General features: G+C 41.7%; 92 protein-coding genes. 68 read left to right on the top strand and 24 right to left on the bottom strand.

Translation table 11 applies throughout. From position 1 onward, the window contains the following. Positions 1 to 41: 41 nt before the first annotated feature. The 5 genes from ACVBDY_RS16755 to ACVBDY_RS16735 all read left to right on the top strand — a co-directional run bounded on the left by ACVBDY_RS16755 (position 42) and on the right by ACVBDY_RS16735 (position 6666). Positions 42 to 1898 (top strand): T9SS type A sorting domain-containing protein, encoded by a 1857-nt coding sequence (locus ACVBDY_RS16755; protein WP_447174516.1) that lies wholly within the window; start codon positions 42 to 44, stop codon positions 1896 to 1898. Between the two features lie 380 nt (positions 1899 to 2278). Then, a complete protein-coding gene (locus ACVBDY_RS16750) occupies positions 2279 to 4000 on the top strand; it encodes a helix-turn-helix domain-containing protein (RefSeq protein WP_447176612.1) in 1722 nt (573 codons plus the stop codon). 378 nt (positions 4001 to 4378) lie between these two features. Further along, the gene (locus ACVBDY_RS16745; RefSeq protein ID WP_447176611.1) at positions 4379 to 4873 is read left to right on the top strand and encodes a serine hydrolase domain-containing protein; all 495 of its coding nucleotides are present in this window, start codon (positions 4379 to 4381) and stop codon (positions 4871 to 4873) included. Between the two features lie 43 nt (positions 4874 to 4916). Next, entirely contained in the window at positions 4917 to 5486 is a 570-nt protein-coding gene (locus ACVBDY_RS16740; RefSeq protein ID WP_447176610.1) for a hypothetical protein, read from the top strand. Between the two features lie 40 nt (positions 5487 to 5526). Next, the gene (locus tag ACVBDY_RS16735) at positions 5527 to 6666 is read left to right on the top strand and encodes an alpha/beta fold hydrolase (protein WP_447176609.1); all 1140 of its coding nucleotides are present in this window, start codon (positions 5527 to 5529) and stop codon (positions 6664 to 6666) included. A gap of 548 nt (positions 6667 to 7214) precedes the next feature. On the opposite strand, the gene ACVBDY_RS16730 is transcribed toward ACVBDY_RS16735, so the two are convergent. The 3 genes from ACVBDY_RS16730 to ACVBDY_RS16720 form a co-directional block, all read right to left on the bottom strand. Then, the gene (locus tag ACVBDY_RS16730; RefSeq protein WP_447176608.1) at positions 7215 to 8777 is read right to left on the bottom strand and encodes a Fic family protein; all 1563 of its coding nucleotides are present in this window, start codon (positions 8775 to 8777) and stop codon (positions 7215 to 7217) included. A 333-nt stretch (positions 8778 to 9110) separates the two neighbouring features. Then, positions 9111 to 10148, bottom strand: coding sequence for a methyltransferase (locus tag ACVBDY_RS16725; RefSeq protein WP_447176607.1), 1038 nt, complete (start codon positions 10146 to 10148; stop codon positions 9111 to 9113). Positions 10149 to 10523: 375 nt separating this feature from the next. Continuing rightward, positions 10524 to 10790 carry a YHS domain-containing (seleno)protein gene (locus ACVBDY_RS16720; protein ID WP_447176606.1) on the bottom strand — a complete coding sequence of 89 codons (267 nt, stop codon included), beginning with the start codon at positions 10788 to 10790 and terminating at the stop codon, positions 10524 to 10526. Positions 10791 to 11158: 368 nt separating this feature from the next. Between ACVBDY_RS16720 and ACVBDY_RS16715 the strand changes: the two genes are divergently transcribed. The 3 genes from ACVBDY_RS16715 (at position 11159) to ACVBDY_RS16705 (ending at position 14190) form a co-directional block, all read left to right on the top strand. Beyond that, positions 11159 to 11767 carry an outer membrane beta-barrel protein gene (locus ACVBDY_RS16715; RefSeq protein ID WP_447176605.1) on the top strand — a complete coding sequence of 203 codons (609 nt, stop codon included), beginning with the start codon at positions 11159 to 11161 and terminating at the stop codon, positions 11765 to 11767. A gap of 216 nt (positions 11768 to 11983) precedes the next feature. Beyond that, positions 11984 to 13309, top strand: coding sequence for a TlpA family protein disulfide reductase (locus ACVBDY_RS16710; RefSeq protein ID WP_447176604.1), 1326 nt, complete (start codon positions 11984 to 11986; stop codon positions 13307 to 13309). Between the two features lie 356 nt (positions 13310 to 13665). Beyond that, a complete protein-coding gene (locus ACVBDY_RS16705; protein ID WP_447176603.1) occupies positions 13666 to 14190 on the top strand; it encodes a hypothetical protein in 525 nt (174 codons plus the stop codon). A gap of 297 nt (positions 14191 to 14487) precedes the next feature. On the opposite strand, the gene ACVBDY_RS16700 is transcribed toward ACVBDY_RS16705, so the two are convergent. Both ACVBDY_RS16700 and ACVBDY_RS16695 read right to left on the bottom strand, forming a co-directional pair. After that, positions 14488 to 15483 (bottom strand): glycosyl hydrolase family 18 protein, encoded by a 996-nt coding sequence (locus ACVBDY_RS16700; protein WP_447176602.1) that lies wholly within the window; start codon positions 15481 to 15483, stop codon positions 14488 to 14490. 174 nt (positions 15484 to 15657) lie between these two features. Continuing rightward, positions 15658 to 16665 (bottom strand): EndoS/ChiA family endoglycosidase, encoded by a 1008-nt coding sequence (locus ACVBDY_RS16695; RefSeq protein WP_447176601.1) that lies wholly within the window; start codon positions 16663 to 16665, stop codon positions 15658 to 15660. Positions 16666 to 17220: 555 nt separating this feature from the next. On the opposite strand from ACVBDY_RS16695, the gene ACVBDY_RS16690 reads away from it, so the two are divergent. Continuing rightward, positions 17221 to 17937, top strand: a complete 717-nt coding sequence (locus tag ACVBDY_RS16690; RefSeq protein WP_447176600.1) for a hypothetical protein — start codon at positions 17221 to 17223, stop codon at positions 17935 to 17937. Positions 17938 to 18111: 174 nt separating this feature from the next. Further along, positions 18112 to 18606: a RidA family protein gene (locus tag ACVBDY_RS16685; protein WP_447176599.1), complete on the top strand. Its 495-nt coding sequence runs from the start codon at positions 18112 to 18114 to the stop codon at positions 18604 to 18606. Between the two features lie 75 nt (positions 18607 to 18681). Here ACVBDY_RS16685 and ACVBDY_RS16680 read toward each other — a convergent pair whose 3' ends face one another. After that, a complete protein-coding gene (locus tag ACVBDY_RS16680; RefSeq protein ID WP_447176598.1) occupies positions 18682 to 19464 on the bottom strand; it encodes a CPBP family intramembrane glutamic endopeptidase in 783 nt (260 codons plus the stop codon). 71 nt (positions 19465 to 19535) lie between these two features. Further along, the gene (locus ACVBDY_RS16675) at positions 19536 to 19913 is read right to left on the bottom strand and encodes a winged helix-turn-helix transcriptional regulator (protein WP_447176597.1); all 378 of its coding nucleotides are present in this window, start codon (positions 19911 to 19913) and stop codon (positions 19536 to 19538) included. Positions 19914 to 20069: 156 nt separating this feature from the next. On the opposite strand from ACVBDY_RS16675, the gene ACVBDY_RS16670 reads away from it, so the two are divergent. The 4 genes from ACVBDY_RS16670 (at position 20070) to ACVBDY_RS16655 (ending at position 23085) form a co-directional block, all read left to right on the top strand. Continuing rightward, entirely contained in the window at positions 20070 to 20489 is a 420-nt protein-coding gene (locus ACVBDY_RS16670; RefSeq protein ID WP_447176596.1) for a DoxX family protein, read from the top strand. 457 nt (positions 20490 to 20946) lie between these two features. Further along, the gene (locus tag ACVBDY_RS16665; RefSeq protein WP_447176595.1) at positions 20947 to 21567 is read left to right on the top strand and encodes a hypothetical protein; all 621 of its coding nucleotides are present in this window, start codon (positions 20947 to 20949) and stop codon (positions 21565 to 21567) included. Between the two features lie 202 nt (positions 21568 to 21769). Next, on the top strand, positions 21770 to 22333 hold the full coding sequence (locus ACVBDY_RS16660) for an REP-associated tyrosine transposase (RefSeq protein ID WP_447176594.1): 564 nt from the start codon (positions 21770 to 21772) through the stop codon (positions 22331 to 22333). A 140-nt stretch (positions 22334 to 22473) separates the two neighbouring features. Then, positions 22474 to 23085 carry a dihydrofolate reductase family protein gene (locus ACVBDY_RS16655; RefSeq protein WP_447176593.1) on the top strand — a complete coding sequence of 204 codons (612 nt, stop codon included), beginning with the start codon at positions 22474 to 22476 and terminating at the stop codon, positions 23083 to 23085. Between the two features lie 269 nt (positions 23086 to 23354). On the opposite strand, the gene ACVBDY_RS16650 is transcribed toward ACVBDY_RS16655, so the two are convergent. Beyond that, positions 23355 to 24227 carry an HD domain-containing protein gene (locus tag ACVBDY_RS16650; RefSeq protein WP_447176592.1) on the bottom strand — a complete coding sequence of 291 codons (873 nt, stop codon included), beginning with the start codon at positions 24225 to 24227 and terminating at the stop codon, positions 23355 to 23357. Positions 24228 to 24680: 453 nt separating this feature from the next. After that, the gene (locus tag ACVBDY_RS16645; RefSeq protein WP_447176591.1) at positions 24681 to 25304 is read right to left on the bottom strand and encodes an RNA polymerase sigma factor; all 624 of its coding nucleotides are present in this window, start codon (positions 25302 to 25304) and stop codon (positions 24681 to 24683) included. A 113-nt stretch (positions 25305 to 25417) separates the two neighbouring features. Here ACVBDY_RS16645 and ACVBDY_RS16640 point away from each other — a divergent pair, with 113 nt between their 5' ends. The 5 genes from ACVBDY_RS16640 to ccsA all read left to right on the top strand — a co-directional run bounded on the left by ACVBDY_RS16640 (position 25418) and on the right by ccsA (position 37970). Continuing rightward, positions 25418 to 26581: a FecR family protein gene (locus tag ACVBDY_RS16640; RefSeq protein ID WP_447176590.1), complete on the top strand. Its 1164-nt coding sequence runs from the start codon at positions 25418 to 25420 to the stop codon at positions 26579 to 26581. A gap of 163 nt (positions 26582 to 26744) precedes the next feature. Then, entirely contained in the window at positions 26745 to 30089 is a 3345-nt protein-coding gene (locus ACVBDY_RS16635; RefSeq protein ID WP_447176589.1) for a SusC/RagA family TonB-linked outer membrane protein, read from the top strand. Between the two features lie 16 nt (positions 30090 to 30105). Continuing rightward, entirely contained in the window at positions 30106 to 31488 is a 1383-nt protein-coding gene (locus ACVBDY_RS16630; protein ID WP_447176588.1) for a RagB/SusD family nutrient uptake outer membrane protein, read from the top strand. A 285-nt stretch (positions 31489 to 31773) separates the two neighbouring features. After that, entirely contained in the window at positions 31774 to 34548 is a 2775-nt protein-coding gene (locus ACVBDY_RS16625) for an MGH1-like glycoside hydrolase domain-containing protein (protein ID WP_447176587.1), read from the top strand. A gap of 245 nt (positions 34549 to 34793) precedes the next feature. Beyond that, positions 34794 to 37970 (top strand): cytochrome c biogenesis protein CcsA, encoded by a 3177-nt coding sequence (gene ccsA, locus ACVBDY_RS16620; RefSeq protein ID WP_447176586.1) that lies wholly within the window; start codon positions 34794 to 34796, stop codon positions 37968 to 37970. A 357-nt stretch (positions 37971 to 38327) separates the two neighbouring features. Here the strand turns inward: ccsA and ACVBDY_RS16615 are convergent, their stop codons facing one another. From ACVBDY_RS16615 to ACVBDY_RS16600, 4 genes are all read right to left on the bottom strand, one after another. Further along, a complete protein-coding gene (locus ACVBDY_RS16615; protein ID WP_447176585.1) occupies positions 38328 to 38711 on the bottom strand; it encodes a hypothetical protein in 384 nt (127 codons plus the stop codon). A 68-nt stretch (positions 38712 to 38779) separates the two neighbouring features. Further along, positions 38780 to 39313 carry a Crp/Fnr family transcriptional regulator gene (locus ACVBDY_RS16610; RefSeq protein WP_447176584.1) on the bottom strand — a complete coding sequence of 178 codons (534 nt, stop codon included), beginning with the start codon at positions 39311 to 39313 and terminating at the stop codon, positions 38780 to 38782. A 2-nt stretch (positions 39314 to 39315) separates the two neighbouring features. Continuing rightward, complete coding sequence (locus tag ACVBDY_RS16605; protein ID WP_447176583.1) at positions 39316 to 39651, bottom strand: DNA alkylation repair protein; 336 nt, start codon at positions 39649 to 39651, stop codon at positions 39316 to 39318. Between the two features lie 133 nt (positions 39652 to 39784). Further along, entirely contained in the window at positions 39785 to 40762 is a 978-nt protein-coding gene (locus ACVBDY_RS16600) for a GlxA family transcriptional regulator (protein ID WP_447176582.1), read from the bottom strand. Between the two features lie 149 nt (positions 40763 to 40911). Between ACVBDY_RS16600 and ACVBDY_RS16595 the strand changes: the two genes are divergently transcribed. Genes ACVBDY_RS16595 through ACVBDY_RS16575 form a run of 5 tightly spaced genes read left to right on the top strand, consistent with a single transcriptional unit; the run spans position 40912 to position 42991 of the window. Further along, positions 40912 to 41337, top strand: a complete 426-nt coding sequence (locus ACVBDY_RS16595; RefSeq protein ID WP_447176581.1) for an SRPBCC family protein — start codon at positions 40912 to 40914, stop codon at positions 41335 to 41337. Then, positions 41315 to 41722, top strand: a complete 408-nt coding sequence (locus ACVBDY_RS16590) for a DoxX family protein (protein WP_447176580.1) — start codon at positions 41315 to 41317, stop codon at positions 41720 to 41722. The genes ACVBDY_RS16595 and ACVBDY_RS16590 overlap by 23 nt, the downstream gene beginning before the upstream one ends. Further along, positions 41715 to 42095: an iron chaperone gene (locus tag ACVBDY_RS16585; RefSeq protein WP_447176579.1), complete on the top strand. Its 381-nt coding sequence runs from the start codon at positions 41715 to 41717 to the stop codon at positions 42093 to 42095. The genes ACVBDY_RS16590 and ACVBDY_RS16585 overlap by 8 nt, the downstream gene beginning before the upstream one ends. Positions 42096 to 42127: 32 nt before the next feature. Continuing rightward, on the top strand, positions 42128 to 42577 hold the full coding sequence (locus ACVBDY_RS16580) for an SRPBCC family protein (protein WP_447176578.1): 450 nt from the start codon (positions 42128 to 42130) through the stop codon (positions 42575 to 42577). 12 nt (positions 42578 to 42589) lie between these two features. Further along, positions 42590 to 42991, top strand: coding sequence for a VOC family protein (locus ACVBDY_RS16575; protein WP_447176577.1), 402 nt, complete (start codon positions 42590 to 42592; stop codon positions 42989 to 42991). 109 nt (positions 42992 to 43100) lie between these two features. Here the strand turns inward: ACVBDY_RS16575 and ACVBDY_RS16570 are convergent, their stop codons facing one another. Next, positions 43101 to 47591, bottom strand: coding sequence for an ATP-binding cassette domain-containing protein (locus ACVBDY_RS16570; protein WP_447176576.1), 4491 nt, complete (start codon positions 47589 to 47591; stop codon positions 43101 to 43103). A gap of 283 nt (positions 47592 to 47874) precedes the next feature. Between ACVBDY_RS16570 and ACVBDY_RS16565 the strand changes: the two genes are divergently transcribed. The 4 genes from ACVBDY_RS16565 (at position 47875) to ACVBDY_RS16550 (ending at position 49702) form a co-directional block, all read left to right on the top strand. Continuing rightward, complete coding sequence (locus ACVBDY_RS16565; RefSeq protein WP_447176575.1) at positions 47875 to 48063, top strand: hypothetical protein; 189 nt, start codon at positions 47875 to 47877, stop codon at positions 48061 to 48063. 30 nt (positions 48064 to 48093) lie between these two features. Then, a complete protein-coding gene (locus ACVBDY_RS16560) occupies positions 48094 to 48258 on the top strand; it encodes a hypothetical protein (protein ID WP_447176574.1) in 165 nt (54 codons plus the stop codon). A 136-nt stretch (positions 48259 to 48394) separates the two neighbouring features. Then, positions 48395 to 48985: a Crp/Fnr family transcriptional regulator gene (locus tag ACVBDY_RS16555; protein ID WP_447176573.1), complete on the top strand. Its 591-nt coding sequence runs from the start codon at positions 48395 to 48397 to the stop codon at positions 48983 to 48985. 198 nt (positions 48986 to 49183) lie between these two features. Next, entirely contained in the window at positions 49184 to 49702 is a 519-nt protein-coding gene (locus ACVBDY_RS16550; protein WP_447176572.1) for a GNAT family N-acetyltransferase, read from the top strand. A 415-nt stretch (positions 49703 to 50117) separates the two neighbouring features. Here ACVBDY_RS16550 and ACVBDY_RS16545 read toward each other — a convergent pair whose 3' ends face one another. The 3 genes from ACVBDY_RS16545 to ACVBDY_RS16535 form a co-directional block, all read right to left on the bottom strand. After that, a complete protein-coding gene (locus tag ACVBDY_RS16545) occupies positions 50118 to 50228 on the bottom strand; it encodes a hypothetical protein (protein ID WP_447176571.1) in 111 nt (36 codons plus the stop codon). Between the two features lie 47 nt (positions 50229 to 50275). After that, complete coding sequence (locus ACVBDY_RS16540; RefSeq protein WP_447176570.1) at positions 50276 to 50569, bottom strand: SDR family NAD(P)-dependent oxidoreductase; 294 nt, start codon at positions 50567 to 50569, stop codon at positions 50276 to 50278. Between the two features lie 193 nt (positions 50570 to 50762). Then, the gene (locus ACVBDY_RS16535; RefSeq protein ID WP_447176569.1) at positions 50763 to 52355 is read right to left on the bottom strand and encodes an ABC-F family ATP-binding cassette domain-containing protein; all 1593 of its coding nucleotides are present in this window, start codon (positions 52353 to 52355) and stop codon (positions 50763 to 50765) included. 590 nt (positions 52356 to 52945) lie between these two features. Between ACVBDY_RS16535 and ACVBDY_RS16530 the strand changes: the two genes are divergently transcribed. From ACVBDY_RS16530 to ACVBDY_RS16510, 5 genes are all read left to right on the top strand, one after another. Beyond that, on the top strand, positions 52946 to 53797 hold the full coding sequence (locus tag ACVBDY_RS16530) for a polysaccharide deacetylase family protein (protein WP_447176568.1): 852 nt from the start codon (positions 52946 to 52948) through the stop codon (positions 53795 to 53797). A 318-nt stretch (positions 53798 to 54115) separates the two neighbouring features. After that, complete coding sequence (locus tag ACVBDY_RS16525) at positions 54116 to 54454, top strand: hypothetical protein (protein WP_447176567.1); 339 nt, start codon at positions 54116 to 54118, stop codon at positions 54452 to 54454. 199 nt (positions 54455 to 54653) lie between these two features. Then, positions 54654 to 55109, top strand: coding sequence for a hypothetical protein (locus tag ACVBDY_RS16520; RefSeq protein WP_447176566.1), 456 nt, complete (start codon positions 54654 to 54656; stop codon positions 55107 to 55109). 356 nt (positions 55110 to 55465) lie between these two features. Then, on the top strand, positions 55466 to 57256 hold the full coding sequence (locus tag ACVBDY_RS16515; RefSeq protein WP_447176565.1) for a MutS-related protein: 1791 nt from the start codon (positions 55466 to 55468) through the stop codon (positions 57254 to 57256). A 315-nt stretch (positions 57257 to 57571) separates the two neighbouring features. Next, positions 57572 to 58108, top strand: coding sequence for a dihydrofolate reductase family protein (locus tag ACVBDY_RS16510; protein WP_447176564.1), 537 nt, complete (start codon positions 57572 to 57574; stop codon positions 58106 to 58108). A gap of 118 nt (positions 58109 to 58226) precedes the next feature. Here the strand turns inward: ACVBDY_RS16510 and ACVBDY_RS16505 are convergent, their stop codons facing one another. The 3 genes from ACVBDY_RS16505 to ACVBDY_RS16495 form a co-directional block, all read right to left on the bottom strand. Next, the gene (locus tag ACVBDY_RS16505) at positions 58227 to 58667 is read right to left on the bottom strand and encodes a 3D domain-containing protein (RefSeq protein ID WP_447176563.1); all 441 of its coding nucleotides are present in this window, start codon (positions 58665 to 58667) and stop codon (positions 58227 to 58229) included. A gap of 485 nt (positions 58668 to 59152) precedes the next feature. Continuing rightward, positions 59153 to 59365: a helix-turn-helix domain-containing protein gene (locus ACVBDY_RS16500; protein WP_447176562.1), complete on the bottom strand. Its 213-nt coding sequence runs from the start codon at positions 59363 to 59365 to the stop codon at positions 59153 to 59155. Positions 59366 to 59368: 3 nt separating this feature from the next. After that, the gene (locus tag ACVBDY_RS16495; protein WP_447176561.1) at positions 59369 to 59890 is read right to left on the bottom strand and encodes a DUF2975 domain-containing protein; all 522 of its coding nucleotides are present in this window, start codon (positions 59888 to 59890) and stop codon (positions 59369 to 59371) included. Between the two features lie 391 nt (positions 59891 to 60281). Between ACVBDY_RS16495 and ACVBDY_RS16490 the strand changes: the two genes are divergently transcribed. Both ACVBDY_RS16490 and ACVBDY_RS16485 read left to right on the top strand, forming a co-directional pair. Beyond that, complete coding sequence (locus ACVBDY_RS16490; RefSeq protein ID WP_447176560.1) at positions 60282 to 60656, top strand: glycosyl-4,4'-diaponeurosporenoate acyltransferase CrtO family protein; 375 nt, start codon at positions 60282 to 60284, stop codon at positions 60654 to 60656. Positions 60657 to 61211: 555 nt separating this feature from the next. Next, complete coding sequence (locus tag ACVBDY_RS16485; RefSeq protein WP_447176559.1) at positions 61212 to 61802, top strand: hypothetical protein; 591 nt, start codon at positions 61212 to 61214, stop codon at positions 61800 to 61802. A gap of 200 nt (positions 61803 to 62002) precedes the next feature. Here the strand turns inward: ACVBDY_RS16485 and ACVBDY_RS16480 are convergent, their stop codons facing one another. Further along, positions 62003 to 62359 carry a winged helix-turn-helix transcriptional regulator gene (locus ACVBDY_RS16480; RefSeq protein WP_447176558.1) on the bottom strand — a complete coding sequence of 119 codons (357 nt, stop codon included), beginning with the start codon at positions 62357 to 62359 and terminating at the stop codon, positions 62003 to 62005. A 109-nt stretch (positions 62360 to 62468) separates the two neighbouring features. Between ACVBDY_RS16480 and ACVBDY_RS16475 the strand changes: the two genes are divergently transcribed. The 5 genes from ACVBDY_RS16475 to ACVBDY_RS16455 all read left to right on the top strand — a co-directional run bounded on the left by ACVBDY_RS16475 (position 62469) and on the right by ACVBDY_RS16455 (position 69249). Continuing rightward, positions 62469 to 63215: an SDR family NAD(P)-dependent oxidoreductase gene (locus tag ACVBDY_RS16475; protein WP_447176557.1), complete on the top strand. Its 747-nt coding sequence runs from the start codon at positions 62469 to 62471 to the stop codon at positions 63213 to 63215. 242 nt (positions 63216 to 63457) lie between these two features. Continuing rightward, positions 63458 to 67111, top strand: a complete 3654-nt coding sequence (locus ACVBDY_RS16470; protein ID WP_447176556.1) for an amino acid adenylation domain-containing protein — start codon at positions 63458 to 63460, stop codon at positions 67109 to 67111. 28 nt (positions 67112 to 67139) lie between these two features. Then, positions 67140 to 68111 carry an NAD(P)-dependent alcohol dehydrogenase gene (locus ACVBDY_RS16465; protein WP_447176555.1) on the top strand — a complete coding sequence of 324 codons (972 nt, stop codon included), beginning with the start codon at positions 67140 to 67142 and terminating at the stop codon, positions 68109 to 68111. Positions 68112 to 68212: 101 nt separating this feature from the next. After that, positions 68213 to 68665 (top strand): VOC family protein, encoded by a 453-nt coding sequence (locus ACVBDY_RS16460; RefSeq protein WP_447176554.1) that lies wholly within the window; start codon positions 68213 to 68215, stop codon positions 68663 to 68665. Between the two features lie 149 nt (positions 68666 to 68814). Next, entirely contained in the window at positions 68815 to 69249 is a 435-nt protein-coding gene (locus ACVBDY_RS16455) for an EthD family reductase (protein ID WP_447176553.1), read from the top strand. A 40-nt stretch (positions 69250 to 69289) separates the two neighbouring features. On the opposite strand, the gene ACVBDY_RS16450 is transcribed toward ACVBDY_RS16455, so the two are convergent. Both ACVBDY_RS16450 and ACVBDY_RS16445 read right to left on the bottom strand, forming a co-directional pair. Next, complete coding sequence (locus tag ACVBDY_RS16450) at positions 69290 to 69775, bottom strand: monoheme cytochrome C (protein ID WP_447176552.1); 486 nt, start codon at positions 69773 to 69775, stop codon at positions 69290 to 69292. A 119-nt stretch (positions 69776 to 69894) separates the two neighbouring features. Continuing rightward, positions 69895 to 71115, bottom strand: coding sequence for a sulfite oxidase (locus ACVBDY_RS16445; RefSeq protein ID WP_447176551.1), 1221 nt, complete (start codon positions 71113 to 71115; stop codon positions 69895 to 69897). 630 nt (positions 71116 to 71745) lie between these two features. Between ACVBDY_RS16445 and ACVBDY_RS16440 the strand changes: the two genes are divergently transcribed. The 12 genes from ACVBDY_RS16440 to ACVBDY_RS16385 all read left to right on the top strand — a co-directional run bounded on the left by ACVBDY_RS16440 (position 71746) and on the right by ACVBDY_RS16385 (position 85347). Then, the gene (locus ACVBDY_RS16440) at positions 71746 to 73920 is read left to right on the top strand and encodes a prolyl oligopeptidase family serine peptidase (RefSeq protein WP_447176550.1); all 2175 of its coding nucleotides are present in this window, start codon (positions 71746 to 71748) and stop codon (positions 73918 to 73920) included. A gap of 262 nt (positions 73921 to 74182) precedes the next feature. Further along, positions 74183 to 74929: a dienelactone hydrolase family protein gene (locus tag ACVBDY_RS16435; RefSeq protein WP_447176549.1), complete on the top strand. Its 747-nt coding sequence runs from the start codon at positions 74183 to 74185 to the stop codon at positions 74927 to 74929. 139 nt (positions 74930 to 75068) lie between these two features. After that, entirely contained in the window at positions 75069 to 75491 is a 423-nt protein-coding gene (locus ACVBDY_RS16430; RefSeq protein WP_447176548.1) for a VOC family protein, read from the top strand. A gap of 126 nt (positions 75492 to 75617) precedes the next feature. Next, a complete protein-coding gene (locus ACVBDY_RS16425) occupies positions 75618 to 76250 on the top strand; it encodes a class I SAM-dependent methyltransferase (RefSeq protein ID WP_447176547.1) in 633 nt (210 codons plus the stop codon). A gap of 286 nt (positions 76251 to 76536) precedes the next feature. Continuing rightward, positions 76537 to 77253: a DNA alkylation repair protein gene (locus ACVBDY_RS16420; protein WP_447176546.1), complete on the top strand. Its 717-nt coding sequence runs from the start codon at positions 76537 to 76539 to the stop codon at positions 77251 to 77253. A gap of 255 nt (positions 77254 to 77508) precedes the next feature. Next, positions 77509 to 79386 (top strand): M1 family metallopeptidase, encoded by a 1878-nt coding sequence (locus ACVBDY_RS16415; RefSeq protein WP_447176545.1) that lies wholly within the window; start codon positions 77509 to 77511, stop codon positions 79384 to 79386. 221 nt (positions 79387 to 79607) lie between these two features. Continuing rightward, entirely contained in the window at positions 79608 to 81134 is a 1527-nt protein-coding gene (locus ACVBDY_RS16410; RefSeq protein ID WP_447176544.1) for a carbon-nitrogen hydrolase family protein, read from the top strand. A gap of 39 nt (positions 81135 to 81173) precedes the next feature. After that, entirely contained in the window at positions 81174 to 82817 is a 1644-nt protein-coding gene (locus ACVBDY_RS16405; RefSeq protein WP_447176543.1) for a S41 family peptidase, read from the top strand. Positions 82818 to 82979: 162 nt separating this feature from the next. Beyond that, complete coding sequence (locus ACVBDY_RS16400) at positions 82980 to 84107, top strand: AI-2E family transporter (RefSeq protein WP_447176542.1); 1128 nt, start codon at positions 82980 to 82982, stop codon at positions 84105 to 84107. 287 nt (positions 84108 to 84394) lie between these two features. Then, positions 84395 to 84757: a YtxH domain-containing protein gene (locus ACVBDY_RS16395; protein ID WP_447176541.1), complete on the top strand. Its 363-nt coding sequence runs from the start codon at positions 84395 to 84397 to the stop codon at positions 84755 to 84757. A gap of 9 nt (positions 84758 to 84766) precedes the next feature. Beyond that, positions 84767 to 85123 (top strand): phage holin family protein, encoded by a 357-nt coding sequence (locus tag ACVBDY_RS16390; protein ID WP_447176540.1) that lies wholly within the window; start codon positions 84767 to 84769, stop codon positions 85121 to 85123. Positions 85124 to 85143: 20 nt separating this feature from the next. Further along, positions 85144 to 85347, top strand: a complete 204-nt coding sequence (locus ACVBDY_RS16385) for a hypothetical protein (RefSeq protein ID WP_447176539.1) — start codon at positions 85144 to 85146, stop codon at positions 85345 to 85347. A 161-nt stretch (positions 85348 to 85508) separates the two neighbouring features. Here the strand turns inward: ACVBDY_RS16385 and ACVBDY_RS16380 are convergent, their stop codons facing one another. Beyond that, entirely contained in the window at positions 85509 to 86807 is a 1299-nt protein-coding gene (locus tag ACVBDY_RS16380; protein WP_447176538.1) for an APC family permease, read from the bottom strand. A gap of 373 nt (positions 86808 to 87180) precedes the next feature. On the opposite strand from ACVBDY_RS16380, the gene ACVBDY_RS16375 reads away from it, so the two are divergent. The 16 genes from ACVBDY_RS16375 to ACVBDY_RS16300 all read left to right on the top strand — a co-directional run bounded on the left by ACVBDY_RS16375 (position 87181) and on the right by ACVBDY_RS16300 (position 101971). Further along, on the top strand, positions 87181 to 87915 hold the full coding sequence (locus ACVBDY_RS16375) for a sulfite exporter TauE/SafE family protein (RefSeq protein WP_447176537.1): 735 nt from the start codon (positions 87181 to 87183) through the stop codon (positions 87913 to 87915). A gap of 264 nt (positions 87916 to 88179) precedes the next feature. Next, positions 88180 to 88371, top strand: coding sequence for a cold-shock protein (locus tag ACVBDY_RS16370; protein WP_123217684.1), 192 nt, complete (start codon positions 88180 to 88182; stop codon positions 88369 to 88371). Positions 88372 to 88879: 508 nt separating this feature from the next. Beyond that, the gene (locus ACVBDY_RS16365; protein WP_447176536.1) at positions 88880 to 89071 is read left to right on the top strand and encodes a cold-shock protein; all 192 of its coding nucleotides are present in this window, start codon (positions 88880 to 88882) and stop codon (positions 89069 to 89071) included. A gap of 410 nt (positions 89072 to 89481) precedes the next feature. Continuing rightward, positions 89482 to 90582 (top strand): fatty acid desaturase family protein, encoded by a 1101-nt coding sequence (locus ACVBDY_RS16360; protein ID WP_447176535.1) that lies wholly within the window; start codon positions 89482 to 89484, stop codon positions 90580 to 90582. A 221-nt stretch (positions 90583 to 90803) separates the two neighbouring features. Then, entirely contained in the window at positions 90804 to 91157 is a 354-nt protein-coding gene (locus ACVBDY_RS16355) for a hypothetical protein (RefSeq protein ID WP_447176534.1), read from the top strand. Positions 91158 to 91300: 143 nt separating this feature from the next. Next, a complete protein-coding gene (locus tag ACVBDY_RS16350) occupies positions 91301 to 92263 on the top strand; it encodes a calcium/sodium antiporter (RefSeq protein WP_447176533.1) in 963 nt (320 codons plus the stop codon). An 88-nt stretch (positions 92264 to 92351) separates the two neighbouring features. Continuing rightward, positions 92352 to 93668: a Na+/H+ antiporter NhaA gene (gene nhaA / locus ACVBDY_RS16345; RefSeq protein ID WP_447176532.1), complete on the top strand. Its 1317-nt coding sequence runs from the start codon at positions 92352 to 92354 to the stop codon at positions 93666 to 93668. 720 nt (positions 93669 to 94388) lie between these two features. After that, positions 94389 to 94997 carry a hypothetical protein gene (locus ACVBDY_RS16340; RefSeq protein WP_447176531.1) on the top strand — a complete coding sequence of 203 codons (609 nt, stop codon included), beginning with the start codon at positions 94389 to 94391 and terminating at the stop codon, positions 94995 to 94997. Positions 94998 to 95105: 108 nt separating this feature from the next. Continuing rightward, positions 95106 to 95756, top strand: a complete 651-nt coding sequence (locus ACVBDY_RS16335) for an alpha/beta hydrolase (RefSeq protein WP_447176530.1) — start codon at positions 95106 to 95108, stop codon at positions 95754 to 95756. A gap of 302 nt (positions 95757 to 96058) precedes the next feature. Beyond that, positions 96059 to 96895: a sulfurtransferase gene (locus tag ACVBDY_RS16330; protein WP_447176529.1), complete on the top strand. Its 837-nt coding sequence runs from the start codon at positions 96059 to 96061 to the stop codon at positions 96893 to 96895. An 18-nt stretch (positions 96896 to 96913) separates the two neighbouring features. Next, positions 96914 to 97678, top strand: a complete 765-nt coding sequence (gene modA / locus ACVBDY_RS16325; protein WP_447176528.1) for a molybdate ABC transporter substrate-binding protein — start codon at positions 96914 to 96916, stop codon at positions 97676 to 97678. Further along, complete coding sequence (locus tag ACVBDY_RS16320; protein ID WP_447176527.1) at positions 97671 to 98069, top strand: TOBE domain-containing protein; 399 nt, start codon at positions 97671 to 97673, stop codon at positions 98067 to 98069. The genes modA and ACVBDY_RS16320 overlap by 8 nt, the downstream gene beginning before the upstream one ends. Beyond that, on the top strand, positions 98069 to 98740 hold the full coding sequence (gene modB, locus ACVBDY_RS16315) for a molybdate ABC transporter permease subunit (protein WP_447176526.1): 672 nt from the start codon (positions 98069 to 98071) through the stop codon (positions 98738 to 98740). Before ACVBDY_RS16320 ends, modB begins: the two co-directional genes overlap by 1 nt. Beyond that, a complete protein-coding gene (locus ACVBDY_RS16310) occupies positions 98737 to 99609 on the top strand; it encodes an ABC transporter ATP-binding protein (RefSeq protein WP_447176525.1) in 873 nt (290 codons plus the stop codon). Before modB ends, ACVBDY_RS16310 begins: the two co-directional genes overlap by 4 nt. Positions 99610 to 99863: 254 nt before the next feature. Then, positions 99864 to 101765, top strand: coding sequence for an NADP-dependent phosphogluconate dehydrogenase (gene gnd / locus ACVBDY_RS16305; RefSeq protein ID WP_447176524.1), 1902 nt, complete (start codon positions 99864 to 99866; stop codon positions 101763 to 101765). Further along, positions 101762 to 101971, top strand: a complete 210-nt coding sequence (locus tag ACVBDY_RS16300) for a GntT/GntP/DsdX family permease (protein ID WP_447176523.1) — start codon at positions 101762 to 101764, stop codon at positions 101969 to 101971. Before gnd ends, ACVBDY_RS16300 begins: the two co-directional genes overlap by 4 nt. Positions 101972 to 102545 lie beyond the last annotated feature (574 nt).

Below are 102545 nucleotides of genomic sequence, written 5' to 3'. Positions count from 1 at the left end.
ACCGGCTCTAAGAAATTTATACCAACAAAGCTAAAGGGGAAATGAAAAAACTTATACTAACTTCATTAACTAATATTTTTTGTACAGTATTACTGATAGCACAGGATCATATAGTAGTAGATAAAGAAGTTATACTAAACACAGCTACAAATAAATTTCATGGTATAGAATATTATAGAGGTAGTGAAGGAGGATTTGTAAATCCATATGAAAATGATTTTGTTAATTCAAATTTGAAAGATATTGGGGTTGATTTAGTACAGATTAAAGTTCATCTTAAGGACATTGCTCCTATTAATTCAAACACAAATCAAGTAGAATATAATTTTGAGGTTTTAGATAGAGATGTAGAATTATTAAATAGTAAAGGTTACACTGCTGCTATACAGATAATGCCTGACAGAGCCTGGTTTCCATTTCAGCAATATTATATAGATAATAAAGATAATGGTGACTTTGTTTACAGGCAAGACGAAAATGGTCAATTCGATTATGGTTGGTGGAATTATAACTATATGAATGGATTACACACTATGAGCACTTGGCGAAAAGTAATTTATAACATAGCAAATAGATATAAAGATAAAAACATTAGATTGATAATTTTTGATGAACCATGCGTGTATGATGATATAAACATAACAAATTGCACTAACGAAGAAGAATTTGCACTTACTTATGATAAAGCTGCCGAAGTATACATTAACGCAGCACAAGTGGTTAAAGGTTATGACAAACTGAGGCATATAAAAATTGGAGGGTTTGCTGGTCATAAGTTTCAAACATCTGTCTTAGCAAAAAGAATATTCGACAAAGACAATAACAGTTATGATAATCTTGATTTTATTGCAATGAATATTTTTTTGGGTAAAACAAATGACTATATACGAAATGGAAATAACGGTATTCTTAAAGAAGAAAAACGATTTGAAGTTTTGAATAGAACTATACAATTTGAAGAATTGGCGAGTTCTACCTTAGATCAAAATAATGGATTCGCTAAAGAGTTAATGGTAGATTCGTATAATGTTTTCGGTTCTAGCGGACTTACGTTTCCCGCAAACAGAGATCATTTTGGAGCAATACACCAAACTTTAGCACAACTACATGCTTTCCAAGGAGGTATTGATGTTCTTTTAAAATGGAATGTAATAGGAAATTCTGGGGTTTTTAGTAGCGGATTTGGAAACAATCCAATAAATGAAAAAAAACCAACTTATCATGCTTGGAGGTTTATACATGATATTTTAGAATTAAAAGAAAACAATTCAATTGTTGAATGCCGAACACAAGAAGATGCATTAACAGAAAATGTCGAACATTTTACAAACAATGCATACGAAAATCATGTGCAGACTAAGGATGCATTTAAAGTTCAACCCTTTGCAATATTAACACAAAATGGTGGAATTAATGTTGCACTAGTAAATAAGTATGGAAGTGGTCAATCTCGTTTTATAAAAATACCATCTAACATGAAATTTTATGAAACATATAAATTCATAAACGATGAGAATGACACGGATTATAACAATGCTTTTAATATCCATAATACCGGTTTAATAAACGATGAATATTCAATAAATGTTTATTGCCATCCTGAAAGTATAACAGTAATTAAATTTTATGCGGATATCCCTCAAAATATATCAAAAAATAATTCAGATACATTAATTGATCTTAATATAGATAATACACTATTACAGGTAACATCAAATAATTCTGTTTATAATGATGTATACATATACAATTTAAATGGTGTTCTTCTTAAAAATGAGAAGCTTAATAATAATTTTAACGAAATAAACATAAGTGAGCTCTCCGCTGGATTATACATAATTAAAATTATAACTGATGACAATACCACATTAACTAAGAAAATTCTTAAAAATAAATAGAACAAGACAGCACACCGTGTAGCCTTACCCAGATATATTTACCCGCTCTTCGAAGTGTTGCAAGCTCTGCGAACGTCTCCGACTTCGCAGCTTATTATGTAGCCTTCCCTAAAAATGTAGGCTTACCCAATTTAAGACAGTTCAAAATTCAATAAATCTTCATTAATATCATTAGATTGAGGGAAGAAAACATACCATACAAACAGTAGTGGTTTGAATTCTTGAATTGTGATCTGTATTTTCGGGAATTCAGGGTATAATAAAACTTCGTTATTATTTATGTAAAGGATTTGACAAAACGATTTAAAAATTAAGTACTACTTTTACTACCCCAAATAGAAGATTTCGGCAGAAAATTCTTCCAGAATTTCTTAATTGTCATGAACAGATTTAAACTATACTTTTTTATCATTGGGTATTTCTTCATATCTCTCCTTTATGGTCAAGAAGATGGAAAAAGGCTGCTTTTTGACTCATTATCCACATCTACCTATGGCCAATTGGAGAATAAATTCAATTTTTTCCGGCATGACACGATCAGGTCCAGAGCCTACGCTATGGAATACCTGAAAAGAGCAAGAAATGATAATGACACTCTAAAACTCGCAGATGCTTATACTTTGTTCTCTAAGATTTACAGTCCGGCTGTCTCGGAAAAATACGCAGACAGTATCATTGCCCTCACTAAAGACCTTGATGATTTCACCTATCCGGCAAAAGGCTTCATCACGAAAGCTTACGCCCTCCGGCTTATAGGAAAATATAAAGAGGCACTGGACCTGTATCTACAGGCCAACCAGTATGCTTTAAAAAATAACAATACAACCCAACAACTTTACATAAAATATCAGATTGGAATATTAAAAAATGATATTGGTGAACACGAAGATGCATTACCCGCCTTTAAAGACTACATAGGAGAAATCAAAAAGATGTATGAAAAAGACGGGGAAAAACATGTTTATACCTATACCCGGGCATTATATGGCCTTGGTGATTCCTATAATAGAAATGGGCTATATGATTCAGCCATAGCCATCAATCGAATCGGTATGAATATCTCTTTGGAGGACAAAAACGCATTGAACCCCGCATATTTCAGAATGTCCAATGGCATAACCGAGTATTTTAAACAAAATTATACTGAAAGTATTGAAGAGTCCATAAAAGCCGCGGAAGGGATGAAAGAAGTGGGAGATTCGGGAAATCTGATCATATGTTATATGTGTATCGGAAAATCCTATATAGAACAGGGACAATATGACCAGGTGACACCGTATTATGAAAAAATCGATTCCATTGTACAAGCCACAGCAGACATCTTTCCGGATCTAAGGGAGGTGTACGAGTTTTTGATCGATTATAACAAAGCGAACGACAATACAGAAAAACAATTGGAATATGTGGAAAGCCTGATTCATATCGATAGTGTTATATTAAATAATTATAAGCATTTGTCCAAAAATATCAGTAAGAAGTATGACACCCCAAGACTACTATCTGAAAAGGACGAACTGATTGGTAAATTGGAAAAGGGAAATAACACTTTTAGAATAAGCGTCATTATACTAACGACCATTGTTCTAGCCGTTGGCTTGTTAAGTTATAATTTTTACAGGAAACAGCGTCTTTATCGCAGAAAATTTGAAAAGCTGGTAAATGGATCATCTGTCCCTGACAACAAATCTAAAAAGATTGCCACCAATGATCTTGAAGAACTTAATATCTCGGAAGAAGTCTTAGCCAAAATTGTTAAAAAGCTGGAAAAGTTTGTAGAGAAAAAACAATTTTTGCGTCATGATATTACCCTGAATTCTCTGGCAAAATCCTTGAATACAAATACCAAGTACCTGTCAATGATCGTTAAATTCTATGAACAGAAAAATTTTATTACCTATATAAACGACCTCAGAATAAACTACGCCATTGAAAAACTGAAGAACAATCCCTCTTTCAGAAAATATTCCATCAAGGCCATTGGGCAGGAAATAGGCTATAATAATTCACAGTCATTTTCCCGGGCGTTTCAAAAGAAAACGGGTATTTTTCCTTCCTATTTTATCCGGGAACTGGAAAAAAGCCAGAAACATAATAAACACTAATATACCAAGTAATTACACCTTATTATACCATACTGGCTATCCCCGCTCTCCGAAGTGTCATATCATATGCTATACGAATGTCTTTGACTTCGCAGCCTATAGTTAAGGGCATAAAAGCTAATATGGGCCACTCAAAGCCGTGGTTGGGGAGTTGTATATAAAATCATAACCTCCATTATATTATTGATATTTTCATATATTTATAGACGTATTGCTAACTTTTTTAATAAAGCAGCAATACACTTCCCCCTACTTTTGCCCGGAATGAGATTTTTTGTTTTGGATGGTTTTTCTTGTTGGTTTTTGAAAAAATGTTTGGACTACGGTAATCCATAAAATAATTTATGGATAGTACTATACTTTTATCCCACGAATCTAATGATGTTAATAACAGCTAAAAAAGTGTTGTTATCCCATAAAAATTATTCGAATTTAGTCAAAGGGTATGAAGAAAACGAAACAGGAAAGTTGCGGATTGCCGAAGGTAGCCCTGTAAAATATATAGCAGCAGGAGGATTTATATCCAATGCGGGGGATTTACTAAAATGGAATACACTACTGCATTCGGAAAGATTAGTAAAAATGAGCACTCTAGATTTAATGAGAACACCATATGCGACGAGAATCCATCCCATATTTGATAAAATAGCATATGGCTACGGATTACTCTTTAAAGACGGGGAACAAAGTGTTCAAATAGGAGCATTTGGCTATGTACCAGGCTTCCCTACTGCCAACTATTTCTATCCTCAATCCGGAATTAATTTAATTATTTTGGAAAACATAGGCGTAAACCTGGATGATTTTAAAGTAACTTTCAAAACGCATACGGATTTAATGGATTTAATAAAAAACGAACGGCCTGTGGAGTAGATGGCTCCCGCCGTTGTAGCACATGATGCAAAACGAAATACAAATGAACAAAATTATAGTTCTAACATTGTTATTGACAGTAGGGCTTATATCCTGCAAAAATTCTGGAAAAGAAACTGACAAACTTGATATTGCAAAACAATACTACAAGGTTCTTGACAATTCTGATGATGCTGGAATAACATCTTTATTGACCGATAGTCTTTTGACTAAAGAAAGCGAATATGACTATGAGCAGACATTTTCCCTAAAAGAATACATTGAATGGTTGAAATGGGATTCGGTATTTGACCCGACATACGAAATCCTTGAAATTGAGCAGGAAAACGAAATTGTCAAAGCAAAGATTTCAAAAATTGACAAAAGAATCTTGTTTCTTCACGAAGAACCGATTGTCTCTAATCAAGTGATCCGATTTGATAAAAATAAAATAATCAGCGTTGAAACAACTTACGTGATATTTAATGACACGACATTTCTTAAAAACAGGGATGGATTTTTAAACTGGATTGACGAAAATCATCCTGATTTGAACGGATTCATACACGACCAAACCGAGGCCGGTGCTATAAAATACTTAAAAGCCATCGAATTATATAAAAACAGAAAATAATGTGCTACAACATTATGGAAAACCTTAAACTACAGAACAAATGAGACATTTTTATTTAACATTCTTAGTGATTTTTTCTTTATCGTTCTCTATGCATGCCCAAAGTCAAGATACGCTAGTAGACATTGGGGGGTATAAAATGTATTTTAATATCATGAAAGGAAAAGGAACTCCAATTCTTTTTGAAGCCGGCGGGGGTGCTGATAGTTCTGTTTGGAATAATATATTAGAAAAAATTCATAAGGTTACGGGTACCACATTAATTACTTATGACCGGTCTGGATTTGGACAAAGTGAATTAAATCCAAATTTGAAAAACGATTCGGATTTTGGAATAGAAAATGGTATTAAAGAACTGGAGACAGGTCTTTCAAAGTTGGGTTTCAACAATGAAGTTATTCTGGTTTCCCATTCGTACGGTGGATTGTATAATCTGTTATTCGCACGTAAACATCCTGAAAAAGTGCTCTCGGTCATTTTAATAGATGCTACGCTTAGTGATTTCTGGAATGAGGAATTACTGACAATGAGAGATATGAATATTGATATAAGTGCTATAAAAAAGCCTTCAGGTGATTTTTATTTGAATTCAAATTTCAATAAAACAATGCGCTATATGAGAAGTATGCAGTTCCCGGAAAATACCCCAATTACAAATATTTTTCCTGAAAACTCCTTTCCGGGTTTTCCAGTACTTTCAAACAGATGGAGAAAACTCCACAAAGAGCTTGGTGAACATAAGGATCATGTAAAAAATATTATTGCCAGGGGAAGTGGTCATACGGTATTTCAAGATAATCCTGCGTTAGTTATCAATGCAATAATTAAAGCGTACTCAGAAACGCTGGACGAAGGGCAACAAAATGCGCTGTTACACAAGGCTCTGGATAACGCCATGGAATTATCTATTGAAGCTAAGGTAAATAATCGTTCAGAACACGATTTGAATGAATTAGGTTATTCATTTTTGAGAAATGAAGAATTAGATAAGGCTTTAGAAGTTTTTAAATTAACTACAATTTTATTTCCAGATAGTTTTAATGCATATGATAGTTATGGTGAAGCCTTATTGATGGCAAACAAAAAAGAAGAAGCCATTAAAATGTATGAGAAATCAATTGAATTGAATCCAGAAAATGAAAATGGAAAAACAATATTACGGCAAATGAAACAAGAATAACTAGGTACAACAATATCCAACTGGTTCTCGTTTGAGCCCGGCAGAAACGAGGATTAACTGGCTCTACCTGGCGCTCGTTTGAGTGCAACGGAAGCAAGGGACTATCAAAAATGCATTTATAACACGCCTGTAATACGAAAAAATCGATAATGGAAATTAAATTACAAACCAAACGATTACGTATAAGGCCTGTTTCGGTATCAGATCTGGGTATCAAGTCCCTCTTTGAGGGGCAGCCAATACTATGTTCCGGAGCGTTAGCCCCCGCTGGTGCGCGATTGTATCCCCCCGCTACCGCCAGTTTGCAACTGGTGGCGGGCATGAGTAAGTAATGAGTCTTAGAACAAAAAGCTATGATTTAATAGTGTAGTTTTTGTATGTTTAGGACATGAGCAGAAACTACAAACCTGCCTGCCGGCAGGCAAGGTTTTATAACAAGACCGGTGCCTACTGTTTTATGCCGGGCCATGTACATTTTATATTTCGATCGGCCGACGAAGATCCTTCAGGTGTTTTGCGCGATTTCAAGAAATACACCTCAACCTGCCTTATTTTGCACCCGGCAAGGCAGCAACCGGTTTTCCCTGTAACCTGTCATTAACCAACCGACTGATAAAAGCTGTAAAAGGTTTGATATCCTGTTCCACGCTTGCCTTTTCCAATGCCCGCATATATTCGTCCCGGCTTTCCACCGGTATCACCGTCCACGGGTATCCTCCGGAAGCCAACATGACATTCATCAGAAAACGTCCCATACGTCCGTTGCCATCCATATAGGGATGGATAAACACAAATATAAAATGGCCCAATACGGTACGAACTGATGCTTCAGGTTCCTCTTCCAGGAGTTCGAATAATACGGGCATGGCATCCCGCATGGCATCTACATGCAACGGAACGTGTTTGGAATTGCCGATATACACCTGATGATTACGGTAGCCCGACAGGTCGGAAGCCTTCAGCAAGCCTGCGGTCACACTCGGGTCAAACAACTGCCTGTACCATTTGGAGTGGTCTTTATCGGCCTGTACAGCCGGGTTGGCCCCTTCCAATATAGCTTTAATGCTTTCCTTTACCGATTGAAAGGCCTGGTAATATCCCCTGGCGGCCATGGCATCACGTTGTTTGCGGTCTTCTTCGCTTTCTTTGGTGTTCCACTGGCCGGAACTCACTTTTGCAATCAACTCTGGTGTTACACGATAGCGTTCAATAGATAGCGAATGATAAGCATCCGTCAGGTAAATGTCATCCACATCTTTCATAAATGCTTCACGGTCGGCTTGTATCCCGGGAGCCTTGGGAAAATTCGAAATGACCTCTTCACGCATCTGTGTCCACATCAAACGGATGCGATTGGCGTATGGCGAGTGTTCCCTCGCGGGCAACTTCAGTTCCAGCCTGGTATCAAAAGGATCTTCTTCTCGGATATCATAATCTGCTTGCTTAAAAGTATCCATAATCTGATCGGCTATTTTATCCCTGCCCATATTCCGGAATGCTCCGGCCAATCTTCCGGCCAGTGTGGTATGGCCGTTTTCCAATAGTACGGGTAAGAGTTCTGATGCATCGCGTATCAGGGATAATACAGTCCGGGTATCTATGGCATTTCGGGTATATACCGAAGCACCGGCATAGATCAGGGAGGTTTGCAGGCTGTACATTCGCAGACCTTTTTCTATCACTATTTGTTCTACTGTCGGAATCCCGGTCTTGAGATTGAACAGGGACGTATTGTATGGCAATGGTGTTGGCTTATTGTTCCCGTCTTGTGACCGGACAAGTAATTGCTGTGGCACCGTCCAGTTCCCGGCATGGAGTAACAAGGACTGATCTGCCGAAAGGCACCAATGATCGCCATATTTACGCTGAAGGAAACGAGCGATAAACTCCCAATACGAACTAAACCATGCGGTAGTCTCACCGTCTATCTCATTGGGATCAGTAGCTATGTACCACCCTTTGGTCACTTCACGTATAAAACCGTTCTTCACCAATAATTGACGGTGTTTGGGATTGGGTATATCCTCGGTATGGATACCTACTGTCCCCCGATCCTGTAAGCCTTTCAGAAAGGAAAGAGCTTCTACAAATCGTTCTCTCGGTGTTGCCATGATATTATACTCTATAGTTATACTTTGCTGTTCTAACGGGCTATTCTTAGTTTTTCCTTGCGTGGAAATATTAGCAAACACAAATGTACTAAATTTAGCAAACACACACGTTTTGTTTTTAGTAAATATGATCGTGCTGAAATTAGCAAATAATAACGTCGGGGCTCCGCTACCCGCTCTTCGAAGTGTTGTAGGCTCTGCGAACGTCTCCGACTTCGCAGCTTATTACACACTAATGACAGGCCCACCAAGATTTTCCAACTGCGAAATCCAGCTGTAGGCTTACCCAATTTGTAGCCTTACCCTAACGGTAAAGCTCTGCAGGGAGCATGTCTACTTTATAGCAATTAATGCACTTGAAGGTCCGGTCAAAGGCATTACGGACGTTTGATTAAATCCACATTCTTTTGCCCAATTTTCAAAATCTGCTGCAGAAAAGTCAAATCCTTCAGTGGTCTCAATACTCATATTCAATGACATCATTAAGCCAAAAGCGTTTTTGCTTCTATTATCGTCAATAATATTCTCGATAACTAGCAACGCACCTCCTTTTGGTAGAGCATCATATGCCTTTTTTAAAAGCATTTTCTTGTCTTTCAATCCCCAGTCATGAAGTATGTTACCCATTGTAATTACATCTGCTCGTGGTAATTCATCTTTAAAAAAATCACCTGAACAAATCTCTATTTTATCAGTTAATCCTGAAGCTTCGACATTTTCCCTTGCAATTGGTTCAACCGGGGCAAGGTCAAATGAAATGCATTTCATGTGGCTATTGCTGTTGACAATATGTATTGAAAGATTAGCACCTGCACCTCCCACATCACAAAGAGTATTATATTTAGAAAAATCATAATCTTGAGCTAGCTTCATAAAGTGAAAAGATTGAAGTCGCGCCATACCGTGTATGAATTCCCTGAGTTTAGTTTCATTTGCGTAGATAGCCTCAAATACTGTCTTGCCCCCATTTTTCATCTCATTTTGCGGTTTACCTGTTTTTAAACACTCTTCTAAATTATTCCAAAAAAGATACAGTCTATTGTTTGACATTTCTAAAATACTTCCCATATAGCTTGGTTTATTTTTGTCTAAAAACATATCTGAGTCTTCTGAATTACTATATATGGCATTCTCCTTTAATCCAGAACGGTGCAAAAATCCTAATGCGACTAAAGTGTCAAGAAAATCGAATAGTGATCTTTTATGTAATCCCAATTTTTTTTGAATGGATTGCCCTGATAATGATCCATTGGCGAGGTGAGTAAACAACTCCATGTTGACAGCCGTAAGTAAAGTTTTTGAAGCCCAAAACCCCGTTCCGATTTGCATTATTTTAGAAGCGTCCACTTGATTGTTCTTAACAGTGCCCATAATATTGTTTTTTTAATTTATATTACTTAATTATTGCTTATGTTTTTGTGTCATAAAAAATGGAGAGCCTTTGTGCGGTTGTTATTTTTCGCGGGAAAATAAAAGATTGCCAAATCGGCTTTCATTATTATTTTATTACCCTATGATTCCCAGTCCTATCCTACCATAAGGTTTCGCACCCGAAATGGAAAACATATGCACAGATTCTGGCGCCGCACTAAATTTGAAATACCGTGTCTGCAACAGTAGTATGGCTGGTACAATAGGCAAAACCCAACTGAGAATTTTATTTTTCATGTGTTCTGTTTTCAATTAGCGAATAAACTTTTCCCAATTTTTATCTGCTTGCCTGTGTACATTCATTTCATCTTGATTCTAGATCGTTAAGGTATTCGAGAAAAAAGTGTGATAGAACAAATACAACCTGCCGTCAAGGATTTTAAGGATCTCGGGATCTACACTAACTTTTTCACCGGAATCGCCCATGGCACAGGCGCACCAACCTCTGTATTGAGGAGCATATTTTTCAGGATCGGTCTTAAAAAGATTTTGATCTAAATTTCTATTTTCGGTTTGTGCTTGTCCCCAAATGGTAACGGAAAACAAGAGCGGAACAAAAAACTGTGAAATAGACTTGATCATATTGATTTCTTTTAATGCTGTAAAACTACAGAGTTGAGCAATCAATAATTGTCAGCTACTTTACATTTTGAATAAAAAAGTTTAAATCTTAGTAATATCGGTTATGATAATTTCCTTTTAAGTGTAGATAAGAAGCCCCTGCTCTACGAAGTGTTGTAGCCTTGCCCAATCTAAGATACTACTCAATTGAATTAGTCAAGATTTAATCTGGCAGTTACGAGTAAAAAAGTAATTTTAAAACCAGATTAAATATCAACTCATACACATGGGGTGCGTGTGGTCGCTCTTCCAACACATTGTGTAATGGATTTAAGTTACTTTTTCGTTCTTTTGTCAAAATTTATTGTAGACTTTTAATGATACCATTTATGCAAAAAAACTACTATTCCCTTAAAAAGTTTCGTTTACTTCCTTCCTTAGGTAAAACCGTCAGCCTGGCTATTTTTACAGTATTGATTTCCAACGCGACTATTGCTCAAACTGCCAAAGGCCAATACATCCGGGCATCTGTAGGATATGGCATATCTGCTCCTTATGACGATGTAGATACGTACGGTTCCGGTTTTTATGCACAGGGAGAATACTTGTTTAACCTGAGGACATGGTTTAGCCTAAGGCCATATGCCGGGATTATATTCACCAAAACAAGGAAAGACGACAGTGCGCAACGAGAACCGGATGACAAGATAACTTCCAATGCATTTCTTATTGGCGGCAAGGCACGGATTACGGCGCCCATTCCGTGGGTGGCCCCGTATGTAGAGGGGGGTATAGGTGCCTCTTTGGGTTCCTTTGAAACCTATACCGCATATACCGACATAAAAAAGAGTGGCCTGCTGTGGCATATTCCTTTTTCCCTGGGCTTGCAATTAGGCCCTAAGCATAACTTTGATATCGGGTTTACATATTATTTTCATCCGTCTGCAGAACAGTTTGCCGGAGCCCTGGCCTTCGGATTGTCTTTTCCGGTAGATTAGCATACTCCAACTGGCCCTCGTTTGAGCACCGTGGAAAAAAGAGCCTATCGTAAAAAGCGTTTGTCACGCACTATAAAAACCATTGCTATTTAAAATAGGATCTCGTTTTAAACGAGGTTCAACTACAAGTTGCGGGAATTCCATTTGTTATGGGAGGCAAGTAGTGATTTGTGTATATTTGAGTATTACAGAGCATTTAGAAATATGCTACATGATATGAAACAATTAATTTATATAATTTTTATAATACTAATTGGATGTACGAATTCAAAAACTGATTTTACAGCTGATTTAAATTCTCAGGATGGATATGGAATATTTATGCCTGGGAATGTTATTTTATGGCCTAGTCAAGACACTCTAAATTATCGAAATGTTCCCGAAGATATCAACGAGTATGTTGTAAGAAGTCTACCCTTGCAGGCTGACCAATACTTTTGGAATAAATATTTAGCTAAAAAAATAGAGAAAGACCAGTTTGAGAAAATATCAAAACAATATAACATTGACACAACAAGATTAAGTAATGAGTACATTGATTGTGAAGTTTTAATTTTGATTGGGACACAACAAGGCAATAGGATAATAATCGTCGATTCAGATAACGATGGAGATTTTGGGGATGAGAAACTTTTTGAATATGAATATCCTTTAACTAATCAGGAACAAAAGGAAATACAAAACGCTCTACCACAGGTTTTAACTCAATATGAATATTTCGAGAACAACCAGGTAAAGACCAAGGAAATTAAAATAAAACCAAGCCCATATAAAGGTTCGCTCGGGTTAACATTTGATACTGAAAATCAAATTGAAAAAAAATATTATCTTTTTGCCAGTTTCCCTGAATTTAAAAAAGGAAACATCAATTTAAATGGACAAGACTTAGAAATTTTTGTGTCAAATGGTTTTTCAAGAATAAATTATCTTAAGGGTGAGACTTCATTATTTTTAGCTTCAAATACAGATGCATTGCCATCGGAATTAAAAGGTGATATTCCTTACCAAATTGGAGATGTATTTAATGTAAAAGGTCAGGATTATTTAATTGACTCTATTACAAATTGGGGTGATCAATTATTTATAAAATATATGGGGTTAAATTCCAAACCTACCGGAATTACTGAAGGATTCTACATCCCAAAATTTAAAGCAAAACGTCTTGATAGCTCTATTTTTGAATTAGAGCAATATCCAAACAATTATATTCTACTAGACTTCTGGGGAACATGGTGTAATCCTTGTATTAAGCTAATACCAGAATTAAAACAAATAAATTCCGAATTTTCTAAAGATAAAGTGGTATTGGTAAGTGTTGCTTTCGATAATGATCCTAAAAAGGTCTCAGATTTTATTAGCAAAGAAAACATGAATTGGGAGCATATTTTCATAAGTCAAAATAAACAAGACAGAAACTCATTAGTAGAAAAATTAAAAGTAACTAGTTTTCCAACAACAATATTAATTGCTCCGGACGGAAAAATAATTGCAAGAAATAAAACTTTGGATGAATTAAGAGAAATATTAAAAAACGCGTTGTAGCATCTTGTAAAAATAATTAATGAAAAATCTACTATTCGCAGTTTTATTCACAACAACACCTGGAAACAATACCCGTACTGCTTATTTTGAATAGGTATTAATTTTTAAAAAATTAAGTTATTTTAGTAAAGCAGTTGAAAAACAGGTACTTTTTTTAGCTGCGGAACGTTGGCAACAAGTTAAAAAATGAAATGAACTCGTTTAAACTTTTTTCATTGAAGCGAAAATGAGTCATTTTGGGGCCAATTGCAGTCTTTTTTGAGTTGCATAGCCTAGCTACGGAAGGAAAAAAAGACGAAAAGTGGACACAAAAGGGCCATTTTTTAGCCAATTGAAAAAGTTTAAACGAGTTCAATATGAAAAATAGAAACCTATCACTATTCACCTTATTAATATTACTTTTTACTATAAGTTGTAAAGAAAATGAGAAATCTAAAATGGATGAAAAAGGGTATCAGGAGGTCAATTTTGAAAAGGAAAAAAAAGCCATTTTAGAGCGATTGAATACGGAAACCAAAGATGCTTTTCAAAGGGATTACGAAGCCTGGACAAAAAATTGGGTGCACGACCCGACCATTTCGAAAGTATATATGAACTTTGCTGACAGTACTTTTTCGGAGTCCATCGGGTGGAAAGAAATAAGTCAATTTGTGAAAACATTCATCGAAGAACACCCCGAACCTGAACCCATTCCAAAATTGTTGGATAAAATTGATGTTAGACTTTACGGTAACGGCGCTTGGGTTACATATGAGCAACAAGATTCAATACGTGGACTGAAACGTGAAACCAGGCTCATGGAAAAAGTAAATGGACAATGGAAAATTGCAGGAATGCAAACTACCATTTACGGATTTGAAACAGACAAATCTAATAAATAATACCAGTTGCCAACGCCCCCCGCTGGTGCGCGTATCGCGTTCTCTCTCCTCTCTCGTTTATGCCTTACAATACCATCGTGCGGCAACAGGGGTTCATCATTAATTTGTATTGTTTGTTTCTTAAGATTATTCAGGGCCTTTCAAAGCGGGATATATGATGTTGTTTTATAGAGAGAAAGATCAGGTGCACCGTTTCCTGAAAAATGTAGCAGGCAATGAGGATACTAATCATCAAAACCGTGACCATTGCCCGCTACACAACACACATCATGACAGATAAACAATTACATCGACACCTTAATTTTCGTATCCACTGTTTTCCAGGCAATCCGGGGAGATTTCGATTTGTTGTCCGTAAAGGGCTTCAAATACATCGGCGAGATAATTTCCCTGGTTGGAGTTGTATTTCAATTCAAAGAACATAAGAATGCCTAGATGATTATCTTTTACATATTGAGCAGCATTAACAGCATTTCTTTTTGAAGTGCTGTAACTGGCATCCAAGTTCACCGCAATACCTTCTCCCAACTGAGATTTGGAAAATCCATTATCTAGGTAATCATTTATTTCACTTTCGGACACTCCCCAATAAGACATGGTCCATCCATAATCCAACAAATCCGAAAGTCCCTTTTCTTTATACTCAAAAGAAAGATCTTCGTGAGCTCCGCCCCCGTAAACACCCAGGGCCTTGGCTATAATTTTACCAGGCATCGCTTGCCGAATGGCATGACAAACCCATATTAATGACCTGTTATTACTCTGTGAAGGACATTTGGAGTATTCATCGTCAATCTCAATCCCGTCAAGCCCGTATTTTTCAACGACTTCTCTGACCCTTACCGCATAGGCCTCGGCATCATCATAGTTCTCAAAACAGGACCATCCTGCTTCATCATGGTTTCCCAGGATACTCAGCAATACTTTTGTTCCGGCTTCCTGGAGTTGTTTTACATGAGCAATATTATTTTCCAGGAGGTCGGTTACACCGGGATTCAGTCTTACTTCAGCTTTACCGTTAGCATCCATATTGATATTTCCTGCAAAAATAATAGCTATATCAAAGGCCGGGCTCCCGTCTTCCATGCGAATGCAATCCACATTGGTCAGCAGGCTGTTTTTTGTTTCAATGTATACTACACTCAGGGGTGATCGCGGTTGACTTTCGGTAACCATAGTACCGTTGCTATCTTCCGTTTCTTCATCCGCTCCGGGAAATCCGTATTCACTACAGCTGGTGGTACAACATATTAAAACCAATAGGTTTAATAATGATAGTTTGATTGTTTTCATGTACTTTATTTGTTTTTGGAATGCCCGCTAAGAATGATCATATCGGTTGGTATACCAGTTTTGCTTACGGGCATTCTATAGGTTAATATTTTATTAGTTTAATGGTAAACAAATAGCTTCTGTATTTTATCCGTACGCTGCCGGGTTCTATTTCCGATAATCCGAAAAATTCGTTTATGGCATGGTATTGTCCGAAGGTGGGTTCATTACCGAAATCAAAGCACGGGTCACCGGGTAATCGGTAGGAAGAATCTCGTCTTCTCCTTCAGGTACGCCATCGCGGTCTACCGCATAACTGAATACACCTCCTTTTTTTCCCGTATCGGGCTGCCATGTGGCATAGTCATAAGCCGTACTCTCCTCCAGGGGTATACTGACGTCTCCCCATCTCGCACCACGTTCTTCATAAAAAGAGAATCCGGCGAAAAATTTGCGGGTATCGAATCCCGGGATACGGGCTTGCAGGGTTTGTAAAGGAGTGGCTATTCCTGAAACCGACCTTCCATAGGCCTGTAAAAAGAAATAATCGATGTACTCATACACCCCTACGATGAGATCTATATTCTTACTGCCATGTTCCCCTCCCCAGGCACTGGGGCTATTAGAATCGAGAACCAACAGTTTACCGGTGCCCGATTTAGGACCCAATTCGGCAGACAATGCGTCGAAGACACCAATGGCTTTCTGAAGGTCGGTATCCGAGAGATTACCTTCCACATCTACATCCAGCCCGTCAAGGTCGTATTTCATAACCATGGCATAGATCTCATTGGCCTTTTTCTTATACCCTTCTTCCGTATTCTCATAAGTATCATCTACAAGTATTCCCTGGCCTATGGTCATAATTACTTTTGTTCCGCGTTCCCTGAGGTAAGGAATATAAGAGGAGGTCAGCGAATCCCAGAATGCACTTTCCGGCGGGGTATAGGCTGGAAAAACAATAGCAATATCCAGGCTATCCGGCAATTCATTCATCGAAGTCTGGTTACCCGGTTCGGTAGCCCGGTCTCTCCAGGTTCTGAAATATGCGGCCATCATCTGGTGATCGCTTTTTTTATAGGCCTTTAGCGCGGAAAAATTCTGCTGTTCTTCTATGATCTCTTCTTCTCCCGTCGTGGGAAAATTACAACTCACGAGGAGCCCGGTTAGCATGATTAATCCAAAAATCTGTTTTGTTTTCATAGTATAAATATTTATTAGGTTCGATATATGAGGTAGAAACTTATTGGTATTATAAATAGGATAACCCATATTTGTGGTTCATGAACAAGAACCCATTACATAAGCACACGGAGTAGTCATCTTTTCCGGGAAAAAGCTTTGTGAAATAAATGACACATTGGCTATTCTCATTCCCGGAAATGGAGTAATCCGGTCATAAAAAACATGTCATTTACAATAATTGAGGTAGATTACAGATATATCTGCTTTATTTGAACAATATTTTTATAAAATTCATAATAATACCGTTGAAAACAAAAATTTTTAGACAGATAACAATTATTAAAAGACAAACAACAAGTTTAAACCACAATACATTTAAACGTAAAAATGACATTTTAAAAACTAAAAACGTATACAATGCCGATCTAATAAAAATCGGCAATTACCTCAGCAAAAATTAACAAAGACATTAAAATGCCCCCCTGCTCAACAAAGTGTCGTATGCTATGCGAAAGTCTTTGACTTCGCCAGGCTAGGAATTGTGTATATTTATATATTGTGAGCAAGCAAAAAATGAGAAAAAGTCTGATAATACTGATTTTGGCAATTACAGGGCTTTGTTCCTGTAGGCAAAAAAGTAATTCAGGAACAGACAAGGTTGCTATTGAATCAGAGATGGTAGACGCAACAAAAAATAACAACAGCCAACTATCACTAATCCACGATTTAGAAAGATATATTTATACAGACACTACATATGTGTCTTCTAACGGAAAAGGGATAACCGTACAAAACAGCCTTCCAAAAGGCGGAGGCATTGCACCTGATGGAACGCAATATTTTGATTCGTCGGGAAAAAGACGCGCATTTACCGCGTTTTGGACCCGGATAATCAATGAAACGACTACTCCATTAGAACTTAATATTAATTTTCCCGCTGATTCATTTGCAATTTCCGCTCCATCTGACTTATACGTGAAATTGCTTTTACCAACTCATACAATGGCATTTGATAAACTTTCAATGTATAACTATGGTCTAACCGGATTAAAATCCTATTTAGATGCTAATTTTAATAAGGCTACCCTGTTACAAAAAACGATTAAGCCCAATGAGGAACATATGTTCTATATAGTAGCGCTTTCTTATCCGGAAGGACGAGCCCAAAGAGCAGCAATTATCTTGAAAGAACAAGAACTTTACTATAGAATTAACATCGCAGATCATGGTTCTGTAGAAATTCCTTGCGGGAAGATTGCCTTTAAGCATCCCCCAAGAAAAGGACAGTAAGTTCTGAAAAAGAAGCTTAAATTTACTGATATGACATGAAGAGAACCAAACTGGTCCGCGTTTGAGCCCGGCAGAAACGAGGGCCTATTGTAAAAAAGCGTTTGTAACGTACCCTAAAAAGACATTACAAATATCAGGTACGAACAAAATAATATTGACCTAAACAATTTCCCTATGAATAAAATGGTAGCACTCTTTTGCTTTATTTCCTTTCTATTTGTCAACACTGGTTGCAAGAACGATACCGGCTCAAAAAAACAAATAGAGAAAACCGAATATGAAAAGACATTAATAGTTAAAGAAAAATGGCATTGGGGTAATGACAAAAAGCAAAATGAAAGTGCAGGATATGCACAAGTTGTTAAAGTAGGCAATACAATCTATATTTCTGGTGTCCCCACAGATGATTTAAGTCCCAATGGTATAGCTAGAGTGTACAAAACATTAGAAGAATGTTTGAATGCTTTTGGAGCATCCTCGAAAAATGTAGTGAAAGAAACACTTTATACTACAGACATCGAAACAATGAAAAAATACAACAATACGAGAAAAGAATTTTATCAAGGGGACTTTCCAGCAGCTAGTTGGGTACAGGTAAGTAGATTGTATGAATCCAATGCCAAATTAGAAGTGGATTTAATTGCACAAATCGCAGAGGGTGATGAATAAACCCGTTCTCCGAAGTGTTGTAAGCTTTGAATGTCTCTGACCTCACAGTCTATGATGGGAACAGATGGTTTAGCTTTACCTGATTAGGGGAAGGCTACAATCACATTTTTTAAATTTCGAAATTGAAATAAAAACCATAAAGACGCCAAGGATGAAGATGAATAAAAGCATATTAAAGTTCATCGTGTTCATAAAAAAGGGATCGTTACTTTGTAATTTAAAGAGATCTTGAAAGATCGTTAAATTAAATAGATTATAAAGCGCATGTAGTATAATTACTAAATATAGATATCTGCTTTTTAAATAAATGTATCCCAAAAATAACCCTCCAAGAAAAGCCGGAAGAAGGCCAGAATCTGTTCCTGTATGCGATAAGCCGAATAATACAGCCGAAACCATTAGTGCCTTACTAAAACCATAGGCTTCAAAAAGGCTTTTTGCCAGAAGTTTTCGAAAAAACAATTCTTCCAGATACGGTAAAATTATCAGTATTGAAATAATAGAGATTACATCTAAATCGGTATCCGGAGAAGTGTACTCTTCTCTCCCCGGAAATAATCTCCAAAAAGAAATTACTACGGAATTATTAATCAAAAATAATCCGGCTATACCAATAATTCCATAAAAAATTAATTTTGAATTTGGTAACCACTTTACAATAAAAAATTGCCTTGATAATCTATTTGAACTCCAATAAGACCCCAGGTAAATAAGAAAAGTATAGCTAAATATTGTAACTATAACTTGTAAATAAACCGGAACGCCATACGAAACAAATATTTTGTTAGCCAAAAAGTTTAACAATATCAATACTAAACTCAGCAATATTGCTTTGTAAAACCAATTATGTATTTTCATTTCAACGAATAGCGTTTATGATATTTATTTTTCAATACCTGCTTTACTGAAATTACTGGTTTTTATAACGGTTATCCCGCATTCTTAGTCTCGGTCTTTACCCCTCCTATAATTTGTTTGCGGTGAAGATATCCCCATGCCTTGAGTGCATCGACTACCGGATGAAGAGATTTTGTATGTGGCGTAGCACTGTACTCCACAATGGGAGGAAATGCGTCAATAACTTTACGTCTTACGAGTTCGTTCACTTCAAGCTCTTTAAGTTCTTTTGACAACATTCTGTCACTAATCCCATCCACCTCTTTGGCTATTTCCTTAAATCTTTTTGTTCCATTTAAAATGGCAATCAAAATCTGTAATTTCCATTTTCCATTCAACACTTCCAATGCATCCCGGACAGCCAATAGATCTTTGTTATCACATTTGTTGTTATCCCCTCTTCTATTCATTACTTACCTTTTGTATAGTGCTTACTAAAAGTATAGTACTAATTATTAATAATCAAATATACTTAATATTGCATGAGCACTAGTCACTTATGTACCCGAAAAACATGTTTATCATATTTTAATTATCAGATCAGTAAAACCAAAAAAACAGGAACAATGCAGAAAAAGAACAGTTCGGGCCTTTTGAAATGGTCGTATTATATAGCTACCCTATTGTTTACCTTGATCATAGTGTTCTCCGTAGGGAATTATTTGTTTAACAACGATTTTATCCGGGAAGGTTTTATTAAAATGGGTTACCCTACATATATTATTTACCCTTTGGCAGCAATTAAAATTCTCGGGCTCGTTGTCATATGGAGCAGAAAGCACAATCTACTTTATGGCCTGGCATACGCAGGTTTTTTTTATAACTGTATCCTGGCTGCTTTTGCTCACCTTATGATTAGCGATAACGGACAATGGTTTGCGGTTGTTGCTTTAATATTAATTGTGATATCATATTTTATGTCAAAGCAATTGCCGATCAATACGTCTAATAAAGGAGCATTAAGCGAAAAGAGAGATAGAGTTTGAGCCGGGGTTTCGGCACATCTCAAACAATGTTCGAGATATTCAGCCCCCGCTCTCCGAAGTGTTGTATACGCTGCGAATGTCTCTGACTTCGCAGCCCATTGCACATCCATGGCAGGCCAATGCATTCGCTCCTACTTCGGCAAGTGCTCAGCACTGGTCTCTGGAGAGCTTGCAAAATGATGTTTCATAACGTTGAACCACATTTTTGTAATGTGTTTAAACCTTTTCATTGACCAGGTTTTTGCAATAATAAACGAGTAAGACTTGTGAGAAATCGGGATACATCTCAGAGAGGTGTTTTCATTTTTTCTTTTTATTGAGGGTTTGGGCTGCAAAATTTCAAACTCGCAGCGCGGATTTTATCCGTTTTCTCTTCTGATCTTCATTTGAGTTCAGCAGGAATAAAGGCTTATCGTAAAAAGCGTATATTTAAACCTGTAAAATCACAACCTGGCCTATGAAAAAAATTACTCTTTTATTTTTGCTCTTATTTGCTTTGGAGGGATTTGCCCAGGACAACACCTTAGTTACCAATTCCCCCTTTCCTTACCCTGCCGGGTTTTATGAAAGTTATGAAGATTTTCAGCAAAGAACTCCTACCAAACCGGTTATTTTCGAAGCAAGCCAACTGAAAAATATACTTTCTACCGGCTTCCAGCTTATAGAGAGCAATGGCAAACGGATAAAAAAAGCTTTTGCCGTTTCGGACGGTGAAAAGCTATATGTACGTGTATCGCACATGAAAAAGCATTTTGCAGATAAAAACAAAGGAAACCCCATAGATGTGCGCCGCGATTATTCCCCGGCCTACCTGGTCAATGACCAGTATGCCTATTTCGAAAATTATTTTTACAGTACCGGAACCGCCATATTAGGTGCCGGGGCCATGCATCTCCGGGGAGTGCTCTACAAGAAATCAACCGGCGATTTTACCGTTTTTAAATACGGCGACGATGTAAAGCTCTTTTTGGAAAATAACTACCCGGAAATGGTGGGGGATTTCGATTTTTCTGAGAAAAAAATAAATGTGACCATCGTTCGACGTGTTATGGAGGCCATTTTTGATAAAAGTAAATAAAGTAATACGTTTTGTCTGCTATATACTTTTAAGGTGAGCATTGCGGCAACGAAGGGCTATCCCCCCGCTGGTGCGCGTATCGCGTTCTCTCTCCTCTCACCAGTTCCCGCTACCGCACGATGGCATCGCGCGGTATCTTTAATTTCCCGAGCTTTACTCATGCCCTATTTTTCCAGAAATGAAAAATCTGTACATTTAGCCTATGAGCAGAAATTATAAGTTCCATAACCCGGAAGGCCTGTACTTTGTGAGCTTTGCTGTAGTGGAGTGGCTGGATGTTTTTACCAGGAATGAATATAAGAACCTGCTGTTGGAAAGTTTAGCATTTTGCCAAAAAGAGAAAGGTATGGAAATTGTGGCCTGGTGCATTATGACCAACCATGTACATTTGGTGTTCAGGAGTGTAGGCGGGCAACATCCCGCAGTGCTGTTGGGTGATTTTAAGCGGTATACCAGTAAGGCCATAGTAAAGGAAATACGGGATAATCCGAAAGAAAGCAGAAAAGAGTTTTTGCTCGAAAGGTTTAAAAAAGCTGCAGGAAAGTCGTCCAACGTTACCGGGTATCAGTTTTGGAGACACGATAACAAACCTATTGAACTTTGGAGCAATAAAGTTATACAGCAAAAGGTAAACTACATTCACAACAATCCGGTAGATGCAGGCTTAGTATTTAGGCCGGAAGATTATGTTTACAGCAGTGCTGTGGATTATGCGGGAGAAAAGGGAGTGTTGGATAATGTGGTGGTTTTTCAGTATTTTGGTTAAAGTTTATGCCACACGATACAATCATGCGGCAACAGGGGTACGGAACCCGACATAAAAATCGAAAGGAGTTTAAACCAGCTATTTTTTAAAGAAGATGATCAGCTTAAAAAATTAAAGGACCTGATAAAAAACCCATAAACATGAAACAACAAAAAGTCACATGCGGATTAACCGTTTCTCTTGACGGGTATGCTGCCGGGCATAATCAAAGTTTTGAAAAACCATTTGGAGACCATTTCGATTCGGACTTGCTGGATCGTTGGATGTTTTCTGAGCCGGAAAAACACAATCATAAAAAAGAAATAGATGCTATTCTCGACGCGGGCGCATTTATCATGGGCAGTAATATGTTTGGGCCCAAAGACAGAAGGGACAAACCGGAATGGAAAGGATGGTGGGGTGACAACCCGCCATATCATACCCCCGTTTTTGTGCTCTCACACCATGAGCGGGCCTCAGTAGAAATGACAGGGGGAACGGTATTTCATTTCGTTACAGATGGTATTGAATCGGCACTCAGAAGGGCGAAAGAAGCGGCAGGAGACCGAAATGTAAAGATCATGGGAGGAGCAAATACCATCAATCAATATCTGGCTGCCGGCCTCATTGACGAATTGTGGCTGCATGTAGTTCCCGTTACTATTGGCACAGGCTCCCGGCTTTTTGAAGGGGTACCCGACCTTAAACTCCAACCGGTTGAAGTAAGCGGAACCAGTATAGTGACACACATCAGATACAACGTTTTGAAATAGAATTTGTCGTTACAAGAGGGTATAATTCTCTTTTAGGGTATTACCGGTCCTCGTTTGAGCCCGGCGGAAACGAGGGCCTATTGTATCATGTGTTTACTTCGATATCCCGATATTATCGGGATCAGCACAGGTGTAACGTGCGAAAAAGCTTATGCTAAGGCAGTAATCTTTGCCTCCTCTTCGCATAATCTTAATGACATATTTGCAACCCGGGGAAAATGCAGGCTATTTGAGAGTACTTCTGTTTAGGGGAGCCTTACATGCGGCCTCTAATACACTTCTGATAATTTCAAGATTTGGTTATTTACAAGAATTTCAGGATTTACTATTCGTTTTTTAGTCTTCAACTTTTTATTTTCCAATCCATTACCTCTGATTTTATCAATCCATTGGATTAAATTGAACTCCTGATTTATTTTATCCATAAGATAAAAGTCGTCCTCGAAAAAGTCCTTTTCTTCAATTACTCCTTTTTCCAAACAATCTTTAATTATCGTCTTCATTATTATATTTATCTCTACATTTTCCTCACCTTCAAAATATTCAGCTGTCAGGAAGTTGTATTTTGCCTGGAACCATTTTCCGTAATCTTCGGATTTCAGGACAATTCTATGATCAAAAGTCGCTAACCCATTTATAAACCAGGAAATCTCTTTTAGTGAAATTTCTCCGATTTGAAACATATCCCTAAGTGTATAGTCTATCCTATCCGCTGACAAATAAGGTAACGGGTATTCTAAAAGTTTAAATTTTTCGATATCCATAAACACCGTTCTATCCATTTGATATTTCTCCAATACCGCGTTTAATTCACTATCTTTTAAAACCGCACCATATCTATTTTCGTGATAATCTTCCCCTTCGATGTCAAGTACATAATCAATTAAATGAGAAAATGCGGTATGCGAAATATCATGAATTAATCCGGCGATTTGTTCTTCAATACTTCCTCCAAGTTTTTTTATGATTAGCATTACCCCAATCGAATGCTCAAATCTTGTATGATTTACTTTTGGGTTAACTAAAAAGATAGAACCTCCTTGATGAATTTTCTTCAATCTCTGAAAGACATTTGTGTTTATGATTTCTTCAATTACTCCTGAAAATTCAAACTCTCCATATATTTTATCTATGTACTTCATTTCTTTTAGCTTGCACACCATTCATTAATACACTGCAAATTCCGCTGAAAACGGATAGGTGTTCCGTTTCAAAACGGACACTTTTCTCAAAAATTTTCGGTTAAATTAATTAAATTTTTTTACTGTTCTTTTCTAAATTTTCGCATCGATTCTCCTTGCCATTCTGTGCTGTAAGAACCATTAGTTAATCCATCTGATATGGCATCGGCAATAGTGGGTTCCTTTAAAGCCTTTACGGGCAACTGCGAGCTAATTATTACAGAAGCAGTTCCATGGCGCTCATCTCCGATAACGCCAGTTTTCAACTGGTGGCGGGCATCCGAGGCTCTGCCTCGGGGCAGGCCAGATAATCCCGAACTATCGGGATCAGGACAGGCGTGGGGGAATTAGATCCAATTAATGGGATTTAAAAATTACCGGCAAAGGCCCGGTTGCTCAAACAAAGTAGCTGTGTTATGCATGATATTTTGTCCTCAGGTTATGTCCCGAATTCAAATTCCCGGTATGAAGTAAAAAAATAAAAATATGATTTACCGTATTTCCGAGAGACTTTCTCAATATGGAAAACGCCTTTGTGATATGCCCTTCTACGGACTTGATAGAAATATTGAGGTGGTCTGCTATTTCCATATTGGTCAATCCCTCCTGTTTGCTTAACAGAAAGGCCTCTCTGCACTTCGGGGGCAGGTTATCTATTTCTCTTTTCATCATAGCAATGAGTTTTTCCATCGCATTATCGGGCTCTTCATGGATGTAATCCCGCAGGGAATCGATATGTATTTTTTCTAAGGCAAATACAGGTCTCATCTTACGGTAGTGATCTATAAAGTTGTTGTAAACGCTTTTGTATAAATAATTTTTCAGGTCAAGATCATCTTTCAGTTCTTTTCTCTTCTTCCAGACCCTGATCAATACGTTCTGTACAATATCCTCCGCCGAGTCATGATCTCCGACGAGCGTAAAAGCATAGGTACACAGGGTATGGTGATACTTATCCACTAAGAACGAATAGGCTTCGGACGTTCCGTTTTTCAGCTCCTGCACCAGGTTCTCCGTATTGTTAAGATCATGTTTCATTTATAAAAAATTATGCATCTACCTGCAAATATTAAAAAAATATTAAAAAAAAATATTAAAAAAGCAAGGGTTCTTCCGGAATGATACGTTTCAATAATGAAATCTAATACAGCATGTCCATAAAAGAACTGAGATTAATAGTAAAATACCTCACCCGGCAGGCATCCCTTTCCGAACTTGACGAACTTTCGGAAAAAATGTGGGACCCGTATACCCGGGAGGAGTTCAAGAACTATGCAAAAATCAATTTTATCATTGACCATAACATCAAAAAGTTTAATACCCCGAAATCCAGGGAGCAGCTCCTGGCGTTTATAGGGCGCGAAAAGAAAGCATCCGGGTTACGCCGTACTGTTCGTATCATAAAATATGCAGCTATCCTGCTACTCTTCTCCGGCGGTTCTTATTATTTATATAACGGGTTTTTGGAAAAAACTCCCGGGAGCAGTGCTATTACCACCGTTGAAGTAAACCACATTAAACCGGGGTCTGACAAAGCCATCCTTACCCTTCAGGACGGATCGCACCTGGACCTGGCGGAAGAAAACATAACCACGGCAGCACTTAAAAATAACGGTAAGACCCTTTCGTATAACGACGGGTATGCAGACGACGCTTCTCCTGCATACAATCATATTACCATTCCACGGGGAGGACAGTTTCAGATAAAACTCTCGGACGGCACCAGGGTTTGGCTCAATTCGGAGACCAAACTGAAATATCCGGTGGCCTTTGTCAAAGGAGAAACAAGAAGTGTAGAATTGCTCTATGGCGAAGCTTATTTTGATGTCGCCCCTGCCTCCCGGCATACGGGAACAAAATTCAGGGTAGTCCACCAATCGCAGGAGATCGAAGTACTGGGTACGGAATTCAACATAAGAGCCTACCGGGACGAATCTCATATAGCCACGACCCTGGTAGAGGGCAAAGTAGCCATAAGTGCGGGAGACATTGATTGTATTCTAAAACCCAACGAAAAAGCCAGCCTGAACCTTCAGGACCATAAAATGGATATTTCGATCACCGATGTTTCTGATGAAATATCCTGGAAAAAAGGGGTGTTCAGTTTTACGGGCATGTCCCTGGAAACTATAGCAAAAGTGCTGGACCGATGGTATGACGTTCAAATTATTTTCACCAATCCCGAGCTCAGGAAAGTAAAATTTAACGGGATGATCAGTAAAAAAGAAAACATCGAGGAAATACTCAATCTAATCGTGTCAACCAATTCCATTAATGCCTATGAGATAAAAAACAAACACGTGTACATTAAATAAACAGAGGGAACAAAGTATATACCTGGACAGTAGCGTGCTTTGGTTCCCCCCTTGCTTTAACCAGTCAAAACAGTATTAACCAATCAAAAACATAGTCAAATTTATGAAAAATAGGTTAACTATAATCCTTATTCCTTATGGGAAAAGATTACTTACATGCGTAATGAGAACACTAATACTTCTCCTGTGCTGTTCTGGATTCGGGTTTACACCAAGCGAATCGTTATCACAGAACAAATTTATACAGATACAAACAGACCAGGTCGTCTCCATCGATGTGGTATTTGACATGCTGAAGGACCAGACGGACCTTACGTTTATATACCCGGAAAATTTCTTTAAAGATGTTCCCGAGGTACATTTGAAAAAGGGAAAAATACGTGTCAATAAGCTTCTTGAAGACCTTTTTTTGAACTCCGGTTTTGAACTTCGGTTCAAAGGGGACAAAATTATAATTACGGCCGGGGACATCACCGACCCCCAGCAAAATTATCCTGTCAGCGGAACCGTCCTGGACACCGGGGGCATACCCCTGGCCGGTGCCAATATCCTGGAGAAAGGGACATCCAACGGAACCCAGGCCGATTTTGACGGTAATTTCTCGCTTAACGTATCCGGTGAAAACGCCATACTTGTGGTGTCTTATATAGGGTTTACCTCCGAGGAAATCAACGTAAACGGCAGATCCGGGATTACGATAACCCTCACCGAAAGTGTAGCCAGCCTGGACGAGGTACTGGTCGTAGGATATGGTACACAAACCAAACGGAAGGTGACAAGCGCCATTTCCTCGATTACGGCGGAGGACCTGGGGGAAACATCGAATGATGCTTTTTCAAGGGCCCTCACCGGGAAAATGCCGGGGGTACAGGTACAGCAGACCACCGGGGCGCCGGGAGGAAATATTGTGGTTCGCGTCAGGGGTGGCGGTTCTTTATCGGCAAGCAACGATCCGCTTTACGTCATAGACGGATTCCCGGTAGAGCAGACCAATATCGGGGGGTCTGATCAGGGATTTAACCCGCTCTCTTCCATAAACCCCAATGACATCGAATCCATACAGGTCCTGAAAGATGCTTCGGCATCGGCCATTTACGGGTCCAGGGGAGCCAATGGAGTGGTTATTATTACGACCAAAAGAGGAAAATCGGGAAAAAACAGTTTGGATTTCAGCGTCACTACCGGGGTACAGTCGGTCATTAACAAAATGGATCTGCTCAATGGCGACCAGCTTCTGGACCTGGTGCGGGAGGCCTATGTGAATGCCGATGCCTCTACGTCTCCCGGGATACCATTTCCCCAATTCCTGGATAATGAAAGTCAATACCGTGGAATCAATACCGACTGGCAGGACCAGATCTTCAGAAATGCGGTAGTCCAGGATTATCAACTCTCCGCTTCCGGGGGGAGTGAGGATTTTAAATATTTCGTATCCGGGGCCTATCACGATGAAGACGGAGTCGTATTGTCTTCCGGCTTCAAACGCTTTACCCTGCGAACCAATTTTGACGTAAACATTACCGATCGCCTGAGACTCGGAACGAGCATTACCCCTAGTTATTCCATTATGGACGAAGTGAATGCCGAAGGACACTGGGCAGACAACGCGGTGATCAACGAAGCCGTCATTTATTACCCCTTTCTCAAACCTGACGAAAGCGCCGAAGAGTTTGTAAACAACGATCCTAATTTTACCTGTTGCGGCACGCCCAATCCCGTGCTTACGGCCAAAGAATACGATGCCGAAAGCAGCCAGTTGAGACTTTTGGCCAACACCTATCTCGAAGTAGACCTTGCAGACGGACTAAAAGCCAAAACAAGCTTCGGGGTAGACTTTTTCGATTTTGAAAGAAACGAGTTCAACCCGGCCATCATTAAGCGAAATAATGATGATAACTCTGCAAATTCCAGGAAATTATCCCAGCGAAACTGGCTTACGGAAAACACCATAACTTATGCCAAATCCTTTGGCAAACACAGTTTTGATGTACTGGGCGGGTTTACCTACCAGGAAGAAAGGGAACAGAACAATTATATTGCGGCAAACGGTATCCTGGGAGATGCCATACGGACCATCAACGATTTCAATACGGTAACCGAAGCCTCTTCTTTTGTTCAGAAATGGAGTCTTGTGTCTTTGTTGGGGCGAATGAATTACGCGTATAATGACAGGTATTTTGTCTCTGCCGCCATACGACGCGACGGTTCTTCGCGGTTCGGTGCCAACAGGAAATACGCGACTTTCCCGTCCGTATCTTTGGGATGGCTGATTTCCGAAGAAAAATTCCTTGCCGGTTCGCAAACCTTAAATATGCTGAAATTGCGGGCGAGCTACGGACAAACGGGAAATAACCGGATAGGAAATTATTCTTCTTTCGGCCTGGTGAGCAGTTCCAATTACGTCCTGGGTGCCGGTAACGGGGTCGGGGTAACCGGGTTGAACCTGTCGACCATCGATAACCCGAACCTGACCTGGGAAACGACGGAGCAATACGATATCGGGGCGGAAATCGGGCTCTTCCAAAACCGGATTTTTGTCGTGGCAGATTATTTCGACAGTGAAACATCGGCCCTGTTGCTCAATGTGCCCATACCGAGGATCACCGGCTTTGGCTCCGCACTTCAGAACCTGGGCAGGGTTAAAAATACAGGATGGGAATTTGGCGTGAACACCAGGAACTTCGTAGATACGTTTAAGTGGAGTACCGACTTTAATATTTCCTTTAGCGATAATAAAGTCATGGAACTGGGGCCCGAAGGCGATCCCATACGTTCGGGAAGCGGCGCAGGCAGCATCTACATCACGGAAGTCGGCGGACAGATCGCTTCGTTTTCCGTGTATGAACAGATCGGTATATTCCAGACCCGGGAAGAAATAGAAAACAGTGCGACCTGGGCAACGGGTAACGGCACCTATCCCGGCGACGTCAAATACAAGGACCAGAATGGCGACGGGGTGATCAACAGTGACGACCGGGTCGTCATAGGAAGCAATAACCCGGATTTCGTGTGGGGGCTTACCAATAGTTTTTCCTATAAGAATTTCGATTTGCGGATCGTGATCAATGGTGTATCGGGGAACCTCGTACACAATGTGGCCAGAAGGTTCTACAACAACCTCGAAGGAAACCAGAACCAGACGGTCGAAGCCCTGAACCGATGGAAATCTCCGAGCGAACCGGGAGATGGTACCACCCCGCGGGCCAACCGTTCCACCAGTGGTAACAACAACGTCGCCGAATCTTCCCGATGGGTGGAAGACGGGTCCTTTACGCGGATACAGAACGTGACACTCGGCTACACTTTTCCGGGTAGCTTTACGCAAAAAATAAATATAAGTTCTCTACGGATTTTTGCCGACATCGCCAACCTGGCTTATTTCACCAAGTATACCGGGTATAACCCGGAGGTCAGCCTTAGCGGAGGAAGTCCGCTGAACATGGGTTCTGATTACGGCACCTATCCCCTGTCACGAAGAGTCAGCATCGGCGTAAAAATCGGACTGTAACCATAAAAACACCATCATGAAAACAATAAAAATACTAATAGCATTCGCCATATCCACGGTTGTTGCCGGATGTGATGATAAATTGGACCTGGCCCCCGAGTCTCAACGCAGTTCCGGGAATTTTTATCAAACTCCTACAGATTTCGAACAGGCCATATTAGGGGCCTACAGCAGCCTGCGCGGAGAATTCGGAGATATTGTGCTTTACGGAGATATCCGGTCGGACAATACAAAACCCGTTATTTCGGGTTCCGTAACCACCAGAGCCGATTTTGACAATTTCTCCATTTTGCCTGCCAACGGCGCTATCGAAAGCAGGTGGAATTACAGCTATAATGCCATCAGCCGGGTCAATGCCATCCTGGACAGGATTGATGCCATTGAAATGGAAGAGCAAACTAAAAACAGGATCAAAGGCGAAGCACTGTTTATACGGGCACTGGTATATTTTAACCTGGTGAGGATTTATGGCAACGTTCCACTGGTTTTACATGAAATACAAGGTTCCGAAGCTCTTGAGTTTCCACAAAGCGATCCTGCTGAAGTATATACACAGATTGTGGAAGACCTGGACCGGGCGGCGGAGTTTCTCCCGGCCGAGTTCCAGGGAGCCGATGTGGGCAGAACGACCAGTACGGCTGCCAATGCGCTTCTGGGCAGGGTTTATATGACCATGGGAAACTTTGAAGAAGCGGAAGCCGCTCTCAGAAAAGTAACCGCCCTGGAAGGAAGTGTCGTAGATTTGCTGGAACATTACGCCGATGTATTTGACATTTCCAACGAATATAACAAAGAGATCCTTTTTGCTGTCCGCTGGACGAACGACGGCGTCAACGGGAATGGGTTTAATTTCTCCTATACCTACCTCAACGAACCGGATAACAGGGCCACTACAGACCTCTATAACGCTTATGAGACCGACGATGTACGGAGGGAGCAAACCATCAATGCCACGGTCTCCCTGACAGACACCCTGATCTATAAATACGGACCCGCACCCAGCGGATTGGGAGAAAGCGACTGGCCTGTCATCCGTTATTCCGATGTTCTTTTAATGTTGTCGGAGTCCCTCAATGAGCAGGGCTATGTACCAAACGGTGAAGCCTTCTCCCTGCTCAACAGAATCAGGAAACGCGCCGGGCTGGATGAACTGACTACTGCGGAAGTTTCCGACCAATCGGAATTCCGCCTGGCCATAGAGCAGGAACGCCGGGTAGAATTTGCCTCCGAAGGCCTGAGATGGTTTGACCTGGTGAGGACAAACAGGTATGTTACGGTGATGACGGCCAAGGGATTTGAGGTGGAAGAACACCACAATCTCTTTCCTATACCCGAAACGGAAATACTCAAGGTGAATAATGAAAACATCCTGAAACAGAATCCCGGATATCAGCAATAATTTGCTGATATAACCTTAGGTTTATGATAAGGGATAGGGGACAAAGGAACTTCCTTTGACCCCTATCCTTTTTCATTCGGCAAATACGGTCGTTTTTCATCGCGGATATGCTATATCCTTATTAAGAGCATGTTTAAAAACTTATGAGGGTAAGCAGAAAAACACATACTTTGCAAAAAGTAAAAAACAGATTTCGCGTAATTGTCCTGAAACCTATATTTTTCACCGCCATCAGAAACGGATATAAGAACCATGTTCCGAAACCCTTAAATATTATTATGTAACATGAAAACCACACCACTGCTTTTAACCGTTATACTATTGCTTGCTCCCGTCCTCTTACACGCTCAATCCGGAGCGGAGACCGCAATACCGGTACTGTCCCGGCAGCACGACCTGAATCTTCCTCCGTGGGGGCCATATACCAAAAACTATATCGGGCTTTCCCATATTCCCGATGTGGAGCAGGGAGTTCGTTTTGACCTGAGTGTTTTTCCGGGCTTTTACCGGCGCAAGGTAGAAGTACCGAATGTGATGTTCGAGACCAATTATCATCCCTGGCAAGCCACAGCAGACCTGGATTTTTTCTCGTTCCGCCATGAATTGGAATGGAAAGACAGGGTTTACGCCGATATCTCATACCTGAAAATTTCCGATGACAGTTCCAGGCTGATCCGGATGGAATTGGTCAATAATACCGATATAAACCAAAATCTTACCATGAATTTTATGGCCTCGGTCCATTTTCCTTCTTTGCGGGAATATCAGCCCGATACCCCGCTGTACCACATGGAAGTTGTCCTCCCCCCTGCGGGAGTATGGATGGATGCTACCGACTACAGCCACATACGTTACACCCGGAAAACACCGCAGGACAACCTGGTCTACAACGGTAGGCTGAGAGGTGAAATCAGGGAAAACGGACTGGTTTCCGGAAGAGGTATAGGCGCCGGTTTCGGAAAAACAAAAGGCGACGAAATACGATTCGATATCAAGGGTTTACAAGCACCGGACAACGAAATGGTGATCAGATATCGCGTGCGGGAAAATGAAAAAGTCAGTGTAGTGCTATCGGGTATATTAAACGATACTATAAACATGACGGGAACAGGAACATTTGAATTATTATCCGTTCCCCTGAAAAAAAAGAACCATAAAAACACCTCCCTGATTATCACTTCCCAGGGAGGGGCAGAAATTCAGTGGGATGGCATCGCTATCGTCCCTAAGGGAAGTAGCGCACAATTAAAATTCAGGGACCACCAATGGAACAGCACCCCGGAAATTATAATACCCTCCGTAAAAAATGCCGTAATACTGAAATATAAAGACATCGATCAGTATTACGGTATGCGCTGGACGTATGACGATTATGTCCTGCGGGAAGTATTGGACAAGGATCTCGATGTTTATTTTCGAAGGGCCACTAACGATCATGTCGCTACCAAACTCCGCGGGGATAATAAAGGACATTACACCAACATATTTATGAAGCCTGTATTTCTTAAACCCGATTCCCGGAAGATCATCTACGGGCGCGTGTATACCGGAAGTCTGCAAGAGGTGACGAATGCGCTACGGGCCGGGCAGTGGGATAAAGCACGGTTAGAACAATATTACCGGGAATTAAAGTCGAAAACCCACAGAGATTCCTGTTTGCCGGATGGAAAACCCTACCTGTTCGGCGATCAGTTAATGCGGGCTACCATTGCCACAAATGTAGTATACCCGGTATACACGCAGAAAAGCTACATCCGGCACCGCACCCCGGGACGGTGGTGGGACAGCCTGTACACCTGGGATTCCGGTTTTATAGGGCTGGGACTCCTGGACATGGATACCGGACAAGCCATAGATAACCTCAGGGCTTACCTGATGGATACAGACAATCCATCGGCCTTTTTACACCACGGAACACCTCTCCCTGTACAACATTATTTATACCGGGAAATCTGGAACCGGACGCAGTCTGTAACAGTACTGAAAGAGTTTTATCCCCGATTAAAAAGATATCACGACTTCCTTGCCGGACATGAAGGTAGTTCTACTACGGATATATTGAATTCCGGACTGCTGAAAACTTGGGACTACTTTTACAATTCCGGAGGCTGGGACGATTATCCTCCGCAATCGTTTGTCCATAAAAATAAAATGGAAACCTCTACATCTCCTGTTATCAATACGGCCCATGCCATCCGGACAGCTAAAATCATGAAACAGGCTGCAATAATCCTGGGACTGGATAAAGACGTTAAAGCATACGACCGGGACATAAAACGGTTTTCCCGTGCCCTGCAATCTTTTTCATGGGACGAAACTTCCGGGTATTTCGGTTATGTAACCCATACGGAGCACCATACACCTGCCGGAATATTAAAAACAGCAGAAGGCGAGAACCTCAATATGGGATTGGGTGGGGCTTCTCCCCTCATCTCCGGGATTTGTACGGAAAAACAGCAAGAACAGTTACTTCAAAAACTCCGCAGCGATCAACACCTGTGGAGTAAGACCGGGCTATCCGCGGTAGACCAATCTGCTTCTTATTACCGTAACGACGGCTACTGGAACGGTACCGTATGGATGCCTCACCAATGGTTTTTCTTTAAAGCAATGCTCGATATGGGAGAAGCAGATTTTGCTTACCGGATAGCAAAAACGGCACTGGAGACCTGGAAACGCGAAACCGAAGCTACCTATAATTGTATGGAGCACTTTATCATCGATACGGGCAGAGGAGCCGGATGGCACCAGTTCGGCGCACTCTCCAGCCCCGTAGTCAACTGGTTTTCTACCTATTATAAAAAGGGAATCATAACTACGGGGTATGACTTCTGGATCAAGGAGAAAAAGTTTGCCCCCGATCATTCGTCCATGCATGCCAAACTGATACGGGCCGAAAAAAGAGACGGTTATTCTTCTGTTATTGTAACCATGCAGGAAGATAGAAAATACCAGGTAAAGGTGAATGGTAAGGCTGTCCGTTATGATATGCCGCATAACGGTTGCCTGGTAATCCGGGTGCCTAACAGATCGGAAGAAGTGTTCCTTGAAATATCATAAAAGACCAGGTTCGGTTTCAGCGTGGTATCAAAACAGTCACGACGATCTTATCATCCCGAAAACCGGCGCTTTCAGGTTGATAAATAAAAACGATGACTGTACACATACTCTAAATATAATAATCAAGCAACACCCGAGGCTCTGCCTCGGGGAATTAGATCCATTTAATGGGATTAAATTCCAAATTAATTATTATTAAAAGTCTCTTCTAGGTTGTAGTTTTGCAATCCGATAACGAAGACCTTATGCTAGATTTACTTAAGAAAACCCTGTTCTCCACTAAATTAATGGCCATTTTGTTTCTTCTATTTGCTACTGCAATGGGTATGGCAACTTTTATTGAAACCTGGTACAGTATCGAAACCGCCCGTATTTACATTTACAATGCCACTTGGTTCGAGGCTATTATGGTGTTCTTTGTTATCAACTTTTCAGGGAACATTTACAGGTACAACCTTCTGCAATGGAAAAAATGGCCTGTTTTGATTTTACACCTTTCATGGATATTGATTATTGTCGGGGCTTTTGTAACGCGATATATAAGCTACGAAGGCATGATGCCGATTCGTGAAGGGCAGACGGAAAATGTCTTTTATTCAGATAAGACCTATCTCACCGCCTATATAGATGGCGAAATCGAGGGACAACCCAGGCGCAAGGTTTTAGAAGACGATATTTTGGTCACCCAGGAAGGGAAAAGGTCAAATTTGCCCTGGAACGATGATTTTAACGGGAATGAATTCAGCATTGCATATGTTGATTTTATCAAAGGGGCTAAGGAAGGGCTCATTCCTGATGAAAATGGCAAGGAATATCTAAAAATTGTTGAGGCAGGAAACGGGCAACGGCACGAACATTTTATAGAGAACGGAACCGTTGCCAACATCCATAATGCCCTGTTTGCACTTAATAAAGAGACCAAGGGAGCCATTAACCTTTACACCAGGGACGGAGGATATTTTATAGAAGCTCCCTTTGAAGGCAATTTTATGCGAATGGCTGACCAGTTGCAGGGAAAAGTGGTAAAAGATAGCCTTCAGGAATTACAGCTACGTTCGCTGTATTCTATGGCCGGAATGCAATTTGTATTACCGGAACCATTACTTAAAGGGCGTTATGGCGTGGTCAAAGTCCCCGAAAATGAAATTACGGCCCAGACCCAAGACGCATTGGTCGTTGCCGTTACCGCAAACGGACAAACGGTAGAAAAGAAGTTATTGGGCAGTAAGGGATCCTCAGATTTTGCTGCCCCGTTTTCCTTAGGGGATTTGCAATTTTCGTTGAGATATGGCTCTAAAATATATCAATTACCTTTTGGGGTGAAACTCAATGACTTTATCGCGGAAAAGTACCCCGGAACGGTCAATGTATACAAATCCTTTATGAGCAAAGTGACTATCGAGGATGAGCGCCCCTTTGATTATGATATTTATATGAACCATATTCTGGATCATGGCGGGTACCGCTTTTTTCAAGCCAGTTTTATGCCGGATGAAAAGGGTACGATCTTGAGTGTTAATCACGATTTTTGGGGGACATGGATCACCTACATCGGCTACTTCTTACTTTATGCCGGATTAATTGGAATTATGTTTTTCGGTAAAACTCGATTTAAGGACATGGCCACGGCATTAGAAAAAGTGAAAAAGAAAAAGGCAAAAATGGCAGCAGTTATGTTATTCCTGATGGGTTGCCTTCAAGGATTTGCCCAGCAAGCACAGCAGGAAAACCATAACAACTTACCCACTCAGGAACACATAGATTCGCTTATCACGGCCACAACTGTTAGTGAGGAACATGCGGATAAATTTGGGGAACTGGTCATCCAGGATGAAGAAGGGCGGATGAAACCTTTGCATACTTTTACTTCAGAGTTGTTGCGTAAACTCAGTGGCAATGACAAATTCAAGGACATGAATTCCGATCAGGTATTCCTTTCCATGATGATAAACCCGGGCCTTTGGTACAATATAGAATTTGTCAAAGTTGGTAAATGGCAAAATGATAGTATTCGTCAGATATTGGGAGTGGAAAAAACAAAAAAACACATTAAGCCGGTTGATTTGTTCGATGCTACAGGTATGTATAAATTAAAGCCTTACATGGAAGAAGCTAGCTCTACAACCAATCCCAATGAATTCCAAAAAGACTTTATCAAGGTTCATGAACGTCTCTCCTTGTTGGAAATGGCATTGAGCGGAACCATATTGAAAATATTTCCGTTGGTGAACGATGAGAACAACAAATGGATCTCTGCCTTGGAATTCCGTTCCGGTCAATATGAGGTGCAAGATTCCCTGTATGCCAATTTTATGACGAATAGCCTTCCATATTACGTAAATACTTTACGGAATGCTATTGCTACAGGAGATTATTCAGCATCCGATAAACTGCTGGAAGCCTTTAAACAGAACCAAAGAAATCATGGTTCAGAAGTAATGCTATCTGAGAAAAAGATAAAAGCCGAAATTGTTTACAATAAGCTGGATATCTTCAATCGTCTGTATCAATACTATATGATGGTAGGGGGGCTTTTGTTCTTAATTCTCATTTTCAGGATTTTTAAGGACGGGAAAATCTGGAGGACCTCAACCTACTTCTTAAAGGGGATGATTATTTTATTTTTTATTTGGCATACCGCAGGCTTGGTATTACGTTGGTACATTTCGGGCCATGCCCCTTGGAGTAATGCTTATGAAAGTATTCTGTATGTTTCCTGGGCTACATTGGGTATGGGATTACTTTTTGCCAGAAAAAGTGACTTAACCCTGGCCGCAAGTGCTTTTGTTGCTTCGATGCTGCTTTGGATCGGGCACCAAAGTTGGGTAGATCCTTCCATTGCTAATCTGGTGCCTGTTTTGGATAGTTATTGGGTGATGATTCATGTACCGATAATTGTAGGCAGTTATGGCCCTTTCACAGTAAGCATGATTTTGGGTGTGGTTTCATTGATTCTTATTATGCTGACGACCAAAAAGAACAAAAGACGAATGGAAATTAACCTGAAGGAGTTGACCATTATTAATGAACTGGCCCTAACAGTAGGTTTGGTGATGCTCACCATTGGTAACTTTTTGGGAGGGCAATGGGCCAATGAGAGTTGGGGACGGTATTGGGGATGGGACCCCAAAGAAACCTGGGCATTGGTTTCCATCATGGTCTATGCTTTTATACTACATATGCGATTGGTACCTGGCCTAAGGGGAAGATGGATTTACAATTTTATGAGTGTAGCGGCCTATGGCAGTATTATGATGACCTATTTTGGTGTTAATTTCTATTTAGTCGGTCTTCATAGTTACGCACAATCGGGTGCTGCAGCTATTACCCCGGGTTATGTAAAATATATTGTTTTCGGATTACTGATACTTGGCGGCATCAGTTATTGGAGATATCGGGCGATGTATAAAAATCCAGCGTAAAATCTTCCTGTCAGTAGAAGGAAGTAACTTAGTCATTCCTTAGAAACCGGGAAGGGCTATTCAGGAGTGGTACAACCTGTTGATATTCAGATAATAAATGCGCATCTTAAGGGCATAAAAACTAATACGGGGCCACTCAACGTCATGGTTTTCCTAACTGCCAGATATTTGCGGTTTTGTGCAGCAATTGCGCCATAGGATGGATGGCCCCTGGTGCTTTGGAGGGTTTACACTTTTGCTCATAGCAAAAAACATCGCCCCGAAGAAAACAAACAGACTTTTTCTGCTCCTTAAAAATTTAACCGGACACTAGTGTTTAAGAATATATCCTCTAAGCCAACTTAGATAAATTATTTATTATAATGCTGAACCCAGGTCTTTCCCCGACTCAGAACCGCTTATAAGAAAAGTCAATTCATCACAACAAGCAATTTTACCGTGTTGGATTTTAAACTCCGCCAATACTTTGTGCGTATTTGTAGTACCGTCTTGCAACACAGAATAAACCTGATGTTTGGTAAAAACAGTATCGGAATTACTAACGCAGTTAATCACTTCTACATGCACATGCTTAATTAAGTCTTTCAACTTTCTAATATGTTGCTTGAAATGTGGTAAATCTAAGGTGGAGTGATCAACTGTTTGCGTATAATTATCCGTAAAATACTGATGAATCAATTTTTCGTCATACACCGGATTTTCGATGATGTCTTTTAGCATTCCTTTTACTATTGCTTCCATGGTATTAAAATTTAATGTTCGAAACAAAACTAGGAACAGGAAAGAACGAAGTAGATAACAATTGTTAATTAATGTCGGTTACGTATTCTACTCAAAGAAACGGATGTGATTCCTAAATATGAGGCAATATAATGTTGAGGTACCCGACGGATAATCTCCGGAGCTCGATTTAACAATTCCTGGTATCTTTTTTCAGGCTTGTCTTTTATTCTGTCAATAAGCATTTTTTGATAGGTTAACAGCCGATTCATTAAATATTCATTAAACGTTGCCAATACAGCTGGTTTTTGTGTTAGAAGCTCCATCGTTTTTTGTTTATCGATAGCTAATAATTCTACATCTTCAATCGCCTGAACGGAGTAAAGGCTCTGCCTGTTATACCAAAAGCTTTCCATGCTACAAAAGAAATGATTTTCGAAAAGAAACTGAAAAGTAACTTCCTTGCCCTCGTGAAGCGTCCACCCTCGTAAAACACCTTTTTTCAGATAGTACAATTTTCCTGAACGTTTTCCTTCCTGGATGACCATCGTTTTTGACTTTACATATTCTTTTGTAAGATGTTCTTCAAGTAAATGATAGAAGGTGTTATTGACGTCAGACATATTTATAAATTTCTTTTGTTGCTTTCCATGGAAATAAACGCTGGCAAATACTCCGGTGTACACCCTTTTGAAACCATTTTACCTTTGTACAGACCGGTTTTTTCACCAAGTGCAATACAACGATTCCGGTGTTTTTTTTCATAAACTCCAATCCAGCCTGCTGTAAAGTTCATTGCCCATTGGACTTCAGCTTCTTCTTTTTCTATTTGTTTTTCGATGACCGTTAGTAACTCCTCACTATTTGGCGGTGTTTTACCTGTCCAACGCAAACGTCCCTGATAATACCAATAAACTCGTCTTTTAAGTGAGGTTGGGCTTTCTTTCCAGGATGCAATCATTTCAATGGTCTTTTTGTCTTTGGTAAGTTGCGTTACGCTCCTACTTCGGCAAGTGCTCAACACAGGTCTCAGAGGAGTTTCCAAAACGGTGTTTCATAACGTTGAGCCATATTTTTAAACAAACTCTAAACAGTTACACCTCATTGGCCACCTTTGCAAACTTATTTCTATACTCAATCGGAGTAAGCCCTGTAATCTTTTTAAATATATCTCTAAAAGCTTTCGTATCGGTATAACCTACATCAAACATGATCTCCGTTACATTCTTTCTCGATGCTTCAAAGAACGTTTTGGCAGCTTCTATTCTTACCCGTTGTATATATTCGATGGCGGTATTGTTGGTAGCCTCTTTAAATCTTCTTTCAAATGTTCTGCGCCCGGAATTGATCAAATTGGCTAAAGTTTCTATTTTTATTTTATCACAATAGTGTTTTTCTATATAATCCTGTACTTTTTGGATATCATCATCACCGTGATTCCGTTGTCCTTTGAATATTGCGAACTGGGATTGGCTGTCCCTCCCGATATCCAATGCAAAATATTTTGAGATCATGACTGCTGTTTCCCTGTCGGAAAACTTTTCAACCAGATATAATATTAAATTCCATAAACTACTTGCTCCACCACTACTGTAAATATTATCGTGTTCGGTTATTATTGCACCATCTTCTACCTCCACCTCCGGGAATCTTTCTTTGAACTCACTGACATAAGCCCAATGTGTAGAACATTTTTTGCCATTGAGCAAACCTGTTTCGGCTAAAAGGAAAGCGCCGATGCATAAACTGGCAAGACCGGAACCTTGTTCGTGTAATTTCTTAAAATAAGGTATCGCTTCTGCATTGGCCCGAATTCCTTTGGCCGTATCACCAAATGCAGGGGGAATGATAAGCAGGTCGGTTTCGGTCACATCTTTGAGCAACCTATCGGTTTTTATCATGTATTCGCCATTGTTAGCGGGTACATACGCTCTTAGCCCCACATACTCGACCTCGAAAATGGGCTTTTTGCCAAATGTGGTTAAAAACTCATTGGCGGTATGGAAGGTTCTGAATGGCGGTGTAACGGCTTCAATAACGCCATACTCGGGTACAAAGACAGAGATCTGCATGGCAACTATTACGATTAAACTGCAAGATAAAAAATAGTTTTGTCATAATCCCCCCCGAAAACTGTCATTTTCACAACAGCCGTGATTTCATACCTCATTGTAACTTTGAATTATAGAATTTAACAAAACAAAAATTAAATCAAATTACAATGGCACAAGTAACAAAAATTACGGTAGAAGCAACAGCAAATGCTCCCGTAGCAAAAGTCTGGAAGGTATGGAATACACCAGGCGACATCATGCAATGGAACACACCCGACCCAAGCTGGCATACGCCGAGTAGTGAAAACGACCTGCGGGTTGGCGGTAAGTTTAAGAATAGAATGGAAGCCAAAGATGGCAGCTCCGGTTTTGATTTTGAAGGTATTTATGATAAGGTGGATCTGCATAAGGAAATCACCTACACCCTGGGTGACGGAAGAAAGGCCACCACGTTGTTTGCCGAGCAAAATGGCAAGACCAGCATAGCAACCACATTTGATGCTGAGACAGAAAATGATCCGGAGTTTCAGAAACAAGGATGGCAGGCTATCCTGAACAACTTTGTAGCATATGTTGAATCGACTCATCCGTAAATTAATAAAGATGAAGAAGTATAAAATAATCTTTTGGGTGGCAACTGCCATCATCATACTTTGGGAAGGGGTAATGCCGCTCGGCACCATGCTGTTTGCACCGGAGTATGTGAATGCGGGCACGGAACCTTTGGGCTATCCCGATTACTTTGCCTACGCGCTCATCATTTGCAAAGTACTCGGCGTTTTTGCGATTGCTTACCCCAATATACCAGGCAGGCTAAAGGAATGGGCATATGCAGGACTGACATTTAGTTTGATCTTTGCCTTCATCAGTCATGCATGTGTAGATAAGAACGTCGGGTTTATGCTGATGCCACTGGTGGTGCTGGGTATTCTTGCCGTTTCCTACATGTATAACCATAAGATCCGGACTCATGGCTAAGACGAATTATCAAAGCATTGATCAGTATCACCAGGTATTTAGCGGTGAATCCCTGGCACGGATGCAAACCATCCGAAAAATCATTCACGAGGTGGTACCTGATGCAGAGGAAAGTATCAGCTATCAAATCCCTTGCTTTAGGTACAAAGGCTATTTGGTATACTATTGTGCATTTCCGAAACACATTTCCTTGTCACATCCCTATAGCGATGCGTTTTGGAAGTACTTCAAGGCGGATCTGGTTGGCTATAAAACCAGCAAGTCGGTTATCCAGATTCCAACCGATAAACCGCTACCGGAAAAGCTGATCAAAGAAATCATCACCTTCAGGAAAAAGGAAAACGAGGAAATGACGAAGGGTAGCCATACATAAGAATTAATTAATCACCATTAAATTTTAATACCATGAAAAGTAATTCTGTTTCATTACACCGGGTCATCAAGGCAAATCCGGAAAAAGTATTCCGGGCATTTGCAGACCCGATAGCACACTCTGGTTGGTTGCCGCCTTATGGATTTATATGCACTGTTCAGCAAATGGATTTTAAGGTAGGTGGTACGTTTAAAATGACCTTTATTAATTTCAGTACAGGGAACAGCCATTCTTTTGGCGGAGCGTATCTTGAAATAAAACCGAATGAATTTATTAAATATACCGATAGGTTTGACGATCCCGATTTGCCTGGAGAAATAACCACAACCATACGACTGAACAGGGTTTCGTGCGGCACTGAACTTCATGTGGCCCAGGAAGGTATCCCTGCGGCAATACCGGCAGAAATGTGTTATTTAGGCTGGCAGGAATCGCTGGAGAAATTAATAAAACTTGTAGAGCCCGAAATACCTGATGCTTAAATTAATCTCATTATGACTGACTCTAATAACGGTAAATTTGTGAGTGCGGTTTTCATAACGTTTTCCGGGAACTGTAAAAAGGCACTCACCTATTACCAGACCTGTTTTGGCGGTACCTTGCAATTCGAGATTTTTGGAAGGGAATTGCAAGGGTACGCCGAAATGCCTGTCGTCAGCGGGTCGTTGGTTTCCGACAGGATAGTCATTCACGGTTCGGACCTGGTACACGACGAAGGAAGAACACTTGGAAATTATATGTCTATTTTTCTACACTGCAGAAATACATATGATAGAAAAGAGCTTATTGAAAAACTAAAATTTAATAAGCAGATCCCTTTTGTCAATAATGGCGATGACCAAAAACTAGTTGAGGTAACCGATGCTTTTGATGTGAGGTGGGTGTTGAGCGTTTAGGGACAGCATAGGTACGCCATGAAAGGCGACCCTAAAGAGCGGCTTTTGGGATACCGTAAGGGTCCTTGACACTATCCTAAAAAGTGTGTAAACCAACCTTTTTATTTCATCACTCCAACACCACGCCAACGCCTATCTTTTCCAGTAAATAAGGGTTATGATCTATCACTAAAAGATCATTGTGTACACTGAGTTGCTGCAATACCTCGTACAACAGATCTATATCGGCATAATGCAATCCTATGCTGGGCTCGTCTAAGATCAATAGTTGATCTTTCGTTTTGTTTTGCAACCAGTTGAGCAACAACAAACGTTGTTTTTCTCCGGAAGAAAGTGATTTTACCGTTTGATCGAGCCGTACATGAGAAAGCCCTATATGGCGCAATGCCTGTAATTGTTGCACCGCCTTGGCCGTACCGGTATAAGGAGCTATCCAGGCTAACAATTCTGTAACGTTCAGCGCCAGGATATCTGCAATATGTTTTCCGCCTATGGTATAGGCTAAAATAGCTTTTTGATAGCGTTTCCCCTCGCATACATCACAAATTTCAATATGCCTGGCAGCTACATCCAAACTCGTGGCCACGGCACCGCTTCCCTGACAATACGTACACTGACTGGTTTTGGTTTTATACGAAAAGGCTGCGGCCTTACCCCCTGTTTCCTTCGCAAATACCTTAGTGATCACTTTTAACAGATCTAAATAGGCTACCAGCAACGTACTGTTATAAGCTTGTAGTTTTTTAGGTTCGAAATAATGTACACCTTGATATGGCTTCGGAAAATCGATACGCTTGCAATATACAGGTCGATGCTGCTGTAAACCTGGCATTACCACCTCTTTGACCAAAGTAGTCTTCCCGATACCCGACTTCCCTGTTATGGCTGTAATACCGCCTACCGGGATATCGATTTGTGCTTTTTTGAGACTGTGACGTGCTATGCCTTCTATATGAATATGCGCTTTTCCTTGCCGAAAGCGTACCGCACTGCTTTCTGTTTTTACATAAAGATGACACACTTCTGAAGACCGGTAAGCGGCTGCACTTCCCTGAAACGTAATTTCACCACCCATGCTTCCTGCTCCCGGGCCTATCTGCACCAAATGATCGGCCGCCAGCATAATATCTTTGTGGTGCTCAATGACAATGACCGTATTGCCTTTGGCTACAAGCGTTTTCAGCAAAGCGATCAGATCGGGTATATTGTTTTGGGATAAGCCCGCCGAAGGTTCATCCAGCAAATAGGTTACCCCTTGTAACGGACTGTTTAATTGTTTGATGAGCGAAACCCGCTGTTGTTCGCCGCCACTCAAAGTACCCGACTTCCGGTTGAGCTGTAAATGGTCTATATGCAATTGACGCGCCCGCTCCAATGTATGTTGCAAATGCGCATGTAGTTTTGCTACCAATTCGGCATCAATAGCATCTTTTGGCCGAATATTTACCAACCATGCTTCAAACTCCTGTAAACTCATCGCCTTCAGGTCCCGCATAGAATTGCCGCCCAGGGTAACCGCTAAACGCCCGGGTTGTAACCCGCTGCCCTGACAATGACTACAAACTTCCGGAGTGAACAAAGCGCGTAAATGTTGAATATTTTTGTTCTTACGGGTAAGAAAGTATTCGTCCGTTAAATAGGTAAACAAGCCTTTCCACACCATCTTTAGCTGTTGGGTTCCCGCTCGTGACCTGGTTTTGAAAGTCCAGGTCGTTTCCCAGGTTTTCTCCGGGATTCCATGAAAAATCACCCCCCGTTGCTCCCGGGTCAATGCCTTAAAAGGCGTTTGCAGATCAAAACCATACGCCTTTCCTATTTCACTTACAATGGCCATATACTGTCCGCCTGCCTGCCCGTAGTAATACAAGGCTTTGTTGTGCTCAAAGAGTCCGTCGGCAATGCTCAGGGCTGAATCCAACACGATTTTAGACAGATCGGGAAGCAATTCTTGTCCCACGCCGTCACAAACACCACATTTTCCTAATTCGTGTGCATTCGAAAAATGACTGGCCGACCATTCCCTGCCTTCGTATTGTGCTTTACGCGAAAAGGCAAAACGTAAACTTTTATCGATATCGGTTTGCTTGGCTACATCCGAACGCCCGGAAAACTGCTGATCTTTTCGGGTGATACAAATGCTGGGCGTCAATCCGGTGATATGGTCTACTTCAAACTGATAATCAACCCCTACCCTGTTTTGTTGATAGCTTGAAAATTGTTTGCTCATTTCCTGTAATCCGTAGCCATGCAGGGTATCGATCACCAAAGAAGATTTTCCCGATCCCGAAATTCCCGTAACCACGGTGAGCTGTTGTTTGGGCAACGTCATATCAATGTCTTTCAACGCATGAGTTCGTGCTCCCTTGATACGAATGGTGTCAGTGGCCGATTGTTCGGGAATACGTTCGCTTACTGTAGCTATACTTTCAGTATTATTTACCCATACATCGCACCCCGACTGAAACAAAGCGTGATTCTCAAAACATACGATCCCCGAAGTTTCATGTTTCAACTGATGCAAAGCCTTTAGCAGTTGTACTACATTTTGCTGGTGTAGCCCGATACTTGGTTCTTCTAACACTAAGATGGTTTGTCTGGCAGGCTTCGCAAAGTGCTTGGTGAGTTTAATACGCTGTGCTTCGCCTCCGCTTAATGTGTTAGACGGTTGTCCGAGTTTGATATATCCCAACCCCAAACGCAGCATCAACGCCAGGATTCCGGATAATTTCTTTTCATGCCGAAAGAGATCATGCGCTTCTGCTATACTGAGATCATAAATTTCTGCGATATTCTTAGTATTCCAATGTACCTGGAGGACTTCCGGCTTAAAACGTTTCCCGTTACACTCGGGGCAGGTTTGATTAATGGTTCCCATAACACTCATCGAAAGGGTAATAACCCCTGCTCCTTCACAACGGGGACAACGTCCTGCTTTGTTATTAAAAGAAAAGGCACTTTTCTTCAATTGCAATGTCCCGGCTTCATCGGTTTTTGCCAACAGGTCCCGGATCTTATCGGCCATTCCCGTATACGTCGCCGGATTGCTGCGCGGCGTTTTTCCTATCGGTTGATCGGAGACCGTAAGTAATTGCAGTGCTTGTTCTTTGCTATAGGCTTTGATCGCATCTGATACAGCAGCTGTTTTTCGGCTTACTACCAATAAACTTTGTGCTACCGGCTGAAAGTCTGCTTCTGAAAGCTGTTGCCGTTCGCTGTTCGAATTTTGTGCGGGAGCGCGCAATTCAGCCAGTGTCGGGCTCGCTATACCTTCTGCCTGAAGAAAGTCTGCCCGCTTACCGTTAAAGATCACCTCTCCGCCATGAATCCCGGCTTTCGGGCCTAATTCTACAATCCAGTCTGCTTTCCGGATCAAATTCAAATCGTGCTCTACGACCATTACGGTATTTCCACGGCTGATCAAACGTCGTAAAATGCTATACAAATGCTGCTGATAGGCCGGTGACAATCCAATAGAAGGTTCATCAAAAACATATAAGATCCCCTGTAAACTGCTGTTTACCTGTTTAATGAGTTTGATGCGTTGCCCATCTCCACTGGAAATATCCATGCTCGGCGTACACAAACGGTAATGATCCATCCCCAACCGGATCAAATCGTATAACGGGGTGCACAATTTGTCTACCAGTACCTGCTCTCCTGCCTGGTACTCCTCTGCCTGGAGTTTATTGTACAATTCCTGTAAAGGCAATTCCATCCACTCCTGAAAATTCAATCCTTTCCATCGATACTTCAGATGTTCGGCCTTGATACGTGCGCCCTGGCAGCCGGGGCAGGGTTTAGCACTTGTAAACCGAAGAATACTCGGATTTCGATCTAACCGAAGAATATTGCTCATAATAGGCAATATCCCTTTGTAATAACCAATCTCACGAGGTTTCGCTTTAAAACCTTCCCAACGCAGGCGTGATTCCAAACTATGCTTTCCGTAGTACACCTGTATGCGTTCACTACCCTTCCAGATCACCTCTTGTTGTTCGGGAGTTAAGTCTTTCCACGGAATATCTACATGAAACCCATGTGCTTCACAAACTTTATTCAACTCCTCAACGGTAACCTGCGAATACACTATATAGCCGTTGGGCAACGTGGTTACAATGGCTCCTTCGCGTAAAGTTTTGGTTTCATCTCCCACCAATTTAGCTGTATCGATATATTCGGCCTCACCGATTCCGCGACATTCTTCACAGGCGCCTTTGGGATGATTGAATGAAAACAAAGACTTACTCATGCTTTCTGCTGCGGAATACCGGGCGAACAAAATTCGGAAGACGGGCGTCAACTCAGACAGGGTTCCAAACGTAGCGTTGATCGACTGAAAACGCCTGGATTGCTCTACCTTGATCACCGGCGGAAGTCCGGCTATATCATCTACCGAAGCTGTGGGTATGGAAGCTGCATTTTGTTGATTGTAAGCCGGCAAACTCTCTAAAAAATACCGATAGCCTTCATTCCCGATCACTCCCATGGCCAGGGAAGATTTCCCCGAACCGGAAAGTCCCGTAACCACAATGAATTGGTTTTCCGGGAGGGTTAAAGCTATATTTTTAAGATTGTTTTGGTAGGCGTTTTGAATGTGCATGTAGAACTTTCTTTTGCAATAGAAGTGGCAAAGGTACTAAGAGACTGCCTAAGTTTTATCCTTTGGGTCTTTTATTCCGCCCACACGCCGGCTGGTCCCTTCACTAAAACAGCTACCAACTGTTTTCTTGACGTTCGGTCCTGCCATATGTCAGGTATTTTTCGGCCCATAGCTTAGGCTCTACCCTACTCCGGGAATATATGTGAATGCATGCCACGGAAAAGGGGAATTGTGTATATGTATGTGCTGGCGGTCTGCTAAAGCGAAACAATAGAATTAATAAATGACATTCTTATACACCGTAAGAGGGACATATGACAAGAATTATGACGAAGACGGAATGTCCCGGAAGAAATACATGGAATGGTCTAAACGGACTCATTTGACGGAGCTCGTTTCTCTTGAAGGAATGCCGAATGAAATAGTGGTGGAACCCGATTATGGCAATGAAGAAGATTGGAAGTTCATTTGAAATCGAAGGAAAAGTGGCATTATTGGATTTATGGGCAACTTGGTGGAACTTGACAGAAAAAATAATATTTGGCAAAAATATGGTGTTGACGGTGGAGGTGGTGGAATCTTCCTAATTGACGAAAACGGAATAATTTTAGTAAAAGACCCTACGGCAGAAGAAGTCAGAAAGGAACTGGAAGCCCGGCTGAATTAAAAAAACTTTACAACACCGGTAACCGTTGCACATCCTCCTGACTTCGCATCTGTTTATGCCACTATTCATTACAAAATGTCTTTCGTTGGCAAAGATGCCGGCAATCATCCGATAAATACCTAAATTGGCTGTTTTTATGGTTATGGATGAATTAGTGATACAAAAATTCAGAGATAAGATACATTCGTATTATCCCATTTCGGAGACCTCGTTTGAGGGGCTGTTGACCATAGCGACCCTCACCCACCTGAAAAGGAACGAAATACTCGTTCAACAAGGTTTCACGGCCCGTCAGTTCTGCTTTTTATATTCGGGCTACATCGTAGCATATATCGATGATGATAAGGGACGAACCTACAACAAGAATATTGCCGTGAAGTACGATTTAATCGCATCGACGGTTTCCTCCATTTTAAAAAGGCCATCGAAGTTTACCATTAAAGCGGTAACAGATTGTGTATTGCTGAGTTTGCCCTATCAAAAGTTCAGAGAAATGCTTTTCCAAACGGATGACCTTAAATTGTTTTATATTCATTATCTCGAAAAAAACTGGATTATAGAAAAAGAAGAAAGAGAGATATCTATTGTTATGGAGGATGCGCAAGTAAGGTATAGAAAATTATTGCAGAACCATCCGGATATCGAAAAGTACGTGCCTTTACAGGACATCGCATCTCATTTGGGCATCACCCCTACCCAGCTCAGCAGAATACGTAAGCTGTTATAATGAAAATGAAGTCTTTCTGAGTTCTTCCCGGCACCGCAAAAGCATGATTTCCTGCCTCCGGCAAGGCCGGTTCACTCAAATATAACAAGCCCGGACGGATCCGATAATTATTTCTCAACATATGTAAAGAGCCATGCAATGGCACCCCTGTATTTTTGCCATATCAAAATAATACAGGACAAATTTAGAGTACATTGTATGATAGTAAAAAGTAAAAAATCGGACTTCAAGGACATTTACGAAATTATCAATGACGCTTCCATAGCGTACAAAGGTATTATACCGGACGATCGATGGCAGGAACCTTATATGACGGAAGACGAGTTAGAAAACCAAATCGCGGATGGGGTCGAATTTTGGTGCTTTTATCAAGATGTTACCATTATAGGTGTTATGGGGATTCAGCATAAATCGGATGTGACTTTAATTCGGCATGCATATGTCAGGACAGTAACCCGAAACAAAGGTGTTGGAAGCAAATTGTTAAAACACCTGTCTACACTTACCGGGAAACCCATTTTAATAGGAACCTGGGCAGCTGCTACCTGGGCCATCAGCTTTTACCTGAAAAACGGGTTCAGACAAGTATCTCCTGTTGAAAACAGGCAATTACTGCAAAAATACTGGGATATCCCCTTACGACAGATTGAAACATCGGTGGTCCTTGCAAGTCCCGGTTATGGGAGTACGAAAATGAATGAGCAGGAAAAAATATAGCATCAATCACCCGCTTTCCGAAGTAAAGGCGAATGTCTCTGACCTCGCAGCCCACTGCATCAACCACGGCTATGAGGAGCATCCAACACGATGTTCCGGAGCGTACAGGCAAAGTTGCCATTAATGTATATTTATCAGAAATCCGTCTAATTTTAAACTTTAATCGGTAGCCTTGAAACAGGCTGTCGTTGTACACCATTTTAGGACGACCAGCTATTTCATTATTTGTATGGTGACGGAGAACGGCCAGTGATAGGGGTATAACCGATGAAGGAGTGATAAAGTTTCCGCTCGCTCCAAGAGATCGACAAAAAACGCAATTAAGTTATTACAACCAATTAAGGTTATTCTTAGATTTTAAAACAGCAAATTACGGGTTACAAAATAACTGTATAAAATCAAGTTTAGCCTGTAATCATATTTCAGGACAAGACAAAATATTTAACCCTGCATTTCCAACCCTTCCGCCTATGGAGCTAATCTGTAAAATTCTTCCTGAATGCTGCTTTCTCATATAGGGCAACACGGCACGAGTGACCTCTATAGGAGCTATTAAATTTACGGATAATTGGCTTAGTACCTGTTCGCTTCTGTCGCGCCGGTAATTCCAAATCCTGCATTATTTACCAATACATCTATCCTACCAAAATGAGCAACAGCTTTTTCTACAGCAGAATGTATTTCTGATTTTTTACTTACATCTAAAGATACTGTCAATATCCGAGAAGGATATTTCTTCTCCAAATCTTGTAGTAAAGCTGTATGTCTGGCAGTTGCTACCACTTTATCACCACTTCTTAAAGCGGCTTCCGTAATACTTTTGCCCACCCCCCTTGAGCTTCCTGTTATGAACCAAATTTTTGCCATTGTTCTATTAATTTGTTGCTGCAAATTTCTAAGATAATGTACTGTTTCACTTGGCTGTGAGGCTCAAAGTTACTTGGTTGTATGGCTCATCTCTTTTCCCTCTTATGCAAATAAGCTGTGTGAAGCTGTCCACGTTTCGGACCAAATTGTGTTTACGTGTTGCTTGGATGCCTTGTCATATGAAGTGGATTTTTTAAATAGTTAATGAAATTGTTCGTTCAATATTTATCGCTTCTAAAAAAGTTTCATCGTGGGAAACCACAATCAATGTTCCTTGATATTCGTTTATGGCTGCGGTTAGAATTTGCGTGTTTTGAATATCCAAATTGTTGGTGGGTTCATCCAGAATGATCATATCAGGTGACTGATTATTGATTATCAGACAGCAAAGCATCAACCGCATTTTCTCACCACCACTTAATGTACTACAAGATTTATCCCAATCGTCTTTGCCAAATAAAAAACGGTTGAGCCTGATTTTGATTTCGTGCTCTTGTAATGCCGTATAATTGAATTGTTGGGCTTGTTCATAGACTTTCAGGCTGTTATCAAGCAAAGAATAATCCTGGTCAATATAAACCTGTTTTCTTTCTGCATTGTAAACTGCACCTGATTGTGGTTGAAGTGTTCCTAAAATCAGCTTTATTAACGTCGTTTTTCCCGAACCGTTTTGTCCTTTCAATGCAATACGTTCACCACTTGTGATTTGAATATTTAAAGGGTTATTCCAAAGTGGATTTGTCTCATAACCGAAGTTGATATTGTTAGCCGTAAAAAGGATTTTTCCCTGGTGCAGCCCAGAATTGTCAAAGCCAAAATTCATTTTATCTATATCCGGCAATGATGAACGCAAATCTTGAAGCTCCTGTGAAATGCCCCCAATTTTTTCAGCGTGAACACTTTTCATTTTTGAACTGCTGTTTTCGGCATTGTTCCTCAGCGTATTCATCATTATTCGGGCAACTCCTGCTTTTTCTTGCTTTCCTTTTCCACGACTGTCCGATTTTTGTTGTCGTTGCAACGCTTCCCGCTCCTTTTCTTTGGCTTTTCGCAATGCTTTTTCTTTACTTTGCAAATCCTGCTGCAAAGCGTTATTTTCTATTTGTTTTTGCTCTGCATAAAATTCATAGTTGCCACCATAAATGGTAATTCCCTTTTTACTCAACTCTGCTACTTTATTTAAAAGCTTCAAGAGTTTTCGGTCGTGGCTCACGATGATTAAAGTGCTTGGTGTCGATTGTATAAAGCCATACAAAAGTGTTCTCCCTGCAACGTCCAAATGATTACTTGGCTCATCGAGCAAAACCAATTCCGGTTGATGTATGGAAATGCCTGCAAGAAATACTTTTGCCTTTTGTCCACCGCTTAAAGTTTCCATTTTTTGCGACAGGTTCAGATCCGAGAGTTGCCAAAACTGTAAAGCATCTTTGCAACGATCTTCAATCGTCCAATCATCGTCAAGTAAAGTATAATTTTCTTCGCTTACATTTCCGTCCAAGATTTCCCGGAATGCATTGATTTTTTTGTCGATTTTCAATGCCTCTGCTATAGTCAAATGATTGTACTGTCCGTAAATCTGGGGAACAAAATAAGGTTCAGTATGTAGGGATAATTGCCCTTCAAAAGGCTCTAATTCCTTTGCAAGGATTTTCAGTAAAGTTGATTTGCCTGAACCGTTATTACCAATTAATGAAATTTTTTCACCCTGGTTTACTGTTAGATTGATATTGTCAAACAACAGATTTTTGTTGGGATGTGTATAGGAAATATTCTGTAAAATAAGCATAATTTCTTTCTTTTAAAGATAAAGGAATGGTAGAACTCCGGGGGTCTACGTCTTTAAATGGTCTGAAAGAAATTGTTTTTCACATGTTGTCGCCTACTATTAGATTTGCAAATTTAGGAATTATTTTTTTAGGTGCTCCTGGCTCTCCGTATAGCAGCTATCTCATAAATATACGTAATACTAAAACCTATTTCCTGTTTTTTCAAAACTTCTATTTATTCCCATACCCCTTTAAAATACATAATACTATAGAAATTAATCGGATACGCATTTTGTATTGCCACCATCGAAAACATTTCCTTCTCTTTGTAGAAACAATACAAAATACCGCTCTTCTAAGTCTATAACTACCCCTCTTCCATAAATATATCTGTCGTGTGAAAGACCTAACTGGCCCTCGTTTGAGCCCTGCTGAAGCGAGGGCCCATCGCAGAATGCGTTTGTAACACACGCGAAGGGGTTTTACACATACCAGGGTGGGTAAAGCAGATGTAGATCACGGAAAAGAGAGATTATGTATATTTATGGGTCGTAACCAATTTTTGGACAAGGGTATATGGATACCTTAGATTCATCGAATAATAGATAAAATGACTTCATTACATAAATCAGGGTTTCCGGAAGGAACAAAACTACTGATGATACATGCAGATGATGCCGGCCTTTCCCATTCTGAGAATATGGCTACAATCCGGGCATTAGAAAAAGGAATTGTAAATTCATACAGTATTATGGTGCCATGTCCGTGGTTTTATGAAATGGCACTATTTGCCAGAAACAATACTCACATTGATAATGGAATTCACCTGACACTTACCTGTGAATGGGAAAATTATAAATTCGGACCTGTTTTACCTGCATCCGAAGTTCCGAGTTTAGTGGACGACAATGGCTACTTCTACAAAAACCGGGAGGACCTTAAAAGGAATGCTTTGGCCGGAGATGTTCGAAAAGAACTCCAGGCGCAAATAGAGAAAGCACTTAAATTCGGGTTAAAACCCACGCACATGGATTCGCATATGTATAGTGTGGGAGCGAATCCGGAATTCTTAAAAATTTACAGGGACCTGGGCAAAACGTATAACCTTCCGGTTTTAATAAACAGGCAATTGATGGAAATGGTGGGGTTGAACCCTGATTTACATATTGAAAAAACCGATTTTCTTATCGATAAAACTTATGTAGGAGAATTCAAATATTTCGAAAATGATGAACTGGATGATTACTACTGCGAGATTTTGGAAAATCTGAAGAGTGGTCTGAACCTTATTCTCATTCATCCGGCATTTGATGATGATGAGATGAAAGGAGTCACCATAAATCATCCGAATTTTGGTTCCGGGTGGAGACAAATAGATTATGATTTTTTCACTAGCGAAAAGACCAGGTCGAAACTTGAAGAGAATCATATTGAGTTAGTAACATGGAAAGATATGTTTTGACCGTCTTCTTTTAGGCCCCATGAGTTTGCCCTGTTCTATGAAGTATTTAAAGACCAACCCTCTCCGAAGGGTCAACGAATGTCCCTGACTCCGCAGCCTACCGCACATCCATGACAGGCCAAGGCATCAAGCCCCGCTATGAGGGTATCCAACACTATGTTCCGGAGCGTACAGGCAAAGTCGATGTTAATATATATTTATCTGAAATCCGTCTAATTTTAAACTTTAATCGGTAGTTTTGAAACAGGCTGCCATTGTGCATCATTTGGACTGTAAGCCTTTATCCTTATAATAAGACAGAGAAATAGAAATTAATCCATGGAAAAAATAGTAATCAGGAATAAACCGAAGTGCGAAATAGTTTTATTGAAGGATTCCTTTGAAGTCCTGGATTCTTTAGACAGAGAAAATAGTGGGGTATATTTTTATGATAAAACAAAACATTTCAGTTTAACGACAACAAGGATAAACTGGCTGGTTTCTATATTTAGTTTTATCGTTAATTTATTAACCGGGAGTGTAGCCGGGGGGATTTTCAGAGAAAAGAATCAATTAAAATTCAAGTATAATCATGTGGAGAAACAGATAATTTTAGATGAAAGTAATCTGAAAAAAGCAAAAATGGTACAAAACAAAATAAGTTCAAGACTATCCTAAATTACCATTTATAATTCCCCTCCCGCTCAACAAAGTGTTTTAGGCTCTGCATGTCCCTGACTCCGCAGTCTATGTTACATGCATAACGGGCTACAATGTGTCGCTCATTACGGAGTTTTTGAAGATGGAAGAAACTTAAAATCATATAAACATCGGGTGAAAGTGGTATATAAATAACGGTTTGCAGAAATTATATAAAATGAAAAACTTAGAAAATAAACCTAAGACGAGGAATGAGCTGGAGGTATGGATGAAAAATAATTGTTATAACTTCAATGGCTATGCTATAAATGGAAATTTTATATATGAAGGATTTGGAATTGAGCAAATTGGAGGGCTCTTCAACTGGTATTTCACAGAAAGAGGTCAAAAAGACATTAAGAAAACATTCAAAACAGAACAGGAAGTTATAGAATTTGCCTACGACCAGATAAAGAATGACAAATGGGCGAAATCACATTGTATTGGTTTTTTATTCGAGGAAAGGAAATCAGAAGAATTAAAATCCAAACTTACTTCAATTGGGATTGAATATTTTGAAGACAAAATATCATATGACGGGCCAGACAAAACTGCCTATCGTGTTTTTGTTTATGGTTGTGACATAAAAAAGACTGAAAATTTAAAGCTGGAATACTTTAAACCTACTAAATAAAAAACGGATCGAAATAAGCCGCTTTAAGCGGTTTTTCTTTTGGATCATAGCTCCAAACCACGGCAGTATACGTTTAAGATTAAAAATCATTACAGTCCTTAAAGAAAATGGCAGACCAAGGAGTGAGACTGTGGTGGTGAAAGTGAAGCCGGTTGAGGAGATAGGAAACTAACAGGCAGTAGGTGGTTTTGCGATTACAAAGAGGAATTGTGTATATTTATGTGTTTTATGTGGCATGAAGCCATACGAGATCAGCACGCGCTGTATACTTCAGCTAATTGAAAAAATAGTAAATGAACATTTATCGGGAAAACATAAAAAAGTACACTAATGAAATCCTTAGGTTAAAGAAGGTCTTGAACAGAATAGCATTACTTAGGCTACTTATTTTTGTAGTTTCAATTGCCATTCTCATAACCTTGTTTAGTTTCAATTTAAATACTCTTGCATTCATTGTTTTACCCATTTTAATAATTGGTTTTAATCTCATTTTAAAGCATCATAGCAAAATAGCCTACTTAAGAAAACATACATCATTCCTGAAAAGAATAAATGAATTCGAAATTCTAAGAGAAAAATGTAATCTGGAAGATTTTGATACAGGACATAAGTTTATAAATCAAAATCACCCGTATACATCCGATCTGGATATTTTCGGGCAGCATTCCGTTTTTCAATTGGTTAATAGAGCAACTACAGAGTCAGGTATGATACGCTTATCAGAATGGTTGTCTGAACCAGCATCTGATAATGAAATATATAATAGACAAAAGGCCATAAAAGAATTATCCCCAAAATTAGAATGGAGACAAGATTTTGAGGCATCAGGCATGCACTTCCAAAATAAAAAAAGTGATTATTTTAAATTGATAAATTGGGTAGAAAAGCCTACCGTTTTACTAAAAAACCAACTTACATACTTAGCTGTTGCCATAACCCTGCCGGTGCTCTTTCTGCTTGGCGCTTACTTTTTTTATGCTCATCTGGGAGATCAAAAGGCAATTATTTATTTCTTCCTCATGCTTTTGGTTTTGCTTATCAATATTGTCATTTTAAAAAAGGTAAAACCCCTGGCGGAAGATATTGTTGAAACCTCTACAAATAATATGAATATTTTAAGAGGTTATCGTACCCTTATCTATAGAATTGAAAGTGAACGTTTCAAGTCAAAAAAACTATGTGAGTTACAATCAATACTTTTAAAAGGCAAATACTCCGCATCCAATGAAATTAAAAGAATATCCAAGATATTGGAATTTTCACATCAAAGACCTATAAAAAAGATACCAATAGGTGGAAATTACATGTATGTTCTATTAAATATTTTCCTGCTATTGGACATTCACTTGATTATGGCGACAGAAAAATGGAAATCAAAGAATAAGGCATTTTTAAAATCGTGGGCAGAAGTAGTTAGTGAATTTGAGGTAATTAATAGTTTCGCAGGATTTTGTTATTCAAACCCATCCTATACATTTCCGGAGATTACGGAAAAGAACAACTACGTACATTTTGAGGCGTTGGGGCATCCTTTAATAAATGCAGAGAACCGGGTAAGTAATAACTTTCACTCAGAAGGCCAAGGGAATGTTGTTATGATTACGGGCTCGAATATGGGAGGAAAAAGCACTTTTTTAAGAACCGTTGGCGTAAACCTTGTATTGGCCTTAGCGGGTGCGCCTTGTTGTGCAAAATATGGGCAGGTTGCTAACCTGAACATATTTACAAGTATGCGTACCCAAGATAATTTAAGAAGCGGGATCTCTTCTTTTTATGCAGAATTACGTAGAATAGAAAAAATGCTGAAACTGATAGAAAGGAGTCACAATGTATTTTTTCTTTTGGACGAGATGTTCAAAGGTACAAACTCAGAAGATAGACATAGAGGAGGTTTTTCATTGATTCATCAAATAAGTAAGCTCAAAACCTCAGGGATTATTGCGACACATGATATTAAGCTTGCAAAACTATCAGGGAATCAAAAATTAGTTACAAATTATAGTTTCAATAGTGAAATCAGAGATAATTCGATGATTTTCAGCTATAAGCTTCATCCGGAGATTTGCCATGACTTTAACGCAAGTGAGTTGATGAAAAACAGTGGAATTAAAATTTTATCTGATATTTTAGAGGAACAGAATGAATAAAATACGGCATACAACACTGCAAAAAAATAATCCGTAGTTTGGCACAAAATCCCCGCTCTCCGAAGTGTCATATGCGCTGTGAATCTCCCTGACTTCGCAGCCCATGTTACGTAAATAACAAACTAATATGTACCGCTCATTGCTGAAGTTTTTCAGACATTGCTTTTGAATGTGGCTTCTATGACCATTCGCATCTTACCACTAAATTAGGTGAAATACAAGACTTTAGCCGTTGGAACTATAATTTGTCGTTTTTTCCGAAGTATTAATTATAGCCTAATACTAATTTTGCAGAAACGTTAAACTATTAAACAAATGCGAAAATTGTCCCTTTTCATTGCCACAAGTCTGGACGGTTACATTGCAAAACCTGATGATGACCTTAGCTTCTTGAAATTAGTAGAGAAAGAAGGCGAAGATTATGGTTATAAGAAATTTACAGACACCATAGACACCTTGATTATGGGTAGAAAAACCTATGATTATGTACTTAAAGAAATCGGTTCATCTCATTATGACAATGGAAAAAGAAATGTGTTTGTCATAACAAGAACTGAAAAACCGAGTATAGGTAAAACAACTTTTTATACGGGAAACCTGACCGAATTAGTGCAACAGCTAAAATCCGGGAGCGGGAAAAATATTTATTGTGACGGTGGCGCAGAAATAGTGAACGAACTTTTAAAAAGCGACCTGATTGACGAATTTATTATTTCCATCGTACCTATTTTGGTCGGTAATGGGATACGACTTTTCAAAGACGGCAGACCTGAACAACATCTCGAACTTGTGAATTCTAAAACGTTCGACACAGGACTAACACAACTGCATTACAAACGAAAGACAAAATAAAAACATCGACTATACCAAGTTCGGGCCGGCAATTCCCAACCGGTCCTCGCCAGAGCCCCTGCCCTGCGGGTTTGTGACTCAGCCGGGCAACACATCCCCCGCCATGGTACCCCTTCTCTTAATGGTTAGGGGTAAAGGTGATGGTCACTTTTCGTCTTCCCCATTGGCGGGCGGCTTTTACATCCTGCCCCATATAGATGTCTATTTTTTTCTTCCAGCGTTTGTTCATCTTGTCTTTCACTACATAAACGCCGTCCAGGCCTTCAATTTTAACTTCTGTATTGTGGTCAAGGCCCATCTTTATCAAATCACGGGAAACAGCAATCGATTTCATCCCCGGCTTTAACTTATCACCCCAGGCGGTTAACGCAGGGGCCCTTGTTTTAGTTTGGTTCTTAACAGAATTATAGGCCATGGCCGTAACCTCCAGGGTAATGCTTTGTTGGGGAGCCTTATTATTCGCGAAACCGGAAAGGACAAGTACGATTCCAAAACCAACTAAGCGTGATAAAAATTTTGAGCGGTATTTTTTATAAAGAAGTTTTATCGTTGTACCCATGTATTTTTAACGGCTTACTATTTGGTTTATTTTCCTTTTCGTAAAAATCGGGTAAAGGTTTTCCCCGTTCTGAAGTGTTGCAGGCTCTGAATGTCTCTGACTTCGCCGTCCACAGCACATCCATGACAGGCCAAGGTATCAAAGCTCCTCTATGAAGGGCATACAACACTATATTCCGGAGCATTAGCCTCATTTTTCGCGACTTTATAATTTACCAGGTCTTCGCAGCAATACATGGCGTAAGAGTTGTGAAATGCCCATAGCCAAAAATTCGGATACCTCCCGAAATCTTTCGGTACGATATGATAATCCAGGTATTACTCATTACATTTTGATTTCATATGATGATGTTCATGAAACCTCACGCAGTGGTTTAGCCTAACTAACCTTCGATTGCCATCTGACCTTTGAAAAACAAACAAATATTAACAGATGAAACATTGGTGTGTGTGTGTTGTAGGCAAGCTGAAAAAAAAGCTGGTTTTTTAACTTTCATCTTCTTGGAATTCCAAAATATCACCAGGTTGACATTCTAAAATTTGACAAATGGAATTTAGCGTACTAAAACGAACCGCCTTTGCTTTTCCCGTTTTTAAAATTGACAGATTTGACAAGGTAACACCCACTTGTTCTGACAACGCATTCAAAGACATTTTTCGTTTTGCCATCATAACATCTAAATTAACAACTATCGCCATACCTTAAATTGTTAATTCGTTTTCTGACTGAATTTCGACACCACGTTTATAAAATAAACCGATAATAAATATCACACCTGCCATAAAGAGAAATTCTTCGGCTGACCAATCGAAATCTAAAGAAACATTTTGACTTTCTAACCATTTGCTAAAGCCTGTTCCTATTAAAGCAATACATCCCACAAGAAGAGAGAAATAACTGATTTTGCTTATCAATTCAGAAACATTTTGACTAAACGGCATTTGTTCTTCAAATTTGGAGAATAGCTTGATTACCAAGAAAAAAATAAAAGCCTGTACAGCTAATAGAAATAACATAAAAACTACAAACGCTACATAAACACCCGGACTAAAATTGTGAATATCCGTAAGGTCGAGACCCAAATATAAATCTTTGGCAGCCTCTTGGTAAACTAAGAGACTAACAATAAACGAAATAAGAATTGCACCCGCTTTGATACATATTCCGATGAAAATTATCCAAGAAACAACTTTCATTGATTTTAAAATTTGATTTGTTTTCATATCTGACTTATTGAATGATGACGCAAATATCAATAATAATTTATTGATAAACAATATTTATTTTACTTTTTTCACTAAAAAATAAAAGACAGCGTATTCGGCTCTTTGAAGTTTCGTATGTTCTGCAATGTCTCGGTCTTTTTTGCTTTTTATGGAGCGCTGCGGTGTTACAGGATCTCATATATAAAATGAAGCGTATCCTAAAAATCATGTAACCCCCTGTAAATATGAAAACTACACTACATTCACGTCTTTTGACAACAAAAAGAGGAATTGTGTATATTTATATGATACTACAATTTGAAAATAACTTATGATTAAATATTTGATATTCAGTATTTCAATATCATTTATATCCTGGATAATCGGAATGATTTTTAATAGTATTCTTATGAAAACAGAATACTACAAAAAATTGTCAAATCTGAACTTTATTACCAATAAAAATATTGGGATTGAATACTTTAAACGGATTGTAAAAAATACCTTTTTCAAGTTCTTCAATCAGAAAATCAAGCTGAAAAATAAAAAAACGGATTTGAGCGAAATACGAAAAGAAATGACAATTGCCGAAATAAGCCATTTAATCGGATTTATATTCGTGACTGTTATTGCCTTATATAAGAGTATTTCGCAGAGCTATGTATTCGGGTTAACCATAATGATTGTAAATATTTTAATGAATTTATATCCTGTATTATTACAACAGGAAAATAAAAGACGAATTGACAAGCTGATTAAAAAGACAAATAAAAACTACAACTAAACAATACTAACCGTTGCACAAGCACATAAATTTTAAAGCATGCAATCCGCTCTCCGAAGTGCCGTATGTTTTGCGAATGTCTCTGACTTCGCAGTCAATGACAGGCCAATACATTATAATTCGCCGGTAAAAACCACCTTTAAATTTTCAATATTAAAAAACGTCCGTTATATGTGGAATTAATCAAAGAAAATGTCAAGACCCTGGATAGAACAAAAGCCTGTCACCTTAGATTGAAATACTACGAATCCAGGAGCAGGGTTCCCGCAATAGCTACTCCTTATACTAAAATTAAGATCATAATAAAACAAGTTCCGGACACAGACTCACTCCCAACGGAAACTTTGAGGAACTACCTGTAAAAAAAGAAGAAATCTCTAAACAAAATACGTTAATGCAAACCTCAACGGTTAACAAAAATCAAGTACTTTACAATTATCAAGGGCAAAGCTTCAGAAGAGGGCAACAAATGGAGTTTGTGAAACTATATGAAACAAATATGGACTACGATCTTACCGAAAATGAGAATTTTAACTATATCCCATTAAATTAATTATGAACCGATTAGTATTTGTCCCGTTTATAGTGTTACTTCTCTCCTGTTCAAACAGCGATGATGACAACCCTGTTGATCCCGTGGACCTGTTAGAAAATAACACTTTTGTGTATGACAACACTTATGAGATCTCCCAGGTAAAACATTTTGTAGGGCCAGGGGGCGAAGAAGTTGAAGGAGATGCCACAGTCTTCCTGAAAAAGGAATGGAGCTTTTATAAAGACCCCGGGGTACTGGAAATCAATTTCGAGGAAGATTCCATCCGGATTCGTACGGAACCTACGGTATATAGCTATAGATATGAGGTGGAAAAAAGTGAATTATTCGTATACCAGGAGGACAAGAAAGTATTAATCGGACAAGTACAGGACGATAATAAGGAATTGTACTTGTTTAAAAAATACCTTGCCTACCTTATTGTTACAGATAAAGACAATAATGAAGTCGTATATGAAAAAAGTAATGATTTTGGAATAATTACGGAAGAAGATATCTTTCCTGTTGTTATTGATGCACCTTCAGATTTAATTCAGGAAGAAGAATATGTCTTCTGGAGTACAATGCGTTATAAGTTTATTCCGGAACAATAGTTTTTCTTATGGGTGGAATAGTATGGTTGTTTTTTTGGTTATACACAAACGTAAAAAGACAGTGAGCCTGACAATTTAAGCGGACTTTGTGCCCAACTTCAAAGGTAATTCTTCTATCACCTTTTTCGGTTAGACAGTCCTTTGCTGACTTTAGAAAAAAATAATCACGACAGACAGCCGCTCAGACTTACCGGCAACGACTAGTTTTCAATGATTTTTTTTCGATGTGCAATTCCCCATTCCGCAAGGTTGTCAATTATAGTTTTTAGCGTTAGACCGTGTTCCGTAAGCTGATACTGAACAGTTACAGGTTGTGTGTCTAAAACGGTTCGTTTTATCAACTTGTTTATTTCAAGTTCCTTTAGTTCTTTGCTCAACATTCTGTTGGAAATTCCGGCCACATCATTCAAAATATCCGAAAATCGCCTTTTGTTGTAAAAGCAAATAGACGAAATAATTGATATTTTCCATTTTCCACTCAGCACATCCATTGAATCCTGGACGGCTCTCATTTCTTTGTTGTGTTCCTGCCCCAAATCTTTTGTCTGACACTTCATAATGTTACTTTGTTACACCAATGTTACTGTTATTTTAAGAAACAAAGTTACTAAAAATAACCTATCGCAATTACCTTTGTTCCACTAAACAAAAAAGAAATTTTCAAAAATGGATTTTACAAACAAAAATGTAGTCATTACAGGTGGTAGCACAGGCATTGGATTTGCAACCGCAAAAGCATTTATCGACACAGGAGCAAGCGTTTGGATAACAAGCAGAAGTGCCGAAAATCTGCAGAAAGCAGCGGCAAAAATCAACAGTCCGAAATTAAAAACGGTAGTTTCAGACACTTCTGATTTAGCAGGAATTGCAGTTTTGGAAAAAGCAGTCGCAAAAAGCGGAAACAAAGTGGACATTCTCTTTCTAAACGCAGGCATTGCCCTGTTTACACCAATTGAGCAAGTAACAGAACTAGACTTTGACGCACAATTCAACACTAATGTAAAAGGCTATTTCTTTACATTGCAAAAACTTATTCCACATTTGGCAAACGGAGCATCAGTGCTCTTCACTTCATCAACTGTTGCAACAACATCTCAAATGTATGGAAGTGTGTATTCTGCAACCAAAGGTGCAGTAAATAAAATCGCCCAGGTTGCTGCAAACGAACTGGCAGACAGAAAAATCAGAGTGAACATCGTAAGTCCCGGACCTACACAAACCGAAGGTTTTGACAAAGCCGTTCCTGATGATGAAGTTAAAAAACAATTTGCTACAACCACGGCTTTGCAAAGACTGGGAAATCCCGATGAAATTGCAAAAGCGGTGTTGTTCCTGACTTCCGACAACGCAAGTTTTATTACAGGAACAGAATTATTGGTAGATGGTGGTTATATCGGCTACGCACTGAAATAACTTGGAGATTGTTCAGACAAAAGCCACAGAAACAAATTATCTGTGGCTTTTGCTTTTTCAGTAACCGAAAAAACTGCAACTTTAAACCTGGAACTATTAAACGTGGTAATTATAATTTTGAGATGCTTTGCCCCGCCAAGAACAACCCTTTAACACAAGGTTAAAAAAATTAACTACCTTGCATTTACGACACAAAAAAGAAAGGTATATAAGTTGACCCCTTTTTTTTAAAACCCCTACTTATGGAAAAAAAATGTAATGAAAATATCGGCAGCAGCAATCGGCAAAATACCCAAACGCAACTGCGGACAAAACGATTGCCAAACAAACAACAGTACGATAATGCAACGGAAACCATCTCCGGGCTGATCGCACAGAAAGCGCAGTCGCATCCGGAGCGAACGGCGATTATCGATGGAAAGCTCACAATAAACTTCAGGCACCTGACGGATCGGGCGAACGCTATAGCAGGAGAACTGATGACACGCAACGTCCCGGCAGGATCGCTCGTCGGTGTATGTATGCCCCGTAACTGGGAACTGGTTGCAACTTTGCTGGGTGTATTACGGGCAGGCTGTGCCTATGTGCCGCTCGATCCCGCTTATCCACGGGAACGGGTACGCTATATGCTGGAGCATTCCCGTGCGATAGCTGCCATTGTCGACGATGCGAACTGCGCGGAACTCTGTAAAGGCGTACAGGAGCTGATATGGCTTGATAAGGTCAAGCCACAAACAGCGAGCCAACCGGCCGGGCCGTCCGCGAACGATCTCGCTTATGTAATCTATACTTCCGGCTCCACAGGACAACCCAAAGGAGTCGCTATCGAGCATCGAAATGTGGTTGCGATGACCCAGGCGATGAGCAGTTTATTAGATGCTAAAGACCTGGAGGGCATGCTGGCCGCGACCTCGGTCTGTTTTGACCCCTCAGTTATGGAAATCCTGGGAACTTTAGCACTGGGAGGAACAGTGGTCCTGGCAAAAAACATGCTCGACTTACCGGCCTTATCTTCAGCGAACCTGGTAAAGAGTTGTGTTGTAGTTCCATCTGCAATACAGGCGTTACTGTCTTCCGGATGGGTACCTCGTGGCATCCGCTGTATTGTTTTTGGTAGTGAAGCACTTAAGCAACCACTGGTAGAAAAACTGTTTGCTCTGGAAACAGGGGCCCGGGTGTTCAACGCATATGGACCTACCGAAGATACGGTATTCTCGACGGCGGTTGAGATATTTAACGATACGCAAAACATTACTATCGGGAAATCTGTCGCAAACTCCCGTTCTTATATACTTGATGATGATATGAACCCGGTGCCCGATGGTATGGAGGGCGAACTGTTTTTAGCGGGAAACAAGCTTGCACGCGGGTACTTATATGACGAAGTGCGTACCGCAGAGCGATTTATAACAATGAAACCGACCAGCGCAATCCCCGAGGTACGGCTGTACAGAACAGGTGATCTTTGCCGAAGGAATGAAAACGGAGAAATCGAATTTTTAGGACGTGTAGACCAACAGGTCAAGGTCAGGGGCTTCCGGATCGAATTAGAAGAGATTGAAGCTGCACTGGAATCCATGCCCGGTATCACTACTGCAGCGGCAGCGGCCGTAGACGGTGGTATAGGACAGAAAATGCTAGTAGCATATGTAGTGAGTCCGCATGAAGCTGTAACAGGTGAGAACGCGAAGGCATATTTAGCCCAAAGATTGCCAAAGTATATGGTTCCTCAAGTCGTGATACCTCTTAAGGAACTGCCGCTTTTACCCAACGGAAAGCTCGACCGCAATAAGCTAAAATACCTGAAAAGACCAGGCCAGCCCGAACAGGAGCAACAGGCCACTGATGTAAACTCCGGGCCCGGACTCCATGCCAACGGACAGGCACAAAACCCGGCAGGTCACAGCACCGGCCGGCAGGTAGCCATACTGTCGGTAATACAGAAAGAGGTTTTCGCTCTTCTGAATCTTAATGATTCCGAACAAATACTGCCGGACGATTCATTCGATAGCCTGGGACTTGACTCACTGTCCAGCCTGGAGCTGAGTGTCCGGCTTTCAAAAATATTTGGTCTGACGCTTTCCGGAACCGTTGCTATCGAGTATTCTACTCCTATAGCGCTGACCCATCATATTCTAAAACTGACGGACAGTGGCACAGCTAATGCTCCGGGGGAGCATACATGTAAAGTAGCATCGGACACGCTCGGGACTTTTCAGGAACGTATCCGGTCCAGCCACCCCACGTTTCAGGCTGCAAAAGCATCCTCCTGGTCTGCTAATGACAAGAGTAAACTTGTACAGGAAGTGCTGCGTATGGTGAACAGCCTCGATAGAAATCCGTACAGTAAGGTACTCCGTACAGGGAGTGCTACCAAAGGTACCGTAACCGACGCGTACCATGATGAAGAACAGGAAGCCATTATATGGACGACCAACCTGTACCTCGGTTTGAACCGTGATAAAGAAGTGATTGAGGAAGCCTCTAAAGCCCTGCAACAATTCGGGAGCGGGATGGGGACCTCTGCAGCAGCTTCCGGGATGACGGATCTCCATTTAGAATTTGAAAAAGAGTTTGCCGAGCTGGTAGGAAAGCCCGGCGCCTGCCTGTTCCCTACGGGCTATACTGCCAATGTTGGCGCTGTAGCGGGACTCCTGGGTAAAAATGATGTCGTCATTATTGACCAGCTCTGCCACGCATCCATCGTTGACGGTGCCCGTCTGTGTGGTGCTACGATCAGAACATTTCAACATAACAGCTCCTCCGACCTGGAAGCAGTTCTGAAGTCGGAAGTATCCCCTTACCGTACTGTACTGGTTGTTCTTGAAGGTGTTTACAGTATGGGGGAGGGTGCCGCGCCGGTTGCAGAAATTGTGCGCACCGCAAAAGCATATGATGCGCTTGTGCTGGTAGACGAGGCCCATTCATTCGGTTTTTACGGGGAACGTGGGGCAGGTATTTGCGCTGCCCAGGGTATCACCGAAGAGGTAGATTTCATTATGACCACACTTAGTAAAGCGCTTGGTAGTCTCGGGGGAGTAGTTGCTGCCCGGAAGGAACATATAGATCTTTTGAAGTCATCTTCGAGAGCCTATATTTTTCAGGCTTCCGTTAGCCCTGCAGATATGGCTGCAGCACTTACCGCTTTGCGCCGGCTGCGTTCAGACGACCAACTGCAGGAGCGACTTTGGGATACGACCCGGTACATGCGCCGGCGATTCATCGAAGCAGGTTATGACCTGGGTACGGGAGACGGTCCTATCATTACGCCGCATTTTAGTGATAAGGATAAACTATACGCCATAGTGCAGGGCATGTACAAGCGCGGCGTTCAAACATCAGCGGTTACCTATCCCATTGTGGAGAGTGGAAGAGGTCGTCTCAGGCTTATATGCTCGTCTGCCCATACACGGGAAGATGTCGATAAGACGCTCGATGCGCTTATCGCAGCAGAACGTGAAGTCGATGAGGGTCAGCAGTTGGCAAGTTTCCGGACTGCTGACTCAGAAGAACTGGCTACCATGCAGTCTGACGTGGAGAAGTGGAGGAATGACTTCGCTGCTTACCTGAAAGCATCGATAGCCGGAAAAGCCACTCATCAGACTCCCAACCTTGTTGTGGCTATCCGTATTCCCGATCGTGAAAAGCCGATGACCATAGTCATCCATGAGCGGGAGGTTACACCAGGTACTGAAGAGATACCAGATTCTCCTATGTGTTCCCTGCTTCTTAAAAATAACCGGGCGGTCGCTGCTTTGCAGGCATCAAACGTCCAGGAGCTGCTTCATTGTATTAGCAAAGGCACTTGCGTGTTAAGCGGTCAGGTAGAACCATTTATCTGGCTCATTGCCCGAATGGTCGAAAAACAACAAGCCGTTGTGGAAAAACACGCTTAAACGGATTAAACAAAGTTCAATCAATCTAATGAAAGCGTTTGTATTCGAAAAATATGGTTTACCCAATGTACTTCAACTCAAAGAAGTAGTTAATCCGGTTCCTAAAGCCAATGAAGTTTTAGTAAGGGTTCACTCAGCATCCATAAATGACTGGGATTGGGGATTAGTCAGGGGTAAACCATTTATTATCCGAATGTTGTACGGCTTGAAAAAACCTAAAATCAATATTCCCGGAGTCGATATATCCGGAAAGATTGAAGCTGTGGGAGAAAATGTAAAAAAGTTAAATCCTGGCGATGAAGTTTATGCAGACTTATCGGAGTCTGGGTTTGGCGGATTTGCCGAATATGTTTGTGTTCCTGAACATAGCTTGTCGAAAAAACCTTCAAATCTATCTTTTAACGAAGCAGCGGCTCTACCACACGCTGCATTGTTATCCTTGCAAGGGCTTATGGACATGGGAAAAATCAAATCCGGACAGAATATCTTAATTAATGGTGCTGGCGGCGGAGTGGGAACTCTTGGAATTCAAATCGCCAAATTGTACGATACAAAAGTGAGCGGTGTTGATAGTAAGGAGAAATTGACGATAATGCGCTCATTGGGATATGACACGGTTATAGACTATAAAAAAGAGGACTTCACAAAAAACGGCCATAAGTATGATCTTATACTTGATACTAAAACCAACAGGTCAACAATCAAATACGCCAGATGCCTGCAAAAAAATGGCATTTACATCACGGTAGGGGGTACTATGTACCGACTTTTTCAAATATTTTTATTAGGCTCTCTAATTTCTGTTTTTAGTAATAAGAAGTTAAAAGTTCTCAGCCTTAAACCAAATAAGAATTTAGCCTATATCACTCAGCTTGCTGAAAACGGCAAAATTAAGCCATTAATTGATGGCCCCTATGGCTTTGAAGAAATACCCAAACTTATTCAACATTTCGGAGAAGGCAAGCATCGGGGAAAAATTGTCGTTGAAATAATAAAATAGCGAACGCTCTACATTTTATAGCCTGAATATGTGTGACTTAAAACATCAAAAACGCATATACGGAAACTTTACTGAATAAAATATGATTAATAAATACAACTATGACAAAAAGTAAATTACTGCAAATGCATAATGTCGGAATCGTTGTAGAATCCCTTGACAACGCCATTTCGTTTTTCACAGCACTAGGTTTGCAACTCGAAGGACGAGCGACTGTCGAAGGGGAATGGTCCGGTAGGGTTACCGGACTGGATTCCCAACAAGTAGAAATCGCCATGATGGTTACGCCTGATGGACATAGTCGGCTTGAACTTACAAGATTTTTAAATCCAGCAACAATTTCAGATCACAGAAACGCACCTGTTAACTCCCTCGGTTATTTACGAATAATGTTCACGGTTGAAAATATTGACGAAATGGTATCTAAGCTAACCAAACAAGGTGCTCAACTCGTTGGAGATGTGGTGCAGTATGAGGACACATACCGACTCTGTTACATTCGTGGAGTCGAAGGGCTCCTGATCGGACTGGCGGAAGAAATTGGTAATGAATAAAAGTTAGAAATACCGACCACATCATTCAATATGTCGGTTGATTTGAAACAGAAAATCATATCTTTATTAGGCCAACGATCATAGAAGTTTTCCCTGTAGTTAGTTGTAATTATGTATATTCATGAACCGACAATCAAAACCAATTTATTATGAAAACGAAAATTAAATTCCTCTCCCTCATCTTATCTTTTATGGTTTTAATAAGCTGCGGAACGAATGAAGTCAAACATTCAACCAACCCTGAAATCGGAACATATAAAGTAGCCATTCTATATCCGAATGGAGAGAACAAAACATTTGACATGGATTATTACGAAAAGAAGCATATGCCTATGATGGCCGAACTTTTAGGGGATAATTTAAAGTTTTATGAAATTGACAAGGGGATAGCCGGCAGGACAGATGGTGATAAAGTGAGTTTTGTCACTATGGGTTATTTTTACATCGACGATGTTGATGAATACAATAAAGTGATTGCCCAAAATATGGATGCCATTCGCAGCGATATACCGAAATACACAAATATTCAGCCGATAATACAAATAAATGAAATCAAACAATGGAAGTCCAATCACATAAAATAAGAAACGGTCCCGGGACCTCATCCTATCGCCGGGCCACCACTTATTTAAGTTTATACCAATTAATATTATCAAGTCCCTGACGACGCCCCTTCTTATGAGGGGGGTAGTTTTGAACCAGGTAATCAATTATGATGTCTTCATTCGCTCCGAGATCCCAAAGGTTTTGGGTTTCCTGCATCCATCGAATCGTTGCGATCCATCGTTCTTTAGTCATCCTGTTTTGAGTGATCAGTTTAGCGGAATGGCAGTTGGTACAGTTATTGACCACCGTCATCAGGCCCTCGGCCTCGACAAGACCGGTACGCACATGGATACCGTTTTCTGTCTTGTTGTAATCATCTTCCTGAACAGTAACATTCGCCTCATAACCATTTTCCCGGGGTGCGAATACCCTGAAAAAGGAAAGCGCCGGGTCTATCATAACATAAACCAAAACACCGGCCACACTCATCACACCGATAAATGCGATACTTACGAGCCTTGTGATCTTCTTTACCTCTTCTCTGAACCTATCCCCGTTATTCATCTGTTCTTTTTATTTGTTTTTTCATAGGTCATCCCGATGGTTATCGGGAGGAATGCCCGAAGAGCATTTTCGTCCCGAAAGCTTTCGGGAGGTTTGACAATTTGTTAATGGGCATTTCATCAGACAATTTTTACAGCGATGCGATGACAGGCATTGTTCAGATATCCTTTTGGGTTCCATCCCGGTACGACCATAGGCTGGCTCTGCCCTGAAGCATCCGTAGCCTTTGCCCATACTTCGTAATAACCGGTTTCAGGAAAATCAATACGCGCAGAAAACTGTTGCCATGCCAAACGATTGACGGGTTTTTGGAGCTTTGCTTTTTTCCACGTCGCCCCGAAATCAATAGAGTATTCCATGGCAACAACCTCGAGTTCCCCGGCCCAGGCATGTCCACGGATATCTAATGGCTTCCCCTGCTCCAGGACAGCTCCCGATTTAGGGTATGTGATCAATGATTTCACCGGCATGGATTCTATGATACACATATTTTCCTCATTTACTTTAGCTCCCGGTTCAACAGGCTCACAAGGTACCCGGTAGGCGTCCCCCGTCATTTTTGCCCCGTCATGTACCTTGTCACGGATACTTATCCTCCGTATCCATTTTCCCGAAACGGAAGCGGGCCATCCCCCCGCTACCAGCCGTACCGGGAAACCATGTACCAGGGGAATATCTTCTCCGTTCATTTTAAAGGCCAGCAGCGTTTCTTCCTGGTAGGCCTTTTGTAAGGGCATTCCGCGGGAAATGGGTTCTTTGTCCGGATCACCGCTTAAATGGGTGTCCGCAGAATGATAGCCGATATAAACGGCATTGTCTTTAACCCCTACATCTTCAAGGATGTCTTTCATACGGACACCTGTCCACCTGGCACACGATACTGCACCTACCTTCCATTGATTTCCTTTGGCCGGCGGATCAAATTCATAACGGCCGTTTCCTCCGCATTCCAATACCAGCTGGTAGGTATAATGCCTGAACTTTGACTTTAATTCCCGAAGCGTATAGGTTTTTGAATTGACAATGGCCTCCCCGTCAAAACTGACTGACCATGTCTCCTCATCGATATTTTCCGGGACTATACCATTGTTACGGACAAACATATACTTATTAGGCGTAACCGCATCGTCAATTAAGTGCGCTTTCGATTCTATGTTCCAGGGTTTATCGTTAAGTACTTCCATTTCCCTGTCCTTTTCAAACATCTTAAAAGGGTCAGGGTCCTGCAGCCCCAGAAGTTCGTAACCTTCGGGTAAGGTAGTACCGAATACGATGTCTGCCCCCAATAAGGCAGAAAGAGAGATAAGGGTCCCCTTTTTCACAAAATGGCGTCGCTTCATAATGTACAGTAGTTATGTTGGATATAGCACCCGGATAGAGTTGTAGTATTTGAATGAAAAATCATCATTTCACTAGTGACAGAATAACTCTACCCGGATTCTGAACTCAAAAATACTGATTCCCTTAGGTCAGGCCAACATTTTATAAAAATTAAATATTCAAATCATCACACTTTTGATCATCGTATGCTCTTGTATACCGCAAGCAACCTTATTTAAAATGATCAAAATCGGAAAGTATTGAGCGATTTAGTGATAAATGGGATTTTATAAACCAAACCACTACCTGACAACATTACGGTTTTATGTAAAAACTCCTTTTCATAAGCATGTAATACTTCGGAGGAATCCCCGAATGCGGGTCAATTTTTAAGCTGCCAGTTCCATGCCGTTATAAAAATAAATTTATAGCACATATGATACTATCGTGTCCTCCAACTGCTCATCGTTTGAGCCAGGCGGAAACCAGGTGCCATCGTAAAAAAGAATTCGTAATACTCCAGAGAGGCACGTGTTATTAACGAGCTTTAAAAACACAAGAAAATAAACAACCCCAAATGTTCTCCTCCTTCGCTTTCCACAAAAAACCGTATTTTTAAAAATCAATACAATCCATTATCAAAAAGCAATATGAAATCAAAGCTCTTTATCCTGCTGTGTTCCCCTATCTTCCTGGTACATTGTACAAAAAACAAACCTGGTATTACCGCCCCGGTAAAAGAAGTATCGGAAACCCTATACGGTATGGAGGTTACGGACCCTTACCGCTATATGGAAAACCCGGAGGACAGTACAGTGATACAGTGGTATAAAGCCCAGGAAATCCGTACACGGAATATCCTCGGAACTATCCCGGGAAATACGGCTCTGCAGGAAAAGATCAACGGCGCCGCAAAGCCCGGTTCGTTTACTGTGTCTGATTTAAAGGTAACAGATAACGACTACTATTTTTACCTGAAAAAAACACCGGAAACCAAGGTAGCCCGGCTCTATTACCGCAAAGGGTTTGACGGCAGTGAAAACGAATTATTTGATCCCACGGAATACAAGTCTGAAGCACAAGGTACCTGCCTGATAAACTATATCAAACCGAATTGGGATGGTTCCAGAATCGTTATCGGTCTAACCCGGAATGACGAAGAGTTTGCCGACCTGTTGGCTTTGGAGGTCCGATCAGGGAGAAAGATACTTGAAGTACATGGCCATAATTCTCCCACCAATTTCGGAGGGGTACAATGGCTTCCCGACAGTTCGGGTTTTATATACACCTATGTTCCCGTTACCGATACCAAATCTGATAATTACCTGTTAAATACCGGGGCGGTAGTCTACAGACCCGGGCAGGACCCCACAGATCCGCAATACATTCTTTCGGCAAAACACCATCCGGCTCTGAATATTGACGCCGCAGACTTTCCCATGGTTTATTATACTAACCCAAAGAACAGGTATGCTTTGGGAATTATAGCCGGGGGAGGGAAATACCGGGATCTGTATTATACCGAAGTTGCCCGTTTATCCGGGAAGGAGAAAGTGACGTGGACTCCTTTGTTTCATGAAGAAGATATGACACGAAAGTATCTCCTGAAAGACAACGAGTTGTATTTTTTATCCGTTAAAAATGCCCCGCACGGCAAAATCTGTAAAACTATCCTGGGCGATACGAATGTCGGAGATATAGAAACCCTGGTAGAAGCTGATACCACGGCCATTATAACGGATTATGCCGTAACCAAAAACGAACTGTTCTACGTAAAAACTAAAAATGGTGTAGAAGCTCGCCTATACCGGACAAAAGAAGGTTCGGACGAAGAAATTGCCCTCCCGAAACCCTCGGGCAGCATTAACCTGGATGCCAAAGGAACAGCATACGATGAACTGTGGATAGAAGTCGAAGGCTGGACTAACAACAAGACACGCTACCGCTATAACAACACCAATGGTACATTTACGGCGGAAAACCTCTCCCCGGTGGTGACTTACCCCGAGCTGAAAGATGTTGTGGTTGAAGAAATTGAAATTCCATCGCATGACGGGGTAATGGTTCCCTTATCTATAATTTATAAAAAAGACCTGGTGAAAAACGGTAAAAACAGAATGCTCATTAACGGGTATGGCGCTTTCCGATGGTCCAATTCGCCTTATTTATACCCGTATTTGTTGCATTGGGTAAGCGAAGGAGGGGTATACGCCGTAGCCCATATCCGTGGCGGCGGAGAAAAAGGCGATGCCTGGCATAAAGCTGGCTTTAAAGCTACAAAATCCAACACCTGGAAAGATTTTATCGCCTGCACGGAATACCTGATTGACGAAGGCTATACCTCTCGCGAAAAAACAGCAGCCTGGGGAGCCAGCGGTGGCGGGATCAACATAGCACGGGCCATTACCGAGCGTCCTGACTTATTCGCAGCTGCAGTGATAAGAGTGGGCGTCATCAACACCCTGCGCTCCGAATTTGCCCACAACGGCCCCAATATTGCCAGGGAACTGGGAACGGTTAAGGATTCTGTAGAGTTTAAGGCCCTCCTGGAAATGGATGCCTGTCACCACGTAAAGGATGGTGTAAAATACCCAGCCGTATTACTAACCGCCGGTATGAACGACGCCCGTGTCCCCGCATGGCACTCGGGCAAATTTGCCGCACACCTGCTAGCCGCAACTGCCTCGGACAGACCAGTACTGCTTTCCATAGATTTTGAAGGCGGCCATGGTTTTGATGCAAGTAAAGGCAAAAAAAATGCAGAACTGGCCAATATCCTTTCCTTTTTATTCTGGCAAACAGGACATGAGGATTATCAGAAATAATGAAGGTCACATTCCTCCCGGTCCTCGTTTGAGCACAGTGAAACCAGAACCTCTCGTAAAACCCTTTTTAACGTTTTTGATTTCCGGTTTCAGCCATTTTGAATTACATTTAACTGTAATTAAAGCCCTCTGGGCATTCCGACAATTATCGGGACAAGAGACATATATCGGATCGGATACCATGAAAAAACATTTCGTCGCATCCCGATTATTATCGGGACGGAGCATTTTAACCCTCACGTAATAAGCAAAATACAGAACCATGAAAAAATCACTCCTAATTATATTTTCCGCAATGATGCTCACAAATTTAGGTCATGCACAAAACCTCAACCCTGTTGCTTACAAAGACGGGGATCAGCAATTAAACGGACTGGTAACCTCCAACACCGGTAAAGACTTACCGGGGGTTTTAATTCTCCCGGCCTGGAAAGGTATTGACGATGAAGCCAGAACAGCAGCCCTGGAACTGGAAACAGAAGGATACATCGCTTTTATAGCCGATATTTACGGCGAAGGGAATATCCCAGCGGACAATGCGTCGGCATCTGAAACGGCCGGGTATTACAAGACCAATTACAAAGCCTACCAGCACCGGATATCGCTGGCCCTGGACCAATTGAAAAAAGCCGGGGCCGATGCCGGGAAGATCGTGGTGATCGGCTATTGCTTCGGCGGGACCGGCGCCCTGGAAGTGATGAGAGCAGGGCTTCCCGTAGAGGGCGTAGTGAGCATTCACGGGGGACTGGGCAAGGATGAAAGCCGGCCCAACGGGGAGATCAAAACCAAGGTGCTCATCGAAAACCCGGCAGAAGACAAAGGCGTAACCCCCGAAATATACGATGCCCTGGTCAGGGAATTAAAAGAGGGGAAAGCCGACTGGCAGATCATTACCTATGCCAACAGCGGCCATACCTTTACCAACCCGCAATCTCCCGAATACAATGAGGTCATGGCCAAAAGAGCCTGGCAACATACCTTGATGTTCCTTGAGGAATTATTGAAATAAATTCGGAAGTTCATTCCGGTCCGGGCTGGGATATAGCGATTTTGGGGGCGGGCCCTTCGATATCCCGATTATCGGGATCAGGACAGGCTTTGGGGGTAATAGACTCAAAAACTACAGGTTACTTTGAAAAATATTCCGAATGAAACAATCCATAGTTCACATTGCATTAGTCGTAAGAGATTATGACGAAGCAATTGATTTTTATACGAAAAAACTGAATTTCGATCTGATTGAAGATACGTATCAACCCGAACAGGATAAGAGATGGGTTGTAATAGCGCCTCCCCATTCAACAGGAACGACCATTTTGCTCGCCAGGGCATCAAAACCAGGGCAAGAGGATTTTATAGGAAATCAAGCCGGAGGCAGAGTATTTCTGTTCTTAAACTCGGATGACTTTTGGCGAGACTATAATGAAATGAAATCCAGGGGGATTGAATTTGTCAGAGAACCTAAAAAGGCAGATTATGGAACAGTCGCCGTATTTAAGGATTTGTATGGTAATTTATGGGACTTACTCCAATTAAATTCCGGACATCCGATGGCTAAAAGGATAAAATGAATCAAAAACCAACTACAAATCGTATAAAAATAATTGCTTATTTTGGGCTTAACGTAAGCATGTTACAATTTTGTTACGCCTGATCTTTCTATAAAAAACCCATGCACATAAAATAACAGAAAAAAAATGACAGAATTTTGGGAATCCAGTTTCAGGGATAAAGAAACCATGTGGGGATTCGAACCTGCCGATGCCGCAATTTCAACCGTTGACCTGTTTCAGAATAAGGGCTTAAAAGAAATATTGATCCCGGGATTCGGATACGGTAGAAATGCAAAAATATTTACGGACCACGGATTTGATGTTACCGGGATTGAAATTTCGGAAACGGCGATCCACCTGGCAAAAAAACACTATGGAGACACCGTAAAAGTATATCACGGCAGTGTTGGCGATATGCCATTTGACCAAAAAACATATGACGGTATTTTCTGTTATGCTTTAATCCACTTGTTAAATGAAAAAGAACGGGCTAAGCTGATCAAGGATTGTTACAACCAACTGAGACCTGGCGGATACATGGTATTTGTAGCCATATCTAAAAACACCCTCACTTACGGGGAAGGAACTGCAGTAAGCAAAAACCGGTTTGAAACCAGGCACGGGGTTAAACTCTTCTATTATGACCGGGAATCGGTAGATGAGGAGTTTGGCAGTTACGGTCTTCTCGAAGCTAAAGAGATAAATGAACCGGCAAAAAATACGGAGAACAAATCCTCACAAAGATTCTGGGAAATAATCTGTAAAAAACAGAAGTAAGAGCATGTTTAAAAAGGATTGATTGTAGCGAAAAACACCCTTGCGCCGGCTGGCTCGTTCGCTAAAATAACCCACAGGGTTATTTTATACGCTCCGCCCTGTTCCATATGAAGGCTTTTTTGAGCTGCATAGCCGTAGCTATGGGGCGAGAAAAAGACAGGACCAAACGTTAAGAAAACAGCCAGTGGCTGTTTTTAGTGAAGGGGCCAGGTGGCGCATTGGCAACAAAAAGGGCATTTTTTAGCCAATTGAATTCTTTTTAAACATGCTCTAAGCATTCCTCACCATGAAAGAAAAACGGGTACGCGAAATCCGCCAGGCATTAAAAAATAGTTCGGACAGTAAGACACGTGAATTTTCAAATCGTTTTTTTAAACAAGGAGAGGAGGCATTGGTTTATGGTGTAAAAACGGCAGAAGTCCGCAAGATAGCAAAGGAGTCCTACAAACAGCTAAAAACACATTCAAAACAGGAAATTTTTGATATTTGCGAAGAACTGTGGAAATCGAAATATCTTGAAGAAGCTATTATTGCCTGTAAATTTTCAGAATCCCTGCATAAGAAATACGAACCGTCTGACTTTAAAATTTTCGAACATTGGGTAAATGATTATGTAAATAATTGGGCGGATTGCGACACGCTATGCACCCATACGATAGGCATGTTTGTCATGAAGTATCCGCAATATATCGACGAATTAAAGAAATGGGCAAAATCATCCGGACGATGGGTTAAAAGAGCTTCTGCCGTATCCTTAATTATGCCCGCCCGAAAGGGAATGTTTACCGGGGAAATTTTTGAGATTGCCGATCTGCTTCTTTCAGATAAAGACGATCTGGTACAAAAAGGGTATGGCTGGATGCTGAAAGCAGCAAGTGAAGCTCACCAAACGGAGGTTTTCAATTATGTGATGTCTAAAAAAACTGTAATGCCTCGTACAGCATTGCGCTACGCGATTGAAAAAATGCCGAAGGAATTAAAAGTCGAAGCTATGAAAAAGTAAACCCTATATTTAAGATATTCTCACTAATAGCCCCTTGTCCCTGGTTTGAACACAACAGAAAGAAGGCTTTATCGAGACCAAGTGTTTGTAAGCGGAACTATTGTCTTTTTATGCACGATTCCCTTCTTTTGTGTGCTTGGCATGATGTATATTTGACAAACATACCAATTTGTCGGATCGTCTTTAATCCGGTTTTTCAAAAATGTATGTTTTAGAGAAGGAACTAACAAAATTCATTAAAAATTCACACGCAGCATGTTTCAAAAATCACTATTTACCGTGTTGCTGTTGGTGTCCGCAATGGCACTACAGGCACAGGAACTGTATCATCCGCGCGATGTAAAAAAAGCCTATGAAAACCACACCCGGGGCAAAGACGGGAAACCCGGTCCCGGTTATTGGCAGAACAAAGGGGTCTATACCATAGACGTCATTGTAAGCCCGCCGGACAGGAAAGTTACGGGCAAGGAAACCATTGTGTACACCAACAATAGCCCCGATACCTTAAAAACCCTGAACTTTAAACTATTCCTCAACCAGCATAAGCCGGGAGCGGTCCGTTTGGGACAGGCTTCGGAAGACTACCTTACCTCCGGAATGCATATCGATGCCTATACCGAAAACGGCGTGGAGCGGGAATGGAAGGACAAAAACGACGGCACCAACAAAATGATAGAACTGGCCACGCCCCTGGCACCGAATGCCAGCATTACCCTGGGCATTGACTGGCATTTCGACGTATCCGTACAAAGCGGGAGAGAAGGGGCCATTGACGAGACTACTTTCTTCCTCGCCTATTTCTTCCCCAGGGTAGCTGTCTATGACGATTACCGAGGATGGGATACTATGATCTTTAACGGATCGCAGGAGTTCTACAACGATTTTAATGATTATACCTTTTCCGTAACCGTGCCTGCCAACTATATCGTTTGGGCCACGGGAGACCTGCAAAACCCAGGCGAAGTGCTGCAACCGCATTACGCGGAGCTCCTGGAACAATCCATGACATCGGACGAGGTATTGCATATCGCAACCAAAGAAGATCTCGAAGGCCATAAGGTAACCAAGCAAAACCCCAACAATACCTGGAAGTGGAAGGCAGACCGTATTACGGATATCGCCATCGCCATCAGCGATCATTACCTGTGGGATGCCGGCAGTGTTGTAGTAGACAAGGCTACCGGGCGCCGGGCCAGTGTGCAGGCAGCCTATGACGAACCTTCGGAAGATTTTAAGGAGATGGTCAACTACGGCAAGCATGCGATGGACTGGTTCTCCAAGAACTACCCGGGCGTGCCCTACCCCTATTCCAAATCCACCATCGTTCGCGGTTTTGCCGATATGGAATACCCGATGATGGTCAACGACAGTTCGTTCCCGGAAGCGGAATTTGCGCGTTTTGTGGTAGAACACGAGATCGCACATACCTATTTTCCGTTCTATATGGGTATTAACGAAACCCGTTTCGGTTTTATGGATGAAGGCTGGGCCACTGCCCTGGAATTCCTTATCGGGACCAATGACCTGGGCAAAGAAAAAGCCGTAGAAAACTTTAAAAAATTCCGTGTGTCAAGCTGGGCCGGCAATGCCGACATGGAATATGACCTGCCCGTCATTACGCCTCTCAATGCGCTGAATGGCATATCCATAAGGGCCAATGCCTATGGTAAAGCAGCCATCGGGTACCTGGCCATGAAGGAATACCTGGGTGATGCCCTGTTCAGTAAAGCCCTGAAAGGCTACATGGACAGGTGGAACGGTAAACACCCCATACCCTGGGATTTCTTCTATTCATTTAATGATATTGCTGGCAAAGACCTCAATTGGTTCTGGGATCGCTGGTACTTCAGCAATAATCATATAGACATCGCCATAACCGACGCCTCTTACAAAAAAAACACCCTGGCCATAACCCTCCTAAACAAAGGAGGCATGCCGGCTCCCGTAACCATTATACTTACAGATAAAGACGGAAAAACGCAGGAATTTCACCAAACCCCCGCCATCTGGGAACCCAACCCGGACAGTGCGGTGGTTACGCTTAAAAACGTGAAAAACATTACAGGCATCAGCCTGGACGGCGGTATTTTTATGGATGCCGATACTTCTAACGACAATTATATTGTTGATTAGTTATAGCGAGGGAGTAAGACACCTCCAGGTGGCTGAGTGCCTCGGCGCTGCCGGGGTGTACCGAAGCCACCGGGCCGGCATAGAAATGCTTCACGACACAGCGCTCTGATCCTGACGAACAGTGCAGTCATTCGGAGGAAAACTGCATTAATACCCCGCTTTATTCGTAAATTAAGCCCCGTGTTGAACAACTTCACGATAACCTTTTAAAGACAGGAATAATGCACAGCGAAACGGATAAAATAGAACTGGAATACCTGAAAATCCAAGACTATGCCGAGATCAAGGAAGCCATGGTTTTGGCTTACCATTCCATGCCGGACGATTACTGGACAAAACCCCAGATAAAGGCCCTGCTCGACAAGTTTCCGCAAGGTCAGGTGGTTATTAAGGTCAATGGCCAGATCGCGGGCTGTGCATTGGCTATCATCGTACATTATACCCATTTCGAAGGCACCCATACTTTTGATGAAGTAACCGGTAACAGCACCTTCGATACGCATTCCGATAACGGCGATATGCTTTATGGTATAGATATATTTATCAAGCCGGAATTCCGGGGGCTGCGATTGGGCAGAAGGTTATATGATTACCGCAAGGAACTGTGCGAGAAACTAAACCTCAAAGGCATTGTCTTTGGCGGAAGGATACCGAATTACCACAAATACGCCGACACCTTAAGCCCTAAGGAGTATATTGAAAAAGTTCGGAGAAAAGAAATTCACGACCCGGTACTGAATTTCCAGATGTCCAACGATTTTCACCCTGCACGCATCCTCAAAGGCTACCTGGATGGCGACAAGGCTTCCCAGGAATTCGCTGTTTTGCTGGAATGGGACAATATTTACTACGAAAAACCGACCCGGAAAGCCGCGACCCAAAAAAGTGTGGTCCGCCTGGGGCTGGTACAGTGGCAGATGCGACCCTATAAAAATGTGGAGTCCCTGCTGCAACAATCCGAATATTTTGTAGATACCCTGTCCGGATACCGCGCCGATTTTGCCCTTTTCCCGGAGTTTTTCAATGCGCCGCTAATGGCCCAGTTCAACCACCTCTCGGAGCCGGAAGCCATTCGCGAACTGGCCAAATATACCGACAAGGTAATAGAGGAATTCTCCAAACTATCCATATCGTACAACATCAATATTGTTGCCGGAAGCATGCCCGAGATTAAAGATGAAAATCTGTATAATGTAGGTTATCTGTGCAAAAGGGACGGCACTATAGAACGCTATGAAAAAATACACGTCACCCCGGACGAAGCAAAAGTATGGGGTATGCAGGGCGGAAAGGGACTTAAGGTTTTTGATACCGACTGCGGAAAAATAGGTATCCTTATATGCTATGACGCCGAATTCCCCGAACTCAGCCGGCTGCTTGCCGATGAAGGCATGGATATCCTTTTTGTGCCATTTTTAACCGACACCCAGAACGGGTATTCCCGGGTAAGGCATTGCGCACAGGCCAGGGCTATTGAAAACGAATGTTACGTGGCCATTGCAGGCAGTGTGGGCAACCTGCCCAATGTACATAATATGGACATGCAGTTTGCGCAATCCATGGTGTTTACCCCCTGTGATTTTGCCTTCCCTAGCAATGGCATTAAAGCAGAAGCCACCCCCAACACCGAAATGATATTACTGGCCGATGTAGACCTGGGCCTGCTCCGCGAACTGCACGAGTTCGGAAGCGTAAAAAACCTGAAGGACCGGAGGACGGATATTTTCGAGTTGCGAAAGAGGAGTTAACCTCATACTCAATCCGTTTGCAAAGAATAACTTAAAACCATGAAACGATTATTACTTATTCTTATCCTATCGGCAACGACCATACAAGGGGTTTTTACCCAAAGTAACACGGAATTGTCCGAAACAGACAAACTATTCGTAACCATAAAAGTCTGGGGGTTTCTAAAATACTACCACCCTAATGTTGCCGGCGGAGGGTATAACTGGGATAAACAACTGTTAAATGTATTACCTGAAATAAAAAAAACCGGAACAAAAAACGAGATTTCCGAAGTGCTACTGCACTGGATAGACACTTTAGGAGTTATCCCGAAATGTAAAAGATGCCGGGAAACACTGGAGAACGGCTTTGAAAAGAATTTTGATCTCTCCTGGATACACAATCCCCGGTATTTTTCCGAAGACATTTCAGCCAGGTTAGATTCAATCCGTTATAATCGTTTCCAGGGAACCCCGTATTATATTTCCCGAAAAAAAAACGGGGCACCAATCATCCAAAACGAACCGGAATACGGGGATATGGACTATACTGATGAAGCCTACCGGCTATTGTTATTGTCCAGGTACTGGAATATCATAGCATACTTTTATCCCTATAAATACCTGACCGACCAATCCTGGGACGATGTTTTAACAGAAATGATCCCGAAATTCCGGAAAATACCCGACCGAAAATCATACAAACAGGTTATCCGGGAACTCTTGGCCCATACGGATGACACACATACAAAAATAAGATTTGACGGTGAGGTCCGGGATTACCTCCCGGTAAAAATTAAGGAAATTGACGGGAAGGCCGTAGTCTCAGGTTTTTTCAATGATTCTATTGGAAAGACTCACGGATTTGAAAAGGGAGATATCATATTAAAGACAGACCATATTGATCTGCAAAAGAAAATACCTGAAATATTACCCTATATAGCTGCTTCCAACATTCCTATAAGAAGAAGAAATGCATACTACAGTCTATTGCAGGGCGAGCAGCAGTCCGTATTGGTAACCGTTGCCCGTAACAAGGATACCATTTCAATAGCTTCAAAAAGATATGCTTTTAAAGATTTTTTCCCAGAGAACGAGTATATCCCCGACACTTTGAAATGGAAGAACATCAGTAATACCATAGGGTATATAAGTATGGCTCATATAAACGCTGACGAAGCATCACACATCATGGAACGTTTTATGGATAAAAAAGCCATAATTATCGACCTGAGAAATTATCCCCCCATGATTTATTGGGTAGTGTCCCGGTACCTGAACGATAAAAGAAGAGATTTTGCCAGAGTCTATATTCCGGATTTGTCGTACCCCGGAAAATTCAGGTTCAAAAATAATCTAAGGGTCGGTACCAAAAATAAAAAAGCATTTGCAGGCAAGGTAATCATACTGGTAGATGACGAATCACTGAGCAGGTCCGAATTTACCGTTATGGCATTTCAAACGGCCAATAACGTAACCACCATAGGGAGTCAGACTGCGGGAGCCGATGGCGATGTTACCTCAATCCCACTCGCAGACGGCACCTCAACTTATATGACAGGAACAGGAATATGCTATCCGGACAATACCCCGACACAACGTAAGGGAATTAAAATAGACATGGAAATAACCCCTACAATAAAGGGACTCCGGGAAGGGCGCGATGAGGTCCTGGAAGCAGCTATAGAGTTTGCCAGACATTAAACAAAGTTGCCATCTCATAGTTGCCCGGAAATATTTTTGTCTCTCGATAAATACCGTTCCGTCATTCCGGTTTCTAAAATGCAAGCCATACTACCAGGCCTGCCGGTTACCTTATTTTAGCTATATTTGATAATAAGTGATATATTCATTCCCGAACGACCTATGAAAAGTACCATAAAAAAGAATATAAACTCCGGTATCGTTACTAACCTGCTATTGCTGGTCATTATTGTATTTATCTTACACACACTTCAAAGTGTAATCATCCCTATTTTGTTTTCCATTATCATTTCGGTGTTGCTCTACCCGCTTTGCCAGTGGCTGGAAAACCTCAGAATGAGCCGCCTGGGGGCCTCTCTGACTTCACTGTTGCTGACCATTCTGGTAGTGCTAGGCTTAGGATATCTCCTGGTTTCCCAGACCATTAATATAAGTGACAATGCCGTGGATATTGCCAGTAAAATAGAAGGGGTGGCTTATAAACTACTGGATTGGGCCTCTAACCAGTTTCACATGTCATCCAATGAACTGGTATCCCAGATCAAGGACAAACTTTCTGACAGCATGTCCAACATGGGAAGTTACCTTACTCAGGCCCTCGGTTCTTTGGGTAATTCTCTCTCGTCGGCTATTTTGGTCCCCATTATGATCTTCTTTTTCCTTTATTACCGCGATTTTTTCCGGGAATTCTTCTTTAAGGTATTTTCGTCCACTCCAAAAGAGATCATAGAAGAGGGATTAGGAAGCATTTACGAGGTCTTGAAAAGTTACCTGGTAGGATTAGTAACGGTTATGGGTATTGTTGCCGTATTAAATACTATAGGGCTGTATATACTGGGAATAGAATATGCCTGGTTTTTTGGTATCCTGGCCGCCTTACTAACTATATTTCCTTATATCGGTATTTTTATCGGCTCGTTGATCCCGGCGCTCTTTGCACTGGCTACCAAAGACAGCTTCTGGTACGCCGCCGGGGTTATTATATGGTTTCAGATGGTACAGATGCTGGAAGGGAATCTTATTACCCCCAATATTGTGGGCGGAAAAGTGAGCCTCAATCCCCTGGTTTCTTTACTGTCGTTCTTCCTGGGCGGGATGTTGTTCGGCCTTGCCGGAATGATCCTGGCACTGCCGCTACTGGCTATGTTAAAAGTTATTTTTGATATCATCCCGCAGACACAACCCTATGGGTTTCTACTTAGCGAACCGGAAAAATCTTATCTGCGAACAAAAAGGCAGACCAAAAAAGCCCGGGAAAAGGAAGAGAAAAAAAAGGTTTCGGCAGAATAATAATTACCATTTAAGAAGTTGTCATTTCAAATATTTCAACTACAATCCTCGCTGGTCCCAGGGGCCAGAGTTACGAACTCCATATTCTCCAATCCCACATGTAACCTGTAGCTTGTCACCCATCCGCTAACCGTTTCTCTCCGGGATAACGCGTTAACTCTCCCCTGTTTTAACACCTTATGTTAATAATAGGCTAAAACCCCTGTTTTATTAGTAAAATTCTTTCAAATTTTGTACCTTAGGTAACGAGGTTATAATATATTTTATTAATTAAAAATTTAAAAGTTATGTCAAATAAAACAGGTGAAACAATCTTAGCGTTATTAACCGGTGCAGCCATAGGAGCCGGTATAGGAATCTTATATGCCCCGGATAAGGGATTAAAAACGAGAGAAAAGATAAAGAAACAGGCGAAAAAAACGCAGAAAGAACTCGAAAAGCAATTGCATAAAACACAATCTCAACTTATGGGTAAAGCCCAAACCACAAGGAGGAATTTTGAGAGTAAGCTGGACGATACCCTGTCTGACATGAGCTACAAAGCAGATGACATTTTGCTCGCTCTGGAACAAAAACTTGAGGATTTGAGAGCTAAAAATGCTAAACTCCAGAAAGACAGCAGTAATAAAGTTGCCAAAACAACTCAATAATGTACTTTTATGTCATTAAACAGCATTTCGGAAAACGCTGAGGGATTGAGTAATAATGCCCAGGAGTTTGTAGAAAATAGTTATGCTTACTATAAACTCAGCGTTTTTAAAAAACTTACAAAAAGCACTACTTCGATGATCATTTTTATGATTATCGGGTCAGTACTTTTCGGAGCCATGTTATTAATTACATTTGCCCTCGCTCTCTTTATAGGAACGTGGCTTGATAATTTAGGCCTTGGTTTCCTTATAATGGGGGGCATATACCTGCTAATAGCTGTGATGGTCTATTACGGATTGCGGAAAACAATAGAAAGAAAAGTCCTGGTCCGCGCATCAATGGACTTCTTTGACGGCGATGATTAGGAGGATAATAAATTTTAACTATGAAAGTATATACGTCTTTTGAAGAAATCGATAGGGATTTAAAAGTCCTGAGACTTCAGAAAAACATATCCAAGGAAGAGATCAGGTCCAGCTATTACGGTTTGAAAGATGACCTGGGTTTCTTAAATGTTATTGGTAAAACAACCGGTTTTATCCTTAAACGGGCCCTGGCACTTAAAGTAGCCAGGAAAATATTCGGTTGACAATATAAAAATCCCGCGGGTAAGAGATTAATGGAATAAGTACCGGGGGAACAGGAAGAGTTACCAGATTCCGTAAAAACGTATCCGGTAACTCTTTTATTTTTACAAGGTGCAATCGTTTGTCATCAGAACCACGATAAAACAGGCCGATTATAAACATTTCAGGAGGCTGTTCTTCCCTTCTTTTTATAATTTTCACTTTTTTTAAAAATCCATTCCGACACAAAACAAAACCCGATAATACCGGCAGCTATGATTATTCCTGTCAGATTGGTCTGGTATTGCTGATGTACCAAAACGATCAAGGCAATAATGCACAATAGAAAACCCACCAGTGCTATCTGTTTATTTCCGTTAATCTGTTTCGAGAGTTTAAACCCGGTGAAGTTTACAATACCGAAGATCAGCAGGAATCCCATACTCCCCGCCGTGGAAATGCTCTCCAGGTCCAGTACATTAACCAGGATCAAGGTGGCAATAGCCGTAATCAGCAATCCTATGGGTTTATTCCATAATTGTGCAAGGAAATGATGTGGTAATTCGTCTTCTTCGGCAATTTCGAAATTAACCCTGCTTCCTCCATACAACGATGCATTAATAGCGGAAAAAGTGGAGATCAGGGCCGCGATGGTAATAATGGTAAATCCCGTTTTCCCCAATATGGGCATAGCTGCTTCCGCCAATACATAATCCTGTGCATCGGCAATCTTCTGAAAAGGAAGAGATCCTACCGTGACCAGTGCGATAACGATATACAGAACAATAACAAAAATAATAGAGTAATAATAGGCCCTGGCAATGTTTTTCTCCGGATTGATAATATCCGGCGCTGCATTGGCTATCAGCTCAAAGCCCTCGTAAGCTACAAAAATTACCATTCCACCGGCAAAGAGCCTCACCGGGGCCTCCCAGTAATCTACGGCCAGTTGACTTATATTCGGATTGCCGACAAGGCCGTATATCCCTATTCCGATAAAACCTATAAGAATAATGAGCTTGATGATTACGGCATATGATTCTATCTTACTCACTACCGAAATACTATAATAATTGATAGCGGTAGCCACAATGATAATAGCACTTACATACATATGAAAATCTACGGTTTTATTACCGGTTATTTCCAGTAAATTGGGAGCATAAGAACCAAAGGCCGAAGCATACAGTGACAGCATCACAATATAACTTAGCCAAAGCAGATTACTCATTGCTCCGCTAAAAACGGAAACACCAAACCCCTTGTTAATAAACTTTACCGTACCTCCCCTATCGGGAAAGGACATGGATAATTTCACATAACTATAGGATGTGATCAAGGCCAAAATTCCTGCAAATAAAAAGGCTACGGGGGTTCCTCCTTTTGCCAGCGAAACCGCCAGTCCCAGGACTGCAAAAATGCCGCCACCGACCATCCCGCCTATTCCTATGGAAATGGCGTCCTTAAGTCCTATTTTTTTCATGCTATATATACGTTTAAACTATAGCGAACAAGTTAACCATAAATAATGAATCGCGCGGGTTTACGTCAAAAACACCAGAGTATAAATATATGGTCGGCAACCTCGTATACGGGCTTCGGGAAGCTTCTCCGAAACACAGTACATAAGTCTCATTTCAGTAAGTCAACTTAGTCATATTCCACAACAAATTTGGTCTTATAATCAAAGGAAACTTACCGGAAAAGCCTTATTTTTATGGACTGATAAAAAGCGTTCCGCAACCTCCTATGACCAAAGCGGGAATATAACAACAATGGGGCTTACCTAAGATATTGATGCTCCGGAAAAGTCTTTTTCAAAATAAATACAAACCGGCATACATTCGTTTTATATAATGGATTTAATCACTTTTTATATTCTGGCCATTATCTTTATAGCCACATTGGTCCGTTCCACTTTCGGCTTTGGAGAATCTTTGGTAGCCGTCCCTCTGCTTATTCTACTGATCCCCTTAGAAATTGCCGTACCTCTTTCTGTTCTCATATCCATCACCATTGCGGCCATCGTAGTCGTACAAGACAGGAAACAGATACATTTGAACAGCGCAAAATGGCTGATCATTTTTGCTGTTTTAGGAATCCCCATAGGTTTATTGCTGCTTATTTACGGAAATGAGGATCTCGTTAAATCGGGGCTTGGCATACTCCTCATTGCATATGGCATATATTCCATGATGTCTGCGCGGAAATTCAAGCTGGAATCCGATAACAAAGTATGGCTTTTTATCTGTGGCTTTTTATCCGGAGTATTTGGTGGTGCCTATGGGGTAAATGGTCCCCCGCTGGTAGTTTATGGCAATATGCGCAACTGGACAGCCAGGCATTTCAGGGCTACACTGCAGGCCTATTTTCTACCGGCAGGTATAATGGGCATGTGCGGTTACTGGTATAAGGGACTCTGGAGTTCGACAGTAACACACTATTTTTTTATCTCGCTGCCGGTGGTTATTCCGGCTGTTTTTATGGGCCGGTACCTCAACACTCAATTAAACCGCGATGCTTTTTTAAACTACATCTATCTCGGGTTAATTGCCATTGGGTTGTTATTGTTATACCAGTCCTTAATGTAATTTCATGCAAGGCGAATAACTAAAAGAGATATTGCGCTTCTTGTCCACATTATTAACCATACCCTTGTTTTTCCAAAATATAACCCTCCCGAAAAGCGCGGGAAGAAAAAAAATTTCCGGAAGTGTACTTCCCTGTTTTTGAGGGACAGAGCAGCCTTACCGGGTATTTTTGCCAACCTAATTTACCGCTATAAACAAATAAATCAATTAAATTTCTTGAAAACCAAATAATTAACTTACCTTTGACCAATAATTTTTTTCAAAATGAATAAAGGAACAGTAAAATTTTTTAATGACACCAAAGGTTTTGGTTTCATAACACCCAATGACGGTGGAGAAGATGTATTTGTACATACATCCGGATTGAACGACAACGTACGCGAGAACGACGAAGTTACCTACGATGTGGAACGAGGCAAAAAAGGTCTTAACGCAGTAAATGTTACAGTGATATAATTGTCCTTGTCATATTATTGTTAGGCTGCCCCCAACCAGGGCGGCTTTTTTTTTGCCTGTTCCGGAATTTTTGGAAGATTACATAAAATCTGAAAAATTTACCAAAGGAATCTCAGGTGCCACAGGTAAGATAATACGGCTATGGGGCTTTCCCCGGGACAACACATGATAATTATGTTGAAATAACCCAAAACTCTCCACTAAAAAACCTTCTCTACCGGAGAAAGGATCCCGACTTTTCCTCCCGATCCGTTACTATTATCATTTCGATTATCCTTCCGTATAAACATCCGTTAAAAAATAATGATATCACCATATCACGCTATAAAAATCACAGGTTTTTACTACGGGTAGATCGTTGCTATTAATCATTCGTGTATTCCCGTAAAAATATATAAAACCCGGATAACCACAGGGAAATTGAGGGATTTTAAGCAAGAAACCAATCAAAAAAGTACTGAAAAACAAATAATTAAGCTACCTTTGAGGTGATAAATTTTTTTTTAAAATGGATAAAGGAACAGTTAAATTTTTTAATGAATCCAGAGGTTATGGCTTCATTACACCCGACGATGGTGGAAAAGATGTATTTGTACATACATCAGGACTGAACAGCCGCATCCGTGACAATGACAAAGTTACGTATAGTGTGGAACAGGGCCAGAAAGGCCTTACAGCAGTAAATGTTACAGCGATATAACATATCCTTATCATATTATTGTAAAGCCACCCTGGAGGTGGCTTTTTTGTATCTTTCTTTTTACCCTGTTCAGGGGATCGGAAACCAAACCCAAATGTAACATTTTATTAAGAGTACGGTATTAGGAATCCCGAAAAATAAGACGTAACTTGCGATGTAACAAAAATATAGTCGGGCGGTCTTCATTTTTAATATCTTTCGGATCTTTCATTGAACTCTTTTCTTTTCTGTATTTTACATTGTAACAGTATGCCTGATTTTTAAATCCTGCTCCGGAAATGGATGTAACCACAGGGATTATATCGGTGTTTCTTCCGTGTATTCCTACCTGTCCCGGAAAATAAGGATACTGCTCTATTATAAATGACACAAGACAAAAGCCGTCGGCGACGCTAAAAACATCCGTTAATATGAAAACCCCGAGATTTTCGACAAACCGGCATTCCGACTTCTCCAAGACGTTAAGGAGCAGGGTAAATGCCTATTTCACAGCTAATAACATCAGCAAACACGCCAATAAAAGCATGGTGAGTAAAACCGTTTGTATGCTTTTTGTTTTCTTCACACCCTTAGTACTGATCAATACGGGCATAATACATCATACACTACTGCTTTTCATTCTCTATATAATAAGCGGCCTGGGTATGGCCGGAATAGGCATGGGCATTATGCACGATGCCATTCACGGTTCGTATTCCAAAAACCGTAAGGTAAACAAATACCTGGGCTATACCATGAACCTTATCGGGGCCAATGCTACCGTATGGAAAATACAGCACAATGTACTGCACCACACCTATACCAATATTCAACAGGCCGATGACGATATTAACGTGCCGTTCTTCCTGAGGTTTTCGCCACATGCCCGCAAACATTGGGTCCAAAAATTTCAGCATATCTATGTATGGTTCTTCTACAGCATTTCTACCCTGATGTGGATAACGGCGAAGGATTTTATAAGGCTCAACCGCTATAAAAAAATGGGCTTTCTGGAAAAAAAAGGCGAATATAAAAAGGAACTGCTAAAACTTATCAGCTGGAAGTTGCTCTATTACAGCTATGCGCTGGTACTACCGCTTATTATAGTGCCTTTATCTCCCGGAATAATTATACTGGCCTTTTTGGGCATGCACATGGTTACCGGCCTGTGTATAAGTAGTGTTTTCCAGGTCGCCCACATTATGCCCGCCACCGAATATCCGCTGGCCGACAGAGACGGTATTATCGAAAACGATTGGTTCATGCACCAGTTGGCCACTACCAGTAATTTTTCTCCCCGAAGCCGGTTCTTTTCCTGGTTGATAGGAGGCCTTAACTACCAGGTAGAACATCATTTACTACCCAATGTGTGCCATATTCATTACAGGAAAATATCGCATATCGTTATGCAAACGGCTCACGAATACGGCCTTCCGTACCATATGAAAAGAACCTTTGTATCTGCCATAGCCGATCATATACGTATGTTGCGACAATTGGGAAAAACCGAAACAGTCCCTGTTTCTTCCTGATCTTACCGCTATGGACTTAATAGTCTATAGGTTTTGATAAGCGTGAAATTTCTCTTGAGTAGTCTGGTTATTAAGTTGCTGAGTTATTCTGGCACCTTCCGATAGTCTATTACCCAAAACTCAGCAATCCAATTACTTAATAACTCAGTTTCACAAACCTTAATAAAATAGTAAAGCCTGTTATAGTTGAAGTTATCATAAAAAAATATATATTTGACCCCATGAGAATTTCCGCAAAAGAGGTGTTAATAGGTATAGGAGTAGTACTTTGCTATTTCTGTTTTCCTCATATCTCTTATGCCGAGACATTGGTACGAAGTGCTCCAAAAGGTCAGGAAATCCGGAAATTAGATAAAAAGAATGTTGAGAACTTCTTTATTTTCCATTCACTTAAAAATCAGAAAAATCCGGAAGACTGGGGAAAACGCAAAAACGGACCCGGCAAGTCTGCCATTGTTGAAAAATCACCCCGGCTTCTCTCTTGCCCGCCATGCTGTACTCCCGATACGGACAATATTCAGGATATAAACTATATGATCACCATACTGCTTTATCCTTATCACCTTTTCTGGTGAAATCCCTGTCCAGTACCTGAGAACCAGCTTACGGACCTGCCGTATATCATGTTCCCGTGTTACGGACAACAGGTTGGAATATGCCTTCTAAAACGAAAAACCGGGCCGTTTATAGTATTCACACTTTTTTAAAATCAAGCCAAATGTATCTGTCGATTGCAATATTTGCTTTCGGATTGCTTATCCTTATACTCGGAGCCCATGGCCTGGTGGAAGGGGCTTCTGCCCTGGCCCGAAGATTCCGTGTCCCGGATATTCTTATCGGGCTTACCATAGTTGCATTCGGTACCTCGGCACCGGAACTTGTGGTCAATATCACGGCCGCTTCCGGTGGTTTTGACGATATTGTATATGGTAATATCATTGGTAGCAACAATTTTAACCTGTTCATCATACTTGGTATTTGCGGTCTTATCCGACCATTATCGGTTATGTCCAACACGGCTCTAAAAGAAATTCCCTTCTCACTTATACTTACCGTAGTCCTGTGGTTTCTCGTCAATGACGGGTTGCTCTATGGCACTGCCGAAAACGCGCTGGTGAGATGGGAAGGAGGGTTGTTGCTTCTCATATTTTTCGGATTTCTCTTTTACATTTATAAACAATTGATATCTGGTCGGGAAGATGATGCCGTAATACAAATAAACTTCTCGACAGGCGGGATCATACTATACCTTATTTTAGGGCTGGCCGGGCTGATCCTGGGCGGACAACTGGTGGTTTCACAGGCCAGGGAAATAGCACAAGCGCTGGGGGTAAGCGATAAGATCATCAGTCTTACTATCGTAGCTGCGGGGACTTCACTACCGGAATTGGCAACCTCTGTAGTATCGGTATACAAACGAAACATAGACCTGGCTGTAGGGAATGTCGTAGGCTCCAATATCTTTAACCTGTTATTGATCCTCGGTACCTCGGCCCTGGTTTCGCCCATAAATTATCATACGGATTTTAACACAGAACTGTATATCCTCACCGGGGGATCCGCATTTTTGTTCCTGGCCATGTTTACCGGGAAAAGAAAAAAAGTAGACCGCTGGGAGGCTATCGTACTCCTGGTGTTCTACATTTCATATATGGCATACCTCGTACATAAAGCCTTGTAAAATCAAAACATTTAAAAAAATGCCCGGAAGCCGTATCTTTCGGGTTTGGAACGCAAAACACCTGATTATTATATAAAAAACGTAAACCATGCAGAAGAATCTACTGGACAAAGCATTATCGCCGGTTCATAAATTTATCCATTTCGAGCATTCGGGCGGTATAATGCTTTTTCTGGCCGTTATTGTTGCCCTTATACTTGCCAATTCTCCTTTTCAACATGCATACAGCGAATTCTGGGAAACTCCCCTGGACATAGAATTCGGCACCCACTATCTCGATTACACATTACACGAATGGGTGAACGACGGACTTATGGCCATGTTCTTTTTTATTGTAGGCCTGGAGTTAAAAAGGGAAATGATTGCCGGGGAACTGGCTTCGTTCCGGAAAGCCCTGCTTCCTTTTATGGCCGCCCTGGGAGGTATGCTGGTCCCCGCAGCAATTTATATAAGCATGAATTACGGACTGCCCTCTACCGACGGATGGGGTATTCCTATGGCTACCGATATTGTATTTACACTCGCCCTTCTGGGTATCGTCAGTAAGCGGGTTCCCCTTGCTGCAAAGGTCTTTTTAGTGGCCCTGGCTACGGTAGATGACCTGGGAGCCGTAGTGGTAATTGCACTTTTTTACAGTTCGGATCTTTCCCTGTTTAACCTCTCTATCGGATTGATCATACTGGCCATACTGCTTATAGCCAATTTTATGGGTGTCCGCAATATTTTCTTTTATGCCATTCTCGGTATAGGAGGTGTATGGCTTGCTTTCCTGCTTTCCGGTGTTCATGCCACCATAGCAGGTGTACTCGTAGCCTTTGCCATTCCCGCCCGGACCAAGGTGGATGAAAACGAATACGCACAGCACATTCAGGGATTGATGAACGAATTCAATAAGCAAATTCCGCTGAAAGGCCCTTTGACCACGGTTAAACAACACGATATCATAGAAGAGGTCAAAAACATAAGTTATGCCGCCCAAACCCCTTTGCAGAAACTGGAAACCGCCCTGCATCCCTGGGTGAGTTTTGTCATCGTACCGCTCTTTGCCCTATCCAACGCCGGGGTGATTATCGGGGGTAGCTTCTTTAAAGACCTGGTCAACCCGGTGAGCCTGGGCATCATTGCAGGCCTGGTGGTCGGTAAATGTGTGGGCATTTTTTCGTTTACATGGATTCTTGCCAGGTTCAAAATAATTAACCTGCCGGGAAATACGGGCTGGAAACACATACTGGGACTTTCCCTGCTTGCAGGTATGGGCTTTACCATGTCCCTCTTCGTTACCAATCTCGCTTTTGACGATGCACAAATGATAACCCAGGCCAAATACGGTATTCTGCTAGCTTCGTTCCTGGCCGCCGTATTGGGTGTTCTTGTTTTAAAGAGTGCCAGGAAAACAGAGGGATAACTTACGGAAAAATACTGTTTGAAAAGAGCCGGGATACGACCTCCCGGCTTCATCTGCATTGCCCTGGCTATTCTACGGCGAAAACTACCTGTCAATCGTATCGTTTATCGCGATACGTAATCCTATTTCGGCATACTCCCGGACGACAATAACCGCAAACCCATACGCCGGCTGCACCTCAACCGTAACACGAAATACATAGGCCTGTTTGATGAGAACAAGAACAAAACCAGGGAAATCATTGCGTCTATTGACGATATCTACAGATATGAAGAACAGTTACTGGAGACCGTGGGGTATTATGAAGAGAAATAGTACCTGACCCGATTCCGGCATTCACCCGTATTTTTAGTGAATATATTCACCAAATACACCGTTTATACCCTGCCCGGAGACTCGATAAGTTCCTTTTACCCTTGAATATCCTGGCAGCCCGCAAGAAGATGGCCATACCGATTGTACGGTTCACCACCTTATTAAACCACATGAGGTAAAGGTTTTCCCGGTTTAAACTTCTACTTTCGGTCTATTCCGGGAAAAACAACAACAGGTTTGCCTCCCGGCCTAAACTGGAACGGATATTGATGTACCGGTTAAAAACCGGATATCGATGAAAACCTTTTACTTCTCTCTCGTTTTATTACTTACAGTATCAAACACCTCATTTGCGGATTGTGCAGGAAGCGCCATGCAATTTTTCTCAGACTCAAAAAATATTCCATGAAATACACACTATCTTTTATAGCTATCATCCTTTTGATCACCGGTTGTACTGAAAAACAACCCGCTTTGGAATATGAAAAAGCCGTGCTGTACGAAATTTTTCCGGCCTGGATAGATTCTGTTTATCCTACACCTTATTCTCGTGTACTACCTCTGCCTCCCCCTCCACCGCCTTCGCCGCAAGGTCAACATCAATTGAAGGATACTACGACAATTCCCGGATCTACACCTATTCATAACAGGAAATGGGTCGTTGCCATTCAGGATTCCGTTCTTCCCCTGGAACCGTCGGACCGGGAGGATTTTGAAGATTTTTTCTCAATTACCGGTCTCGTCCCGGATACCACCGATATTTCTTATAGATATAAAATAGACCTCAACAAATTAAAAACCGAAAAAGATATTACTTTTATATACCGTTCTGAATCCGAAAATGCGGATATCATCTCTCTTTCCCGGATACAGTTCGATACCACCGGGTCCTATGGTGTATTCTGGGGTGAAGTCTATTGCGGACGTTTGTGCGCCGAAGGTATCCGGGTCAGTATCCGCAAGGTAAACGGCCGGTGGGTCATTCATGATATGGAGGTGTTATATGTCTCCTGAAAAGCGATCGTCGCATCACTCAAAAACCCGTTTTGCCACGGATACACGGATATATTAAAGGGTTTAAAAATGATCCGTGCATCCGTGGCCAAAATTTATAGAACCTAAATGAAAAAAATCCTAACCGTCTTCCTTCTCCTAACCTGTTGTTCCGCATCTCCCGGTTTCGGCGGCGGGGAACAAACAAAATATTTTTTTTTCCTGCATAACCGGTTCCCGGAAGAGCACGATCTCCGGGAATCCCATCCGGAATATGGCCGTACGGAATACCATGCTATCCTGAACGTTTTTAAAAGTCATGGTTTTAAAGTCATCAGTGAAATAAGACAGGGAAACGTCAACGCCCGGGAATATGCTCAAAACGTGTGCAGGCAGATAGACAGTTTACTGGACATGCAGGTAAAACCATCCGATATAACCGTCATCGGCACCTCAAAAGGAGGGTATATTGCCCAGTATGTCTCTACCTTTATGCAGAATCCGGATCTCAATTTTGTTTTTGTCGCCTGCTTTACGGAAAGTGACCTGCAGAACATCCCGGAAATCAATTATTGCGGTAACATTCTGACTATTTATGAAAAAACCGATCCGTTCGGGGTCTCTGCAATAAAACGCAAAGAAACATCGACCTGCAATATCAAGAATTTCAAAGAAATAGAATTAAACACCGGGCTGCGACACGGCTTTTTATTTAAGCCCCTTAAAGTATGGATTGATCCTGCTGTGCAATGGGCAAAAGGCAATTATACCCTGAACTGAAGTGGCACCCCGGGGCAAACGCATTATATAGGACAGCAGCGGTAATTGGTAGTCTGTAAGCAGTAACCGTGTTACAGTTCGGGGTTGAGGAGTCCCGATATATCGGGATGGAGTTGGGAGATTATTTCTTTGTTACAGGTTTCAGGTTTCATTCCAGTTCCAGTCAGTTCCAGAAAGAACAAAACGAGGTGGCTGAGTGTCCCGGCTCCGCCGGGATGTATCGAAGCCACCGGGGTTACACGTATTCATTTCCATACAGAAAAAACCTATCTTTGACTATATACTCGTAAAACCACGTTTTAATGACTCCCATAATACAACCTGAAGAACTCATACATATACTCCATACCGGTGAGCTGGTCCTGGTAGATGCAGGTAACGGCAAAGCTGCCCGGGATAATTATAATCAAAAGCATTTGCAGGGCGCTCTTTTTGTCGATCTCAACACCCGGCTTGCGGATATAGGCGAAGATGCGTCAAAAGGCGGGCGCCACCCACTGCCCGATACGGAAAAATTCTCGCAGACCTTAACCTCCCTGGGCATATCCCCGGAAAGCCATGTAGTCATCTACGACGACAAAAGCGGCTCCAATGCCGCGGCGCGTTTCTGGTGGATGCTCCGTGCCATAGGCCACGAAAAGGTACAAGTACTTAACGGCGGCCTCCAGGAAGCCGAAAAAGCCGGGGTTCCGACGCGTTCGGGGACGGAATCCGCACAAAACACCGGCGTTTATCCCATAGAAAAATGGCAGTGGCCTATAGCCGATATCCGGGAAGTGGAAGCCGCTTCGGGGAACAATGATTTCCGTATTATAGACGTGAGGGACAAGGAGCGTTATCTCGGTATCACGGAACCCCTGGACCCGGTGGCCGGGCACATTCCGGGGGCGGTAAACATGCCTTTCCGGGATAACCTGGATGCTAACGGCAGATTCAAAGCTCCTGAAATCCTGAAAACCATGTACCAACAGGTTTTTGATAACCGTACCCCGGGCAATGTTATCGTGCATTGCGGCTCCGGGGTAACGGCCTGCCATACTATCCTGGCTATGGACTATGCCGGACTTCCCGTACCCAAGCTATATCCCGGTTCGTGGAGCGAATGGTGCCGGAGCGGTAAAGACATGGAAAAAAATTAAAACTACAGGCGCACCACAATGATCTTTTTTAGAAAAATCTTCCCGTATTTCCTCTTTTCCCTGGTCTTTATATCCTGTAAACCCGAAGCCAGGACCAAGGTTACGGTTGCCACGGCTGCAAATATGAAATTTGCCATGCAGGCCCTGGTAAAGGATTTCACGGAAAAAACAGGGATCGCATGCGAAATGGTGGTCAGCTCTTCGGGTAAACTCACTGCCCAGATCCGCGAAGGAGCTCCTTACGATGTTTTTGTGTCGGCAGATATGAAATATCCCGAAGTCATATACCGGGAAGGCCTGGCGCTCGCCCCGCCCGAAATATACGCTTACGGCAAGTTGGTGCTCTGGTCCGTATCCGGTAAAGTCCTGCCTTCCGTAGCGCAACTCACCCAACCGGGAATAAAGCACATCGCCCTGGCCAATCCCAGGAATGCTCCTTACGGGACTGCTGCCGTGGAAGTTTTAAAACACTACGGCATATGGGACGAAATACAGGAAAAAATCGTGTATGGCGAAAGCATTTCCCAGACCAATCACTTTATTACTTCCGGCGCTGCCGAAGCAGGCTTTACGGCCTTGTCCGTAGTACGCTCTCCCGAAATGCAGGGTACGGGCCGGTGGACAGCGCCAGATACCGAAACGTACACCCTCATCCAACAGGGAGTTGTCGTTATCCCGCATGAAGATGCAGATACACAAAATGCCCGGAAGTTCTACGATTATCTTTTTTCCCCCGGGGGAAGAAAGGTTCTGAAAGATTTCGGATATTTGGTAGATGAATAGTTTTTCGGGACATATTACCGATATCCGAAGCAGCGATGCCCTGTCCGTAATTACCGTAAACGTAAACGCAGTCCTCTTTAAAGCCATTGTGATCGACAGCCCGGAAACAGCAACCTGGCTGGTTAGCGATCACCCGGTACAGGTACAGTTCAAAGAAACCGAAGTGGTCCTCGCTACCGGCGAAAATCCCGCTGTCAGCCTTCAGAACAGGGTAAAAGGACGTATTTCGGCTATAGAAAAAGGAAAATTGCTGAGCCGGATCGTTGTACGGGCGGCTATAGGGGACATTGTTTCCATCATAAGCACCGATGCTACGGAACAATTGGCATTACAGGAAGGTACGGAAGTAACCGCCATGATAAAGTTAAACGAAGTAATCCTTGCATCATAATGGAATGGGGACCTCTCATACTGACCCTGAAACTCGCCGCGGTAACCACGGCTATCCTCTTTTTCCTGGCTGTTCCCCTGGCCTACTGGCTTTCCCGTACCACATCGCGCATCAAACCCGTAATAGAGACCCTGGTAAGCATGCCGCTGGTGCTTCCGCCTACCGTACTCGGATTTTATATGCTGCTCGCTTTCAGTCCCAATAACATTTTCGGAGGCTGGCTGGACGAACAGCTGGGTATCCGTCTCGTATTTTCCTTTGCCGGGCTGGTGCTCGCTTCCGTACTGTACAGCCTGCCTTTTATGGTACATCCCATACAATCCGGTTTGTCTTCGCTTCCGGGCAGTCTTTCCGAAGCGGCTTATGTCCTTGGAAAATCCCGCTGGACCACCTTGCGCAAAGTACTGCTACCCAATATCCGGGCATCGCTGCTTACCGGTATCGTCCTGACATTTGCGCATACCATAGGCGAATTCGGGGTGGTCCTGATGATAGGCGGCAATATCTCCGGGAAAACCAAAGTGGCTTCCATTGCCATATATGACGAAGTAGAAGCCCTGAATTACGGGGCCGCCAATATGTATTCACTTATTTTACTGGGACTTTCCTTTGTTACCTTACTGATCGTCTACCTGGTCAACGGCGGATACCTAAAGCGTTTTTCCGTATGATAACACTGACCCTTCATAAAATGCTGCAATCCGCACACGGCAATATGTCGCTGCACCTGGAGATAACCGTACTGCAGGGGCAGTTCGTTACCCTCTTCGGGGAGTCGGGAGCGGGAAAGACCTCTGCCCTCCGTATGCTTAGCGGTTTGATGGACCCGGATCAAGGACATATCACGGTAAACGGCACCACCTGGTTTGACAAAGACCGGAAAATAAACCTCCGTCCCCAACAACGGAATATCGGTTATGTATTCCAGGACTACGCGCTCTTTCCGAATATGACCGTAAGACAAAACCTGGAATTCGCCCTGGACAAAAAACAGTCCGGAACCATTGTGGACGACCTTATCGATACCGTGGAGCTCCGGGAACTGCAACACCGCAGGCCCGACACCCTTTCCGGCGGACAAAAACAACGTGTGGCCCTTGCCCGTGCCCTGGTACGGCAACCGGAAATACTGCTATTGGACGAACCCCTCTCTGCCCTGGACAGCGCTATGCGGCAAAAATTACAGCAACACATCCTGGAAGTGCACAGCAAATATGAACTCACTACCATCCTCATCAGTCACGATGTAGGGGAAATATTGAAATTGTCCGACCGGGTTTACGAAATACAGAACGGCCGTATCCTCCGGCAAGGAAGCCCGGAAGCTTTGTTCGGACTGGGACAATCCAGCGCCAAGTTCCGCTTTACCGGCGAGGTGAGCGGTATCCAAAAGGCAGATGTGGTTTTTATCATTTCCATACGCATCGGTAACGACCTCGTAAAAGTCATCGCCGATCCGTCTGAAGCGGAACTTCTGCAAACCGGGGATAAAGTGGCCGTAGCTTCCAAAGCTTTTAACCCGGTCATACGGAAAATATGATCCCTGCCGCTCCTGGAAAAGCATCATATGCAGAAAGTTTCACCATCCAACTCATCCACTCCGAACTCCATCCCGATATATATCGGGACTAAAAAACTATTCCTAAATTTTCACACGCATTTGCCCCGCTGCCGTTCCGGCTACTTGCATGGAGATGCTAAAAAAACTATCTTAATCCCGGAAAAATGTCCCTCCCGGAATTTTCCCGGTACAAAACAGAAAAAGTGTCCGTTGAAATCAAAAACCCATTCCTGTTGAAAAGACCACTTGCAATTTTTATCATGGGAGTTTCCGGCTCCGGAAAAACTACGATCGGTAAACTCCTGTCCCTGAAAACACAGTTCCCCTTTTTTGACGGGGACGACTATCACCCGGAAGAAAACCGGAAGAAAATGGCTTCGGGCACGCCCCTGGATGACAATGATCGCAAGGGGTGGTTAGGGGCGCTGAATCAACTGGCCGCGGAGAAGTTACAGTCCGGTTCCTGTATTATCGCCTGTTCCGCATTAAAAGAATCGTACCGGGACATCCTGAAAGAAGGCCTGGAAACACAGGTGCGTTTTGTGTACCTCAAGGGAAGCCATGCGCAAATACTGTCACGCTTACAATCCCGCCAGGGACATTTTATGCCCTCTTCCTTGCTCACTTCCCAGTTTGAAGCGCTGGAAACCCCGGTAGAGGTCATAACTACGGATATTACCCTGGAACCGGAACAGATCGTATCAGAAATTATAGAAGCACTTATGAAAAAAACGGAATTCGGCCTTGTGGGGCTCGGAGTTATGGGAAAAAGCCTCTGCCGTAACCTGGCCAATAAAGGCTTCCGGGTATCCATGTACAACCGCCACGTTCCCGGGCAGGAAGAAAACGTTGCCTCCAACTTTAAAAGCGAACACCGGGAATTACAGGACAGCCTCCCTTTTGACAACCTGGAAGCTTTTGTGGATTCCCTCCAAACTCCGCGAAAAATATTGCTTATGGTCCCAGCCGGGAAACCCACGGACCTCATCCTGGAAGAACTGATCCCCCTGCTTTCGGAGAACGATACGGTTATCGACGGTGGAAACTCCCATTATACGGACACCCGGAAGCGTTCGGAATTATTAGCCGCTCACCATATAAAATTTATCGGTTGCGGGGTGTCCGGCGGAGAAGAAGGCGCTTTAAACGGTCCTTCCCTTATGCCCGGGGGAGATGCGGCGGCTTATAAAGGAATAAAACCTTTCCTCGAAGCTATCGCGGCTAAAGACAGGAATGGAAAACCCTGTTGTACCTACATAGGCCCGGAAGGCAGTGGGCATTTTGTAAAAATGATACATAACGGTATCGAATATGCCGAAATGCAGCTCCTGGCCGAAGTATATTACCTCCTGGCACAAACCGGAAAGAACCCGGACGACATAGCCGATATCCTGGAACCCTGGAAAAAGGAGGAGAACAGCTTTTTACTGGAGATCACTACAGATATCCTTTGCACTAAAGAAAATGACGACTGGCTTATCGATAAAATACTGGACAAGGCAGGGAACAAGGGTACTGGCAACTGGACGGCCATTGCCACCGCACAACTGGGCATCCCGGCCACCATGATCGTGTCTTCCCTTTTTGCCCGTTATATTTCCGCTTTTAAAGCAGATCGCGAAGCGATGGAAGCAGCATACGGAAATCAGCAAAAAGCCCCGGATATCGATGAGAAAACAGTGTTCCACGCTTACCGGGCGGCAAGGCTGATCAACCATTACCAGGGATTTCGACTGTTAAAAGAAGCCTCCGATGTACACCAATGGCAGTTAAACCTCCCGGAGCTGGCCCGCATCTGGACCAACGGTTGTATTATCCGTTCGGACCTGATGGAGCAGTTGCCCGGCATATTAAAATCCCATGACAATATATTACTGCACCCGGAAATTATTTCTTCATTAAAGACATGGAGGCCATCCCTCACAAGGTTGGTATCGGCCTGTGTGGATCGTGCGGTTCCGGTTCCGGTGCTGAGTGAAGCGGTGAATTTCTTTAACGGGTTCACTTCTTCCCGCCTTTCCGCCAATCTCATCCAGGCCCAGCGCGACTATTTCGGCACTCATACCTACCGGCGTAACGACGACGGCGGGCAGATCATACATCATACCAACTGGAAAAAAATCAAGGGATCATGACAGAACTCCGTTTATTAGCCGCTATACTGGCAGGAATCGCCGTTTTGCTACTGCTTATCCTCCGCGTTAAACTGCACGCTTTCCTGTCCCTGCTCATCGCTGCTATTGTTGTGGGTATAGCCGCAGGTCTGGACGCCACGGCTATCATGGCTACGGTACAAAAAGGCATGGGCAAGGGTAAAACTAATTTTCCGACAATTCATTGAAACCAAATTTTATCATGTACTAAAATCATTACAAGTAATTTGTATTTCAGGTATTCGTTGCAGATAAATGTCAGTCAGGTTTATTTATTGGTTATATTAAGTTATTTAGGTGTCACGCATTAACTTAATAACTCATTAACCCAATAACAAGTCTATAATTTTTTCACACTGCTAAAGGGCTACAATAGTTTTAAAGCTACGGTACATTGTCAATGTCTTCAACCAACTCAGAACTACCAACTAAAAGACTCCACAACTTTATCACGCGTTGCAAACGCTTCGTACAATAGGCACCCGTTGCAAACGAGCGCCAGTTGGCGTGTCATAGTAGGCCGAAAAAGAAGTATGTTTAGAAAAAAAACAAAAGGCTCCTCCCTTCATCTGAAGGGAGGTGGCCAGACTTTAGTCTGGTCGGAGGGTTTGAAAGCCCAAGCCATTGGAGAAATACAAAAGTTTAGGAATATACCAGGAATTTTAGGTGACTACGCCTAACATAGGTTGCCTTTTTTCTTAAACTTAATGTATAATGAAAAAAGGACAAGAACACAGGGTGTTTGATTTAGGCCTCAAATTG

The sequence above is a fragment of the Sinomicrobium halophytocola genome (genome assembly GCF_052983395.1).
This window is presented reverse-complemented; position numbering and strand designations above follow the sequence as displayed.

Bases quoted from the DNA above. Each gene is read 5' to 3' on its own strand.
- ACVBDY_RS16755 (WP_447174516.1), top strand. From the start codon at position 42: ATGAAAAAACTTATACTAACTTCATTAACTAATATTTTTTGTACAGTA.
- ACVBDY_RS16750 (WP_447176612.1), top strand. From the start codon at position 2,279: ATGAACAGATTTAAACTATACTTTTTTATCATTGGGTATTTCTTCATA.
- ACVBDY_RS16745 (WP_447176611.1), top strand. From the start codon at position 4,379: ATGATGTTAATAACAGCTAAAAAAGTGTTGTTATCCCATAAAAATTAT.
- ACVBDY_RS16740 (WP_447176610.1), top strand. From the start codon at position 4,917: ATGAACAAAATTATAGTTCTAACATTGTTATTGACAGTAGGGCTTATA.
- ACVBDY_RS16735 (WP_447176609.1), top strand. From the start codon at position 5,527: ATGAGACATTTTTATTTAACATTCTTAGTGATTTTTTCTTTATCGTTC.
- ACVBDY_RS16730 (WP_447176608.1), bottom strand. From the start codon at position 8,777: ATGGCAACACCGAGAGAACGATTTGTAGAAGCTCTTTCCTTTCTGAAA.
- ACVBDY_RS16725 (WP_447176607.1), bottom strand. From the start codon at position 10,148: ATGGGCACTGTTAAGAACAATCAAGTGGACGCTTCTAAAATAATGCAA.
- ACVBDY_RS16720 (WP_447176606.1), bottom strand. From the start codon at position 10,790: ATGATCAAGTCTATTTCACAGTTTTTTGTTCCGCTCTTGTTTTCCGTT.
- ACVBDY_RS16715 (WP_447176605.1), top strand. From the start codon at position 11,159: ATGCAAAAAAACTACTATTCCCTTAAAAAGTTTCGTTTACTTCCTTCC.
- ACVBDY_RS16710 (WP_447176604.1), top strand. From the start codon at position 11,984: ATGAAACAATTAATTTATATAATTTTTATAATACTAATTGGATGTACG.
- ACVBDY_RS16705 (WP_447176603.1), top strand. From the start codon at position 13,666: ATGAAAAATAGAAACCTATCACTATTCACCTTATTAATATTACTTTTT.
- ACVBDY_RS16700 (WP_447176602.1), bottom strand. From the start codon at position 15,483: ATGAAAACAATCAAACTATCATTATTAAACCTATTGGTTTTAATATGT.
- ACVBDY_RS16695 (WP_447176601.1), bottom strand. From the start codon at position 16,665: ATGAAAACAAAACAGATTTTTGGATTAATCATGCTAACCGGGCTCCTC.
- ACVBDY_RS16690 (WP_447176600.1), top strand. From the start codon at position 17,221: ATGAGAAAAAGTCTGATAATACTGATTTTGGCAATTACAGGGCTTTGT.
- ACVBDY_RS16685 (WP_447176599.1), top strand. From the start codon at position 18,112: ATGAATAAAATGGTAGCACTCTTTTGCTTTATTTCCTTTCTATTTGTC.
- ACVBDY_RS16680 (WP_447176598.1), bottom strand. From the start codon at position 19,464: ATGAAAATACATAATTGGTTTTACAAAGCAATATTGCTGAGTTTAGTA.
- ACVBDY_RS16675 (WP_447176597.1), bottom strand. From the start codon at position 19,913: ATGAATAGAAGAGGGGATAACAACAAATGTGATAACAAAGATCTATTG.
- ACVBDY_RS16670 (WP_447176596.1), top strand. From the start codon at position 20,070: ATGCAGAAAAAGAACAGTTCGGGCCTTTTGAAATGGTCGTATTATATA.
- ACVBDY_RS16665 (WP_447176595.1), top strand. From the start codon at position 20,947: ATGAAAAAAATTACTCTTTTATTTTTGCTCTTATTTGCTTTGGAGGGA.
- ACVBDY_RS16660 (WP_447176594.1), top strand. From the start codon at position 21,770: ATGAGCAGAAATTATAAGTTCCATAACCCGGAAGGCCTGTACTTTGTG.
- ACVBDY_RS16655 (WP_447176593.1), top strand. From the start codon at position 22,474: ATGAAACAACAAAAAGTCACATGCGGATTAACCGTTTCTCTTGACGGG.
- ACVBDY_RS16650 (WP_447176592.1), bottom strand. From the start codon at position 24,227: ATGAAGTACATAGATAAAATATATGGAGAGTTTGAATTTTCAGGAGTA.
- ACVBDY_RS16645 (WP_447176591.1), bottom strand. From the start codon at position 25,304: ATGAAACATGATCTTAACAATACGGAGAACCTGGTGCAGGAGCTGAAA.
- ACVBDY_RS16640 (WP_447176590.1), top strand. From the start codon at position 25,418: ATGTCCATAAAAGAACTGAGATTAATAGTAAAATACCTCACCCGGCAG.
- ACVBDY_RS16635 (WP_447176589.1), top strand. From the start codon at position 26,745: ATGAGAACACTAATACTTCTCCTGTGCTGTTCTGGATTCGGGTTTACA.
- ACVBDY_RS16630 (WP_447176588.1), top strand. From the start codon at position 30,106: ATGAAAACAATAAAAATACTAATAGCATTCGCCATATCCACGGTTGTT.
- ACVBDY_RS16625 (WP_447176587.1), top strand. From the start codon at position 31,774: ATGAAAACCACACCACTGCTTTTAACCGTTATACTATTGCTTGCTCCC.
- ccsA (WP_447176586.1), top strand. From the start codon at position 34,794: ATGCTAGATTTACTTAAGAAAACCCTGTTCTCCACTAAATTAATGGCC.
- ACVBDY_RS16615 (WP_447176585.1), bottom strand. From the start codon at position 38,711: ATGGAAGCAATAGTAAAAGGAATGCTAAAAGACATCATCGAAAATCCG.
- ACVBDY_RS16610 (WP_447176584.1), bottom strand. From the start codon at position 39,313: ATGTCTGACGTCAATAACACCTTCTATCATTTACTTGAAGAACATCTT.
- ACVBDY_RS16605 (WP_447176583.1), bottom strand. From the start codon at position 39,651: ATGATTGCATCCTGGAAAGAAAGCCCAACCTCACTTAAAAGACGAGTT.
- ACVBDY_RS16600 (WP_447176582.1), bottom strand. From the start codon at position 40,762: ATGCAGATCTCTGTCTTTGTACCCGAGTATGGCGTTATTGAAGCCGTT.
- ACVBDY_RS16595 (WP_447176581.1), top strand. From the start codon at position 40,912: ATGGCACAAGTAACAAAAATTACGGTAGAAGCAACAGCAAATGCTCCC.
- ACVBDY_RS16590 (WP_447176580.1), top strand. From the start codon at position 41,315: ATGTTGAATCGACTCATCCGTAAATTAATAAAGATGAAGAAGTATAAA.
- ACVBDY_RS16585 (WP_447176579.1), top strand. From the start codon at position 41,715: ATGGCTAAGACGAATTATCAAAGCATTGATCAGTATCACCAGGTATTT.
- ACVBDY_RS16580 (WP_447176578.1), top strand. From the start codon at position 42,128: ATGAAAAGTAATTCTGTTTCATTACACCGGGTCATCAAGGCAAATCCG.
- ACVBDY_RS16575 (WP_447176577.1), top strand. From the start codon at position 42,590: ATGACTGACTCTAATAACGGTAAATTTGTGAGTGCGGTTTTCATAACG.
- ACVBDY_RS16570 (WP_447176576.1), bottom strand. From the start codon at position 47,591: ATGCACATTCAAAACGCCTACCAAAACAATCTTAAAAATATAGCTTTA.
- ACVBDY_RS16565 (WP_447176575.1), top strand. From the start codon at position 47,875: ATGACATTCTTATACACCGTAAGAGGGACATATGACAAGAATTATGAC.
- ACVBDY_RS16560 (WP_447176574.1), top strand. From the start codon at position 48,094: ATGGGCAACTTGGTGGAACTTGACAGAAAAAATAATATTTGGCAAAAA.
- ACVBDY_RS16555 (WP_447176573.1), top strand. From the start codon at position 48,395: ATGGTTATGGATGAATTAGTGATACAAAAATTCAGAGATAAGATACAT.
- ACVBDY_RS16550 (WP_447176572.1), top strand. From the start codon at position 49,184: ATGATAGTAAAAAGTAAAAAATCGGACTTCAAGGACATTTACGAAATT.
- ACVBDY_RS16540 (WP_447176570.1), bottom strand. From the start codon at position 50,569: ATGGCAAAAATTTGGTTCATAACAGGAAGCTCAAGGGGGGTGGGCAAA.
- ACVBDY_RS16535 (WP_447176569.1), bottom strand. From the start codon at position 52,355: ATGCTTATTTTACAGAATATTTCCTATACACATCCCAACAAAAATCTG.
- ACVBDY_RS16530 (WP_447176568.1), top strand. From the start codon at position 52,946: ATGACTTCATTACATAAATCAGGGTTTCCGGAAGGAACAAAACTACTG.
- ACVBDY_RS16525 (WP_447176567.1), top strand. From the start codon at position 54,116: ATGGAAAAAATAGTAATCAGGAATAAACCGAAGTGCGAAATAGTTTTA.
- ACVBDY_RS16520 (WP_447176566.1), top strand. From the start codon at position 54,654: ATGAAAAACTTAGAAAATAAACCTAAGACGAGGAATGAGCTGGAGGTA.
- ACVBDY_RS16510 (WP_447176564.1), top strand. From the start codon at position 57,572: ATGCGAAAATTGTCCCTTTTCATTGCCACAAGTCTGGACGGTTACATT.
- ACVBDY_RS16505 (WP_447176563.1), bottom strand. From the start codon at position 58,667: ATGGGTACAACGATAAAACTTCTTTATAAAAAATACCGCTCAAAATTT.
- ACVBDY_RS16500 (WP_447176562.1), bottom strand. From the start codon at position 59,365: ATGGCGATAGTTGTTAATTTAGATGTTATGATGGCAAAACGAAAAATG.
- ACVBDY_RS16495 (WP_447176561.1), bottom strand. From the start codon at position 59,890: ATGAAAACAAATCAAATTTTAAAATCAATGAAAGTTGTTTCTTGGATA.
- ACVBDY_RS16490 (WP_447176560.1), top strand. From the start codon at position 60,282: ATGAAAACAGAATACTACAAAAAATTGTCAAATCTGAACTTTATTACC.
- ACVBDY_RS16485 (WP_447176559.1), top strand. From the start codon at position 61,212: ATGAACCGATTAGTATTTGTCCCGTTTATAGTGTTACTTCTCTCCTGT.
- ACVBDY_RS16480 (WP_447176558.1), bottom strand. From the start codon at position 62,359: ATGAAGTGTCAGACAAAAGATTTGGGGCAGGAACACAACAAAGAAATG.
- ACVBDY_RS16475 (WP_447176557.1), top strand. From the start codon at position 62,469: ATGGATTTTACAAACAAAAATGTAGTCATTACAGGTGGTAGCACAGGC.
- ACVBDY_RS16470 (WP_447176556.1), top strand. From the start codon at position 63,458: ATGGAAAAAAAATGTAATGAAAATATCGGCAGCAGCAATCGGCAAAAT.
- ACVBDY_RS16465 (WP_447176555.1), top strand. From the start codon at position 67,140: ATGAAAGCGTTTGTATTCGAAAAATATGGTTTACCCAATGTACTTCAA.
- ACVBDY_RS16460 (WP_447176554.1), top strand. From the start codon at position 68,213: ATGACAAAAAGTAAATTACTGCAAATGCATAATGTCGGAATCGTTGTA.
- ACVBDY_RS16455 (WP_447176553.1), top strand. From the start codon at position 68,815: ATGAAAACGAAAATTAAATTCCTCTCCCTCATCTTATCTTTTATGGTT.
- ACVBDY_RS16450 (WP_447176552.1), bottom strand. From the start codon at position 69,775: ATGAATAACGGGGATAGGTTCAGAGAAGAGGTAAAGAAGATCACAAGG.
- ACVBDY_RS16445 (WP_447176551.1), bottom strand. From the start codon at position 71,115: ATGAAGCGACGCCATTTTGTGAAAAAGGGGACCCTTATCTCTCTTTCT.
- ACVBDY_RS16440 (WP_447176550.1), top strand. From the start codon at position 71,746: ATGAAATCAAAGCTCTTTATCCTGCTGTGTTCCCCTATCTTCCTGGTA.
- ACVBDY_RS16435 (WP_447176549.1), top strand. From the start codon at position 74,183: ATGAAAAAATCACTCCTAATTATATTTTCCGCAATGATGCTCACAAAT.
- ACVBDY_RS16430 (WP_447176548.1), top strand. From the start codon at position 75,069: ATGAAACAATCCATAGTTCACATTGCATTAGTCGTAAGAGATTATGAC.
- ACVBDY_RS16425 (WP_447176547.1), top strand. From the start codon at position 75,618: ATGACAGAATTTTGGGAATCCAGTTTCAGGGATAAAGAAACCATGTGG.
- ACVBDY_RS16420 (WP_447176546.1), top strand. From the start codon at position 76,537: ATGAAAGAAAAACGGGTACGCGAAATCCGCCAGGCATTAAAAAATAGT.
- ACVBDY_RS16415 (WP_447176545.1), top strand. From the start codon at position 77,509: ATGTTTCAAAAATCACTATTTACCGTGTTGCTGTTGGTGTCCGCAATG.
- ACVBDY_RS16410 (WP_447176544.1), top strand. From the start codon at position 79,608: ATGCACAGCGAAACGGATAAAATAGAACTGGAATACCTGAAAATCCAA.
- ACVBDY_RS16405 (WP_447176543.1), top strand. From the start codon at position 81,174: ATGAAACGATTATTACTTATTCTTATCCTATCGGCAACGACCATACAA.
- ACVBDY_RS16400 (WP_447176542.1), top strand. From the start codon at position 82,980: ATGAAAAGTACCATAAAAAAGAATATAAACTCCGGTATCGTTACTAAC.
- ACVBDY_RS16395 (WP_447176541.1), top strand. From the start codon at position 84,395: ATGTCAAATAAAACAGGTGAAACAATCTTAGCGTTATTAACCGGTGCA.
- ACVBDY_RS16390 (WP_447176540.1), top strand. From the start codon at position 84,767: ATGTCATTAAACAGCATTTCGGAAAACGCTGAGGGATTGAGTAATAAT.
- ACVBDY_RS16385 (WP_447176539.1), top strand. From the start codon at position 85,144: ATGAAAGTATATACGTCTTTTGAAGAAATCGATAGGGATTTAAAAGTC.
- ACVBDY_RS16380 (WP_447176538.1), bottom strand. From the start codon at position 86,807: ATGAAAAAAATAGGACTTAAGGACGCCATTTCCATAGGAATAGGCGGG.
- ACVBDY_RS16375 (WP_447176537.1), top strand. From the start codon at position 87,181: ATGGATTTAATCACTTTTTATATTCTGGCCATTATCTTTATAGCCACA.
- ACVBDY_RS16370 (WP_123217684.1), top strand. From the start codon at position 88,180: ATGAATAAAGGAACAGTAAAATTTTTTAATGACACCAAAGGTTTTGGT.
- ACVBDY_RS16365 (WP_447176536.1), top strand. From the start codon at position 88,880: ATGGATAAAGGAACAGTTAAATTTTTTAATGAATCCAGAGGTTATGGC.
- ACVBDY_RS16360 (WP_447176535.1), top strand. From the start codon at position 89,482: ATGAAAACCCCGAGATTTTCGACAAACCGGCATTCCGACTTCTCCAAG.
- ACVBDY_RS16355 (WP_447176534.1), top strand. From the start codon at position 90,804: ATGAGAATTTCCGCAAAAGAGGTGTTAATAGGTATAGGAGTAGTACTT.
- ACVBDY_RS16350 (WP_447176533.1), top strand. From the start codon at position 91,301: ATGTATCTGTCGATTGCAATATTTGCTTTCGGATTGCTTATCCTTATA.
- nhaA (WP_447176532.1), top strand. From the start codon at position 92,352: ATGCAGAAGAATCTACTGGACAAAGCATTATCGCCGGTTCATAAATTT.
- ACVBDY_RS16340 (WP_447176531.1), top strand. From the start codon at position 94,389: ATGAAATACACACTATCTTTTATAGCTATCATCCTTTTGATCACCGGT.
- ACVBDY_RS16335 (WP_447176530.1), top strand. From the start codon at position 95,106: ATGAAAAAAATCCTAACCGTCTTCCTTCTCCTAACCTGTTGTTCCGCA.
- ACVBDY_RS16330 (WP_447176529.1), top strand. From the start codon at position 96,059: ATGACTCCCATAATACAACCTGAAGAACTCATACATATACTCCATACC.
- modA (WP_447176528.1), top strand. From the start codon at position 96,914: ATGATCTTTTTTAGAAAAATCTTCCCGTATTTCCTCTTTTCCCTGGTC.
- ACVBDY_RS16320 (WP_447176527.1), top strand. From the start codon at position 97,671: ATGAATAGTTTTTCGGGACATATTACCGATATCCGAAGCAGCGATGCC.
- modB (WP_447176526.1), top strand. From the start codon at position 98,069: ATGGAATGGGGACCTCTCATACTGACCCTGAAACTCGCCGCGGTAACC.
- ACVBDY_RS16310 (WP_447176525.1), top strand. From the start codon at position 98,737: ATGATAACACTGACCCTTCATAAAATGCTGCAATCCGCACACGGCAAT.
- ACVBDY_RS16300 (WP_447176523.1), top strand. From the start codon at position 101,762: ATGACAGAACTCCGTTTATTAGCCGCTATACTGGCAGGAATCGCCGTT.